The sequence below is a fragment of the bacterium genome, from assembly GCA_026129405.1.
Lineage (GTDB): Bacteria > Desulfobacterota > Binatia > DP-6 > DP-6 > JAHCID01.
Genome location: JAHCID010000005.1, coordinates 115,344 through 228,186 on the forward strand (window position 1 = coordinate 115,344; position 112,843 = coordinate 228,186).

Sequence of the window (112,843 nt, forward strand, 5' to 3'; positions counted from 1 at the left end):
CGCATCGTCGAGTTCCTGAAGCAGCAGAAGGCCGAGGAGCGGCACGCGGCCTACGTCGAGGAGCTGAAGGGCAAGTACAAGACGACCGTCGCCCTGAAGGCGCCGAAGGTCGAGGTATCGACGGCGGGGCGGCCGGCCCGCGGGCCCGAGAGCGCGCCGGTGACGATCATCGAGTTCTCGGACTACGAGTGCCCGTTCTGCAAGCGTGCCGAGGTCGTGGTGCAGGAGGTCGTGAAGGCCTACCCCGACAAGGTGAAGCTCGTGTACCGCCACTTCCCGCTCGACTTCCACGAGCAGGCGAAGCCTGCCGCCGAGGCGTCCGCCTGCGCCGGCGCGCAGGGCAAGTTCTGGGAGTTCCACGACAAGCTCTTCGCGGGCCCGTCGCTGTCGCCCGAGCGCTACAAGGCGATCGCGGCCGAGGTCGGCCTCGACCAGGCGAAGTTCGACCAGTGCGTGCAGAAGAACGAGTTCAAGGCCCAGATCGAGCAGGACATGGCCGACGCGTCCGCGGTCGGCGTCACCGGCACGCCGGCGTTCTTCATCAACGGCCGCATGATCTCCGGCGCCCAGCCGTTCGAGAAGTTCAAGGAGATCATCGACGAGGAGCTGGCGGCCTCGGCCGCGCCCAAGTCCTGATCCGACGCGCCGCGCGGGACGGCGCTTTCTGGAATCTCCCGGTGCTTTCGACACGGCGGGCGCAGTCCCGCCGTGTCGAAGGCCGCCACGGCGGGACTTTCCGCCGCCTCCGGCTGGCACCCCGGTTGCTCCCCGGTCACCCATGGCATCGCTCATCGAGAAGGGGATCGAGGTCGAGGCGCCGGTCCGCGTCGCCTACGACCAGTGGACCCAGTTCGAGGACTTCCCGCGCTTCATGGAGGGTGTCCTCTCGGTCGAGCAGCTGGACGACCGCCGGCTGCGCTGGACTGCCGACGTCGGCGCCGGCAACACGCGCGAGTGGACGGCCGAGATCACCGAGCAGCTGCCCGATCGGCGCATCGCCTGGCGCAGCCTGGAAGGCGCCCGCAACCGCGGCGTCGTGACCTTCCACCACGTCGCGCCCGACCGCTGCCGCGTCATGCTCCAGCTCGAGTACGAGCCGGAAGGTCTCATGGAGAACGTCGGCGACGTGCTCGGCGTCATGAGCGCGCGCGTCTCGGGCGACCTCGAGCGCTTCAAGCGCTTCATCGAGGATCGCGGCACGGAGACCGGCGGCTGGCGCGGCACGATCGGTCGTCCGGCGCCGTCGCCCGAAGCCCACGCCGCCGACCGCGGCGCGGCCCGCTGCATGACCTGCGGCAACACCTACGAGGACGCCTTCACGGTGACGCTCGGCGGTCGCAGCTACGTCTTCGACAGCTTCGAGTGCGCGCTGCACCGTCTGGCGCCGTCGTGCGCCCACTGCGGCTGTCGCATCCTCGGCCACGGCGTCAGCGCAGACGGCGCGCTCTTCTGCTGCGCGCACTGCGCGCGCCGATCGGGCAACGACGAGGTCCGCGACAGCGCGTGAGGCGCGTCGCCGGGCTTGAGAACCCTCCGGGGGGCGCGTAGGGTCGCCGCACCCCGGAGGGGTGCTCGAGTGGTTGAAGAGAGCGGTCTTGAAAACCGCCAGGGTGGCGACACCCTCGGGGGTTCGAATCCCCCCCCCTCCGCCACTGCCGAATCCGCGAGCGCAGCGTCCCGCCGGCGGCGGCCGGCAGCTGGCCTCTCCCGCGCAATCGCGTTCGTCTCCTCGCCCCGGGGCGCTATCGCCTGTCGGCGGCCTTCTCCATGGCCTCCTCCAGGCGCGCCCGGTCCGCTGCTGAAAGCTGCGGCCGGTCGATCTTGACCGTCAGCGTTTCGAGCTTGGCGGTGAGCGGGAACGGCGGCTCGTAGTCGGCGTCGTTCACGCCGGTCAGCAAGTCGGAGCCGATGTCGAAGCTCTCGTCCCACTGCAGGGTCGTTGGCAGCGTGCTCGTCATGGGCTTCGTGTCGACCACCTTGCCGTTCACCTTGAGGGTCCCGGTGCCGGGGCGACCGACGCCGCTGAAGTCGTTGAAGGCAAGGGTGCCGACGCCGAGCCCGTCGTACTCGAAGTCGAACTCGACGGTGTGGCGCCCGGGAGGCAGGGCGTCGGGAGCTTGCCACTTGATCCGCGCGAGACCGGCGAGATTCCACAGGAACACCGGCGTGCCCCGCAGCAGATAGAAGCCGTAGCCGGCGAAGCGCCCGCCGGAGGTGAGAATCATGCCCTCGGCGCCGCCCTCCGGCACTTCGATCTCGGCCGTGATCGTGTAGGAGGTGTTGAGCAGCAGGGGCGAGTCGCCTTGCGGCAGACCGACCATCGGACGGGTGTAGACGAACTCCGTGCGTCCGGCCGTGATGTTCGGGCGCGGCGCGACGATACGGGACGCCACCGAAGCATCCATCGGAAACACCTGGTACTTGTTCGCCTCGGCGACGAACATCCTCTCGAGCTCCCTGACCTTCTCCGGATGCGTCGCTGCGACGTTCTCGCTCTGGCTGAAGTCCCGGCTCAGATCGAAGAGCTCGAGCACCTGGTTGTTCAGGGGATCGGGGTTGGCCGGTCCGAAGGCTTCCCACGGCGCGCGGTTCACCTTCGTGCTGAGAAACCAGCCGTCGTGGTAGAGCGCCCACTGGCCCATCATCTCGAAGTATTGCGTCCGGTGCCGCGACGGCGCCGCGGCGTTCGCCGCATCGAAGGTGTAGGCGAAGCTCGTGCCCTCGATCGGCTTCTGCGCGATGCCGTCGACCGTGTCGGGCGCGCTGATGCCGGTGGCCTCGAGGATCGTCGGTAGCACGTCGATCACGTGCACGAACTGCTCGCGCAGGCCGCCCTTGTCCTTGATGCGTGCCGGCCACGCCACGACCATGTTCTGGTTGACGCCGCCGAGCTGAGACGCGTTCTGCTTGAACCAGGAGAACGGCGTGTCGAAGGCCCAGGCCCAGCCGGCCGACATGTGGGGGTAGGTCTGATCGGTGCCCCACACGTCGTAGAACTCGAGTTGCTCTTCCGCGGGCACCATGTTGATGCCGTTGAAGAACGCGACCTCGTTCGACGTGCCGAGCGGCCCGCCTTCGGCGCTCGTCCCGTTGTCGCCGTTGATGTAGATGACGAGCGTGTCGTCGAGCCGGCCGATGTCCTCGAACGCCGCGATCACACGGCCGATCTCATAGTCGTTGTAGGCGGCGAAGGCGGCGAACACCTCGACCTGTCGGATGAAGAGCTTCTTTTCGTCTGCGCTGAGCTGGTCCCAGGGCTTCAGCACGTCCTTGGGCCAGGGTGCCAGCTTGGTGTCCCTCGGGATGACGCCGAGCCGCTTCTGGTTCTCGAAGATGCGCTCCCGCACCTTCTCGTAGCCCTCGTCGAACAGCTTCATCGCGCTGATCTTGTCCACCCACTCCCGGGTCGGGTGGTGGGGCGCGTGCGTCGCGCCGGGAGCGTACTTGATGAAGATCGGCTTGCCCGGCTGGATCTGGTGCATGCGATCGACGTAGTCGATGGCGTCGTCGGCCATCGCGGTCACGAGGTTCCACGTGCCAGGCGGCTGGCCCTCGAACGGGAAGATCTGCGTCGTGTTGCGGTACAGGTTCGGCTGCCATTGGTTCGAGTCGCCGCCGATGAAGCCGTAGAAGTATTCGAAGCCCATGCCGTTCGGCCACTTGTCGAACGGACCCGCCTGGCTCGCCTGGAAGGCCGGAACATTGTGATCCTTGCCGAACCAGGCGGTGCTGTAGCCGTTGTCCCTCAGGATGCGTCCGATCGTGGCCTTGTCGCGTTCGATGACGCTGTTGTAGCCGGGGAAGCCCGTGGACTGTTCGGAGATGACGCCGAAGCCGGCCGAGTGGTGGTTGCGGCCGGTGAGCAGGGCAGCCCGCGTCGGCGAGCACAGCGCGGTCGAGAACGTCCGGTTGTAGCGCAGTCCTTCCTGGGCGAGGCGGTCCATCGTCGGCGTGGGGATCACGCCGCCGAAGGTGCTCGGCACGCCGAAGCCGGCGTCGTCGGTGATGATCAGGAGGATGTTGGGCGCGCCCTTGGGCGGCACGACACGCGGCGCCCACCATGGCGTCGACTCGAGAGCGTCGTCCTCGATCACGCCGCCGAACCTCGGGTCGGGCGGCGGAAGCTGTTTGCCCGTTATGGTGGTCGTGGCGCCGGGCGAGCCCGGCGTGCCCGTGATCTGCTGGGCATGCGCTTGAACCAGGGTCAGCGCGCCCGCCACCGCTCCGAGCATCGCGAGCAGTGTCCGCTTCATGACCAGCCTCGGACCTGGCTGCCGACCACCGGCGTCCTCACGGGCTTCGCCAGCCCGAAGAAGACCACGAAGCCGTTGCCGCCACAGCGCGTCGACAGCGTTTCGTCGGGAACCTTCGTCAGACAGACCTCGTCCATGAGATCGATGTTGTTGGCGGCCCATACGTTGCCGGCCGGGTCGACGACGACACCGGTCAGGAATTGCATGCCCTTGCCGGCGTAGCCGGTCCTGGGAGGAGAGATCGGGTCGCCGGTCTCGAAGCCGGGCGGGCATGTCTCGGTCCTCACGCCGCAAAGCTGCGTCAGTGTTTTGCCGAAACCGTTCGCGACCCACACGTGGTCGTTGCCGTCGATGGTGATGCCCCAAGGTCCGCTGATGCTTCCTCCACCGTCGAACGACGGAGCCGGTCCTTGGATGCCGTCCGGGCGGATCATGCTGACGCTGCCGCCCGGGAACTCCTCGATGATGCGGACCAGGGCGATGAACTTCTCGACGGTCTGGTCGCCGCCGCCGGCCGGCGCCAGTCTGCTTTCCAATTCGCTCCGAAGCTTGGTCTGGAGCAGATCGAGCTTCTCCTTGACGCTCGGCTCGCCGAGCGTATTGGCGACCCAGGCGTTGCCCCGGCTGTCGATGGCGATGGCATGGGGACTGTAGCCGACCGTCAATTGCTCGGCGTTGCCGGGATCGTTCGCCGGGAAGCGTGTGACGGTGTTGGAGTTGGCGTTGGAGACCAGGATCCGGCCTTGCAGGTCGACCGCGACGTGGAACGGTCCTTTCACCTGACAGGTGCCGTCGACAGGCTCGTCGTCGACGGTGCGGCAGAGGATGCGCGCCTGAGCCGGGTCGCCCTTCGGCAGGTGGACGATCTGGCTCTTGCTCGAGTCCAGCGCCCAGACGTCTCCGTCAGGGGTCGTGTTGATCCCCTGCATTCCGCCGAGCTGCCCGTTCAAGTCGTAGCCGGTCGGCGGCGACAGCGGCTTGCCCGTCGCATCGAAGACCGAAATCGTCTTCCCGGCGATGCTGGTCACCCAAACCTTGCCGTCGCCTGCGATGGTGAGGCCCCAGCCGGGGAAGTCGACGCCCCCTCCGGTGTAGCCGATCGTCATCGGCGAGATGGGCCGGCCGTTCGGTGCCAGCTCGGAGAGCGTGCCGCCGATCCCGCCGTACATGGTCGATTGCGAGCCGGCCATCTGGTTGTTGGCCGCCCAGGCGTTGCCCTCGCCGTCGATCCCGATGCCGCCCAGGCCGGCGAGACCGCCGCCGGCGTAGCGCAGCGCGATGGTCCAGGCGCCGGGAGCGAACAGGAGGTAGGGCCGGAACGGGACGGCGCTGGAGCCCGGTCCCTGCCGGGCCGGATAGACATGGTCCAACACCGCGAACAGCGTCGCGGGCGCATTCCACGGATGGCGCGCGATCGCTTCGGCCGCGGTCAGGGTGTCCGTCGGAGCGGGCGCTCCCGGCGGCGTCGATGCCTCGAACAACCTTTCGCACGCATCCGGTCGAGCCCGCGTGACACAGCCTGCCAGCAAGCCAGCCAGCGTGTTCATCGTCGCCAGCGAGGTGGTCTGCGTGCTGTTCAGAGCATCCTGGATCACGGGCCCCAATCCGCCGGTGGTGACGTCCACGAGGTTCGGCACGTTGCCTGCGGCGATCTTCAAGCCGAGCGCATGGCCGCGGAGTGCTCCACCGTTCAGAAATTGCGCGCCCGTCCACACCGAGGCCACGGTCGTGAGCTCGTTGATGGTCACCGTCTTCGGGGCGGTGGCGCCCAACGTTGCCATCAGCGCGATGGCCGGGTTCGCTCCCACGGAGCCGCCGATCTTGGGCTCTCCCCCCCTGACGGTCAGGTAGAGCACGCCGCCACCGGCCTCGTGGGCGTCGAAATCGAGGCGAAAGGCGCCGTCGTCACCGGAGCGTGTCTCCGACAGCTTGGTGGGATCGGCCTCACCCGCAGCCCACAACGTCACCGTCGACTCTGCGATGGGGCCCCCGCCGCCGGTGACGTTGCCGGTAAGCTGCTCTGCTGAGGCGATCTGCCCGAAGGCGCCGGCGGCGAGTGCAACGGCGAGCAATGGCAGGCGCATGGTCGTGTCACCTCGTAGTGTCGCGCTGGGTGGGCCGTATGCGGCGGAGCCGAGGGACGGGCGAGCCGGATGCTTTCCCTCCACGGCCCTTTGGCGGCACAAGGGATCCATGGCGGAGACCACGGATCGGCCCCCCGAGGCGCGCATGGACGCTCCACGCATGCGGCGCTCCCCGCGACGCCGCGTGCTGCTCACCGCGCTCGCGCTCGTCTGCGCTGCGCCGCTCGCCCGCGCGGAGCCCGCCTGCGACGACAGCAGCGCCGCCTTCGACCGCCTTCTCGCACGCAAGTCGCACGATCATCCCACGCCCCAAGGCCGCGGCGCCGTCCATTGGTCGAAGATCAAGTGGACCGGGAAGCAGTGGGCGCTCGCCGAGGTCGCCGTGCCGACCGGTGGGCGGCACCTGTGCATCCACGCCGGCAACGCCGACGTGGCGGATACGCTGTCGGGGCTCGATCGCGCCCTCCCGGATGCGGGCATGACCCGCGACGACTTCCAGGGCAACGTCGCGTTCGTGTGCCATGTGGAGGTGGCGGGACTGCGCGAGTCGAAGCACGAGGGATGCGCGCGCGACGTTCTCGTCGAGGTCATGGACGCGTGCGAGGTGTCGGCGCGGGCCGAGCCGTGCCCGCGCCTCGAGGATTATGACGACCTCAGCGCCGAGCAGACCGCGCGCTACAAGACGCTCAGCGCGCCGTCTGCCCGATGATGCGTTCGACACCCGCCGGCCGCCCGCTCAGCGTGCCTCGTGGACGCGCGGGATGCGCCACGAGCCGTCGAGGATCGACGGCTTCTTCTCCTGCGGCCAGTACATGCGCAGCATCAGCACGAACTCGCCCGCCGGCGCGGGCAGCCAGTTGCTCTCCTTGTCGGCGCCCGGCGACTCGTGCTGGATGTACAGGTCGACCGAGCCGTCGGGGTTCGTCTTCAGCGCGTCGCGCTGGCTCAGGGTGTAGCGGTTCAGCGGGTTGGCGACGAAGAAGTAGGCGGCGTCGTACATCGTCAGCGACCAGAAGCCTTCGACGGGGGGCAGCTTTCCCTTCTCGAAGTGCATGACGTACTTCTTCTTGCCGTCGTAGGTCTGGAGGATGTCCGGGCCCTGCGACATCGGGTAGACCGCGTCCTGCGGGCGGTTGGCGCCGAGGCCGATGGCGGTGACGAGCGCACGCTGGCGGTAGGCGGTGCCGTAGATCCCGGTCTTGGTGGTGAAGAGCCAGCCGTCCTGCATCGTCATGTCGCCGGTGAGGAGGCCTTCCTTCAACCAGCGCATGATCGCGTCCTGCGCGGGCTTGGGGGCGGCGTCGATGCCCTTCACGACCTCGGGGTCGAGCTTCGAGGCGTCGAAGTCCTGGCCCGGCACGAGGCCGATCGCCGCCAACTTCACGACCATCGGCGCGTCGGCGTCGGCCGGCGGGTTCGTCTTCAGGAGCTGCGCGAGGAGCGTGAAGTAGGCGACGCCGCCGAGCGCGTTCACCTGGTCGCGCACCGCCGTCTTCATGTCGATCGCCGGATCCACGGTGCCCGCGGGCGGCGTGTAGGGCTTGCCCCATGCGCTGAGCGGCACGAGCGTCACCGCGTCCTGGATGGCGTGGACCGCGGCATAGTCCTCCTGTGTGCCGGTGCAGTAGATGCGGCCGAGGAGCCAGACGAGGCCGGTCGGCGATGCGTACTGCTTCACGCCCGCGGGCAGCGTGCCCGTCCACCCCGGACCCGTGATCGCGTAGGTCTGCGCGCCCGTTCCGGTCGTGCGCTTGCCGGGGACCTGAAAGATGTCGGTCCAGCCGTCGAGCATGGGGAAGAGATAGTAGCGTCCCGCCATGTCCGGAATGCTGAGGATCCACGGCTCCTTCGAGACGTCGATCCAGCTCGTGGTGTAGAGCGTGTCGGCGTTCGGCGCGGTGACGTCGCGAAACTCGGCGTTCGGGTACGAGCGCATGCGCAACAGCTGGCCCATCGGCGCGCGCGAGCCCTCGGGGGCGGCGACGTTCGTCATCACCCGCCGCGTCATCTCCATGGTGACGAGCGGGTAGCCGTAGACGTAGGCGTCGATCGCCGTCTCGCGGGCCTCGAGCTCGCGGGCGAGCCCGCGCAGCCCGTCGAACTGGGCCTCGGCGGAGCGCGGCGCGACGAGCACCGAGAGGAGGAGGGCGGCGAGCGCCGCCGTTCTTCGCAGGTAGGGAGTCATACCCCGCAGCCTCTAGCCGGTGGGAATCGGCGCGGCTTGCCCGCCGACGCCACAAAACGCGCCCCTCGCATCGGGGCTGGCTGCCGTCCTCCGTTGGGCCTACACGTCGGGCATGGCACGCTACGGCAAGAAGGCCCAGGCGAAGGTCCGCAAGGCGATGCGGGAGCGCAAGGCCGGCACGCTGAAGAGCGGGCGCAGCGGCAAGCAGGTCACGAGTCGCAAGCAGGCGATCGCGATCGGCCTTGCCGAGGCGCGGCGCGAGGGCGGCAAGGTCCCCAAGAAGCGGGCGTCACGCCGCTCGGCGGCGAAGAAGAAGGGCGTCGGCCGCACGGGCACGAAGCGCCGCACGACACGGGCGCGCAAGAAGAAGTAGCGACTGCGCGACGCCGCGCCGACCCCACGGCGCGCCTTGCCCTCCAGAGCCGATCGGCATACGCCAACGTTCGTGGTCGCCTTCCATGAGCGCCTGTCCGCGCAGGACCGCGTGTTCCTGCACTTCGAGGAGGGGCCGGCGCACATGCACCTCGGCGGGCTGACCCTCTTCGAGCCCGGCACGTTGGCCACACCCGACGGCGGCATCGACGTCGGCCGCATCCGCGCCCATATCGCGTCCCGCCTCCACCTCGTGCCGCGCTACCGGCAGCGGCTCTCGTGGATCCCCGTCGTGGGGCGTCCGGTGTGGGTCGACGACGAGCACTTCGACCTGAGCTACCACGTGCGTCATACCGCCGTGCCGCGTCCGGGCGACGATGCCCAGCTGAAGCTGCTCGCCGGCCGCATCTTCTCGCAGCAGCTCGACCGCGGAAAGCCGCTCTGGGAGATCTGGGTCATCGAGGGGCTTGCCGACGGTCGCTTCGCGCTCCTCGTGAAGACGCACCACGCGCTCGCCGACGGCATCTCGGCCTTCGATCTCTTCGCCGCCCTGCTGACGCCCGAGCCGCAGGAGCACGTCGATTCGCCGCAGCCGTGGCGTGCGCGCCCGGCGCCCTCGGGGCTCGTCCTGCTGCGCGACGAGCTGCGTGAGACCGCCCGCTCCCCCATCACCCTCGCGGCGACGCTCCTGCGCAGCCTGCGCGACCCGGCCGCGCTGCGCGACGAGCTGATGGCGCCGCTACGCGCGCTGTGGGCGCTCGTCGAGACCACCGCGCGCCCGCTCGGGGCGAATCCGCTCAACCGGCCGATCGGGCCGCACCGCCGCTTCGACTGGCACGTGCAGGATCTCGAAACGGTACGCGCCATCCGCTCGGCGCTGGGTGGAACGGTGAACGACGTCGCGCTGACGGTCGTCGCCGGCGCGATGCGCCGCCTGCTGGCGGCGCGGGGGGCGGCGCCGGATCGCATCGATTTCCGCGTCGTGGTGCCGGTCAGCGTGCGGGCCGAGGACGAGCAGGGCGTCATCAACAACCGCGTCTCGGGGTGGATGGTGCCGTTGCCGGTCGGCGAGCCGGACGCGCGCCGGCGGCACGCGGCGGTGCGCGAGACCACGGCGCGGCTGAAGGCCGTGCGCATGGAGCTCGGTGCCGAGCTCCTCGGGCGCGCGGCGGAGCACGCCGTGCCCGGCGTCCTCGGCCTCGGTGTGCGGCTGACGGCGCGCCTCAGCCCCTACAATCTCATCGTCACCAACGTCCCCGGCCCGCCCATTCCGCTCTGGCTGCTCGGGGCGCGTCTGTGCGCCGGCTTCCCGCAGGTGCCGCTCTTCGAGCACCAGGCCCTCGGCATCGCGCTCTTCAGCTACGACGGCCAGCTCTGCTGGGGCATCAACACCGACTGGGACGGCGTATCGGACCCGGGCGAGGTGGTCGAAGCGCTGCGCCGCGCGTCGGCGGAGCTGTGCGGGGCGGCGGGCGTGCGCGAGGCGGACGCCGCCGCGAGCGCGGTCGGCTAGGCGCCGCGCGATGCCGGTGCTGGCGCTGGCGCGGCTCGACGCGACGTCGACGGTGTCCGCGCGGGCCGTGGACCGTGCCTGCCTCGACCTCGCGCGCGCGACGGGAGACGGCGTGCTGGCGGCGATCCCGGGGCGCGGCGACGCGGTCGCGCTCGGGCGCTTCCATCGACGTCCCGCCGCGGACGTCGCCGGCGCGGCGCTCGTCCGGCGCACGACGGGTGGGCGTGCGTGCGCCGCCGGTGACGGCTTCCTGCGCCTCGTGCTCGCGCTCCCGCATCGCAGCGCGCTCGTCGCCGGCGATCCGGGCGCGCTGGCGCCCGAGCAGATACTGAACCGCGCAGTGCGCGGCCCGATGGCGGCGCTCGAGCGCCTCGGCGTCCCCGTGCTCTACCCGGGTCGCGATCTCCTCACCGTGGCGGGCCGGCCGCTCGCCGTGCTCGGCCTCGTGGTGGAGGACGACGGGGCGACGCTCGTCGACGTGGTCCTGTCCGTCGCCCGCGACGCCGCGCTGCTGCCGCATCTCCTCGACCGCGCCGATCCAGCCGGCATCGTCCATGCAGACATGGTCCTGCCCGACGCTGTGACCTCGCTCGCGCGCCTCGGCCGCACCGCCGCGCCGGACGATCTTCTCGCCGCCGCCGCCCGGGGCTACGCGGAGCGGCTCGGCGTGACGATCGGCGACGCGCACGATCTGGCGCCGTCTCCCGACCCCGGCCGGGACGCGGGCTGGGAGACGGCGCGCCGTCCCGATCCCCGCCACACGCATCACGCGCGGGTGCAGACGGCGGTCGGCGTCTTCGAGGCCCATGCGGCGCTGGCCGCCGACGGCACCATCGCCGACCTGTGCCTCGCGGGCGATCTCCTCGCCTCGACGGCGACGGTGGCGGCGCTCGAGCAGGGCCTGCGCGGCGCGGTGCCGCCGGCGTCCGCCGCCGTGGCGACGGCGCTCGCCCGGCCGGACCGCGTCCTCCTCGGCGTGCCGGCGGATACGATCGCGCAGGCGGTTGCCGCGCTGCGCTCGTAAGGCGCCGCCCGTCCGTCTAGGGTGCGCGCCGATGCGGTCCTCGATCGGGACGAAGCGGGTGCTCGCAGGGGTGCTGCTGCTCGCGCTCGGCGCGCTCGGGGCGCGTGCCGACACGCTGTCGACCCTGGGCGATCCCAGCCCGGCGAGCCTGCTCACGATCGAGCCCGACTGGCTGACGGGCGTCGGGCTGATCACCGACTTCCGTTTCCTGCCAGACGGGCGCTGCGTCGTCGTCACCCAGGACGGAACCGTCCTCGTGCGTCCGGCGGGCGGCGGGCCGCTGGGCACGGCCGGCAGCTTCCCCGTCGACACCGCGAACGAGAAGGGCCTCCTCGGTCTCGCCGTGCACCCGGAGTTCGCGGAGAACGGCCAGCTGCTCTTCTACTACTCGGCGTCCAACGCCGCGGGCGGCACCAACGTCGCGCGCCAGCGCATCGTGATGCGGACCCTCGACGGCGCCGGTCGGCTGTCCGACGGCGAGACGCCGCTCGTCACCGGCCTGGCAGGCCCGCTGAACCACAACGGCGGCGCGCTCGACGTCGGACCCGACGGCTACCTGTACATCGGCGTCGGCGACACCGGCTGCAACTCGGGCACGCCGCCCGAGCCGATCTACACGCCGACCAACTTCTTCGGTACCTGTCTCGCGGATCATCCCACCGCCGGCGCGGCCGGAAACGGCAAGATCCTCCGCGTCGCGCTCGACGGCGGCATCCCGCCGTCGAACCCGCTCGTCGGCGCGACCGACGTCACGGCGTGCGGCGCGACGTGCGGCGAGGCGATCGCGCCGGACCGGCTCGGGCCGCCGCGGGAGGACGTCTGGGCGTGGGGCTTCCGCAACCCGTTCCGTCTCTGGGTGGATCCGCGCACGGGGCTCGTGTGGGTGGGGGACGTCGGGGAGGTGGCCTACGAGGAGATCACGATCGCGCAGGCGGGACGGCATCACGGCTGGCCGTGGCGCGAGGGCGGGCGCGGGCATGCGCCGAGCCAGTGCGGCGTCGTGCGCATCGGCACGACCGTCGGCGGCGATCCGATCCTCGACCAGGACTGCGTCGACCCGGTCTACTTCTGCCGGCACAACCCGATCGCCGATGCCGACGTCGACGCCAACTGCTTCGCGATCACCGGGGGGCTCATCGTCGACGGCTGTACGTGGCCGGACGCGTTGCGCGGCCGGTACGTGTTCGGCGACAACGCGACCCGGCTCCTGTGGACGATCGCGACGACGCCCGCGCGCGACGGCGTCACGGGGGCGCGCGCCGACCTCGGGCGCCTCGAGGGCGCGGCGCCGGTCGCGCTCCGCACCGGCCCCGACGAGGCGCTCTACGTCGCGGCCTTGCCGGGCCGCATCGTGCGCATCGCGCCGGCGCGCCCGGCGCTGTGCGCCGGCGCCTGCACGACGAGCGCGGAGTGCGACGACGGCGACCCGTGTACCAGCGACGGCTGCGACGCGGCGACGGCACGATGTCGCTTCGCGCCCATCCCCGCCTGCGGGACGAGCACGACGACGTTGCCGCCGGACCCGTGCCCGGGCGGCTGCGACGACGGCGATGCCTGCACCGACGACGTCTGCGACGGCACCTGTCACAACACGCCGATCCCCGGCGCCGCGGGCGTCGCCTGTCTCTGCGCCGCGGCGATCCCGACCTGCGCCGAGGGCGGCGTGCCGGCGAAGATCGCCCGGCGCCGCGCGCGGGCCTGCGCGCAGGTGGCGCGCGTGGATCCGTCGGCGGCCATGCGACGCACGCGGCCGCTGGTCCGCAAGGCCGCCAAGGGTTTCCGCCGCGCGGCGGTGAGAGCGACACGCCAGGGCGGCCGCCGCGGGCTCGCGGACGCGTGTCGTACGGCGCTCGCCGCGCACCTGCGCGACGCCGCGGCGCGCACGCAGGCGATCCTGCCGGGAGGCGGACGGTAGGTGGACGACGAGCGGCAGCGGCTCGCCGCCATCGCCCGCATCGCGGCGGCCGGCCGCGCCGGCGCGGACGACGTCACGCTGCTGCTCGGCGCGCTCGGCGCCGCGCGCCAAGGCGGTGCAGCGCCGCGCCGGCGAGGTGCTCGCCGCGCTGGCGGCGGGCGACGCGGACCTCGTCGCGCGCCTGGAAGCGGCCCTCGCCGATGCCTCGCTCCGGCGGCGCTGGGGCGCCGCGTGGACGCTCGGACGGCTCGGCCCGCCGCCGTCCGCCTGTCTGCCGGTCCTCGTCGAGGCCATGGCCGAGGCCGACGGCGACCTGCGCTGGGCCGCGGCCACGCTCGTCGTCGCCATGCACGGTACGCCGGGGCTGGAGGAGCGGCTGCATGCGCTCGTGTCGGACGGCAATGCCTCCCAGCGCAAGATGGCGCTCTACTGCCTGCGCGACCTGGCGGCGCCGTCGGCGCGGCTCGACGGCCTCGCCGCGGCGGCCCTGGGCGACGTCGAGCCGGGCGTCCGCCTCGCCGCGATGGCGCTCGGCGCGCGGTGCGCCGCGCACCGTCGGGCCATGGCCGCGCACCTGGCGGCGCGGCTCGCGGACGCGGACGCCGGCGTGCGCCGGGCGGCGGCGGCGGTGCTCGGGCGGTTCGGCGAGCGGACGCCGGCGGTGGAGACGGCGCTGGCGCAGGCGGCGGCAGGCGACGATGCCGCGCTGGCGCGCGTCGCCGCCGCGGCGCTGACGGCGCTGCGCACGTAAGGCGAGGAGCCGCGGCGCGCGGCCCCTCGCGTCGTGCTCAGCCCGCCGCGGCGGTGGCCTGCGGCTCGCCGACGCTCGTGAAGGCGAGGCCGCCGCCGGACTTCACGTCGACGCGCAGGCTGGCGTCGTCCTTCACCGTGCCGGCGATGAGCTCGCGGGCGAGCGGCGTTTCGACCTCCTGCTGGATGGCGCGCTTCAGCGGGCGCGCGCCGTACACCGGGTCGTAGCCGCGGTTGGCGAGCCAGTCGCGGGCGGCGTCGGTGAAGTCGAGCGTGATGTGGCGGTCGGCGAGCCGGGCCGCGAGGCGGCGCAGCTGGATGTCGACGATCGACCGCACCTGCTCGCGCTCGAGCGCGTGGAAGACGACGATGTCGTCGACGCGGTTCAGGAACTCGGGCCGGAAGTGCGCCCGCAGCGCCTGCATGACCTCGTCGCGGATGGTGTCGTACGAGCCGCGCGCGGCGGTGATCGCCTGGCTGCCGAGGTTCGAGGTCATGATGACGACGGTGTTCTTGAAGTTCACCGTGCGTCCCTGGCCGTCCGTCAGGCGGCCGTCGTCGAGCAGCTGGAGCAGCACGTTGAAGACGTCGGGGTGCGCCTTCTCGATCTCGTCGAAGAGGAGCACGCAGTAGGGCCGGCGCCGCACCGCCTCGGTGAGCTGGCCGCCCTCGTCGTAGCCGACGTATCCGGGGGGGGCACCGAGGAGCCGCGCGACGGTGTGCTTCTCCATGTACTCGGACATGTCGATGCGGACCATCGCCTGCTCGCTGTCGAAGAGGAACTCGGCCAGGGCGCGCGCCAGCTCCGTCTTGCCGACGCCCGTGGGGCCGAGGAAGATGAACGAGCCGATCGGCCGGTTCGGATCCATGATGCCGGCGCGGGCGCGAATGACCGCGTCGGCGACCGCCGACACGGCCTCGTCCTGGCCGACGACGCGCTGGTGGAGGTGCTCGGCGAGGCGCACGAGCTTCTCGCGCTCGCCCTCGACGAGCTTCGCGACCGGGATGCCGGTCCAGCGCGCGACGACCTCGGCGATGTCCTCCTCGTCGACCTCCTCCTTGAGGAGGTGCTTCTTCGGCTGGCCGTCGTCGGCGGGCGACTCGAGCGCGGCGAGCTCGCGCTCGAGCGCGGCGAGCTTGCCGTACTTCAGCTCGGCGACCTTGTTGAGGTCGTACTGGCGCTCGGCCTGCTCGATCTCGAGGCGCACCGCCTCGATCTCGGCCTTGAGATCGCGGACGCGGCCGATGCCGCCCTTCTCGGCCTCCCACTGGGCGCGCAGCGCGTCGCCCTGCTCGCGCAGCTCGGAGAGCTCCTCCTCGAGGCGCGCGAGGCGCTCCTTCGAGGCCGCGTCGGTCTCCTTCTTGAGAGCCTCGCGCTCGATCTCCAGCTGCATGATCTTGCGGTCGGCCTCGTCGAGCTCCTCGGGCTTCGAGTCGATCTCGGTGCGCAGGCGCGCGGCCGCCTCGTCGACGAGGTCGATCGCCTTGTCGGGGAGGAAGCGGTCGGCGATGTAGCGGTCCGAGAGCGTGGCCGCGGCGACGAGGGCGGCGTCTTTGATACGCACGCCGTGGTGCACCTCGTACCGCTCGCGCAGGCCGCGCAGGATCGAGATGGTGTCCTCGACGCTCGGCTGCGGCACCAGCACGGGCTGGAAGCGGCGCTCGAGCGCGGCGTCCTTCTCGATGTACTTGCGGTACTCGTTCAGCGTGGTCGCGCCGATGCAGTGCAGCTCGCCGCGCGCGAGCATCGGCTTCAGGAGGTTCGAGGCGTCCATCGCGCCCTCGGCCGCGCCGGCGCCGACGACGGTGTGCAGCTCGTCGATGAAGAGGACGATCTCGCCCTCCGACGACTGCACCTCCTTCAGCACGGCCTTCAGGCGCTCCTCGAACTCGCCGCGGAACTTGGCGCCGGCGACGAGGGCACCCATGTCGAGGGCGATGATGCGCTTGTCGCGCAGACCCTCGGGCACGTCGCCGTTGACGATGCGGATGGCGAGGCCCTCGACGATGGCGGTCTTGCCGACGCCGGGCTCGCCGATCAGCACGGGGTTGTTCTTCGTGCGGCGCGAGAGCACCTGCACGACGCGGCGGATCTCCTCGTCGCGCCCGATCACCGGGTCGAGCTTGCCCTTGCGGGCGGCGTCGGTGAGATCGCGGCCATACTTGGCGAGCGACTCGTAGGTGGCTTCCGGATCGGCGGAGGTGACGCGCTGGTTGCCGCGTACCTTCTGGAGCCCCGCCATGAGCTTCTCGCGGGTGAGGCCGAGGTCGCGCAGCGCGGGCCCGTTCTCGTCGACCATCGCGAGCAGCGCGTGCTCGACGCTCAGGTACTCGTCCTTGAGGCCGCGCATCTCCTGCTCGGCCTTGTCGAGCACGCCGGCGAGGCGCTGCGTGAGGTAGGCCTGCGACGGGCTCGTTCCCGACGCCTTCACCTGCGGCCGGCGGTTCAGCTCGCGCTCGGCCGCCTCGCGGACGGCCCGCGGGGCCACCCCGGCGACCTCGAGCACGCTCGGCGCCAGGCCGCCCTCCTGATCGAGCAACGCCAGCAGCAGGTGCTCGACGTCGATGCCCTGGTGGTTGCGGCGCTGGGCGATGCCGCCGGCCTGCTGCAGCGCCTCCTGCACCTTGTGCGTCATGCGGTTCACGTCGACCATCGACGCCGAACCTGGCCACTGCGCACCCTGGGGTCAACCCGGGTGGTGCAAGATCCGCTCGCCGAGAGCTGCGCCGGGGGCTGCTCGCTAGGAGTTGCGACGGACGCCGTCGCGGGCCGGCGGCTCCGCGGCCGGCGGCGCGGTCTCGCGCGGACCGTTCAGGAGCAGCGGCGCGAGGTCGCGGAAGAAGTCGAAGAGCTTGCCGAGCACGAGGACCATCTCGTCCCACGCCGCCTTGCCGAGGTCGCGCAGCGTGGCCCCGAGATTGAAGCTCGTCTGGCTCTCCTGGAGCTTCAGCGAGCGGCCGCAGCCTCCCATCTGGAGCGCGAGGTGCGCGGCGACGGCGTCGGACTCGCGCACGCTGAGCTTGTAGTACGTTCCCGAGGGGCGTCGCTCGGCCTCGATGGTGTGGGGGATCGCGGCGAGCTTGAGGCAACGTTCCCGCCGCCGCAGCGCGGCCCCGTTGCGATCGCTCACGAAAACGACGGCCAGGGGCTCCTCCGCCACCGCATTCCACATCCGTGTGTGCCCTCCCACCGGGTGGTGGATCTGTAGCGACGGATGGCGACGCGCGCAACCTGCCGACGCGCAGTTTGCGGACGGCGACGGCGATGCTACCGGCGGGCATGGCCTCGCGTGTCTTCGCGGGAACCAGGATCGACCTCGTCCGCGGCGACATCGTCCATGAGGCGACCGACGTCATCGTGAACGCGGCCAACCGGACGTTGCTCGGCGGCGGTGGCGTCGACGGCGCCATCCATGCCCACGGCGGTCCCGCGATCCTCGACGAGTGCCGACGCCTCGGCGGCTGCGGCACGGGAGACGCGAAGATCACCGGGGCGGGGCGGCTGCAGGCCCGCTGGGTCATCCATGCGGTCGGACCAGTGTACCGGGACGGAGCCAGCGGCGAGCCGGAGCTTCTCGCGGGCGCCTACCGCCGGTGTCTTGAGCTGGCCGTCGAGCACGGCGCCCGCTCGGTCGCCTTCCCCTCGCTCTCGACCGGGGTCTATCGCTTCCCCGTCCGGCTCGCCGCGCCGATCGCCCTGCGCACGGTCGTGGCGGGCATCGACGCCCGTCCGGGAGGCCTCGACCTCGTCCGCTTCGTGCTCTTCTCGCCGGGGGATCTGGAGGTCTACGCGACCGCCCTGGCTGCCCTTTGAGCCGGGAGCGCGTCCTGGTTGCCACCCAGGGGGTCGCGTGGCACACCGGATCCAGGGAGCGCCGGGCGATCCGGCACCCGGGGAGGTAGTGGATGCGTCTTCGGCGAATGGTGATGGCGGGCGTGCTCGGCGCGGCCCTGGTCGCGGGCATGGCGGCGCCGGCGGCGGCGGTCGATCAGGAAGAGGAAGCCCGACTGTCGCTGATCGGGGCGTTCAGCAACATCTGGTACGTCCCGGCGAAGATCGTCGTGGCTGCGGTCGGCCTGCCGGTCGGTGCCCTGTCGGGCTGGCTGAGCGGCGGCAGCGTGCGCTCGGCCTACGCGATCTGGACGCCCACCGTCGGCGGCACCTGGTTCGTGGACAACGACGTCCTCGACGGGCGCGAGCCGATCCAGTTCTTCGGTGACGACTACGCCGATCGGCCGACCACGCCGCGCGGCGACATCGACGCCCCGTTCATGACGGGCTACCGCGACAACTAGGACGCGAGCGTGAGGAAGTGGGGCGCGAGCACCGCGCTCCACGGTCCCACCGAGCACGCGGCGTACAGCGCCGCCGTGAAGGCGAGCGCCGGAGCCGCGAGACGGCTCCGGTGGCGCAAGGTCCAGACGAGCAGGATGCAGGCGCTCGCCTGGAGCTTGAACGCCCAGAGGGCCGGTCCCGTCCCGATCGTCGTCATCGCCTGGTGGACGAGCGGGTTGCCCTCGCCGAAGCCGAGTCCGACGCCGAGCCAGGTCGCGACGCCGTCGAAGACCTGCAGCAGCAGGTTCAGCACCACGAGCGCGCTCACGGCGCGCTCTTCGTGCCTGGTCATGGGAGCCCTCCTTCGCGGCCACCGCCGCCCTGCACGAGGCGGCGACGACCGGGCGGGACCCTCCCGCACCCGGTGTGAGGCCGTCAAGCGCAGGTTGCATGCGACCTGCGTGAGGCTCACGGTCCGGCGTCGGTCGAGACCGCGCGCACGAGGAACGTGCGCGCCCTGCGGCCGACGAGCCCCTCGAGCCGGACGCGCACGCCGACCCCGAGGCTCGTCACCTGCGCGACGAGGGGCTTCGGCCCCGCGAGCAGGAAGGTCGGCTGGTATCCCGCGAGCGATTCGAGGACGTCCTTGCCGTTGACGGCGTTGTCGCCGCCGACGGTGCGGGCGTCGTCGACGCCGAGCCAGACACGCGTGTCCGGCGCCCCGCCGAGGACGCCGAAGCTCGCGGTGGTGAAGCCGATGCGTGCGGCCTCCTCGCGGCCGCTCGCGACCACGCCGTCGAGCCGCAGGATGAGCGGCGGGCCGAGCGGCCGTCCGGTGTCGGGTCCGGCCAGGACCGGCGTCGACGCTGCCAGCGTGAGGACCGCGATCGCCCCGAGGCGAGTGAGACGCATGACCAACGCATGCGCCGCTGCCGCGCTCACGACAATCCCGGGTGGCAGGCTGCGAAACGCCATGCTACATCCGCGCGCGACCACGGGAGAGGTGACCGAGTGGTCGAAGGTGCACGCCTGCTAAGCGTGTGTACGGGTAACACCGTACCGAGGGTTCGAATCCCTCCCTCTCCGCTGCTGGGCTCCGGCTGGTGGCTCCCGGGGGATGCTTCCCCCCGGAGCCGCTACTGGATGCCGCGCGCCGTGCGGACGCGCTCGGCGGCGTCGCCGACGTAGAGCCGGAAGCGTCCCGGAGGGCCCTCGACCAGGTAGGGCTGCGGGTAGGCCGGCCCGTTCACGCGTCCGACCCAGCCGCGCAGGACGCTGAGCTCGTCCGGGGTCGCGGGATCGAGCTCCAGACACTCTTCCTGAATCCGGACCCGGGCATCGCGGTGGACGCGGACCTGATCGCTGGTGCTGCGGAGCGCGCGCGTACGTGCCATGCCCGTACGCATAGCAGATAGCGTGCCGGCTCGATTCCCCGCAGCTGCGACGTTTCGCCCGCAGCAAATCCTGCAAACCTGCGCGGCATGGCGCGCCGGCAACGGCTCGCCGGCTCATCGGAGGGCCCGGGGAGGTAGGGCGAAAGGCCACCCGGTGTGCGTTTTCGCGAGTTGGAATCGACTCGCTACTCGTAGAGGCCTTTGTCGCTCGAGCGATAGGGGCGCGTCTTGATGCCCGGCACCACGGCGACCCCGCTCTCGCCGAGCGAGCCCTGGACGTAGATCGGGACGTACTTCTCCCAGCGCCCCACCTCCTCGCCGCGGCTTTCGCCCTTGGTGAGGAGCTGGCGATAGAGGGCGCCCTCCGCCGCCGTCTGCACCCGTGCCACGGCCTCCGGCGTCAGGGGGCGCTCCTCCACCCGCTCGTCGTCCTCGGCGTCGTCGTCGTAGACGTAGAGCCGCAGCCCGCGCGCGTTCAGCACGACGCCGCGCTCGGTGAGCTCGCCGTTGCCGTTCTTGCCGTCGAGGAGCGTCGGCGGCAGGTCGAGACCGCCCGGGCCGAGCAACGCCGGGTTCGCTTCCAGGAGGGCGCGGTCGAGCGTCAGCTCGCCGAGCCTGGGGCCCTTCTTCAATATCTCGCGGGCCTTCTCGGCGGCGTCGGTGTCGGGGAACTGCTCGGCGATGGCCTGGAAGAGAAGCGGCGCCGCCGGCGAGTCGGCCGCGTCGTGCATGAGGCGCTCGGCGAGCTTCTCCTTCAGCTTGTCGGTTCGCTTGGCGGCCGGCTCGGGCGTCGCCAGGTGGTGCATGAGGGCGCGCTCGTAGTTGCCCTCGCGCTCGTAGGCGTCGGAGAGGCGGGCGTGGACGTCGGGCGCGTCCGGCGAACGCGGCTCGCGGGCGAGGAACTGCTCGCCGCGGTCGATGATCTCCTGGTTCGAGGCCGGATCGTTGCGCCACGCCTGCCAGGCGCGCGTCGCCATGCCGACGACGTTGAGGATGCCGAACGACTGCGCCGCCTCGACGCCCTGCGCGCCGATCTGCACCGCGCCGTAGAGTGCCGAGCGCTCGTTGACGCCGCCGAGGAGGACGTACTTGGCCACCTCGCGCGAGTGGCGCGTCTCGGCCGCGTCGAGGCCGGCGAGGCCTGCGTACTCGGGGCTCTCGAGCGCCGCCGCCGCGATGCGCGCCGAGCCGGAGTCGTTGCCGGCGAGGTCCTCGAGCGTCTCGCGGGCACCGGGACGATCACCCCGGCGCGCCTGTGCGACGGCGAGGACGAGATGGGCGCCCGGCGCCAACGGCCCGTCGTCGTCCGCCGCCAGCAGGCGCTGCGCCGCCGCGGTCATGTCGGCGGGATCGCCGCCGGCGGTCGCGTGCAGGAGGCGTTCCCAGTCGGCCTGCTCGGCGGGGGACGTCGGCAGCCGCAGCTCGTTGGCGGGCCAGCCCGCCGCCTCGCGTCCGGCTGCGTCCTTCGCGAGCGCCGTGGCGACCCGCTCGCGCCGCTTGCGCAGCGCGTCGTCGCAGCCCTCGAGCTGGTTCGCGCTGGCGACGTAGAAGCGTGCGGCGTCGAGGTCGCCGGCGTCGAGCGCGGCATCGACGTGGTCCACCGCGTCCGCGCACAGCGCGGCGGCGCGCTTGGCGCCGAGGCGCTGGAGCTCGGCGACGATCTGCGGGGCGTCGCGCGTGTGGGGGTCGCGCTCGAGCAGCGTGCGGTAGCGGGCGAGCGCCTCGCGCTCGCGCGACGACAGGCGGTCGTAGTTCCACAGGTTGACGGCGGTCGTCACGACGCTGTCGAGCGCGCTTCCGGCCATGAGGAACGGGTTCACGGCGACCAGCGCCGTCGCCGGCGTCAGGGCCCCGAGGGGGCGGATGGCGTCGTTGACGAGGTTGGCGCGGCGGTCGTGGCGATCGTCGTCGAGCAGGTGGCCGGCCGCGGCGCCGTCCTCCGAGTCGAGCTGGTGACGGGCGATGCGCTCGAGGAGCGGGTCGGGCTTGGCATCGAGGACGGCGTTCAGGTTGTTGCGCCGTTGATCGCGTGTCGTCGCGGCGCTGCCGGCGAGGAAGCGCAGCTGGTCGGTGAGGCCGGTGCGACGCTGGCCCGCGTCCCGGCGCTGGGCGTCCCACGCCTCCATCGCGGCCACCGCCGACTGCGTGGCGGCGTCGTCGCCGGCGAGACGCGCGGTGAGGGCGCGGTGCACCGCGTCGGCGATGCGGGCGTCCTGCTGCGAGACGTCGTCGAGGATGTCGGTGGCGGCGTGCGCCGGGGGGGCGGCGGCGAGGGCGAACGCGAGCGCGAGGAACGGGAGGCGGCGCATCATCGGTAGCGGGCGAGCGTCGCGCTCTTCCAGCTCTCGACGGCGGCGAAGCGCGCCTGGCCCTCGGGCTTCTCGCGCGCACCGTCCCAGGTGGCGACCTTGCGGTAGGTCTCGAGCGCGCGGTCCGTGCGCCTGGTGAACTCGTCCTGCGCGAAGTCGAGCGGGCGGTCGTGGGCTTCGACGTAGTCGCGCGCCATGTCGGCGTAGAGATCGCCGAGCCGGAGCACGTAGGCCGGCAGGTTCTTCGACTCGGCGTGCTTCTCGATGAGGAAGCGCAGGGCGCGCTCCGCCGTCTCGTCGCCGGTCTCGAGCATCTGCCGGTGCTCGACGACGAGCCGCGCCGTGATGCGCTCGAGCCGCTCCTCCTCGACCAGCGCGAGCGTCTGGTACGGCGTGCCGGCGTGCCGCTCGACGAGCTTCCCCCACGCGTCGAGCTTGGCGCGCAGGTTGGCGAGCTGCACGTTCAGGTCGGGCCCGTCCTCGGGCATCGCGGCGGCCTCGGCGAAGGGCACGACGCGGGCCTCCGCCGTGCGCGCCTTCTCGGCGAGGGGCGAATCCATGCGCCCGACGGCGGCGTAGGCGTCGCGGGCGCGCCCGAACTCGCTCAGCCGCTCCAGCACCTGGGCGCGGGAGAACCCGACCACGTCCGCCAGCCGCCCGGGGTAGCGCTTCTGCCAGCTGTCGAGCCGGGTGAGGGTCAGCCCGTAGACGGCGATGCCGGTCGGGTCCTTGGCGGCGGGGAAGCGGTAGGCGTCGTCGTCGAGGTGCCAGGTGAGGACGGCGACCACCTCGACCAGATCCTCGTATGGCGCGAAGGCGCCCGTGGCGTCGCCCGCGCGAGCGGGCGCAGCGACCAACGTGCCGGCGAGGACCGCGGAGAGGATCACGCGGCGGAGAGGCATACGGCGGCCGGGCATAGCACACGGCGCGATGATTTTCGCGAGCCCTTCCGTTGCCGGCGTTCCGGCCCTCGGCTAGATCGCCCGGGGCGTGCTCTGGCTGGTGCTGACGGTGCTCGTGGCGCTCGGGGGGTCGGCGGGCGCCGCGGCGGACGACGGCCTCGCGCGGGTGCGTTCGACGCAGACGCTGCGCTGGGGCGGCGACCTCCAGGGCGGCGAGCCATACGTCTTCCAGGACCCCGACGATCCGCAGCGCATCGTCGGCTTCGAGGTCGAGATCGCCGACGCCCTCGCGCGCCGCCTCGGCGTGCGGCCGGCGTTCGTGCAGAACGACTGGCACCTCCTCGTGCCGGCGCTGGGACGCGGCGACTTCGACGTCGTCCTGAACGGCCTCGAGGTGACCCCCGCCCGTCGCGGCCAGGTCGCGTTCACGCGGCCGTACTTCGCCTTCGACGCGACCCTCGTCGTGCGCAGGGACGAGGCGAACGTGGGCTCGCTCGCCGACCTCCGCGGCCGTAGGGTCGGCACGCTCGGCGGCTCGCTGTCGCACGACATCGTCGCCGCGCATCCCGAGGTCGAGCTGGTCCTCTACGAGGGCACCGAGGAGCCGTACCTCGACCTCGAGCAGGGGCGGCTCGACGGCGTCGTGCTCGATCACATCATCGCCGACCGCTACGGCCTCGTGCGCCCGACGCTGCGCGACGCGGGGGCGGTCGGGCAGGGGGTCTACGCCGCGGCGGTGCTGCCCGGCGAGCCTGCGCTGCGCGAGGCCCTCGACGCGGCGCTCGAGGGCATGATCCGCGACGGCGAGCTGCGTGCGATCCTCGAGCGCTGGAAGCTGTGGGACGACCGCCAGCTGCGCCTCGGCGACTTCGCCGCGCCCGAGGCGGCGTCGGGGCCGGCGGGCCTGACCGCGGCGCAGGTCGAGCTGTTCGTGCGCGCGGCAGGCGTCACCGTCGTCATCTCGGTGTTGTCGATGGCCCTCGCCGTGCTGGGCGGCCTCGTCCTCAGCGTGCTGCGGCGCTACGGCGGGCCGGTCACCCGCGCGCTCGCGGGCGCGTACGTCGAGCTCCTCCGCGGTACGCCGGTGCTGCTCCAGCTCTACGTGCTCTATTACGGGCTCGCGCCGGTGATCGCGCTCGATCCGTTCACCGCGGCGGTGCTCGGCCTCGGCCTCAACTACGCTGCGTACGAGGCCGAGCTCTACCGCGCCGGGCTCGACGCCATCCCGCGCGGGCAGACGGAGGCGGCGCTGGCGCTCGGCATGTCGCGCGGACAGGCGTTCGGCCGCATCGTCCTGCCGCAGGCGCTGCGCGTGGCGCTGCCCGGGATGGCGAACGACTTCATCGGGCTGCTGAAGGACACCTCGCTCGTGTCGGTGATCACGGTCGTCGAGCTGACGAAGCAGATGACGATCACCGCGGTCTACCTCCAGACGTGGCTCGTGCCGGGGCTCCTGTGCGCCGGGCTCTACCTGCTCCTCAGCCTGCCGCTCGCGCACCTCGCGCGACGCCTCGAGCAGCGACTCGTGCCGGTGCCCGCATGACGCCGCCCGTCGTCGTCGCGCGCGACCTGCACACACGCTTCGGATCGAGCGAGGTGCTGCGCGGCGTGGACCTCGTCGTAGGGCGCGGCGAGGTCGTCGGCGTCCTCGGCGGCTCGGGCGGCGGCAAGACGACGCTCTTGCGTGCGCTCAACTACCTGACGCCCTTCGACGCGGGTGCGGTCGAGGTCGCCGGCCTGCCGCTGCGTCCCGGCATGTGCGAGCGCCGCGACGCCGCGGCGCTGCGTGCCGTGCGCACGCGCGTGGGCATGGTGTTCCAGCACTTCCACCTGTTCCCGCACCTGAGCGCGGTCGCGAACGTCATGGAGGCGCCGCGCCGCGTGCTGGGTCTGTCGCGCGACGCCGCGCGCGGGCGGGCCGAGACGCTTCTCCGCCGCGTCGGGCTCGAGCGCCATGTCGACGTCATGCCGCACACGCTCTCCGGCGGGCAGCAGCAGCGCGTCGCCATCGCCCGCGCGCTCGCGATGGAGCCGGCCGTGCTGCTCTTCGACGAGCCCACGTCGGCGCTCGATCCGCGTTTGCGCGGCGAGGTGCTGAGCGTCATCGCCGACCTGGCCGCGGCGGGACAGACGATGGTGGTGGTCACGCACGAGCTGGCGTTCGCGCGCCGCGTGGCGCACCGGCTCGCGGTGCTCGCCGACGGCCGTGTGGTCGAGGAGGGGCCGCCGGACGCGGTGCTCGACCGGCCGCAGGCGCCGGGGACGCGCGCGTTCCTCGGCGCCCAGTAGCGACCCGCAGCGTCGCGGCGGGCGCGGGGCGGGGGTCAGCGCTCGGTGAAGAGCGTCTCCAGCACCCGGCTGCCGTTGACGATGCGGAACTTCGCGGCGGTGCGCGGCGTCGCGTTCGCATCGAACGTGTCGAGGACGCGGAACTCGACGATCGTCTCCTCGGGGGTGGCGTCGACGACGGCGTAGCCCTGGTCGAGGAGGTTCACGTAGCGCAGATACGGCGTGTTCGCGTCGCGCATGACGCCCTCGGCGGCGATGAGGATGGGCTCGGGGGCGATCGTGCGCGGATCGGGGTCGGCGGTGAGGGAGCCGGTGACGAAGTCGAAGGCGACGGTGGGCGAGCGCGGGTCGTCGAAGTCGGGCTGCAGCTCCGACGCGAGGTAGATGTGCGTGTGCCCGCTCGTGAAGACGACGTTGCGGATGCTCTGCTGCTGGATGTACGTGAGGAGCGCGCGGCGCTCGGCCTGGTAGTCGTCCCACGCCTCGTTCGAGACGTAGATGCCCTCGTTCGGGTGGGTCGCGCCGGGCGTGCCGGCGAGATCCTGGATCTTCCACGGGTTCATGTTGTAGGGGTTGCCGACGAAGCGCCAGGTCGCCTGGCCGCGCGAGCGGCGCAGGGTGCGGCGCAGCCACTGTGCCTGGCGCGCGCCGAGCGTCGTGCGCTGCGGGTCGAACATGTCGGGCCCCGGCGGGATGCGCGAGTCCTGGCCGTCGATGATGCCGCCGATGCTGACGTTCGAGGGCACCTCCGGGTCGCGGTACGAGCGCACGTCGATCATGACCACGTCGGCGAGCTTGCCCCAGCGAAAGTTGCGATAGACGCGGTCGTGGCGGTTCCCGGCGACGGGCATGTGCTCGAACCACGCCTGCTTCGCGAACGCGAGGCGCTCGGGCGGGCCGGTGCGGTCGACGCCGTTGTAGAACTCGCCGTCGTCCCACATGGCGACGAGCGGCACGGCCGCGTGCAGCTCCTGGAGGAGCGGGTTCGAGTGGAAGATGCGCCAGCGGTTCCGGTAGCGGTCGAGCGTCGTGTCGCCGCCGTCGGAGACGTAGATGTAGTCGCCGAGGTGCATCAGGAAGTCGACGTTCTCCTGCACGATGCCGCGATGTGCGACGTAGAAGGCGGAGCGCTGCTGGCAGCTCGCGAAGGCGTAGCGCAGGCGGTCGGGCGTGCTGCCGAGGCGCGGAGCGGTGCGCAGCCTGCCGACTCCGCTCGCGGCGCCCGGACCGTCGAAGCGGTAGTGGTACCAGCGGTCGGGCAGGAGACCGCGCACCTGGAGCCTCACCATGTGCCCTGCGGCGTCGCGCGCCCAGGCGACGCCGCCGCGCACGACCTCGTTCATCGCGGGATCGGTCGCGACCGTCCACACGATCGGCACCGGGCGGCCGTCGGCGGGGCGCGCGACACGCGTCCAGATCACGGCGCCGTTCGGGGCGGGGTCGCCGCACTTCACGCCGTCAGGGAAGCTCGCCGTGTACGGCGTCTCCTCGCCACGCGTGCGGCGGGGCAGGGACGCGAGCACGCCGCCCGCACCGGCGGCGGCGAGCGTGCGCAGGAAGTCGCGGCGGGGAAGGGCGCGCCCCCCGGTGTCGGGGCCGTCGAAGTCGCGGTCGGACATCGCGCGCGGGCGTAGCACACGGCTCGCGGCGCCCGTAAGTGAAAACTGCGTTGTGCTGGCGCCGCCCGCCGGCACGCGCTAGCGACGCCTGCATGGCGGAGGATGTCGGGAGTCTCGCCTGGGGGCTCGAGACGGGCGGGGCGCTCTCGCGCGGCGAACGGCTGCGCCTGCTCGGCCCGGTGCTGAGGACGACGGCGGCCTACGCCGCCTGCCGGCTCCGGGTCGCGCTCGGCCGGCGGGGCGGGCGGCTTCGACCTCGCGACGATGCGCTGGCCGGACACGGCCCTGGTGCGCGCCGCCGACGAGGCGTGTCGCACGAGCGTGTCGCCGGTCACGGTCGGGCACTCGTGGCGCACCGCCGCCTTCGGTCTCGCGCTGGCCCAGGTCGACGGCCTGCGCATCGACGTCGAGCACCTGCTCGCGGCGTCGCTGCTGCACGACGTCACCCTGGAGCGGCCGACGCCGGGTCGCTGCTTTGCGGTGGTGGGGGCGCTGCACGCGCTCGAGGTGGCGCAGCGGGCGGGCGCGGACGAAGCCGCGGCGCGCGCGATCGCCGACGCCGTCTGCATCCACGTCACGCCGGGCATCGACCCCTCCCGGCATCCGCTCGGCGCGATGGTGTCGGCCGGGGCGGCGCTCGATCTGCTCGGCATGCGTCTGTGCGAGCTCGCGCCTGCCTTCGTCGCCGCGGTGGGCACGCGGCACCCGCGGCTTCGCGCGTCGCGCGCGCTGGCCACGCTCTGGCGCGCGGAGGGGCGCGCGGTGCCGGCGGGGCGGGCGGCGTTCCTCGACCGGGTGGCGCTGTTCAGCCTGGTGATGCGCATGGCGCCGTTCGGCGACTGAAGGAGGAGACCTGCGGGTCGCGCATCGTGGTCGCGGATCGGGCTGCGGCCGCAGGGAGCCCGCCGGGGCTACGGCAGGCCGTTCCGGCGGCCGACGCCCGGCGATCCGTGCGGCGGGCAGCCGAACGGCACCTGAGCAGCGCGGTTCGCGCGAATTCGTTTGACTCGGGGCCCCGGCTGGGGTGTCGCTGCTCGCCCGATGCCCACTGCTCCATCAGATGCCCCGAGTGGTCTCGCGCGCGCTGCCGGCGCGCTCTGGCTCCGCCTGTTCCGCTGGCGCGTCGAGGGGCGGCTGCCGCACCTGCCGCGCGCCGTCCTCATCGCCGCGCCGCACACCTCGAATTGGGACCTGCCGTTCATGCTGGCCGTCGCCTGGGTGCTCGGCGTGCGACCGGCCTGGCTCGGCAAACGCGAGCTGTTCCGCTGGCCGTTCGGCGGGCTGATGCGCTGGCTCGGCGGTATCCCGGTCGACCGTCGTGCGCCCGGCGGCATGGTGAGCCAGGCGGCGGAGCGCCTGCGGAAGGCCGATCGTCTGATGCTCGTCGTGCCGCCCTCGGGCACGCGCAGCCGCGCGGCGCACTGGAAATCGGGCTTCTACCACATCGCCCGCGCCGCCGAGGTGCCGATCCTCTGCACCTTCCTCGACTATCGCCGCCGCGTCGGCGGCATCGGGCCGGCGGTCATTCCCACCGGCGACGTCGGCGCGGACATGGCCGTGATCCGTGCGTTCTATGTCCCGATCCAGGGCCGGCGGCCGGCGCTCACGACGCCCGTGCGCCTCGCCGAGGAGGACGCTGCGAGCGCCGTGCGCGCCTGAGCCCGCTCAGAGAATCAGGTTCTCCGACGCCCGCACGCGGGCGAGCCGCGTCATCGCTGCGTCGACTGCCCGGTGCCGCGCGCCCGGCCCCGCGTCGCCCATGAAGCGGCGCGAGAGATGGAGCACGTGGTCGATGCCCATCCCCGACCGCACGCAGAAGGTCAGCTCGTCGCCGTTCGTCCGCACCGCCGTGACGCGGACCGACCGCCGCGTCGCCCAGCCGTTCACCACGAGGAGCCACTCCTCGCCGGACAGCCCGCCGAAGGTGCCCGTCTCCTCGTGACCCCGCATCTCCTGAACCAGCATCATCGCCTCCTCTTCGCCTCAGTTCGCCGTCTCTTCGCCCAACCGGCGAACGGCGTCAAGAGGGGCGCGATGGGGATCAGGCGGCGGAGACGGCACCCGGCGTAAAGCGGACCGGCATCCGCTTGATGCCGTTGATGAATCCCGAGCGCAGCTGGGCCGGCTCGCCGGTGATCTCGAGGTCGGGCAGGCGGCGGAACAGCTCGCGGAACATGACCGCGATCTCGCGCCGTGCGAGGTGGGCGCCGAGGCAGAAGTGCGGGCCGGGGCCGCCGAAGCCGACGTGCGGGTTCGGGTCGCGACGGACGTCGAAGCGGAACGGATCGGTGAAGACCGCCTCGTCGCGGTTGGCGGAGTTGTAGAAGAGCGCGAGCTTGTCGCCCTCGCGCAGCGCATGGCCGGAGAGCTCGAGGTCGTGGGTGACGGTGCGGCGCATGAAGATCACCGGCGTCGCCCAGCGCACGATCTCCTCGACCGCCGTCGGCGCCACCGCGTCGAAGTCCGACGCCCAGAGGCGTCGCTGCTCCGGATGGTCGCGGAGGGCGACCAGGCCGTGGCTGATCGCGGTGCGCGTCGTCTCGTTGCCCGCGACGGCGAGCAGGATGAAGAACGACGCGACCTCGTCGTCCGTGAGGCGCTCGCCGTCGAGCGCCGTGTTGACGAGCGCCGAGGTGAGGTCCTCGCCGGGGTGCTTCGTCAGGTGCTGCGCGAGCTCGCGTACGACCTCGGCCAGCACGAAGCCGGCCTGCATGAACGCCGCGATCGGGTCGGTGCCCTCGGGGATGAACTCGGGGTCGCCGCCGGAGAGGATGATGTTCGACTGCTCGAAGACCAGCCGATGGTGCTCCGGGCGGATGCCCATCAGGTTGCAGATGACGATGAGCGGCAGCCGCGCCGCGATCTCGGCGACGAACTCGGCCTCGCCGCGCCGGATGACGTCGTCGATCACCTGGATCGCGATGCGCTCGACGTCGTCCATCGCGCGCTGGACCATCTTCGGCGTGAAGCGCCGCGAGACGATGCCGCGCAGGCGCTGGTGGCGCGGGTCGTCCATGTTGATCATCGAGCCGTAGAACTCGTTCATCTCGGCGGGCAGGTCGGGGATCGAGGTCGCGCCGAGGCTCGAGCAGAAGTCCTCGGGGCGGCGGCTGATCTCGAGGATGTCGGCGTGGCGCGTGACGGCGTAGTAGCCGCGGCCGCGGACGATGCCCGGGATGTCCGGCTCCTCGAAGAAGGCCAGCGGACGGTCGCGGCGCAGCGTGGTGAAGGCGGTGTCGCGCTCGGCCCAGGGCCGGGCCCAGAAGTCGATGTCCGAGAGGTCGATGCGGTCGGCGTCGAGTACGGTCGGGTCCACGCGGCCTCGCTCCCCGTGCGGCCGGCCAGCCGGCAACACCGAAAAGATGACGCCGGTGTCGCCGAGCCTGGCCGGGGAGTCAAGCCGAGGGCGGCGCGGCCTTCGCCAGCGTCTCGCGGGCGCGGCGCACGAGCGCGACCATCTCGCGGCGTGCGTCGTCGGGGGTCGCGATGGGTGCGGAGAACGGCAGACGGATCGGGCGCGGGCCGCGGCCGGTCTGGGCGGACATCTCGAAGCCGTAGCGGTCGACGCCGGTCATGGTGGCGGCGGTGGTGTCGGTGGCCCGCGTGAGCGCCTGACAGAACGTCACCATCGCGTCGACGTGGTCCTCGTTCATGTGCTCGATGATCGCGATCGCGTGCGGCGCGATCGGGTCGGGCTCGCCGCCGCGCCAGTCCGCGACCTCGACCCACGACATGCGCCCGTAGCCGCCGATGTAGCGCACGCTCTCGACGTCGAGCTTCCAGAAGGCGAAGTCGGAGTAGTCGATGTAGTAGGACGCGTTCGGGTGGCGCGCGAGGTAGGCGTCACGCGCGGCGTCGCGCTCGGTGGCGTCGAGGACGCGCGCGGTGCCGAGCAGCGTCACGCGGCCCTTCGCCAGCGGGTCGCCGTCGCCGCTCTCGGCGACGAGCAGCGACGAGCGCGGGTCCGCGCGCAGGTTCTTCGTGTGCTCGGCGAGCTCGCTGATGAAGAAGACCGGGTTCGGCCCGTCCATCGCGAACGTCACCAGCGACCCGTACGGCGCACCCGCCGGCTCCTTCGCGATCGTGCACAGCGTGCCGGTCGGGATGGCGGCGGCCAGCGTGCGGGCCCGCTCGCCATGCGTGGGGGTGGGGATCTCGGTGTCGTACAGCGGCTGCTCGCCGTCACCCTGCGGGCGCAGGTGCGCGTCGTTGCTCATCGGTCGGGGTCCTCCGTCGGTGCCCTGGTGGGGCGGCTCGAGCGGACATAGCGCGAGGGGCGGGCGGAATGCGACTCGCCCGCCGCCGCGGCGTTCTGTAGATCGGGACGGAAGAACCGCGCCGCGCCGCCGCGTCAGGTCGTGCGCATGAGCGCCATGATCAGCACGATCAGCAGCACGAGACCGAGGCCGCCGCTCGGGTAGTAGCCCCATCCCTGGCTGTAGGGCCAGGTCGGGAGCGCGCCGACGAGGAGCAGGAGCACGACGAGGAGCAGGACCAGGTTCATGGGACCTCCTGCTCCGTGAGCACGCCGCGTGCCGCGCTCGGTGGGGAAGTGAAAGGCCCTTGGTGCCGCGGACACCAAGGGGTTGTCGGGGAGCTGCCCCCGCCGGCGAACCACCGCCGCTCGCAAGCGTGTTGAGGAAGCGGCCACCCGAAGCGTACGTGCGCCAGGCCGCGGCAGGCGATCATCGAGATCGTCGGGGTCGAGAGCAGCGCCGCCGGGCCGGTGTCGCCGGCTCCTCGCGCCCCGCCTACGCCGCCGCCGGAGGCAGTTTGGCGAGCCGCAGGAGGTGTGGGCGGTGGCGACGAGGTAGCCGTGGAGCTTGACGCGGGATGGGCCCCGGTAGCGCATCTTGCGGAAGCCGCCGACTGTCTTCCAGGCCGACCTCGTCCCCCGGGCCTCGGTGCCCTGGGCGGCGTCGTCCGAGTCCCGTCTCCCCTCGTGCGGCGCCGCCCCTCCTCGATCGCGGCGGCGTTACACGTCTTCCGGGCGAAGCCCCGTCTTCTTGGCGACCCGGGCGAGCATCTTGGGGCCGATCTCGTCGTCGTCGTGGAACGCGAAGACGACGTCATCCCATCCCGGACGCTCCAGCACCCGGTGCGAGCCGCCCGCGGCGCATTTCACACGCCATCCGATGCGCTGGAGCGCGGCCAAGAAGGCTGCGGGCCTTCGTGGCGCCTCAGGTGCTCACGCCGCCAAGAGGCGCCGACCGAGATCGGGAATCCGCTCGCCGTGCGCGAGGCGGTCGGCGAGCACCTGAACGAGCAACGCGGCGGCAGCATCGAGCGCCTCGTCGCGCGTCGCCCCGTAGGCGAGCGTCCCCGCAACGTCCACGACGTCCGCAATCCAGCGGCCGTCGTCTTCCTGCTCGAGTTCGACGCGAGAGCCGGCACGCTCCATGCCTCAGGTCCGTACCACGGTGCCCCGCAGGACACGACCGGCGTGGTCGAGTTGGCGAAGGTGTCGACCGAAGTCTGGACCGTCGGTCTCGCCGTCTTCTGGGACAACACTGCGAAGCTGGTGACGAGCGACTGTGGTGTCCCCCTCGGTTTCGTACAGGTCAGGCCACTAACTGCTCGCGATACGCCCTCGGGGGGATGTCCCGGATCCTGTTGAGCTGACCCGCTGAAAAAAAGCGGCGGCTCCTTTCGCCGTCCGATAAGGGACGGGGTCACCACAACCGTACGAAAGGAAGCCGCCATGCCGAGAAGTCGCACAGGAACGCGCGCGGGGGAAGCCTCGCGCGCCGTCGCGGTCCAGGTGCCGCTGCCGCTGCTCGCCGTCCTCGCCGATGCGAAGACGGCCTTCTTCGGGCTCTGCCTCACCGCCGGCCAGCAGGTGTTCGAGGCGATGATGGAGCACGACCGCGAGCTGCTCTGCGGGCCGAAGCACGTGCCGAACCCCGCGCGCCAGGCGTACCGCGGGGGCAGCGTGCCGAGTGAAGTCGTCCTGGGCGGGCGCCGCATCGTGCTGCCGCGTCTGCGCGCCCGCAGCGTGGCGGGAGGAGCTCACGTTGCCGAGCTTCGCCTACGCCAGCGCCGCGACCCGCTCGTGCCCACACGCTCGAGACGATCGCCGTCGGCGTCGCGACGCGGAGAATATCGCCGCACGCTCGACCCGCTGCCCGCGGGCGTCCCGGCGCAGGCGGTGTCGAAGAGTGCCGTCTCCCGCCGCTTTGTCGCCCTCACGCGCGCTCGGGTCGCGACCTGGCTCGCCGCGCCGCTCGACGGCCTCGACATTCGCGTCGTGCTCATCGACGGCCTGCACTTCCGCGGCACGTGATCCTCTTGGCGGTGGGTCTGGACGCGCACGGGGCCAAGCACACCTTGGCCCTGCGCGAAGGCACGACGGAGAACGCCACGGTCTGCAAGGCGCTGCTGGCCGACCTCCGCGAGCGCGGGCTCGACCTCGATCGGCCCACGCTGTTCGTGATCGACGGCGGGACCGGGCTGCGTAAAGCGCTCCGCGAGTCCATGGGCGCCCTCGCCGTCGTCCAGCGCTGCCAAGTGCACAAGCTTCGCAACGTCCTTGAGCATCTGCCCGAGGCGCTCCGGCCGCGCATCCGCCGCGCCATGACCGAGGCGTACGGGCTGCCCGATGCGGCGCTGGCCAAGCGGCGGCTCACCCAGCTCGCCGACGGGCTCGAGCGCACCCACCCGGGCGCCGCCGCGTCGCTGCGCGAAGGGCTCGACGAGACGCTCACGCTTCCACGCCTCGGCGTCACCGGCGCGCTCTACCGCACGCTGAACCGTCCCGGGTTCGCTGGAGGCTGGGTTAGTTGACTGCTGCGGCTCCGTGAGGGCGTCCCCCTCCGAGACTGGACAGGGCGTAGTGCCCGGGTTCAGAGGGAGCGACGATGGAGAAGGAGTTTCAGCGGTGGACGGCGCGCCGCAAGGTCGAGCTGCTGCTGCAGCTGATCAAGGGGGAGACGACGCTCGTCGACGCCTGCCGGCAGCACGATCTCACGCAGTCCGAGGTCGAGGGCTGGATGGCGCTGTTCCTCAAGTCCGGCGCGCGCGGGCTCAAGGCGCGGGCGGACGACGAGCAGGCGGTCCATGAGCGCGAGGTCCGCGAGCTGCGGGCGAAGGTCGGCGAGCTGGTCCTGGAGCTCGACGCGCGAAAAACGTTGGACGCCCGCACCGCCAAACCCGACAAAGCCTTCTGACGGTGCAGGGCCTCAGGCAGGACGAAGGCCACCGCGGGTCGATCACGCAGCTCTGCCGCTGGTTCGGCGTGCCGCGGTCGACCTTCTACTACCGCCCGCCCCGGCGGCGGCGCCGGCGGCGCCCGTCGTCGACCGAGAGGTGGAAGCGACGATTCGCGCCATCATCGAGGCTGAGCCGGCAGCCGGGCTGCGGATGATCACGGCCCGGGTGCGGCGCGCGGCCGCGACGCCGGTGAACCCCAAGAAGATCCACCGCATCCTGCGGCTCAATCAGTGGCAGGTCCGCCAACGCCCGCCGGGGCATCGGCCGCGGGCGCAGGGCTGGGTGTCGCGGGCCACGCGGCCAAACGAGCGCTGGGCGATCGACACGACACATCTCTTCTGCGGCCGCGACGGGTGGTGTCACCTCACGGCGATCATCGACTGCTACGACCGCACGATCGTCGGCGGGCGGCTGTCCCGCTCGGGCATCGCCGCGGTCGCGGCGGCGGCCCTCGAGGAGGCGCTGCGCGCGCGCCGGATCGACGCCACGTCGCCGGGCCTCGTGCTGCGCAGCGACAACGGCCTCGTCTTCGGCGCCAAGGTCTTCGTCGCAGTGGCACGCCGCTACCGGCTGTCCCAGGAGTACATCACCCCGGACACCCCGCAGCAGCACGGCATGATCGAGCGTTTCTTCCTGACCTTGAAGCAGGCGTGCGTGTGGCTCCAGCGCTTCGCGAGCCGCGACCATGCCTTCCGCGTCGTCGCGGACTGGCTCGATCGCTTTGTCGGGTTTGGCGGTGCGGGCGTCCAACGTTTTTCGCGCGTCGAGCTCCAGGACCAGCTCGCCGACCTTCGCCCGCAGCTCGCGGACCTCGCGCTCATGGACCGCCTGCTCGTCGTCCGCCCGCGCCTTGAGCCCGCGCGCGCCGGACTTGAGGAACAGCGCCATCCAGCCCTCGACCTCGGACTGCGTGAGATCGTGCTGCCGGCAGGCGTCGACGAGCGTCGTCTCCCCCTTGATCAGCTGCAGCAGCAGCTCGACCTTGCGGCGCGCCGTCCACCGCTGAAACTCCTTCTCCATCGTCGCTCCCTCTGAACCCGGGCACTACGCCCTGTCCAGTCTCGGAGGGGGACGCCCTCAGGGCGTCGCTACGTTTGGCGCCAGCGATCGAGGGGCCGCAGGCACGCTGCACGCCGAGCTGAAGGGCGGGGGGCTCGCAGGGTGTGGCTCGCGCCGACGGCGCTGGTGCGAAGTGCCTCCGCTCGCCGTCGACCTTGCGAGGCTACGCCGGCCGCTTGCTGCCTGTGTGCTGCCTGGCGTGCCTCGCGAGGTGCCGACAACACTGCCGCGTGAGGCTAACTCCCGGAATCGTCTAGTGCGCCCAGCATGATTCGAACATGCGACCTTCTGATTCGTAGTCAGACGCTCTATCCAACTGAGCTATGGGCGCGCAGTAGGAAGGCGGCTGTTTACCAGCGCCCTCCAGGCCCCGCAAGGTCCGAAAACCCGCCGGCGCCCCCTCTTGGCCGCCCCGCCGGAGCCCGCTACACACCATCGCGTGCTGTTCGCCCGCCGCCTGTGGCCGCGGATCGCCGATGGCTCCGTCACGGTGACGTTCCGGCGCTGGAAGCGGCCGCAGGTGCGGCTCGGTGGGACGTGTCGGACGCCGATGGGGGTGCTGGCGATCGACGCGATCGATCCCGTCGATCCGGCAGGCATCACCGACCGCGAGGCGCGGCGGGCCGGGTTCGTCGATGCGGCCGCCGTGCGGCACGAGCTCGAGCGATGGGAAGACGGCACCGTCTACCGCGTTGCGTTCCGCCTCGTCGGACCCGACCCGCGGGCGGCGCTGCGACGGCAGGCGCGGCTCTCCGCCGCCGATTGGGATCGGGTGGCCGCGAGGCTGGATCGACTGGACGCGGCCTGTCGCCGCGGGCCGTGGACGCAGCATGTGCTGCGGCTCATCGCGCGGCGGCCGGGGGTGCGCGCCGCCGAGCTGGCCGAGTCGGTCGGGCGCGAGACGCTCGCCTTCAAGGCCGACATCCGCAAGCTGAAGGAGCTCGGGCTCACCGAGAGCCTCGAGATCGGGTATCGGCTCTCGCCGCGCGGGCGCGCGCTGCTGGCGCGGCTCGACGGCAGCCGCGGGACGGGACGGCGGCGCGAGGCATGATCCACCTCCTCGTCAACGTCGACGTCGACGACCTCGCGCGCGGCATCGCCTTCTACACCCGCGCGTTCGACCTGCGCCTCGGCCGGCACCTCGGGCCGGCGGCGGTCGAGCTGCTCGGCGCCTCGTCGGCGATGTACCTGCTCGCACAGCCGCCGGGATCGCGGGCGACCGCGCAGGGCGGCACGCGCGACTACACGCGCCACTGGACGCCGGTCCATCTCGACGTCGTCGTGCGCGACGTCGATGCGGCGCTCGTCCGCGCCGTCGCCGCTGGAGCAACGGCGGAGGGGCCGATCCGGGACGCCGCCTTCGGCCGCCTGGTGCGGCTCGCGGACCCGTTCGGCAACGGGCTCTGCCTGCTCCAGCTCGTCGGTCGCGGCTACGACGAGATCGCCGGGACGGGCTGATCGCCTTGCCTCCCGGGCACGGGCATGGCACGGGCAGCCCGTCGCGCCGCCCGCGCGGAGCCCCCGTTGGACGTCTCGCTCTACGCCCGCTTCTTCGAGGTCGAGGACCGCTACTGGTGGTCGGTCGGCACGCGTCGCATCTTCGCCGAGTGGCTGCGGGCGGGGATCGGCGGGCGTGCGGGCGCCGAGATCCTCGACGTCGGCTGCGGCTGCGGGCGCTTCGTCGAGGAGCTGGCGCCGCTCGGGCGCGTGTGGGGCGTCGATCTCGCGCCCGAGGGCATCGCGTTCTGCCGCCGCCGCGGGCTGCGGCGCGTGAGCGTGGGCGACGCCGAGCGGCTGCCGCTGCAGAGCGGCTTCTTCGACGCGGTCGCCGCCGCCGACGTGCTCGAGCACACCGACGACGCCCGCACCGCCGCGGAGCTGCTGCGCGTGCTGAAGCCCGGCGGGGTCGCGCTGGTGCACGCGCCGGCGCATCCGTTCCTGTGGGGCGAGCACGACGAGGTGAACCATCACCTGCGACGCTACCGCCGCGCGCAGCTGCTCGGCGTGCTCGAGCGCGCCGGCTTCCGCGTCGAGCGCACCAGCTTCGTGAACGCCATCCTCTTCCCGCCCGCGGCCGCCGTGCGCGTCGGCAAGCGCTGGCTCGCGCGTGTCCGGTCGCGGCCCCGGCCGCCGCAGGCGGAGATCTTCGATCTGCCCGCGTGGGTGAACCAGGGGCTCATCGGCGTGCTCGACGTCGAGCGACGCCTCCTCCGCGCCGTCGACCTGCCGTTCGGCGTGTCCCTCGTGTGCCTGGCGCGCAAGCCGGCGGCGGCACGATGAGCCGCGCACGCCTCGCCGCCGTCGCCTGGGCGGCGCTGCTCGCCGTCGCCATGACGTGCTGGGTGCTGGCGCTGCCGCGCCGGCTCGGCGACGCCGACGAGGCGCAGCTGCTCTACGAGTCGCGCCGCCTCCTCGACGGCGCGGTCCTCTACCGCGACGTCTACGAGATCACGCCGCCGGGGTCGCTCTGGCTCTTCGCGGCGGGGTTCGGGCTCTTCGGCACGTCGATGCTGGTGGCGCGCGCGCTGAGCGGCGTCGTGCAGGGCGTGCTGGTCGCGCTCGTCTGGCTGACGGCGCGCCAGGCGGGGGTGCCGCCGGGGCTCGCGACGGCGCTCGGCCTGGTGCACGCGACGCTGCTCTATCCGGTCTGGCCCTACGCCAGCCCGCACTGGCTCGGGACGATCATCCTCCTCGCCCTGCTCGCCGTGGAGCTGCGCTCGGCGCGGCGGGGCGGCGGCTTCCTCGCCGCCGGCCTCGTCTGCGGCAGCATGTTCTGGATGCAGCATCAGCGCGGCGTCGTGCTCGCGATCGGCGCGACGGCGCTCGTCGTCCTGGAGACGCTGCTCCTCCACCCGGGGCCGAAGCTGCGCACCATGACGCGCGCGGTGGCGCGCTTCGCGGGGGGCGGGCTCGCGGCGACGCTGCCGCTCGCGGCATGGATCCTCCTCACCTCGGGCTTCGCGTCGCCGTTCGACGCGCTGATCCTCCTGCCGCTCACGGGGTATCGCGAGTACAACCAGATCGGCTGGGGCGGCGGCGCGCGCCATCCGATGCTGGTCGAGAACGCGGCCGCGACCTTCCCCGCCTTGCTCGCCTGGATGCCGCTCCTCACCGTGCTGGAGCTGGTGCGCACCATGCGGGCGCTCCTGCGCGGCGATCTCCCGGGCGCGCGCGTGGCCTTTCGGCTCGCCGGGGTGTCGATGCTGGCGATCGGGTCGGTGCTCTACTTCCCCGACTTCATCCACCTCGCCTTCGTCGCCCCGGTGTTCCTCGTGCTGCTCGGCGACCTGATGACGCGCGCGCTCGTCCACCGGCGCGTGCTGCGCGCCGGCGCACCGGTGGCCGCGGCGGCGCTCATGGCGACGGCGCTCGTCTGCGGCGGGCTCTATTGGCGCCGGACGTGGACCAGGGCGTATCCGTACGAGAGCGCCTTCGGCCTCGTCCACCTCGCGCGGCCGATGCAGGGGCGGGGCCTGGATGCGCTGCGCGCGTGGCTGCGGGAACAGAACGCGCGCGAGACGTTCGTCTATCCCTACGGCGCCAGCATCTACCTCCTCACGGGCACGACCAACCCGACGCCGTTCCAGATCCTCCATCCCACCTACAGCGCGCCCCGGCACTTCGGCCGCGCGCTCATCGACCTGGCGGAGCACGGCGATCCGCCGCTCCTCGTCGTCTTCAACCACGCGCGGCCGGAGGATCCGCTCGTCGCCGCCACCGCCGGATCCTACCGCCGCGTGGTCGACGACACCGTGACGCAGAACCTCGGCCTCTACATCTACGAGCGTCGGCCCGACTGATCAGGGGGCGGCGCCGGCGGCGCGCGCCTGGGCGAGGAGGTCCTTCGCCTCGGCGTTGGACGGATCCGCGGCGACGGCCCGCTCCCACGAGGCGATCGCGTCCGCGCGCCGGTCCTGCTGCCATTGCGCCACGCCGAGGTTGATCCAGACCGCCGGATCGCGCGGCGTCGCCTCGGCGGCAGCGGCGAACATGCGCTCCGCGTCGGCGAAGCGCTCGATCTGGAGGAGGGCGCCGCCGAGCTCGTTGCGCACCTTCGGGTCGTCGGGGGCGAGGTGGAACATGTCGTCCCAGTGGCGCACGGCCTCGTCGACGCGGCCGAGCTCCAGGTAGACGCTGCCGAGGTTCAGATGCAGACGTGCGTCGTGCGGATTCAGGACGAGCGCCGCTTCGAGGCGCCGTGCGGCCTCGTCGAGACGCCCGGCGCGCTTCGCGGCCATGCCGAGCTGGGCCTCGGCGAGGCCGAGGCGGGCGCGGGCCGGACCGTCGTCCGGGTTCGCCGCGACGATCGCGCGCAGGGCCGCGAACTGTGGCTCCGCCTCCGCGGGCCGGCCGGCCTCGAGCAGCGCCGCGCCCAGGCTGAGACGCGCGAAGGCGTTGTCGGGCTGCACCGCGACGGCGTGCGCCCACAGCGCCTCGGTGCTCGCCCACACGCGCGACTGCTGCACGGTGAGCAGGGCGAGCACCGCCACCTCGACGGCGGCGGCGACGGCGATGAGGCGACGCCGCGCCGGCGCGCCGATCGCCGCCCGCAGCGCGACGCCGGCGAAGAGGGCGAACCACGGCAGCGTGGCGAGATACGCGTAGCGGTCGGCGACCAGCTGCGGCCCGGCCTGGGTCAGGCCCAGCACGGGGGCCAGCACGATGGCGTAGGCGGCCCAGGTCGCGAGGAGCGCGGGGGCGCGGCGGCGCAGGAGCACGGCGGCGACGGTGAAGCCCACGACCGCGACGACGCAGCCGGCATACGGCCACGCGAGCGGCGAGAGCGTTCCGCGCAGCTCGTACATCGCGACGAGATCGCGCGGCCAGATCGTGCGCGCGAGGTAGAAGCAGAGCCCGTAGGCCGCCTGCGCCACGCGCTCGCCGAGCCCGTGCTGCTCGGTGTCGGGGAGATAGCGGCCGACCGCGAGCCAGGTGACGCCCGCGGACACGAGCCCGAGCCAGGCGAAGGGGAGCTTCTCCGCCAGGACGGTCATCCAGCCGCCGGCGCGCAGGCGGTGCAGCGGCCACGCGTCGAGGACGAGCAGCACGGCGAACAGCGTCATCGCCCACGACTTCGCGCACAGGGACAGCGCGGCGAAGACCACCGACGCCGTGAAGACGCCGAGCCGGATGCCCCGTCCCGGCGCATGCGCGCGCAGATAGGCGAGCACGGCGAGCAGCCAGAAGAGTCCCGCGAGCACGTCGCGACGCTCCGTCGCCCAGGCGACGGACTCGACGCGCAGCGGGTGCACCGCCCACGCCAGCGCGCCGAGCGCGGCGGCGGTGACCAGCGGAGTGGGCGCGATCGGCCAGCCGAGCGCGCGCGGCAGCAGCTCGACGAGCACCAGGGTGAACACGGCGGCGCCGGCGGCGTGCAGGAGGACGTTGGTCAGGTGGTAGCCGACCGGGTTCATGCCCCAGACCGTCCAGTCGAGCGCGAACGTCAGCCACGCGAACGGCTGCCAGTGGCCGCCGATCGTGCTGCTCAGCATCCACCACAGGTGCGAGGGCGACAGGCCGCGATAGTCCGGGTTGCGCAGCAGCGTGAAGTCGTCGTCGAAGGCGACGAAGTCGTTGCCGAGGACGGCGGGCAGGAACACGGCCACGGTGACGCCGGCGACGAGCAGCGCCGCGAGCCGGCGCGCGCGCGGAAGGGAGGCGGGCACGGGGGCGATCTACGCCGGTGGGGTCCGGCGTCGCAACGGCGGCGCCGCGGTCGGGCGACGCAGGCTTGACAGCCGCCCCTCGGTGCTTCGTCTATGCTCCCGGTGCGGGGCGCGGGATGGGTCGTCGTCGGGGTGATGCTGCTCGTCGGGTGCGCGGCCCGGGGGCCGCTGCAGCCGGGCGCGGATCTGCCGCCGTTCACCGAGGCGGCGTTCGCGAGCAAGCCGGGGCGGGTGTTCACCATTCCGACGCCGAAGCCGGGCGAGCCGCCCGCGGTCTCCGTGGTCGGCACGATCACGGCCTACACCGTGCGCGACGGCGACACGCTGCTCGACGTCGCGCGCTGGTACGACCTCGGCCTGAACGAGCTGACCGCGGCGAATCCCGGCGTCGACGTATGGGTGCCGCCCGTCGGCCGCCGGCTCGTCGTGCCGACGTCCTGGGTGCTGCCGTGCTGCACCTACGAGGGCCTCGTCGTGAACATCCCCGAGATGCGCCTCTACTTCTACGAGCAGGCCCCGGGCGATCCGAAGACGACGATCGTGCGCACGTACCCCGTCGGCCTCGGGCGCGACGACCGGCGCACGCCGCGGCGCCCGTTCCGCGTCGTCGGCAAGACCGTGAATCCGACCTGGAACATCCCGCCGCGCATCCGCGCCGACCGCATCCGCGAGAAGGGCGACCGCCGCAGCATGATTCCGGGCGGCCATCCCGACAATCCGCTCGGCCGCTATCGCTTCGACCTCGACATCTCGCCCTACGCGATCCACGGCACGAACATCCCGTGGGGCATCGGCATGCAGGTGAGCAACGGCTGCGCGCGGCTCTATCCCGAGGACGTCGAGCGGCTGTTCCCGCTCGTGCGCATCGGTACGCGCGGGGCGTTCGTCTATCAGCCGGTGAAGGTGGGCCGGCGCGACGGCCGGCTGTGGATCGAGGCGCACGAGGACCTCTACGCGTATCGGCCTGCGCTCCCCGCCGGCGCGAGCGCGTTGCTCCGCCGCGGCGGCCTGCGCGCCGACGCGCCGGCCATCGAGCGCCGCGTACGCGACGCCACCGGCGTCCCCGAGCCCGTCGGCGACGACGCCACGGGGCGCCGCGCGTGAACCTGTCGGGCGCGCGCCCCCTCGTCCTCCTCGCGGTCGTGATCGGCGTCCTGGGGGCGGCGGGCAACGTCGTCTTCCGGCTGGCGATCGAGGGCTTCGGGCTGCTGTTCGGCGCCGTGGCGGCGCCGTTCGGGCATCTGGGCATCCCGTTGGCCCTGCTCGCGGGCGGCGTCGTGCTCCTCGTCCTCGATCGGTTCTTCCCGGGCGAGGTGCTCGGCTACGGCTTTCCGCGCTTCCTCGAGATGCTGCATCTCCAGGGTGCGCGCGTGAAGCGGCGCTGGATCGTGCTGAAGACGCTCGGCACGGGCATCTCGCTCGGCGCCGGCGCCGCGGTCGGTCGCGAGGGGCCGATCGCGCAGATCGGCGGCTCGATCGGCGGCCTCGTCGCGTGGGCGGCGCGGCTCTCGGTCGACGACCGCAAGGTGCTGATCGCGTGCGGCGCTGCGGCCGGCATCGCGGCCACGTTCAACGCGCCGCTGGCGGCCATCCTGTTCGCGCAGGAGATCGTGCTGCTGGGCCAGGCCGAGCTGTCGCACCTGACGCTCGTCGTGGTCGCGGCCGCGACCGCGGTGGCCGCGACGCGGCAGCTCTTCGGCGCCGAGCCGGTCCTCAACGGCACGACGTTCACGTTCGTCAGCTACTGGGAGTGCTTCACGTACGCGGCGATGGGCGTCGGCATGGGGCTCCTCGCGGTCGCGTACATCCGCTCCTTCCACTTCGTCGCCGGCTGGATGCGGCGCCTGCCGGCGGCGCGCTGGGCGGTGCTGCTCGGCGGGCTCCTCGTCGTCGGGCTGATCGACGTCGCCGTGCCGCAGAACCTGGCCGACGGCTATCCGGTCATCAACGAGGCGCTCGCCAGCCAGATCCACTGGGAGTGGGCGCTCGTGCTGATGGCGGCGAAGTTCGTCGGCAGCATCGTGTCGCTCGGCTGCGGCGCGCCCGGCGGCGTGTTCGGGCCCATCTTCTTCATCGGTGCGATGGCGGGGTGCGCGTTCCGCGCGGTCTCGGCACTCGTCCTGCCGACCCTCACCGGGCCGCACGGCTCGTACGCCATGGTCGGCCTCGGCGCGTTCCTCGCGGCGACGACGCACGCGCCGCTCACGGCGATGTTCCTGCTCCTCGAGATGACGCAGAACTACGCCGTGACGGTGCCGGCGCTGCTCGCCGTCGGCGCGGCGCTCGTGGTCTCGCAGCGGCTCGAGCCCGAGTCGATCGACACCTACGGCCTGCACGCCGAGGGCAAGGAGCTGCACGGTGCGACGCTGCCGCAGCTGATGGACCACGTGCCGCTCGGCAGCGGCTATCGTCCCGACGTGCCGCGCGTCGAGGAACGCATGCCGCTGCGCGACATCCTGCGGCTGGTGAGCGAGGGTGCCGGGACCACGCTGCCGGTGGTGGACGCGCAGGGCGAGCTGACCGGCGTCCTCTCGTTCGGGGCGCTGCGCGAGGTGCTGCTCGAGGACAGCCTCGACTCGGTGATCGTCGCCGCCGACCTCGCGAACCCGCACGCGCCGGTGCTGACGCCGGCGTCGAGCCTCGGCGACGCCTTCCGCGAGCTCGAGAGCGCCCGCCTCGACGCGCTGCCGGTCGTCGACCCCGCGCACCCGAAGCGGGTGCTCGGCATGCTGTCGCGCGGCGACCTCATCGCGGCCTACAACCACGCCGTCAGCACGCTCGGCACGCTGCCGCTCGACGCCTGGATCGGCAGCAACGAGTCGCACTGGGCGGGCGGCTATCGCGTCGCCCGCATCGACGTGCCGGCGAGCTGGGTGGGCCGCTCCCTGCGCGACATCGACTGTCGCGGCCGCTACGGCGTCACCGTGCTCGCCGTGCGCACCCCCGTCGGCCACGAGCTGCCCGACCCGGCGCGTCCGCTCGAGGCGGGCGACGAGCTGACCGTCGCCGGCACGGCCGAGAACGTGCGCGCCGTGCGCGCGGTCGGGTAGCGGCTCCCGGCGGTTTCTGCCGGGGACGGGCAATTCCGGCCGGGGCGGCCGCCCCCGCGGTCCCGCCGGCGCGGGCCGGCGTGCCGGCACGCGTCGTGCAGCCGCCGGTCCGCGTGCGCTGGGGTGGTGCGCTGATGGCCCTGCTCGTCCTCGTGGCGAGCGCCGGGGCGGGTGTGGGTCGGGCGGCGGGCAGCGGCGACCTCGACGGCGACGGCGTCGCGGACGGCAGCGACAACTGCCCGGAGGTCGCGAACCCCCAGCAGCTCGACCAGGACGGGGACGGCGTCGGCAACGCCTGCGACACCTGCGTCGCGGTCGCCAACGCCGACGCCCAGGACGAGGACGCGGACGGCGACGGCGTGGGCGACGCCTGCGACGTGTGTGCCGAGACCGAGGCCGACGTCTTCGACGGCGAGGACCGCTTCCGCTACGGCGTCGACGTCGCGGGATGCGCCGTGTCGGACCACTGCCCCTGTGACGTGCGCGCCGACGGCTCGCGCCCCTGGCGCGGCGCCGCCGAGTACCTGCGCTGCGTGCGGGCCACGACCCGCCGCTTCCGCCGGCGCGAGATCATCGACCGCGGCGAGCGCAAGGTGATGCTGTTCTTCGCGCGCCGCTCCGGCTGCGGCGCCCGCAACCGCACCGCGACCGATCGCGACGGCGACGGCATTCCCGACGACGGCGACGAGAGCGGACGCATCGACGACGCCCGCTGCACCGGCGGCGCGGTCACCGCCTGCGACGACAACTGCGTGCGGGTGTGGAACCCGCTGCAGCGCGATCGCGACGGCGACGGCATCGGCGACGCCTGCGATCCGGACGCCGACGGCGACGGCGTCGTCGACACGCGGGACAACTGCCCCAGGGTCGCGAACCCGGATCAGGCCGACACGACCGACGCAGCCCCGGACGGCGTCGGCGACGCCTGCGACAGGTGCCCGGGGACGCCGGCGCGCGCCGACGTCGACACGCGCGGCTGCGCCGACGGCCAGACGCCGGCGCCGCCGCCCGCGTCGTCAGCTCAGCCGATCCCGAGCCGGCGCCGCTGCGCGGCGCGGGCCGCGCGGCTCTCGGCGAGGTCCACCGCCCGCGGCCGCGGCGGCCTCGGCGGGCGTCTCGGCCCGGGTGTGGGCCACGGCGTCGGCCACCAGCGCGGCCTTCGTGTGTGCGTAGGCGTCGCGCGGAAAGGCGCCGAGCCGGCCGGCCCGGCGCAGGACGGTGGCCTCCGCCGTGTCGGCGGGCAGCAGCTCGTCGACGACGCCGAGCCGCAGGGCCTGGCTGGCCGGATAGAGCGCCGCCCCGAGCAGCAGCTCCGCGGCGCGGGCGTGCGGCAGCCGCAGGCGCACGATCTCGAGCGCGACGCGCGGGAACGAGGCGCCGATGGCGAGCTCGTTGAGCCCGACGCGATGGTCGCCCTCGGCGCCCAGGCGATAGTCGCAGGCGAGGACGAGGATCAGGCCGCCGGCGACGGCGTGCCCGTGCAGGAACGCGACCGTGGGCTTCGGGAAGGCGAGCAGCGCGAGGTGGGCGTCGCGGTAGAGCGCGGCCAGGCGCCGGGCGGCGGCGGCGTCCCGCCGCGGCGCCGCGAGGTCGAAGCCGCCGGAGACGAACGCGCCGGCGCCGCGCAGCACCAGCGCGCGGACGGAGTCGTCGGCCGCGGCGGCCTCGAGCGCGGTCTGGAGATCGCCCAGCAGGGTCTCGTCGAGCGCGTTCGCCGGCGGCCGGTCGAGCGTCAGGACGCGGACGCCGCCGGCCTGGTCGTCGGAGCGGACGGTGGGCATGGCGCGGGTGGTAGCGGAGCGGTGCGCGCGTGGTCAATGCGACGCCCGCATCGATTTCGGCGCGGGCCTGCGCTACAAGCCGCGAATGCACGCGCCGGTCGTTGGAATGATGGTGGTGGTCGCCATGCTCGCCGGATGTCAGCGCGCGTCCGCGCCGCGTGCGCGCAGCGCGGCGCCGGCGGCGACGGCCGCGTCGCCGATGGCCGGCACCCCGGTGGTCGCCGTGCTGCCGTTCCGCGTCGGCGGCTCGCTCGACGCCGGGGCGGCCTACAGCGAGCGCGAGGCACCGGCCGATATCCAGCCGGACCTCGGCGAGCAGGTCGCGGCGGACCTCGCCGCGCAGCTCGCCAAGCGCGGCATCGCGGTGGTCGACGCGAGCCGCGTCGCACGCGCCGTGCCGCCGCCGGGCGCCGCGATCTACGACGCCCGCCTGGGCGCGCGCGTCGCGCGCGAGCTCGACGTCCCGTTCGCCGTGATCGGGGCCATCACCCGCTACGTGCAGCGTGAGGGGCCGGCCCTGGGCGCGACGTCGCCGGCGACCGTCTGGTATCAGGCCGTGCTGGTGAACGCCGACGACGCCACGGTGCTCGAGCGCGCGACGTTCGAGCATACGCAGCAGCCTCTCAGCCAGAACCTCCTCGACCTGCCGAAGTTCATCGAGGCCGGCGGGCAGTGGGTGACGCGCGAGCAGATGCTGGCGGAGTCGCTGCCGGACACCGCCGGCAAGCTCGCGCGCGGCATCCGGACGGCGCCGTAGGGCTCAGGAGCCCGACAGCGGCTCGCACAGAACCTGCTCCAGCTCGCGGCCGGCGGCGGTCTCCTGGAACTTCCGCCAGAAGGCGCCGTCGACCTTGCGGTCGCGGTCGCGGACCTTGGCGCGGCGGTAGCGCGTATAGGCGGCGGGACCGCCGTTGTACGCCGAGTAGACCGCCCGCGCCGGGTGGCGATCCGTCGCGTCCATCTCCCGCACGCCGTAGCGCGTGAGGAGCTGGGCCAGGATCTCGGCGCCGGCGCTGGCGTTGTAGACGATGTCCCACTCGAGCTTGCGGACATCGAAGAAGCCGCGCCAGACGCGGCGGTTCACCTGCATGATGCCGACGTCGTCCGTCTCCGAGCGCACGAAGGTGACGCGGCCACCGCGCCGCCAGAACTGGCGCCAGCAGCTCTCCTGCCACGCCGTCGTGCGCACGATGTGGCGGAAGAGCGTGCGGTGGGCGCTGTCGACGCCGCCGCGCTCGCCCGCGTCGCGGGCCGTGAGGTCGAGCAGCTGCGACACCAGGTCACGGTAGCGCGGCTGGTCGAGCGGCTCGGGCACCCACCGGTCGAGCGTGCGGGCGATGTCGGGCAGCGCCGCCGGCGACGGCATCGCCGCCGCCCAGGCCGCGGCGCCGAACGGCCACCAGGAGACGTCGGGCGGCAGCGTCGTCGTGGTCGTCGGCGGCAGGGTCGTCGAGACCGGCGCCGCGGTCGACGTCGTGGTGGGGGCCGGGGTCTCGGCGAGCGTCGTGGTGGCGCCGTCGCCGCCGGCGGTGGTGGTCGTCGCAGCGCCGGCGGCTGGCGTGTCCGTGGCCTCGGGGACGGTGGTCGTCGTGGCGTCGGTGGGCGGCGTCACGGTGTCGTCCGGCGGCAGCTCGCCTTCGGGCGGCGGCTCGCCGACGCCGGGCGGCGACGATTCGGGCTCCACGAAGCCGAATAGCTTGCGCAGCGCGGGATCGGGCGCGTCGCCGAGGGTGAGGGGATCGCCGCGCACGTCGGGCTCGAGGATGCGGGCGAGGCGTCGCAGCCCGTCGGCCGATATCTCGAGGCCGAGGCCCGGGGCGGCGGCGTCCAATGCGGCGAGGGCGTCGCCGGCGGTGAGGAAGGCGAGGTAGCGCAGCGCGTGCGCTTCGAGCCGCCCCGCGAGCGCGGCTTCGCGCACGATGGGCCGCAGGCGGTTCCAGGCGTCGAGGAAGAGGCCGCGCACCGGGTCGGCGCCCGGGAGCGGGCCGACCGCGAGCACGCCGACCAGCTCGTGGCGGCTGCGCATGAGGAGATCGAAGAGGGCGTCGCGCAGCGCCGGGGTGTCGTCGAGCCCGCCCAGGTCCTTCACCACGAAGACGAGGAAGGCGTCCCAACGGTCGAGGGCCTCCTCCCAGCGGGCGCGCTCCTCGGGGCTCAGCGCCGGCTCCGGCGACGGCGGCGCGGGCGCGGCGTCCTCGACGTCGAGCGCCACCTGGACGGCGACGCCTTCGGCCTCGACCCGGACGCCCCGGGGACGCAAGGTGTCGAGCGCGGCGAGGACGGGGGCGGCGCGATCGGCCGGAGCGGATGCGCGGATCAGGGCGCGTGTCTCGGCGATCGGCGGGCCGAGGTCGAAGCGGAAGCGCGCCAGCGCGTCCTCGACGTCGCCCTGGGCGAAGCCCCACAGGCGCCGGCCGACGAAGGTCGAGCGGCCCTCGTGGTCGAGCAGCTCGGTGTGCAGGTCGCCGAGTCGCAGCTGCCAGTCGGCATCGACTCTCGGCGCCCCGGTGGCAACCATGGTTCCCTCCCAGGTGAAGGGCAGGAAGCAGAACGCGGCGAGATCGAGCCCGACCTGGCCCGTGCCGTGCGCGGTGAGGCGCAGCGCGGCGTCGGCGGGCACGAGGCGCAGGTCGTGCAACAGGAGGAAGCGGCAGCCGTCGGCGGCGCCCCAGAGTACCGTCGGACCCCGGCCGAGCCCGACCTCGCGCCGCAGCGCCGCTTCGAGCAGGGGCGCGTCGATCTGCAGCGTGAATGCGACCTCTCGTGCCCGCGCCGGCACCGCGACGAGCAGCGGCACGAGGAGAGCGACAACGGCGGCGCGACGCACGGCCGTCCTCCCTTGCCAGCTCCGCGTCGGCCGCGAAAGCGCCGGCCCTCGTCGCATGGCATTCGCGTGGTGTGGACGCGATTGAATCTTTTGGCGGCCCTGGTCGTCACACCACCGTCCATGTCCGCAGGCGCCGCCGCCCGTCGCGAGTGACCAGTCCGCAGACTCCGACAAACGGCGGGCGGTGGCGCCCCCCCTCTCTTACTGCAAGTGCCCCTCTTCCTCCGGGGCGGGCGCGCTGGGCCGAAGGCGGCTCAGCGCGTTCGCTCTTTCGAGGCCAGGACGAGCCGCAGGTCTTCGACGAGGGGCGACACGCGCGCCGCCGCGGCCTCCGGCAGAGCGTCGACGAGCCCGGGCAGCGAGGCCGCCAGGTGCGCGCTCGCCCCGGCGCGGTCGCCGCGCAGGGCGAGGGCCTCGATCTCCCACGCCCGGTAGGCGATCCGTCGGCGCAGATCGTCCTCGACCGCCGGGAGATGCTCCACGGTGAGCTTCAGCGCCGCCGCGATCTCCCAGGCGCGGCACCAGGGCCGGCTGCGCTCGTCGAAGCCGAAGCCGGAGACGGGGTGCCCGAACGCCGAGCCGCGGATCGACACCGGGCCGGTCCAGTACTCGATCGGCAGCGCGTGCGCGGGCGCCTCGACCAGCGGCGTGCTCTCGACGTCCAGCTCCCACTCGGGCGCGCGCAGGCGGTAGCGCGCCGGAAACCAGCGCGGGCCCTCGGTCAGCATCGACTGGCCACGCACGACGCCCGGGCTGCGGATGAACTCCGGGACGACCAGCTCGATGCGCGTCGTGCTGCGGATCGGATGCTCGGGCCCCGGGCCCTGCGCGGAGATGCCCGTCCAGGGAACGACGGCGTTGCGGGCGTCGCGCTGGTACTGGTGGAAGCAGCTCATGTCCCAGCCGTCGTCCAGCTGGATGACGCGCCACTCGTTGCGGTACCGGCTCGAGTGGCGGTCCTGGTGGACGCTGAAGTCGGACTCGGCCCATTGCCGGTCGATCCAGCCGACGTGGCCCTCGACCTCCTCGGTGTGCTCTCCCCAGGCGAGCCGGCCGCGCATCGCGAGCCCACTCTGGAAGTACGAGTAGGTGACCGGCGCGCCGAGGAACATCATGGCACCGCCCAGCTCGCGTCCGCCGAGCGGCGCCGGCGGGCGGTGGGCGTCGACGTCGAGCTCGAGGTGCATGCGCGCGCCGTGGTGGTCGACGCCGGGCAGATCGACCCGCCATGCGAACGGCAGCAGCGCACCCGCGGCGTCGCGCCGGTTCTGCCAGCGCGCCGTGCCGAACGGCGCCTCGTAGGCGACGTCCATTGCGTCGCCGGCGGCGCGGAACTTGAAGCCACGCCGCACGCGCGGCGGACGCGGAAAGTCGGAATCGGTGCAGGTGCCGTAGCGCGCGCGGTCGAGGTCGTAGAGCGCGAGCGTGTAGAAGCTGGCGCGGAAGCGCTTTCCGAGCACGCGCGCGTTCATGAAGATGAACATGAACGCGAAGCGCCGGCCGCTGGAGCGCCCGGTGAGGAAGCCGTCGATGAAGTAGGTCGAGACCCCGAGGTCGTCCCGGCGGCCGTCGACCGCCGGGAACGTGAACCACGCCGGGTCGCCCCAGTCGGGGATGTACGGGTACTGCCTCCAGCTCCCCGTCAACGGCACTTGAGCGTCGTGCCGACGAGCGCGCAGCTCGGGGCCGGCGGCGGGCCGGGGAAGATCGCGTCCGCGCACTGGCCGGTCGTGGCCTGCGGCGCGTCGAGGATCATCGTGGCCGTGAGCGGCAGGCCGCCGAGGCCGATCGGATAGGTGCCCGCCTTGCCGCTGATGCCGAAGCGCCACTGGCCGACGGTCGGCGTGCGCTTCAGCGTGACCTTGCCGATGCCGCTCACGAACGGCACCACCTTGCCGGTGTTCTTGTAGGTGAACGACGTGCCGGTGGTGTTGCGCGTCCAGCCGGCGCGCGCCGCGGTGGAGTAGGCGCCGCCCGGGACGAGCGCGTCGAGCACGACGGTGCCGGTCGCGCCGGTGACCAGGAGACGCACGCCCTTGGCGATCGGATCGACCGTGGGCGACGTCGGGATCGTGAGGCTTCCGGTGAACTTGATGCGGTCGTCGCCGGCGACGCCGCCGAGCTTCTGCATGGTGAGCTTGGCCTGGACGACGAAGCGCGGTCCGAGGTTGGTGCAGGGATCGCAGGCGTCGCCGAGGCCGTCGCCGTCGCCGTCGGCCTGGGTCGGATCGGGGATGGTCGGGCAGACGTCCAGGGCGTCGCAGACGCCGTCGCCGTCGCTGTCGGCCTGGAGCTGATCCGGCGGGCACACCCCGCTCGTGCCGTCGCAGCTCTCGGCGACGTCGCACGGTCCGCTGGACGGGCGGCACGAGGTGCCCGCTGGCTTCACGGCGTCGGCCGGACAGGCCGGCGAGACGCCGTCGCAGGCGTCGGGCTCGTCGCACACGCCGGCCACCACGCGGCACACCGCGCCGGCGCTCTGGAGCACGTCGGGCGGGCAGCCGTCGGCGACGCCGTCGCAGACCTCGGCGATGTCGCATGCGCCCGCGGCGGCGCGGCAGGTGCCCGTCGACTTGGCGTCGGGCGGGCAGGTGTTCGCGATGCCGTTGCAGACCTCGGCGAGGTCGCAGACGCCGGCGGCGGCGCGGCACTCGGCGGTCGACTTCTGGTCGGCCGGGCAGACGGCCGACGAGCCGGTGCAGCTCTCGGCGAGGTCGCAGACGCCGGCCGCCGGGCGGCAGGGCGTGGTCGGCGGCAGGAAGACGTCGGTCGGGCAGGCGGCGGACGAGCCGGTGCAGGTCTCGGCGACGTCGCAGACGCCGGCCGCCGCGCGGCACGGCGTGGACGGCAGCTGGAAGGCGTCGGCGGGACAGGTGTTCGAGACGCCGTCGCACGACTCCGGCAGGTCGCACGGCCCGGCGACCGGCCGGCATACCGACGTCGACTTCAGGTCGGCAGGACAGTCGTTGCCGACGCCGTCGCACGTCTCCGGCGCGTCGCAGTCGCCGGCGGCGCCGCGGCAGACGGCCGTCGACTTGGCGTCGGCGGGACACGCCACCCCGGTGCCGGTGCAGTGCTCGACGGCGTCGCAGATGCCCGCGGCCGCGCGGCAGGGGACGCTCGGCGGCTGGAACGCGTCGGCCGGGCAGGCCGCGCCGACGCCGGTGCAGGTCTCGGCGACGTCACAGACGCCGGCGCTGCCGCGGCACTCGACCGACGCGGGCAGGAAGACGTCGGCCGGACAGTCGTTGCCGACGCCGTCGCACGACTCCGCGACGTCGCAGACGCCCGCCGCCGCCCGGCAGGGCGCGGTGGACTTGAGGTCGGCGGGGCAGTGGACGCCGACGCCGTCGCAGGTCTCGGCCGGGTCGCAGACGCCGGCGGACGGGCGGCACGGCGTCGCCGGCGGCGCGACCTGATCGGCGGGGCAGTCGTTGGAGACGCCGTTGCAGCTCTCGACGACGTCGCAGGTGCCGGCGAGGCCGCGGCACGGCGCGGTCGACTTGAGATCGGGCGGACAGGTGGCGCTGCTGCCCGTGCACGTCTCGGCGAGGTCGCAGGCCCCGGCGCTGGCGCGGCAGCTGGTCCCGGCCGGGGCGAAGCCGTTCGCCGGGCAGGCGCCGTCGACGCCGTTGCAGGTCTCGGCCTGGTCGCAGATGCCCGCCGAGGCGCGGCAGGTCGTGCCGGCGGCGACGAGCACGCAGCCGGCGGTGCAGCACGAGCCGGCGGTGCCGTTGGCGGCGCCCTGATCGCACTGCTCGCCGGCGCCGAGGTCGAGGACGCCGTCGCCGCACGAGTTCTTCTCGATGGTGAAGGTGTCGAAGACGTTGCCGTTGCGGTCGATGGCCTGGCCGGTGAGGACCTCGTCGTTGGTGATCGTGATCTTGGTCCACGAGAAGCGGTTGTAGCTGCAGAACGTGGTGCCCGACGGTCCGCCGGGGCAGTCGTTGTCGAGCCAGTAGCAGACCTCGCCGCTGCGGCGCGGGAGGCCGCCGTTGATCGAGGCCGCGCCGTCGAGGGTCGCGCCGCCGCCGCCGGTCATGATGTGCCAGATGCCGAGGCCGTCGCTGCCGGGCGAGCCGTCGAGGAGGTATTCGTCCATGTACTTCGAGCGCTCGTAGATGTGGTCGTGGCCGGTGAAGACCACGTCGACGCCGTACTGCTCGAACAGCGGCTGCCAGTTGTCGCGGATGTTCTTGTAGCTGCCGAACGAGAACAGCCCGCTCGCGCAGCTGTAGTGGGGGTGATGGAAGAAGACGAAGGTCCAGCGCCGCGTGTTGGTGGCGAGGTCGGTCTGGAGCCAGGCACGCTGGGTGGCGTCGAGCGGCGCGTTGGAGTCGAGCACGACGAAGTGGGCGTCGCCGTGATCGAACGAGTAGTAGCGCTCCGCCTGTCCCGCGGGCGCGTTCCGCGGGTGCTTGAACATCTTGATCTCGACCGAGTTCTGCCAGTTGCCGGCGCCGACCGAGTTGAGGTCGTGATTGCCGAGCGAGGGGAAGAACAGCATCCGCTTCAGCGGATTCTTGTAGGCGGCGAGGGCGTTGCTGTCCCAGTCGGACTGCGTGCCGTTCTGGTAGGCGTTGTCGCCGACGGTGAAGAGCATCGGCGGGTCGGCGGCGTCGATGCGGGCGGCGATGTCGCTGTAGGCGCTGCTGCCCTGGCCCCAGTCGCCGAGGACGCCGAAGACGAGCGGGGTGGGGTCGCTCGCCAGCTTCATGGTGACGAACGAGGAGGTGGGCATCACCTCGACGCCGTTCGTGACCAGTCGGTAGTAGTAGCGCGTGCCCGGCTGGAGGCCCGTCAGCCCGACCGAGTGGCAGGTGCCGGCGTTGCCGATCTCGCAGCTTCCCACCTGGCCGATGGTGACGCTCTGGCCGAGGGCCGGCGTGAGACCGTAGTCGACGGTCGAGTTGCCGGCCACGTTCGTCCACCACTGGATGTTGATCGTGGACGGCAGGGCGTCGGGGTTCTCGACGAACGGGCCGCGCGTCAGCGTCTGGGCGGCGGCGGGCGTCGCGGCGAGCACCGCGAGCAGGGCGAGCAGCGAGCGAAAGCGCGAACGAACGACCATGTCCCCCCCATGGGCGTCGCGTCGGACGCGGCGCCGCGGGCGGGAGCTTACGCACAAGGTCCCGCTGCGGCGCAAGGAAAGACTGCCGGGCGGGCGCTCGATCAGATCTGGATCACGCTGCCGGCGAAGCGCGTGAGCGTTCAGCACCATGCCGCCGGGGTGCGGCGCGCGATGGTCCGCGCAGCGCGAGGGGTCGGCGCACGCCGCCGCGATGGTCGGATCGTCGTGTCGGGCGGCAAGCGGCAGGTCGCGTGCCGGCGTCGTCCCGTCGAGCGCGGTCGTCTCCGCCGAGCTCTCGGCGTCGTCGTCGCGCGGCGGCGGACGGATCGCGCCGCCGACGCTGTCCGGCCCCGGGAGATCCCGACGGACGTTCGCGCCGCGCGCCCGCTGCGGCGGGCGCCGTGCCCTGCGCGCAGCATCGCCGACGCAGCCGCGACGCCCACGCCGCCGGTCGGGCAATCGTGTACGCGGTGCGCGCGCGCGCGGCCCGAAAACGCACGCCGGCGCGCTGGAACGCACGTTGCTCGACGCAGCCCCATGCGCATGCAGTGGCTGGCGACGGCGATGGTGGTGGGGCTCGGGGTGCTCGTGGCGGCGGGGACCGTGGATGCGAAGCCGGGACGGGAGCCGCACAAGAAGCACAAGCCGCGCGAGCCGCGTGCGCCGAAGCCGCCGAAGGAGCCGAAGCAGCCGCGCACGCCGACGAAGCCGTCGCCGGACGACGGCCGGCACGGCGCGTCCCCCGCCAACGTCCACTTCGTCCCGGCGGGGACGGTCGCGATCCCCGGGCGCGGCCTCACGGTGTCGTGGTCTCCCGACGGCGGCGCGCTCGCGGTCGGCGGCCGCTTTCGCGACAAGGCCACGCGGCTGCGCTACGACACGCGCATCGTCGACGTGGCCTCGAAGTCGCTCGTGAAGAGCTTCGCCTGCCACTACTTCTGGGTCGTCGCGACGGACTGGACGGACAACCCGTTCCTGGGCGAGGTGATCGCCGACGGCGGCGGCGATCATGCGGTGAAGCTCTGGGACGCCGCGGGCCAGGGCAGCTCCGAGTGCAAGCCGGGGCAGATGCCGGTCGCCGACGGCGGCATCCGGCAGATGGGCCAGATCAACGGCTGGATCACGTCGCTGGCGTTCTCGCCCGACGGGCGCTGGCTCGCCGGCACGGGCAAGGACCGCACCGTGCGCGTGTGGCAGATCGCACCGGGAAAGCACCAGTGGAAGGTCGTCCTCCTGTGGACCGACAAGAACGCCGGCAGCTTCCTGTCGGTGCGCTGGGCGCCCGACGGCCGCGCGCTGGTCACCGGCGATCGCAAGGGACGCGTCGCGGTGTGGGACGTCGACCTCGACGGCGACCGCTGGGACGACGCCACCATCGCGTCGTTCGCGGCGTCGTCGTGGGCGTCGCATGCGTCGTGGTTCTCGAAGAACAAGAGCGCCGTCGCGCGCACGCCGCGCTGGCTCGAGGGCGGCCACGGCGCCGTGTGGAACGTGCGCTGGCAGCCCGGAGGCGATCGCGTCGCCGCGGTCGGCACCGACGGCACGCTCTCGGTGCTCGCGGCGGCGAGCGGCGCGGTCGTATGGCGCTCGGGGCCGCCGCGGGCGTCCGCCCTCCACGGCCTCGACTGGTCGCCGGACGGCAACCTCCTCGCCGCCGCCGGCGCCGACCGTCGCATCTACCTCTACGCCGCCGAGGACGGCGCACCGTACGACGTGCTGACGGGCCACGCCGATCTCGTCACCACGGTCGCGTTCTCGCCCGACGGCGCGACGCTGGCGTCGAGCGCCGGCGGCCCGCTGCTGTCGATGGCGCTGCTCGAGTCGACGACCGGACCCGACACGGCCGTACGGCTCTGGCGCCGCACGACCAAGTAGGGTTCAGCGTCGCGCGCCGGCGCGCACGCGGAGCGGGGCGATGCGCGCGGCCCGCCAGTGGCGCTTGTAGCAGGCGAAGCAGCGCTGGCGGGCCTGGAGCAGCTTGCGCGCGCCGCAATCGTCGCAGGGGCCGACACGCATCCGGGCGCGGTCCGCGCAGGCCGGACAGACGAGACGGCCCGTCTTGCGGTTGCGGTGCACCTTGTCCTTCCGCCTGCGGCAGACCGTGCAGCGCCCGCCCGGCGCCTGCCGGCGGCCGCTCCGTTCCTGAGCCCTGGCCCGCATCGGTCGCGATCCTCCCTCGGTGCTCCATACCGAATCACATGCCTAGGGACAACGGTTGCGATGGGGCTAGAAGGCTTGCCGACCCCCGCCCGGTTCCGTTGACTTCTGCGGCGGCACCTTCCAGAACCCCGGCGGATGATCGAGGCTGGGTTCGGCGAGGCGATCGACGCGTCGGCGTGGGCGCGGCGTCTCGGGGTATCGCGCGAGGCCGTCGAGCTGGTGCGCGCCGGCGACACGATCGATCTCCACCTCGACACCATGATTCCGCCGCGGCTGTGGGGCTACGATCCGCTGGTGCGGCACACCGGGGGGCCGTTCGGCCGCCACTTCTTCGGACACGCCGATCTGCCGCGCCTGCGCGACGGCGGCGTCGCCGGCGCGCTCTGGTCGCTCACGACCAACCCGTTCCGCTCCGCCGGCGCCCGGCTGCGCGCCTACCGCACGAACCGCGCGCGCCTGCGCGCACTCGCGGCGCGCAGCGGCGGCGCCCTCGTCGAGGCCGACACGCTCGCGGGGTATCGCGCGGCACGGGCACGGGGCGCGCACGTCTGCCTGCCGTCGATCCAGGGCGCGAACGCCGTCGAGGCGGCGCCCGACGGCGTCGCCGAGCTGGCGCACGACGGCATCGTGCGCGTCACCCTCGTGCATCTGACGAACGCCGTCTACGGCGCGACGTCGAGCCCGCTCGGCGCCGCCCGCCGGGACAAGGGGCTCACGGCGGCGGGTCGCCGCCTGGTGGAGGAGCTCGACGCCCACCGCATCTTCGTCGACCTGGCCCACATCCACGAGCGCGCCTTCTTCGACGCGGTCTCGGTGCACGACCGCAGCCGGCCGTTGCTGGTCACGCACACCGGCGTGACCGGCGTGCGCCCGCACTGGCGCAATCTCACCGACGCCCAGCTGCGTGCGATCGCCGACAGCGGTGGAACGATCGGCATCATCTTCCAGGCAGGCTTCCTCGCCCGCCCGGGAGGACCCCGGGACGCCGGCATGATCGCCGAGCACGTGCTCCACGTGATGCGCGTCGTCGGCGACGACTTCGTCTCGCTCGGCAGCGACTACGACGGCGCCATCACGCCGCCGCCCGACCTGCCGGGGGTCGATCACTATCCACGCGTGGTGCAGCAGCTGCTCGACCGCGGCGTCGGGACGGAGCCGCTGCGCAAGCTGCTCGGCGGCAACTTCCTGCGCGTTCTCGGCGCGCTGCGGCCGGGCTGAGCCGGGTCAGCGGCGCCCGGCGCGCGTCCGGCCGATCGCCCCGTCCTTGTGGCCCGCGCCGTGCCCCCGTGCGGGTGGCTTCGGGGGGCGCCGCTGCAGGGCCGCGAGCACGGCCGTGAGCCCGGCGTCGACGTTGGGCCCGAGGTGGACGGCGACGACGGGGCGGCGCTCCGCGGCGAGCGACGCGCGGGTGCGCGTCGCCTCCGCGTCCTGGAGCGCGGCGAAGCCGTAGGGGCGGCCGGGGACGGGCACGTCCTGTGTCGGGTCGGCGGTGAGCTGGAGCACGATCGCCGACGCCGGGCCGCTGCCGTGCCAGGCCGCGGCGACCTCGGGCACGCGCGCACCGAAGGCGAGCGTCGTCGCCACCCCGAAGCGTTTGCGGATGACGCCGCGGACGTCTTCGAGCAGCTTCTCGCGCCGCGGCGTGGGCGCGACGAACGCGGCGAGCGCGACCCAGCGGCGCCCCCGCGCCGCCGCCAGCTGCGAGCCGAGACGGGAGGCGAAGTCGGGCTGCGCCGGCGCGAGCGCGGGGGGCAGCGCGACGACCGGCGCGGCGTCGACGGTGACCGCCGGCGTGCGCGGCGTCGTGAACGGATCGGCCTGGAGCAGATGCGCGGCGACGGCCGTCGCCACCTGCCAGCGCACGATCTCGCCGGCGAGGTCGTAGCCGTCGAGGAGACGAAAGCCGATCACGGGGTGACCGGCGCGAGCGAGCGTCGCGGCGGTGCGGTCCGGGTGCGCGCCGAGGCGCAGCTGCACGAAGGCGCGGTCCTTGCCGTACACCGCGGGCGGACCCGCGGGCTCGCGCACGACGGCGACGAGGCCGGGGCTGCGGCGGGGCGCGAGACCGCCGACGAGGTGGGCGAGCCATTCCGCGAAGCCGGCGAGCTTGTCGGGTGCGAGCAGCGTCAGCTTGTCGCGCCCGGCGCGTGCGAGCGCGGCCAGCGTCGCGCCGAGGTGGGCACCCGGATTCTGCGCGGCCGGCGCGTCGACGCCGCATGCCGCCGCCATGCGGTGCGCGCGCTCGCGCAGCTTCGCGAGGTCGTGGCCCATGAGCGCGGCGGGCACCAGCCCGATCGCCGACAAGGTCGCCCAGGCGCCGGAGACGCCGGGTGCGGTGGCGAACACCTCGCGGAAGCCGCGCTCGCGAGCGAGCGTCGCGAGAGCGCTGCCGGCCGGCGCGAGGGCGACGAAATGGCGGCCGGCGCGCTCGCCGGCGGCGGCGGCGATGCGCTCCCACCAGAAGCGGAAGACGGCGTCGAGCGGGGCGGCGTCGCCCGACGGCGCGGCCAGCACCACCAGCGTGCGTGCCGGGACGGCCCGCTTCGCCGTGGCGGTGAGTGCCGCCGGATCGGCCGGGTTGCAGACCGACACGTCGAGAAACCCGCGGGCGACGCCGAGGCTGCGCCGCAGCAGCTCGGGCGCGAGCGTGGCGCCGCCGCCGCCGCACACGACCGCGTGGTCCAGGCCGTCGCGCCGCACGGCGTCGGCGAAGGTGCGCAGCGTCTCCGTGTCGGGCGCCGGATCGCCCGGCGCGAGCCAGGCGAGGCGATCGGCGCCGTCCGCGGCGGGTGTCGGCCAGAGGGTGTCGTCGTGACGCCACAGCCGCTCGAGCACCGGCTCGGTCTCGAGCCTGCGCAGCGCGGTGGCGAGCGCTCGCTCGGCCGGGCCGGGCAGGGTCTCGGTGCGCGCCATCGCCCGCAGCGCCTCGCGCCGATGCGTGGCGGTGGCGAGCGTTGCGCGCTGCGTGTCCGCGGCGGCGGCGAGCTGCTCGTGCTCGAGCCGCGCGGCCACGGCGTCGAGGTCGATGCCCGCCTGCGCCAGCTGCTCGAGGACGGCGCGCGCCCGCTCGAGCGCCAGCCCGAGGCGGTCCTCCGGATGGCCATGCGTGCGGTAGGCCGCGAGCGTGCGTGGCGACACGGCGGCGACGACGCCGGCACCGACCAGGGCCTCGAGGTAGTAGACCTCGGGTGCGGCCGGCGGCACGGGCGCCGTATCGGTCCACAGCGCTCGCTGCGGATGGGCCGCCTCGCGAGTCAGCAGGGCGAAGCGATCGGGGCCGAATTGCTCCCCGAACGCCGCATGGGCGAGCTTCGCCTGGGCGATGGCCGCTTTGCCCTTCAGCCGCTCGAGCTGCGCGCGCATCTCGCTCTGCGCTGCGGCGGCGATGCGCTCGTCGAGCAGGCGATCGACGGCGGCATCGAGGGGATGGAGCGGAAAGCTCGCCACCGAGGCCAGCCGGTCGACCCGCATGCCCGCTTCGAGCCGGCGCGTCAGCCCGCCGAAGTAGGCCGCGATCACGGCGTCGGCGCGGGCGCGCGAGAAGACGAGCCCGGCGTGGACGTTGATGCCGGAGGCGACGGCCTCTTCGATTGCGATCAGCCCCGCGGCCGTGGCCGGGATCTGCAGCATCAGGTTCGGGCGGTTGACGGCACGCCAGAGCCGCTTCGCCTCGCGCACGGTCGCCGCCGCGTCGTGCGCGAGCCCCGGCGCGAGCCGTAGCGTCACGTAGCCGTCGGCGCGCTTCGTCTCGCGATGGACCGGCAGGAGGACGTCGGCGGCCGCCTGTACGTCTTCGACCAGGAGGGCGTCGACGATCGCCTCCGCGGTCCGGCCCGCGGCGACGAGGGCGGCGAGTGCATCGTCGTAGTCGCGTCCGTGCGCGAGCGCCTGCGCGAAGCAGGCGGGGTTCGCGGCGAGGCCGGTCACCTCGCCGTCCCGGACCAGGCGGGCCAGCTCCCCGGAGCGCAGCAGGCTGCGCGGGACGTCGTCGAGCCAGAGGCTCTGCCCCAGCTGCCGGAGTACGGTGAGCGGGGTCGACGTCATCGGGGCCCTCCCGGAGTCAGCGCAGCAGGCGTTCGGCGCGCTCCACGACGTGGTCGGCGGTGAAGCCGAGCTCGGCCTGGACCCGGGGCCCCGGCGCGGAGGCGCCGAAGCGATCGAGCGTCAGGCAGTCTCCCTCGAGGCCGACCCAGCGATGCCAGCCGAGCGTCACGCCCGACTCGACGGCCAGGCGGGCCCGCACCGACGACGGCAGGACCGACTCGCGGTACGCGGCCGGCTGCTCCTCGAAGAGCTCCCAGCACGGCATCGACACGAGCCGCACGCGCACGCCACGCTGGGCGAGCGTCCGGGCGGCCGCAACCGTGAGACCCACCTCGGAGCCGGAAGCGAGCAGCAGGAGCTGCGGATCGGCGACGTCCGGGTTCAGCACATAGGCGCCGCGCGCGACGCCCTCGGCGGGCGCGAAGCGCGCCCGGTCGAGCGTCGGCACGTTCTGCCGCGTCAGCGCGAGCACCGAGGGTCGGTGGCGGTTCTCGATCGCCAGGCGCCATGCCCAGGCCGTCTCGTTGGCGTCGCCCGGGCGGAAGAAGAGCAGATCGGGGATGGCGCGCAGCGCGGCATAGTGCTCGACCGGCTGGTGCGTGGGCCCGTCCTCGCCGACGCCGATCGAGTCGTGCGTGAAGACCCACACCGTGCCGAGCTTGGCGATGGAGGAGACGCGGATCGCGCCGCGCATGTAGTCCGAGAAGACGAGGAACGTGGAGCCGTACGGCACGAAGCCGCCGTGGTAGGCGAGCCCGTTCACCGCCGCCCCCATGCCGTGCTCGCGGACGCCGAAGTAGAGGTTGCGCCCGGCGTAGCCCCAGTCGGGCCCGATGCGGCCCTGCACGCCGTCGGTGGACAGCGTCGGCGGCTGGAAGTCGCCCGCGCCCTTGATCCAGGTGAGCGTCGACGGGTTGAGATCGGCGCTGCCGCCGACCAGCTCCGGGATCGCCTTGCCGAGCGCCTGGATGACGGTCTCCGACGCCTTGCGCGTGGCCTCGCCCTTCTCGTCGGCGGGGAAGACCGGAAGACTCTCGATCCAGCCCGCGGGCAGCGTGCCGGCGATGCGGCGCTCGAGCTCCGCGGCGAGCTCGGGATGCGCGGCGCGATACGCCGTCAGCCGCTCGTTCCATTCGCGCTCGTGCAACGCGCCCTTGGCGACGGCGGTGCGAAAGTGCGCCTCGACCTCGGTCGGCACCAGGAAGCTCGGCTCGAGCGGCCAGCCGAGATTCTCCTTGGCGGCGCGGAGCTCGTCGGGACCGAGCGGTGAGCCGTGCGCCTCGTAGGTGTTCTGCTTGTGGGGCGCCCCGAAGCCGATGATGGAGCGCACCCGGACGAGCGACGGGCGTCCCGTCTCGGCGGCCGCGGCCGTGCAGGCCGCGTCGATCGCGGCGAGGTCGTTGCCGTCCTCGACCAGCTGCACGTGCCAGCCGTACCCCTCGAAGCGGCGCGAGACGTCCTCGCCGAACGTGAGCGAGGTCGTGCCGGCGAGCGAGATGCGGTTGTCGTCGTAGAGGACGTTGAGCTTGCCGAGCGCGAGATGGCCCGCGAGCGAGCAGGCCTCGCTGGCGACGCCTTCCATGAGATCGCCGTCACTGGCGATCACCCAGGTGCGATGGTCGACGATCGCATGGCCCGGACGGTTGAAGCGCGCGGCGAGGTGGGCTTCGGCCATCGCCAGGCCGACGGCGTTCGAGATGCCCTGGCCGAGCGGCCCGGTGGTCGCTTCGACGCCGGCTGTGAGATGGCTCTCCGGGTGGCCCGGCGTCAGGCTGCCCCACTGCCGGAACTCCTTCAGGTCGTCGAGGCTCAGCTCGTAGCCCGTCAGGTGGAGGAGGGCGTAGAGCAGCATCGAGCCGTGACCGGCCGAGAGCACGAAGCGATCGCGATCGAACCATCTCGGGCTCTGCGGCGCGTGCACCAGGTGCCGCGTCCACAGAACGTAGGCCGCGGGTGCGGCGCCCATCGGCAACCCCGGGTGTCCCGAGTTCGCCTTCTGTACCGCATCGGCGGCGAGGAAGCGGATCGTATCGACCGCGCGACGCTCCAGCTCAGCTTGCCCCATCGGGCTCCCCATGACCCACCCCGAGCTCCGTGATGGTGCCCTGCGACAGGCAGGCTCCTCTCTCGGCTTGTATGGTGGCTTCCGGCCCTAGGGCAAGTCGGGACGAGGCGCGTGGCGTCGGCTTGCCGGACGGGGAGCGTTGCGGCATACGGCTCGCTCCCAGCCATGCCCTTCGTCGAGCGGCTGCTCGCGCCGGACGAGCGAGTCGTGTTCCGTACCGGGCTGCATCCCGGGGTTCTCCTCGGCGGCGCCGGGTCGTTCGCGCTCTTCGTGACCGTCGTCGCCACGCTGATCATCATCAACAACGACAAGCCGCTCGCCTTCGCTCTCAAGGTGATGGCGTGGGCGATCGTCGCCATGGCGGCGGGCGCCGTTCTGCCGCTGTGCCGGCTACTTCGGACCGAGCTCGCGGTGACGTCGCGACGGCTGCTCGTCCGCAGCGGCGCGCTGCGCTCGCGGCTCCTCGCGGTGCCGCTGGACCGCCCGAACGTCGTCGATCTCCAGCACGGATGGGCCGGCGAGCGCGTGCCGTGGGCGACGGTGATCGCGGTGACCCCGCAGGGCGAGGTCCATGCGTTCGGACACGTGGCGCAGGCCGCCGAGCTGGTGCGTGCGGCGCGCGCACAGGCGCGCGGCGCCTCGGGCGGACGCCGCAGCTAGGCCGCGAACCTCAGCAGGGGTCGTTCGGCTGCGGTGCGGAGAGCTCGCGCAGGACGAAGCGTCCGCCGTGCGCGATCTCCAGCGAGAAGGTGTCGCTGCGGACGTCCTCGAGGGCGTCGAGGACGAAGCGATCGCGCCGGAGATACTCGGCGTGATCGGGATGGGCGAAGACGGGGACGCCATCGGCCGTCCCCAAGGCGACGTCGAAGCCCTCGAGGACGGCCGAACGCCGGCACAGCACGGGATTCGTCCCGCCGCAGCACCCACCGCTGATCAGGAAGGCCAGCGTCCCCTGATCCTCGTCCGCGGCGCGGACACGATCGAGCAGGCGACGCGCCCGGGGGGTCATGCCCGCGCAGGCCGCCGAAGCCACGGACTCGCTCAGGCTCGAGCCGCCGTCTTCTTCCGGGACGTGTCGCGCGAAAGCTTCTCTTCGAGCGCGCGCACGACGAACTCCATGACGGAGATGTCGGACTTGACGCAGTGGAGCTTCAGCTCGCGGTGAAGCTGCTTCGGGATGCGTGTCGCAAGCTGCACCCAGACCTCGTTGTCGCTTGCCATAATGCTCCTTTCCTCTGGCGCGCCGAGTTTTCGGTGTTATGTTTCTAACGTTGAAGACTCGGGTGTGCAATGCCTTTCCGTGGCCACGAGCGGATAATTCGCCGGCGAAGCCATGCGAAAGCGACTCGCGGCCGATGCAATCCTGGCTGCGGCACGCCGGCTCGCCGCGTCATGGCAGGCGACCTGTCTATCTTGCGCGTGACGATGCTCAGGCATCCGCGGAGAGCATCCGCGCCAGCGCGAGCACGAGCGCGTCGGTCAGGCGATCGATGTAGCCGGGGTCGCGCAGGCGTGCGGCATCGTCCGCGTGCGTCAGGTAGCCGAGCTCGAGCAGCACGGCGGGCGCGGGGTTGCGACGCAGCACCGCGAAGCGCCCGCGACGCGGGGCGCCGCGCACCGGCCCGATCTGAGCGCGCAGCGTTTGGGTGACGAGGCGCGCCAGGCGACGGGCGCGCGGGCTGTCGCCGTCGCTGTCCGAGGCCTGGAGGAGATCGCCGCCGTAGAACACCTCGAAGCCCGAGGGGCGGGGGTCGGAGCTGGCGTTCGCATGCAGCGACACGAACAGCGTCGGCGGACCGCCGGGTGAGGGCAGGCGCTCGTGCAGCGGCACGAAGGAGTCGTCCCACCGCGTCAGGACCGCGGTCACCGGCAGGCGTCGCGCCAGCTTCTCCGCCAGCCGCTGCGCGATGACGAGGACGACGTCCTTCTCCCGCACCCCGCCGGCCCCGGCGGCGCCCGGATCGCGGCCGCCGTGGCCCGCGTCGATCACCACCATCGCGCGCGCGGTGCGCGGCAGGGCTGCGCCGGCCAGCGCGCTCGGCGGCGCCGCGACCACGGGAGACGGCGGCGCTGCGGCTGTGGGCGCGAGTGGAGCGTCGGGCGCCGGCGCCGTCGCGGGGTTCGCGATGGACCGCGGTGGGCGGCGGGGGCGCCAGCGCGACCGACCGCGGGCGGCGCCGCGTCGCTCGGCGGGTGCTCGCCCACGGCGCGCTCGCGTGGCCGCGGCGGCGTGCGCGATCGGCGGCGCGCGTGAAGCGCGGCCAGGTTGCTGCCGGGACGACGGCGGCGAGCAGCGCGCGTCCGCCGTCGTCGCCGCACGCCGTCAGTTGGTGCCGCGATGGCGCTCTGCGGCGCCGCCGAGGCGCCGGCTCCGGCGACACGGCGGCGGGTAGGCGGGCGATCGCTGACGGCCCGGTCCGAGACCGCGGTCGTCGTCGCGGCGACCGCGAGCGCACGTGGCCCGTTCGGCGTCGCCGCGTCGCTGCGCGTCCCGTCGCCGCGCGTGACGGTGCGTGCGATCGCGACGGCTGCCGCCGCCGTCGCGGCCGTCGTGGTGGCGGCGGACCAGAGTGGCGCCGGCGTGACCGGGGTCGCAGTGGCGAGCTGGGCAGGCGGTGGCTGCGCCGGCGTGGCCGGGGTCGCGGTGGCGACGCCCGCGCGGACCGGTGGTGGCGTGGTCGGCGTGCGGGTCGGGTGGCGCGCCGTGGGTGGCGGCGTGGTGGCGGTCTGCGTCGACAGACTCGCGATGCGCTCGCCGGCTCGCGACGGCGTCCGCGTCTGCGCCACCGGCGGTCCGGCTTCCTGCCGCGCAGGCGGTGGCGCCGGGGCGGCGGCGATCGGGTCCACCGGCGCCGACGCGGGCCGCGGCTCGCGGACGGAGGGCGCCGTCTCGGGTTCCGCGACGACGGAGGGAACGGCCGCGCTCGCCGCCGCGGAGGCGAGCGCCGGCGGTCTCGGGGCATGAGCCTCGACGGGCGCCGGGCGACGCGTGTCCGGGGCGGGCTCGGCGGCGCGCGCCGCGGCCGGTGTGGCAACCGGTGCGGGCGCCGGCGGCACGCTCGTCACCGCCTCGATCGTGATCACGGCGCCACGCTGGCGCACGGTGAACGCCGTCGGCGCCGCGAGGTCGAGGACGACGCGCGCGATCTCCGGCGTGAACTGGCCGGTGCGCACGCGCAGCAACGGGCCCGTGGTCGCGGCCGGAACGAGGCGCGCCGTCGTGCGGCCGAGCGTCGCGCCCCCGAAGTCGACGACGATGCGCTCGGGCGCGCTGCCCTCGGCGGGCAGTGCCGTCGCCGTCGGCGTCACCGGGGCGGAGAAGCGCAGGCGCACGGCGGAGCCGGCGTTCAGCACCTCGACGCGCTCGAGGACGGCGGCCGCGGCGAGGATCGGGGCGGACGCGAGCGCCAGCACCGGCCCCACGACCAGCCACCGCCACCCCATGTATCGGGTCTATGTAAGAGTCCTGCGACTGTCCAGCGAGCCTCACGTAACCTTCCCTGCCCGTGCCGGGTTTGGTATGGCGGCCTCGATCCCAACGGGGCCAGCCGCGCGCCGCGAAGCGCGCAAGGAGGCGTTACGCATGAGGTTCGGTATCGTGATGCTCGGGGGGGCCTTGCTGCTCGCCACGGCGTCGGCGCAGGCTGCCGACGTGAACTGCAAGCAGGTGATGAAGTACCTGCAGACGGGGCGGTCGGCGCAGGACGTCGCCGAGACGATGGTCATCAGCGAAGCAGACGTGAAGAACTGCCAGGAGCAGGCCGCCGAGGCGGCCGGTGCGGCTGGCGGCGAGAAGAAGGACGCCGAGGGAGCCCACGAGGGCCACTGAGGCGCAGCCGTCGAGCGGGTCGGCCTCCGACGTCGTGGCAGCGAACGACGCATGCCGCGCGTCCGAGGCCGACCGTCGATGGATGGCCGTCGCGCTCGCCGAGGCCCGCGCGGCGGGCGAGCGCGGCGAGGTTCCGATCGGTGCGGTGCTGGTGCGCGCCGACGTCGAGATCGCACGTGCCGGCAACGCCAGCGTCGCGCAGCACGACCCGACGGCGCACGCCGAGGTGCTGGCGCTGCGCACCGGCGGCGCCGCCGAGCGCAACTATCGCCTGCCCGGCACGACGCTGTACGCCACCGTCGAGCCGTGTGCGATGTGCATCGGCGCCGCTCTGCACGCGCGCGTCACGCGGCTCGTGTATGGCTGTGCCGATCCCAAGGCCGGGGCCGCCGGCACGCTGTTCGACCTGGCAGTCGACCCGCGGCTGAACCATCGCATCGCGGTGTGCGCCGGCGTGGAGGCCGAGGCGGCGCGAGCGCTTCTGCAGGCGTTCTTTCGCGCCCGGCGCGCGTGACGCCGGATCCCGCGCGGCTCGCGGCCCTGTGTGCGGGGCTGGGCGGCGAGGGCGCGGTGCACCTCGCCCTCGCGCCCGGCCGCGTCAACCTCATCGGCGAGCACACCGACTACAACGGGCTGCCGGTCCTGCCGATGGCCATCGGCGCCGACGTCTGGGTCGCGGGCCGTCGTGCAGGCGACCGCACCGTCACGCTCGAGAACGTCGCCCCACGCTTCCCGCCGTGCCGGTTCCCGCTGTCGACGGCGGTCCCTCCGGCGCCGCCGGGCGATTGGAGCAACTACGTGCGTGCCGCGGTCCAGGCGGTGGCGGCGGAGGTCGTCGATCTGGGCGGTCTCGTGCTGCGTGTGGATGGGCGTGTGCCGGTCGCGGCCGGCGTATCGTCGTCGGCGGCGCTCGTCGTGGCCAGCGCGTGCGCAGCCCTGGCGGTGGCGGGCGTCGCCGTTCCGCCGCTCGTGCTCGCGGAGCGGCTGGCGCGCGCCGAGCAGTACGTGGGCACGCTCAGCGGCGGCATGGATCAGGCCGCCATCCTCCTCGGTGCGGCGGGGTGCGCACTGCGCCTCGACTTCCACCCGCTGCGCGCGCGGGCGGTGCCGTTGCCCTCCGACCTCGCGGTGATCGTCGCCGACACGTGCGAGCCGGCCGCCAAGGCCGGTGCGGTGCGCGGGCACTACAACCAGCGTGTCGTCGAGTGCCGCCTCGCGACCGCGGTGCTCGCGCGGCGCCTCGGCATGCCGCTGCCGCATCTCGGCGCGCTCGCCGATCGGCCGGCGGTCCTGCGCGAGCTCGACGTGCTGCTCCCCGCGACGGCGCGCCGCGCCGCGCTGCCCGCGCTCTGCGGCCGCACCGCCGCGAGCCTCGCGGCCCTCCTACCGCCCGCCGTCGTCCTCGCCGATCCGGAGACGTTCGTCCTGCGGGCGCGTGCCCGACACGCTCTCGCCGAGGCGGACCGGGTCGACGCCGCCGAAGCCGCGCTCCGCGCCGGCGACCTGCCGGCGCTCGGCGCGCTGGTCGACGCATCGCACGCGAGCTGCACCGGCGACCACGCCGTCGGCACGCCGACCCTGGATCGCCTCGTCGGCGTCCTCCGCGACGCCGGCGCTCTCGGTGCCCGCCTGATGGGAGCCGGATTCGGCGGCAGCGCGCTCGCCGTCGTGCGTCGCGCCGACGTGCCGGCCGTGCTGGACGGGCTCGACGCGCGCTTCTACGGACCGGGTCGCGGTGCCCTGCGCTTCGCCGCGACGCCCGCCGCCGGCGCACGGGCCGTTCGCGTCGACTGACGCGGAGGCCTGTGCTACGCAGGGCGACCCGTGGAGAGGTGCGTGAGCCCGGTTGAAACGGCACGACTCGAAATCGTGTATGCCTTTACGGCATCGGGGGTTCGAATCCCCCCCTCTCCGTTCCGTCCCCCTTGCCCGCGCGGGGAAGTTCTGCGACCGTGATCGATACGGAGAGGTGCCCGAGTGGTCGAAGGGGCACGCCTGGAACGCGTGTGTACCTTCACCGGTACCGTGGGTTCGAATCCCACCCTCTCCGCTCCATAGAGAAGCGAACCGTCACGGGGCCGTGGGGCGTCGGGCGGTGGTGGTCAGGTCCTGCGCGAGAGGGCGCCGCGAACCCCGCCAGGTCCGGAAGGAAGCAACGGTACCGGATGTCCCGCTGCGCCGCAGGGCAACCTGACCATCATCGCCGGGCGCCTCACCGCCCGGCCGACACGGTGTCGACGACGCGATCATGACCTACCAGGTACTCGCCCGGCGGCTGCGGCCGCAGCGCTTCGAGGACGTGATCGGGCAGGAGCACGTCACGCGCACGCTCCAGGCCGCGATCGGCGCCGGGCGCGTCGCGCACGCGTTCCTGTTCACCGGGCCGCGCGGCACCGGCAAGACGACCACCGCGCGCATCCTCGCCAAGGCCCTCAACTGCGAGCAGGGGCCGACGGCCGAGCCGTGCAACGTCTGCACCTCGTGCCGCGAGATCGCCGAGGGCATCGCCTTCGACGTCCTCGAGATCGACGGTGCGTCGCACACCCAGGTCGACAAGATGCGCGACCTGATGGAGACGGTCGCGCATCGGCCGATGGCCGGCCGCTTCAAGATCTACGTCATCGACGAGGTGCACATGCTCTCGTCGCATTCGTTCAACGCGCTCCTGAAGACGCTCGAGGAGCCGCCGCCGCACGTGAAGTTCATCTTCGCGACCACCGATCCGCACAAGGTGCTGGCGACGGTGGTGTCGCGCTGCCAGCGCTACGACCTGCGCCGCATCGGTCTCGCCGAGCTGACCGCGCACCTGAAGCGCACCGCGGAAGGCGAGGGGCTCGCGCTCTCCGACGCCGCGATCGCGCTGGTCGCGCGCGAGGCCGAGGGTAGCCTGCGCGACGCGCAGTCGCTGCTCGAGCAGGTGCTGACGGCGGCCGGCGGCGGCGCCGACGAGGCCCAGGTGCGCGCCGTGCTCGGCGCCGCCGATCGCGGGCTCGTGGTCGCCGTGGCCGACGCGATCCTCGCCGGCGACGCGGCCGCGTGCCTGCGCCACCTGGGGGCGCTCTACGATCACGGCTACGACGCCCAGCGCTTCTGCCGCGACCTCCTCGAGCACGTGCGCCACCTCGCGGTCGTCGCCGCGACGGGCGACCGCGCGCTGCTCGACGGCCTGCCCGAAGCCGAGGTCGACGCGCTCGTCGCGCAGGCCGGGCGCCGCGGCCCGGACGACCTCCAGCGCATCTTCGGGCTCCTCCTCGAAGCCGACGAGGCCCTCGCGCTGCCGACGCGCACCGTCGATCCGCAGCTCGTCCTCGAGATGCGGGTCCTGCGCGTCGCGACGCTGCCGACGCTGGTCCCGATCGACGACATCCTCGCGCGGCTCGATGCGCTCGCCGCCGGCGGCGGGGCACCGCCGCGCACCCCGGCGCCGGCGCCGGCGCGCACGACGCGCCCGCGCCGGCGCGATCAGCACCGCCTGCCGCATCGCCGCGGCCGGGGGCGAGCGCGCCGCCGCGCGCCGCCGCGCCGGGCGCCCCGGCGGCGGACGAGGACGCGTTGTGGGATCGCTTCCTCGCGCGCGTGCGCCAGGACAAGCTCTCGCTCTACATGACGCTCATGAGCGGCCGCCCGCTCGGCGTCGAGGGTGACGTGCTGCGCATCGGCATGGACAGCGAGGCGATGCGTCGCGAGCTCCAGGTGCGCGACACGCTCGCGCGGCTCGAAGTGGCGGCCGGCGACGCGGCGGGCCGGCCGTTGCGCGTGCAGATCGGGCCGATGCCGAGCGCGCACGCGGGCGACACCCCGCTGGCGCAGGCGCGACGGCGTGCGGAGGAGACGTTGGCCGATCCGCTGGTCAAGGCGGCGGTCGAGATCTTCGAAGGAGCGGAGGTGCGGGGCGTCCGCGACCGCCGCTCGTGAACGGAGCATCGTCATGGGCAAGGGATTCGATCTCGGCGGATTGCTGAAGCAGGCGCAGCAGCTCCAGGAGCGCATCGCCGGCGTGCAGGACGAGCTCGCCGAGCGCACGGCCGAAGGCCGCGCCGGCGGGGGACTGGTCACCGCGGTGGTGAACGGCAAGCTCGAGGTGCTCTCGGTGGCGCTCGATCCCTCGCTGCTCCAGCAGCCGGATCAGGAGATGCTCCAGGATCTCGTCGTCGCGGCCGTGAACGAGGGCATCCGCGCCGCGCAGCACCTGGTCGCCGACGAGATGCAGAAGGTGACCGGCGGGCTGCCGTTGCCGTTCAAGCTGCCCGGACTCGGCTGACGTGTCGCAGCCGCCCGCGATGAGCCGGCTCGTGCGCCAGCTCGCACGGCTGCCCGGCATCGGCGAGAAGACGGCCGGGCGGCTCGCCTTCCATATCCTCCGCGCCGACCGCGAGCTCGCCGAGGCGCTGGCCGAGGCGTTGCTGGCGCTGAAGGACCAGACGCGGCTGTGCTCGGTCTGCTTCGGGCTCACCGAGTCCGATCCGTGTCCGATCTGCCGCGACGGCCAGCGCACGCGCGACGTGCTGTGCGTGGTCGAGGAGCCGGGCGACGTGATGGCGATCGAGCGGGCGCGCGAGTTCCGCGGCCGCTACCACGTCCTCCACGGCACGCTCGCGCCGCTCGACGGCATCGGCCCGGACGAGCTCAAGATCCAGCCGCTCCTGGTGCGCCTCCAGGACGAGACCGTGCAGGAGGTCATCATCGCGACCAATCCCACCGCGGAGGGGGAGGCGACGGCGCTCTATCTCGCGAAGCTCCTGCGCCCGCTCGGCATGCGCATCACGCGCATCGCCCGGGGCCTTCCGGTCGGGTCCGACCTCGAGTACGCCGACGTCATGACCGTCGGGCGGGCGCTCGAGGGCCGGCGCGAGATGTGAGGCGCGTGCGACTGGACCGGCGGGGGGCTCTCTGTTAGGAAGCCTGCCGTCTGATCCCCGGTAGCTCAGTTGGTAGAGCAATCGGCTGTGAACGAATCGCAGCCTCACCGGGAAACTGGTGAGTGAACAGCGGGTGAATTCAGGGAAGCCTACGTGCGACAGCGAGCATATGGTGATCCTGAGCCAAGTCCTCCGAGGTAACGGGCGGAGGAAAGGTGCAGAGACTAGGGAGTGACGGAAGAATAATCTCCCCACGAGCGCCCGCCACCTACAGGCCGCACGGCCCACGGTGATGAGATAGTCCACCCCCGTCGGAAACGGCGGGACGCGGTGTAACCGATCGGTCGCTGGTTCGAGTCCGGCCCGGGGAGCGTCGGAGGGGCCGCCAGAGCAATCTGGCGGCCCTTTTCTTTCTCTGCCGGCGTTGCGGCGGTGTCGGCGCGGTACGGAAATGCCCCGCGCACCCTCTCGGGGCTTCGCCGTTCGGGCCGCCGTGTCAGGCGCCATGCGCAGCCGGGCCGGCGTCGGCGGTGCGGTCGCTTTCCGCCCATCGGCACGCAGCGCACGCGCCCACGACGGCTCCGCGGCGGCAGATGCTGCCGACCGCACGGCTCCCTATCTAGTCGTAGCTATGGCATGGCGCCGATAAATTGACGCCGTGTGTGTCTCCTCGCGCCGAAAGACTCGAGGCAGATCGGGAGCTTGCCGCGGGTCCCACGCCGGCACGGGGGTTGCTGAGCGCGGGTGCGAGCGCTCGGGCACCACGCATGGCGGCCCGGACGCACGCACGACGGCGCGGGCAGTCACCGCGCAGAGGACGACCCGAGCGTGAGTGAATTGCAGATCGTCGAGGATGCGGCGCGCGAGGTCTTCACCACCACCGCCGGGGCGGTGGTGACCGAGGCCCACCATCCGATCGTGCCCGACAAGCAGTTCAACGGCTTCGTGGCGACGATCTCGCTCGTGGGCAGTCGCGGCGGCACCCTCGTCGTCTACTGCCACCGGCCGATCGCCGTCGGCATGGCCCGCACCATGCTCGGCATGGAGGACGAGGAGCCGGACGAGGACACCGTGCGCGATGCGCTCGGCGAGCTCGTCAACCAGATCGGCGGCACCATCAAGCGCAAGCTCGGTGCCTCGGGCAGCGAGATCACGCTGTCGGTGCCCCTGGTGGTGGCAGGCGCCCCGCTGTCGCACTGCGTGAAGTCGAGCGCCGAGCCGATCTCGCTCGAGCTCATCATCGGAGAAGGGCGGATCGCCGTGTGCCTGTGGCCGGCGTGAGGCGAGGGACGAAGGGACGATGAAGAAGGTTCTGACGGTCGACGACAGCAAAGTGGTGCGCTCCATGGTCGCGCGGCACCTCCAGCCCTACGGCTGTGAGGTGATCGAGGCACAGAACGGACAGGAAGGGTACGAGACGGCGAAGGCGTCGCAGCCCGATCTGGTGCTGCTCGACGTCACCATGCCGGTGATGGACGGCAAGGCGTGCCTCGCCGCCATCCGCGGCGACGCCGCGACCAGGGCGCTGCCGGTCATCATGCTGACCGCGGAGAGCGGGCGCGAGCTCGTCGTCGAGATCGCGAAGCTCGGGGTCGCGGGCTACATCGTGAAGCCGTTCCAGAAGGACGGCTTCGAGCGCGAGGTGTCGAAGGTGCTCGGGCCGCCGTCCGCGGAAGCCGCGGTCGTCGCAGCGGCCGCGAGCACCGCGCAGAGCACGGACGATCTCGTGGCCGCGCTGCTCGCCGAGGACGACGGCTGCCAGGTCTTCGCCTTTCCCGATCCGCGCTCGAAGCTGTTCGGGAAGATGCTGCCGGTCGTGGCCAAGCAGCTGCGCTCCCTCGCCCAGGGCGGCGCCCAGCGTCTGATCGTCGACCTGGTGAACGTCACCGAGGTCAACGCCGACGTCGTGAAGAGCCTCGTCGGGCTCCTCGGCGAAGCCGAGGACGCGGGCCTGCGCACCGCGATCTGCGCGCCGAACGTCCAGGTCGTCGAGAGCCTCAAGCAGATCGCCGAGACGCAGAACAGCCTCTACGCCACGCGGGACGCCGCGCGCGCGGGATTGCAGTGACCGGACCGGAGGACATGTCCATGATCGAGGTAGCCACCGATTGCCCGTTGGACCGTGAGACGCTCCGCGAGTGTGTCCGGACCACGCTGACGCGCCTCTCGCGCACCGGCGAGCTGCCGACGCTGCCGGCGACCGCGAGCGCCGCGCTGGCGGTCGCGCGCGACCCCGACGCGGACGCCGAGGACCTCTGTCGCATCATCCGCACCGACGTCGGCCTGTCGGCGCGCATCCTGCGCGTCGGCAACTCGGCCGCGTACGCGCGCCGCACCCCGGCCAAGACGCTCGAGGAGGCGGTGATGACCGTCGGGCTGCGCAAGACGTGCGACCTGCTCGTCGCCGCCTCGGCCCGCCGACTCTTCGAGGGCGCGGCGCGCAACGCCGAGGTGCTCTGGCGCCACGCGCTCGCGACCGCGGTCGCGGCCGAAGAGCTGGCGCGCTTCACCCGGCGCGTCGACCCGGCGATGACCTTCCTGCCCGGCCTGTTCCACGACGTCGGCCGCATCGCCTTCCTCCTCTCCGACCCGGTCGCCTACGAGGTGATCATCGGCCTCGGGACGGCGGGCGAGGGCGAGACCTGCGACCTCGAGCGCGGCTGGTACGGCTTCGATCATGCCGAGGCCGGCGCGATCCTGGCCGAGGACTGGGGGCTCGCCCCGATCCAGTGCGACGGCATCCGCTGGCATCACCGCCCCGAGCAGGCCGACGCGGGGGGCCAGCTCGCTCGGCTGCTGAACGCCGCCGACGCGCTCGCCTATTCCATCGGCCACGGCACCGCGCCGCAGCCGCCGCGCGGCATCGGGCTCGTCGGGCTCGGCATCGCGCCGGAGGACGAAGCCTCCTGCGCCGTGCGCATCCGCGAGCAGTTCGCCCACCAGCACGAGATGCTCTCCTGAAGCAGCGACGAGGAGCGACGATGAGCGACCTCGAGGACATGGACGAAGTCGTCAAGGAGTTTCTGGTCGAGAGCCACGAGAACCTCGATCAGCTCGATCGCGACCTCGTCGCGCTCGAAAAGGATCCCGGCGCCCGGGAGACGCTCGCGAGCGTCTTTCGCACCATCCACACCATCAAGGGCACGTGCGGCTTCCTCGGCTTCGGTCGCCTCGAATCCGTGGCGCACGTGGGCGAGAACCTGCTGAGCAAGCTCCGCGACGGCGAGCTGCGGCTCGACGCCGAGATCACGACCGCGCTCCTCTCGATGGTCGACGCCGTGCGGCAGATGCTCGCGCACATCGAGGCCGACGGCACGGACGGCGACGCCGACTGGAGCGCGCTCATCGAGACGCTCGGCCGCTGCGCGCGCACGGCGGCGCCGGCGATCGCGGCGACCCCGGAGGGCGTGCAGTCGTCCGCTGCCGCCGCCGAGGTCGAGCGCGTGTGGTCCGAGATCCTGGCGTCGGTCGGCACCGGCACGGGAACGGACGCGATCGCGAGCCCCGAGTCGCCGCCGGCTCCTGCCGAGCCCGCCGCCGCCGCGAGCGACTCCGCCGCCGGCGGGCACGGCGTCTCCGACACCTCGATCCGCGTCGACGTCGGGTTGCTCGACAAGCTGATGAACCTGGTCGGCGAGCTGGTGCTCGCCCGCAACCAGATCCTCCAGTTCACGGCGACCCAAGCCGACACCGCGTTCCTCGCCACCTCGCAGCGCCTGAACCTCATCACGACCGAGCTGCAGGAAGGCGTGATGAAGACGCGCATGCAGCCGATCGGCAACATCTGGGGCAAGTTCCCCCGCGTCGTGCGCGATCTCGCCGTCGCCTGCGGCAAGGACGTACGCATCGAGATGGAGGGCCGGGAGACCGAGCTCGACAAGACCATCATCGAGGCGATCAAGGACCCGCTGACGCACATCGTGCGCAACGCCGTCGATCACGGCATCGAGGCGCCCGGCGAGCGCGTCGCCGCGGGCAAGCCGCAGACCGGGCGGCTGTTCCTGCGCGCCTTCCACGAGGGCGGCCAGGTCAACATCGAGATCAGCGACGACGGCAAGGGGCTCGACCACGATCGCGTGCGCGAGAAGGCGGTGCAGCGCGGGCTCGTCACCGCCGAGCAGGCGGCGCGCATGAGCGACCGCGAGGCGACGAACCTGATCTTCCTCCCCGGCTTCTCCACCGCCGCGAAGATCACGAACGTCTCGGGCCGCGGCGTCGGCATGGACGTCGTCAAGACGAACATCGAGAAGATCGGCGGCACCGTCGACGTCTCCAGCCGCTCCGGTCACGGCACGACGCTGCGGATCAAGATTCCGCTCACGCTGGCGATCATTCCCGCGCTGATCGTGACGAGCGGCGGCGAGCGCTACGCCATCCCGCAGGTGAGCCTGCTCGAGCTCGTCCGGCTCGAGGGCGAGCAGGCGCAGAAGGGCATCGAGTACATCCACGGGGCCCCGGTCCATCGTCTGCGCGGCCGCCTCCTGCCGCTCGTCCACCTCGGCCGCGAGCTCGGCGTCGCGAGCGACGCGACGGCCGACGACGAGGCGACGAACATCGTCGTCCTCCAGGCCGACGACCGCCAGTTCGGGTTGGTCGTCGACGCGATCAACGACACCGAGGAGATCGTCGTGAAGCCGCTCGGCAAGCAGCTGAAGGGCATCACGACGTTCGCCGGCGCGACCATCATGGGCGACGGCCGGGTGGCGCTGATCCTCGACGTGCTCGGCATCGCGCAGCGGGCCAACGTCGTCTCGGAGGTGCGTGATCGGGCGCTCGGCGAGAGCGAGCGGGCGAGCGAAGGGGACGCGGCCGGCGAGCGCGAGACCCTGCTGCTGCTCGGCATCGGCGACGACGGCCGCGTCGCGATCCCGCTCTCGCTGGTGGCCCGGCTCGAGGAGTTCGCGGCGACGCACGTCGAGCGCGCGGGCTGCGACGAGGTCGTCCAGTACCGCAACCAGATCATGCGCCTCGTGCGCGTCGCCGACGTGCTCGGGATGCCGGGCGCGGCGCAGGCGCCGGACGGCCCGCTCCAGGTGGTCGTGTACAGCGAGGAGGGACGCAGCGTCGGCCTCGTCGTCGACCGCATCCTCGACATCGTCGAGGAGACGATTAGCGTACGCCGGGCGACGAGCCGCCGCGGCCTGTGCGGCTCGGCGGTGGTGCAGCATCGCGTGACCGACGTGCTCGACGTACCGGGCATCGTGCGGGGGGCCGACCCGGTGTCGGCCTCGGCGTGAGGGAGGGCTCCGCAATGGCAGGTGAGCAGCAGTTCGCGACCTTCTTCGTCGACGGCCTCTTCTTCGGCGTCGAGGTGCTGAAGGTGCAGGAGGTCATCCGCTACCAGCAGATGACGCACGTGCCCCTGGCTCCGGCGGAGATCCAGGGACTCATCAACCTGCGCGGCCAGATCGTGACGGCGCTCGATCTGCGCCGGCGGCTGACGCTTGCGCCGCGGCCGGCCGACGCGCTGCCGATGAACGTCGTGGTGCGCACCGACGACGGCGCCGTCAGCCTGCTGGTCGACGAGATCGGCGACGTGGTCGAGGTCAGCGAGGAGCAGTTCGAGCGCCCGCCGGAGACCATCGACGGCGTCGCGCGCGACGTCATCCGCGGCGTCTACAAGCTGCGCGAGCGGCTGCTGCTGATCCTCGACACCGAGAAGACGATCCACCTCGGGGCGGGCGGCGCGGCCGTGGAGCTGGTGCAGTGAGCCGCGGCCCGTCCGCCTGGCGGCTCCTCGCGGAGCTCGCGGGCATGCTCGCGGGTGGGCTCTGGATGACGGCTTCGGCGGGCGTCGTGCTCGCCGCCGTGCGGGACGCGAGGCCGCGATGACGCGGTGCCGGCGCGTCGCGCGGATCGCCACGCTGGAAGGGCTGCAGATCGCGCAGACTCAGATCGACGAGGCGGGTGCCGCGGTGGCCCCCCTCGGGTCCGACGTCGACAACTGAACGCGAGGCGGCCGTGTGCCGCCGGGGAGTGGAGGAAGCAGCGATGCGGAACGGACGAGGGCAGGGACGCGGCGCCGTTCGGGCGGCGGTCCGGACCCTGGAGCAGGCGAGCGGAGACGTCACGATCGAGGAGGCGACGCAGAACACCCAGGCGGTCCTGCGTGTGGTCGAGGCGCTCGCCGCGGCCGACACGACGGCCGCCGCCGTGCAGGCGGCGCTGGACACGGTGCGCGACGCCTTCGGCTGGGCCTACGGCTCGTACTGGGTCCTCGATCGGCACGAGCAGGCGCTGCGCTTCTCGGCGCAGTCGGGCACGGTCACCGAGGAGTTCCAGAAGGTGACGCGCGAGGCCCGCTTCCGCGAGGGCGAGGGGCTCTCCGGTCGCGCGTGGCGCACCCGGGACCTGTTCTTCGTCCAGGACCTCGGCGAGATGCGGGATTGCTGCCGGGCGCCCTCGGCCCAGCGCGCCGGCGTCAAGTCGGGGGTCTGCTTCCCGATCGTCCTCGGCGGTGCGGTCGTGGGCACGATGGACTTCTTCGCGCTCGAGACGCTCTCGCCCTCACAGCAGCGGCTTGACACGCTGCGCGCGGTCGGTCGCCTCGTCTCGGCCACCATCGAGCGGCAGCAGGCGGCGGAGGAGGCGGCGCGCGTCCAGAGCATGATGGAGAACGCGCCCGTCAACGTCATCTTCGCCGATCCCGACGGGACGATCCGCTATCTCAATCCGAAGTCGCAGGAGACGCTCGCGACGATCGAGCAGTACCTGCCGATCAAGGCCGATCAGATCCTCGGCCAGTCCTTCGACATCTTCCACAAGAACCCCGCGCATCAGCGGCGCATCGTGTCCGACCCGAAGAACCTGCCGCACAAGGCGATCATCCAGGTCGGGCCGGAGAAGCTCGACCTCCTCGTGAGCGCGATCTTCGACGGCGCCGGCAAGTACCTCGGCGCGATGCTCACGTGGGACGTGGTCACCGAGAAGCTCCGCCTCGAGAACGAGATGGCGCGGGTCATGAACATGATGGAGAACGCGCCCGTCAACGTCATCTTCGCGAACCCCGAGGGGGTCATCCAGTACCTCAACCCGAAGTCGAAGGAGACGCTGGCGACGATCGAGCAGTATCTGCCGATCAAGGCCGACGAGATCCTCGGCCACTCCTTCGACGTCTTCCACAAGAACCCGTCGCATCAGCGGCGCATCGTCTCCGATCCGAAGAACCTGCCGCACAGGGCGGTGATCGACGTCGGCCCCGAGAAGCTCGATCTCCTGGTGAGCGCGATCTTCGACGCGCAGGGCACGTACCTCGGCCCCATGCTCACGTGGGAGGTCATCACCGAGAAGATCGCGACCGAGGAGCGCGCGCGCGAGCTCCAGGAGCGCGAGCGCGCCGCCGCCGAGGAGCTGCGCGGCAAGGTCGACGCCATGCTCGGCGTCGTCAACGCCGCGGCGAGCGGCGACCTCACCCGCGACGTGACCGTGAAGGGGAGCGACGCCATCGGCCAGATGGGGGAGGGGCTCCACGGCTTCCTCGGCACGCTGCGCGGCAGCGTCGGCGAGATGGGCCAGAACGCGCAGGCGCTCGCGAGCTCGTCCGAGGAGCTCACCGCGGTGAGCCAGCAGATGAGCGCCAACGCCGAAGAGACCGCGGCTCAGGCCAACGTGGTCTCGGCGGCCGCCGAAGAGGTGTCGAAGAACGTCCAGACCGTCGCCACGGCGACCGAGGAGATGAGCGCGTCGATCAAGGAGATCGCGAAGAACGCCAGCGACGCCGCCAAGGTGGCCGAGCAGGCGGTGCGCGTCGCCGAGACGACGAACACCACCGTCGCGAAGCTCGGCGAGAGCAGCGCCGAGATCGGCAAGGTCATCAAGGTCATCACCTCGATCGCGCAGCAGACGAACCTGCTCGCGCTGAACGCCACCATCGAGGCGGCGCGCGCGGGCGAGGCGGGCAAGGGCTTCGCCGTCGTCGCCAACGAGGTGAAGGAGCTGGCGAAGGAGACCGCCAAGGCCACCGAGGACATCGGTCAGAAGATCGAGGCCATCCAGGGCGATACCCAGAGCGCCGTCGAGGCGATCTCCCAGATCAGCGGCATCATCAACCAGATCAACGACATCCAGAACACGATCGCGAGCGCCGTCGAGGAGCAGACGGCGACCACGAACGAGATCGGACGCAACGTCGTGGAGGCTGCCAAGGGCAGCTCCGAGATCGCGCAGAACATCACCGGCGTCGCCCAGGCCGCGGCCAGCACGACCGCCGGCGCGAACGACACCCAGAAGGCGGCCGCGGAGCTCTCGCGCATGGCCGCCGAGCTCCAGCGGGTCGTCGGACAGTTCCGCTACTGAGTCCCGGGGGGGCGCGGGGGGGGGGGCCCCCCCCCCCCCGGCGTCGAGGACGCCGGGAGGCTTCCGCGTGCGAGCACTGGTCGTGGACGATTCGCAGGCGATGCGCATGATCATCCGTCGCATCCTGCGCGAGCAGGGCTTCGAGACGGTCGAGGCCGAGCACGGCCGGGCGGCACTGTCGGCGCTGGCCGACGCCGGGCCGGTCGATCTCGCCCTCGTCGACTGGAACATGCCGGAGATGAACGGGCTCGAGTTCGTCGAGGCGGTCCGCGCCGACGCCCGCTACGGCGGCATGGTCATCATGATGGTGACCACCGAGATCGAGAGCGCGCAGGTGCTACGCGCGCTCGACGCGGGCGCCAACGAGTACCTGATGAAGCCCTTCACCAAGCCGGCGTTCGTCGAGAAGCTGGCCCTGCTGGGGCTGGCCGCGGCGTGATGCGCCGGATCCGGGTCCTCGTCGTCGACGACGCCGTCGTCATCCGCCGTCTGCTCAGCGACACGCTCGCGGGCGATGCGGGGATCGAGGTCGTCGGCGCGGCCGCCAGCGGGCGGATCGCGCTCGCGAAGATCCCGCAGGTGGCCCCGGACCTCGTCACGCTCGACGTCGAGATGCCCGAGATGTCCGGGCTCGAGACGCTGGCGGCCATCCGGGCGAGCCATCCGAAGCTGCCGGTCATCATGTTCTCCACGCTCACCGCCCGCGGGGCGGGGGCGACGCTCGAGGCCCTGGCGCTCGGGGCGGCCGACTACGTCACGAAGCCTGCCAACGTCGGCAGCGTGCAGGCGGCGATGCAGGCGGTCCGCGAGCAGCTGATCCCGAAGATCAAGGCGTTCTGCGGCGCCGCGGCGGGCCAGAGCGGCCGGCGCCGCCGCGGCTGCCGTCCGCCGCGGCGCGACCGCTGGCGCCGGCCGGCGTGGGGCGGCCGGTCGAGCTGCTCGCGATCGGCGTCTCGACGGGCGGTCCGAACGCGCTCTCGGCACTGATGCCGGCGTTGCCCGGGACGTTGCCGGTGCCCGTGGTGATCGTCCAGCACATGCCGCCGGTGTTCACCCGGCTGCTCGCCGAGCGCCTCCAGGCGCGCTGCGCGCTGCGCGTGCGCGAGGCGCAGCAGGGTGAGGCGCTGCGGCCGGGCGAGGTGCTGGTCGCCCCGGGCGACTGGCATGTGACCGTGATGCGCGCCGGCGGCGAGCTGCGCGTCCGCCTCACCCAGGACGCGCCCGAGAACTCGTGCCGGCCGGCGGTCGACGTCCTCTTCCGCAGCGCCGCCGCCGCGGTCGGCGCGGGCACGCTCGGCGTCGTCCTCACCGGCATGGGGCACGACGGCCTGCGCGGCGCGCGCGACGTTCGCGACGCCGGCGGCCAGATCGTCGTGCAGGACCAGGCGACGAGCGTGGTGTGGGGCATGCCGGGTGCGGTGGCCGAGGCCGGCCTCGCGGATCGGATCCTGCCGCTCGACGAGATCGCGACCGAGCTCATGCGCCGCGTGGCGCGGGGCCGGCCGCTGCCGCCGCGCCCGAGCGCCGGGCCGACGGCGCGCGGGGGGCAGCCATGAGCATCGGCGCCGGCGACTTCGACTACATCCGGCGGCTGGTGCACGCGGGGGCCGCCATCGTCCTCGAGCCGGGCAAGGAGTACCTCGCGGAGTCGCGCCTGGTGCCGGTCGCGCGAGCCGAGGGCTTCGCCACCATCGCCGAGCTGGTCGCGACCCTCCAGGCGGATCCGCGCTCGGTCCTGCACCGCAAGGTCATCGAGGCGATGACCACGAACGAAACCACGTTCTTCCGCGACGTGCACCCGTTCGAGGCGCTGCGCCAGCACGTGATCCCCGAGCTGCTCGCGGCGCGCGAGCACACCAAGCAGCTCACCATCTGGTGCGGCGCGTCCTCGAGCGGGCAGGAGCCCTACACCATCGCGATGGTGCTGCGGCACCACTTCCCGGCCCTGGCGTCCTGGAGCGTGCGCATCATCGCCACCGACATCGCGCACTCGATGCTGGCGCGCACCCGCGAGGGGCTCTACAGCCAGCTCGAGGTGAATCGCGGCCTGCCGGCGCCCATGCTGGTCAAGTGGTTCACGAAGGAAGGGACGCACTGGCGCGTGAAGCCCGAGCTCCGAGCCATGGTCGAGCCGCTCGAGCTGAACCTCGCCGGCACCTGGCCGTCGCTGCCGACCTGCGACGTCGTCTTCATGCGCAACGTGCTCATCTACTTCGACGTTCCCACCAAGCAGCGCATCCTGGAGCGGGCGCGCCGGCACATGCCCGCCGACGGCTGGCTGTTCCTCGGCGGTGCGGAGACGACGCTCAACGTCGACGATCGCTTCGAGCGCGTCGCGCTCGGCCGCGCGACGACCTACCGCATCAAACGCGCCTGACACGACGGGAGGCCGCCCATGACGACGGTCCGGGACGAGGACATCTGCGAGATCACGGCCACCGTCTGGTCGGCCGTCAGCGCGCTCGAGCCGACGCCGTGTCCGGACGTGCGCCTGCCCGAGGCCCGGACCGGCGTGCTCGCCGGCTGCGTGCAGGTGACGGGCGCGTTCACCGGCGCGGTGGCGCTCTTCTGCTCCGCCGCGCTGGCGCGCCGCGTGGCGGCCGAGATCTTCGACGTCGAGCGGGCGTGCGTGACCCTCGCGCAGACGCAGGACGCCGTCGGCGAGCTGGTCAACATGACCGGCGGCAACCTGAAGGCGCTGCTGCCGGAGCCGTCGCTCCTGTCGCTGCCGGCAGTGGCGCAGGGGACGGAGCTCGCCGCGCGCGTTCCCGGCAGCCGCGTCGTGGCGCGCGTCGGCTTCGACTGCGACGGCGAGCCGCTCGTCGTGACGCTGCACGAGAAGGATGCGGCCGGCCGCCGCGGCTCGCCTTGACACCGCCGGCGCAGGGACGGGAAGAGCCGTTCCATGCGCCCCTCGCATCCCATCCGCGCGGCCTTCGCGCTCGTCGTCCTGCTCGCTTGCGCCGGTGGCGCCGCCGCCGACGACGTGCCGGTGGGCGCAGCGCGCCTTGCGCTGCGCGACGGCCGCCGCGGCGCGGGGGTGCGCCTGCGCTATCGCCGCGATCGCCGCGCCCTTCGGCGATCCACGCGCCGCCGCGCGGCGCGCGATTCGTCGTCCACGCAGGGCGGCACCCGGGCAGTGCTTCGTCACCGTGGCGCTCGATCGCGGTGGGGTGACGCCGCCCGGCGACGGCGCGACGCGCGGCTGGCGGTGGCGCGATCCGATGGCCGGCAATGGCGTAAGGACGCGGTCGCGGTCAGGCGTGCTGGTGGCGGCGCGGGGTCCCCTGTGGCCGTGCGCCCTCGGCGCGGCGCAGCGCCTTCCGGTCACCGTCACGCTGCGGCTCGACGCGACCCGCTGGTGCGCGGCGTTCGGCGGTACGGTCGCCGCCAACGTCCCGGGGCGGTTCCGCGCCCGCGGCGCCGCCGCACCGCCGGCGTGCCCGGCGTCGGGTCCCGGCATCGCGTCGCTCAACGTGCTGCACGGGCTCTTCTGTCCCCTCGATACGGCCAACTGCCGCTATGCCGAGCGCATGGCGCTCGTGCGCGACTGGGTGGCGGCCCGTGGCTGTCCCGACGTCGTCGGGCTCCAGGAGGTGCTCGAGGCGCAGGTGCCGATCCTGACCCAGGGCCTGGCGACGCTGTGCGGGGGGTACGCGGTCGTCTACACGCCCGCCAACCGCTTCGACGACGCCATGCTGTGGACGCGGGTGCCGGTGGTCGCCGCGCGCGTCGAGCCGCTGCTGCGCGGGTTCCGCAACGTCCTGATCACACGGCTCGACCATCCCGCCGGCCCGCTCGACGTCCTCGTGACCCATCTCGCGTCCGGCTCCGACGGCGGCGGGGCGGCGTGCGGCGCAGACTGTCCCGCGGCGTGCGTCGCGGCCGGTGCGGCGACGGTGCGCGATTGTCAGGCGGTCCAGGTCGCGGCGTTCGCGGCCGAGTCCACCGCCGCGGTCACGCTGGTCGCGGGCGACTTCAACGCACCGCCCGGGAGCTTCGTGCACGCGACCCTCACGGCCCATGGGGCATGGGCGGACAGCCACCTGGCCGCCAGGCTGGCGGAATGCGATCGCACGACCGGCATCGGCTGTACCAGCGGGCGCGACGACGACGTGCTGGACGACCTCGAATCGCCGGCGCTGAACGAGCGCAGCCGTATCGACTACGTGGTGCTCGCCGGACCGCCCGGCGGCGCCTGCGCCGTCGAGCCGGCGGGCGATCCGGACGGCGACGGCGTCGCGACGCGCCTGTTCGCCGACCTGCCGAATCCGTTCGCGCCCGCCTGCGGGCCGGCGCCGGCGCCGATCTGCTGGCCGTCCGATCACGTCGGCGTGCAGGCCGACGTCGTATGCCGGTGAGCCGCGGGTGCGCGCGCCTTGCGTGGCGCGGGCGAAGCGCGTAACGGCGCGCCGTGGGACGGCGATGGGACGCGCTGCGGCGGCGCCTGCGCACCGACGGGGTGCGCGGGACGGTGCAGGTCGTGCGCTGGCGTGTCGCCGAACGGCTGGGCCGCGCCTTGGTCGGCGGCCGGCTCGACGTGCTCGACCAGCGCATGGCGGCGAACGACACGCACGTCGCCGTCCACGCCGAGGCGCTCGCGCTGCACGAGGCGCGGCTGCTCGCCCTCGGTCGCGATCTCTTCCAGCAGGGGGCGGCGCAGGCGGAGCGTGCGGAGGCGCTCGCCGCGGCGATCGCGCGGCACGCCGACGCCCAGGCGGCGACCATCGCCGAGCTGCGGGCCGGCCTGGCAGCGCTCGCGGCCGGGGCGGACGCGACGCGGACGGACCTCGGGGCGCTGCGGGATACGGTCGCGTTCCTCGAGCGCAGTGCGACCACGCTGCGCGAGCTGGCGCACCGCCACGGACGCTCGATCGGCTGGCTCGCGGAGCGCCAGGTCGCGGACGCCCCGCCGCCGGTGCCGGCGGTGGGCCCGCTCGTGTCGATCGTCCTGCCGGTGTGGAACCGCGCGACCCGCATCGACGACGCGATCGCGAGCGTCGTCGCCCAGACGTGGGCGCAGTGGGAGCTGCTCGTCGTGGACGACGGGAGCACCGACGACACCCGCGCGGTGGTGGCGGGATGGGCGGCGCGCGACGCGCGCATCCGTGCCTTCGAGCAGCGCCATGCCGGCCACGCGGTCGCACGCAACCGTGGGCTCGCGGCCAGCCGCGGCGAGGTGATCGCCTACCTCGACTCCGACAACCGCTGGGCGCCGGGCTACCTCGCCGCCGTGGTGGCCGCGTTCGCGGATGCCGCCGTGGCCAGCGTCTACTGCGCGCAGCGCGTGCACGATCATGCGTCGGACGACGATTGGATCCGGGCCGAGCCCTACGACGCCGAGGCGCTGCGCGGCGGCAACTTCATCGACCTGAACGCGTACGCGCACCGGCGGGCGCTGTACGAGCGTCTCGGCGGCTTCGATGCGGGGCTGCGCCGGCTGACCGACTGGGACCTCGTGCTGCGCTTCGCGCGCGAGAGCCCGCCGCGGCTCTTGCCCGTGATCGGCAGCCGCTACGAGGCGGGGCTGCCGGACCAGGTGTCGGCGACGGAGAGCTATGCGCAGCACGTCCATCTCGTGCAGCGCAAGCTCGAGGCGCCGCTCGCGCGCCCGCTGCGGGTACTGTGGGCGGTGCGGGGCTGGCCCCAGCTCTCCGAGGCGTCCGTGCGCGTCGAGATCGACTGCATGCGCCGCTTCGGCGTGGAGGCTGCGGTGTGGCGCGAGCAGCCCGGGGCCGTGTGCTTCATGCACGACGCCCCGGTCTTCGACGGCGCGTTGCCGGCGGCGCTGCAGGCCTTCGCGCCCCACGTCGTCCACGCCCACGGGCTCCCGTGGGGACTCGCGCAGCGTGCCGCCGCCGCGGCCGCGGGCGTGCCGCTCACCGTGCGCGGCCACGGGTCCGACTTCGACCCGGCGCTCGTCGACGGGCTGCTCGCGGAGGCGATCGTCGCCGGCGTCTATCTCGTACCGCATCAGGCGCGCCGCTTCGCCGGCGAGCCGCGTGTGCGGGCGCTGGCGGCGGCGTTCGATCCGACTCGAAACCGCCCCCAGGGCACGAAGGATCCGCGCCTCGTGGTGCGCTGCGCGGCGGCGCGGCGCAGCGAGGACCTGCCCGCGTTCCTGCGCATCGCCACGCGCCGGCCGGAGCAGCGATTCGTCCTCGCCCTGGCGCGCCTGCCCGGCGTGCCCGGCGTGGTGGAGGAGATCGCGGCGCTCGGCCGCAGCCTCGGTGACCCGGTCGCCCTGCGCATCGACTGCGGCCACGACGAGGTGGCGGCGTTGCTCGCCGAAGCCGGCGTCTATCTGCACACCCACGGGCTCGACGAGCCGTACGGGCAGCCGCAGTCGATCGCCGAGGCGATGGCGAGCGGCTGCTTCGTGCTGGCGCGGGCGTGCCCCGAGTCGCAGGCCTACGTCGGCGACGCCGGCCGGCTGTGGGCGACCGAGGACCAGGCCGTGGCGTGCCTCGCCGAGACCGCGAGCTGGGACGAGGCCGGCTGGGCCGCGGCCCGCCTGCGGGCGGTCGACCGGGCCTATGCACGCCACGTCGATCGGCTGGCGCTGCGCCCGCTGCTCGACGACTGGCTGCGCCTCGCGGACGCGATGGAGCGCGCGGCGTGACGAGCGGCATCGTGGTCGCGGTGGTCGCGCTCGGCAGCGCGCATCTGGCCGCGTACTACGCGCCGCAGAAAGCGCTCGCCGGCGCGTTGAAGGCGGTGCCGATCCTGCTTCTCGCGTGGACGGTGGCGTCGGCCGGCGACGTCGTCGCGCCGGGGTACGGCCGCCTGATCGCCCTCGGGCTCGTGGCCTCGGCGATCGGCGACCTCTGCCTCGTCTCCGAGCGCGGCTTCGTCGCGGGCCTGTCGAGCTTCCTGGTCGCGCACGTCCTCTATCTGCTCGCCTTCCTGCCCGCCGGAGCCGGTCTCGCGTGGCCGGTGGCGGTGGGCCTGGCGCTCTTCGTGGCGATCTTCCTCGGGCGGCTCCTGACGCACGTCCCGGCGGCGCTGCGCGCACCGGTCGTCGTCTACGTGGCGGTGATCGCGGCGATGGCCTGGGCCGCGGCGCGCCGCGCCGGCACGCCGGCGACGCCGGAGCCGAGCGCCCTGCTGGCGCTGGCAGGTGCTTTCGCGTTCATGACCTCCGACGCGATCCTGGCGTGGGACCGCTTCGTGCGCCGGCTGCCGTTCGGGCACGGCTGGGTGATGGTCACGTACTACGGCGCCCAGGTGCTGATCGCGGCGTCGGCGAGCGTCGCGCCGCGCTGAGCTTCGCCTGCCGGCGCGGGGGCTGCGGGGGGAGCCGCCCGTAGGCGGCACCTCGGGCCGCGGTGGCGCGGCCGCCGGGTGGCGACCGCCGCATGGCCACCGAGGGCACCCGTGCGCTTGGCCATAGGGGAGTCCTCATCGCGCGTAAAGTCGGCTCGAATCGAGGATTTTTCAATTGACGCGGAGCGGCCCATCCGTATGTTGGAACGCGACGTCGGAGGTTTCGTTCGATGAAGATTGTTGCAGTCGTCCCGGGAATCCTGCTCGCGTTGCTCGTCGTGCCCGTGTCCTCGCAGGCACAGCTCACCAAGGACGAGCTCAAATGTCAGGTGCTCGGGGCCGCGACGCTGGGGCAGTACGTCGGTGTCGTCCAGAGCTGCGTCATCAAATGCGCCGTCGGCGCGCGCAAGGGCAAGAACCCGGCGAGCGATTGCCTGCCGCCCTATGCCGGCTCCACGGCGCGTTGCATCGATCAGCCGGGCGTCGGCGCCGAGGACAGGGCGATCGCGAAGTTCGCGCGCGGCTGCGTGAAGGGTTGTCCGCCGTGCTACCAGGGCGGTCAGTGCAACGCGGTCGCCGTCGCCCGCGTCCTCGACGCGAGCGTGCAGATCGACAGCGTCATCCCGGTGATCTTCTGCGACGACGGCGGCAGCCCCGACGGTCTCTCGAAGCTCGAGGCCAAGTGCCAGGACAACGCGCTCAAGCAGGTGGCGAAGTTCGGCAGCAAGAAGCTGAAGTGCTTCTCGAAGTGCGAGAACGACGAGTTCCGCGGCTCGTTGCCGCCGGGCAGCTGCCTGCCGCCGGCTCCCGCCGACCCGCGCACCGCCACCTGCATCGCCAGCGCCGAGGGGCGCGCGACCGCGGTCATCAACCGCGCCTGCACGCCGCCGAAGGGCGATGCGCCCGAGTGCTGGGGCAGCAGCGTCGACGGGGCCTTCCTCGTCGCCGGGTTCGAGGCCTGGGTCGACGACCTCGTGCCGCACCAGTTCTGCGGCGGCGCGTCGCCGAGCGGCGCGTTCCTCGACTGATCGCCACCGTCTCGCACCGCGGTGTGTGATGGGTGGCGCAGCCCGGCGCGGCCCGACCCGTGCGCGCCGGGTGCGCGCGGTCACAGCTCAGCGCAGGCGCAGCGTGCGGCGGCGCGGGTCGATCGCGTAGTGGAACTGGTTCAGGAAGTTCAGCCCGATGATGCCGTCGAGCGGGGCGTTGACGGCGTCGTGGACCACCGCCTGCACGCCGTGGGCGCGGCTGCCCCCGACGTCGAGGCTGCGGAGCTCGACGAGGGGGACGGTCACCGTGCCGTTGGCGGTCTGGAGGTCGAGCGTGGTCTTGCCGGGGCGGAGGCCCAGGCGGCGCGACAGGCTCGACGAGAGCACGCAGTAGCTCGCGCCGGTGTCGACGAGGAACAGGGCGCGGGTCGTGCCGTTGACGGTCGCGCGCACCATCCAGGCGGTGCCGTCGCCGTCGAGCGGAACCTCCCCGCTGCCGCCCGCGGACCAGTCCGCGCGCGCCGAGCGCGCGACGAGGGCGACGGCGAGGGTCGCGAGGAGACGTCGTCGGGTCATCCCGCTTGCGGGGCGTGGCGGTTCGCCGCTCGGCCTTCCTCGAGGCAGATGCGGACCTTGCGCATCAGATCCTGTCCGCTGAAGGGCTTCGTGATGTAGTGGTTCGCACCGAGCGCGAGGCCCTTCTCGATGTCCGCGGGGGTCGACTTGGCGGTGAGGAAGATGACCGGCAGCGTCGCGGTGCGCGGCGTCGCGCGGATGTGCCGCAGCACCTCGTAGCCGTCGACGTCGGGCATCATGATGTCGAGGATGACGGCGTCGAAGGGGTCGGTGCCGATCAGCGCGAGCGCTTCACGTCCGCCCGGACACTTCACGGGTTGCATGCCTTCGATGCGCAGCCGCGTCTCCACCAGCTCCGCGATGAGGGGGTGGTCCTCGACGATCAGGATGCGCGGCTTCGGGCGGGGGTCCATCGACGGGTTCCTCCGGCCTGCGGTCAGGCGTTCACGGCGAGCACGGCCGCGGCGGCGTAGCCGGCGGCCAGGGGCAGGGCGATGGGCAGCGGCGCGGCGACGCCGGCTCCGGCGGCGCGTGGACCGCGCATCACGGCGAGGGCGGTCGCCAGCGTCGGGCGCTCTGCCGAGGCGGCGCCATGGACGAGGACGCCGAGCACGATGGTCGCGGCCCCGAGCACGGTGCCGTGCAGAACGGCGACGGGGCCGAGCCAGGCGCCGGCTACCACGGCCAGGCGCAGCTCGCCGGTGCCGGCACCGAGGGCGAGCGCGACGACGCCGAAGATCGCGGCCGCGACCGCGGCACCCGCGAGGGCGTCGCGTGCGCCGATGCCGCCGTCCCAGGCGGCGACGGCGACGGCCGCCGCGAGCGCCACGGCGCAGCACCACGCCGGCAGGCGACGGCCGCGGGCGTCGCACCACACGGCGGCACCGAGGTAGGCGAGCAGGCCGGCGACGCCGGCGACGGTGAGGGACGGCGCGTGCATCAGGTGATCCCGTAGCGGTCGAGCTTGCGGTAGAGCGTGCGCCGCGAGAGCCCGAGTAGGCGCGCCGCCTCGATGCGCTTGCCGCCCGACGCCTGGAGCGCGCGCAGGATCTGCTCGCGCTCCGCCGCCTCCAGCGACAGCTCCGGCAGCGCGGGGGCGTCGCCGTTCGGCGTCGCGCGCGTCTCGAAGATGTGCGGCGGCAGATGCTCGGGCAGGATGACGCTGCCCTTCGCGACCACCATCGCGCGCTCGATGACGTTGGCGAGCTCGCGGATGTTCCCCGGCCAGGGGTAGCGCAGGAAGATCGCCAGCACCTGCGGGCTGACGCCCGCGACCGTGCGGCCGAGCTTCTGGTTGCAGATGCCGATGAAGTGGCGGACGAGCGGCTCGATGTCGTCGCCGCGCTCGCGCAGCGGCGGCAGCTGGATCGCGCCGACGTTGAGCCGGTAGTACAGATCGTCGCGGAAGGTCCCCTGCGACACCATGTGCAGGAGGTCGCGGTTCGTCGCCGCGATCACGCGGATGTCGACCTTCATCGGCTCCGGCGAGCCGACGCGCTTGATCTCGCGGTTCTCGAGCACGCGCAGCAGCTTCACCTGCACGCCGAGCGGCAGCTCGCCGATCTCGTCGAGGAAGATGGTGCCGCCGTGCGCCGCCTCGAAGAGGCCCTTGCGGTCGCGGTCGGCGCCGGTGAACGCGCCGCGCACGTAGCCGAAGAGCTCGCTCTCGAGCAGCGTCGGCGCGAGCGTCGTGCAGTTGCAGATGATGAAGGGCTGATCGCGCAGCGGCGAGAGATGATGCAGCGAGCGCGCGACCAGCTCCTTGCCGGTCCCGCTCTCGCCGGTGATCAGCGCCGTGGTGGGATAGCGCGCGAGCCGCTCGATGAAGGCGAACATCTCGAGCATGCGCTGCGTGCGCGCCACCATGCCCTCGAACTGGACGATGCCCTGGAGGCGCTGCTCCAGGATCTTCGTCCGGTGCATGAGGTCGCGCTTCTCGAGCACCGTCTGCAGCACGCGCTCGAGCCGGCGGAAGTCGATCGGCTTCTCGACGTAGTCGGCGGCGCCCATCTGGATGGCGTCGACGGCGTCGCGCACGTTCGAGTAGGCGCTCATCAGCACGAGCTGGATGTCCGGGTCCCGCTCCTTCACGTCGCGCAGGAGGTCGAGGCCGCTCATCCCCGGCATGCGGACGTCGGAGAGGATCAGGTCCATCGGCTCCTCGTGGAGCATCTCGAGGGCACGGTCGCCGCTCTCGGCGACCTTCACCTGGAACCCCTTCTCGCCCAGGAAGAGGGCGAGGATGTTGCGGATGTCCGGGTCGTCCTCCACGACCAGCACCTTCGGCTGGTCGCGACGGTCGGGCGGCGGGGGGGCGTCGCGAAGCAGGGGATCGTCGGCTGGCATGTGTGTCATCAGAGCCCGTCGGTTGGCGCGGCTGTGTCAGCCCTGACGCAAGCCGCGTGCCGTGTGTCGGGGCCGGCGGGGGGCGCGGCGGCCGTCCGGCCGTGGCGTTGCAACTCCTTGCGGCGACAGCGATTCGGCGGCGTCTGGCAGCGCGGCGGGAGCGCGAGTGCGGCGGCGCTCGGCACGGCGACGGCGTCACGGACCTGTCGCGGCGGCACCCGGGTGGCGGTTCGGGGCATGCTGGCCCGGACGGGCGATCGGGCCGCGGCAGCCGTCGGTGCCCACGGGCGGGCGCCCGCCGCACGCGGTGCGCGCGTCCCGTCACGGACGCGAACGAGCGGGGTGGCGACGCGCCGCCAAGGCGACGTGCCGTCGCGTGGGCGCGGAACGGGGGCACGGCGGCCCCTTTGCGCACGCGACACGGGACGTGCGTCCGGCGTGGCGGCGTCACGCGGGGGGCGGCGTCGCGCGGGCGACGCCGCCCGGGGGGGTGGTGCCAACGCGGGACCGGAGGCCCCGCGCAGATCAGTCGTCGGCTAGGGCGGCGGTGCGGAACAGGTCGTCCGTGAGGCCGCGCTTGCGCGCGAGGTCCTGGATGGCCTTCCATGCGAGCTTGCTCGGCTCGGCGTGGGCGTTTTCCCACCGGTTCACGGTCGAGACGGTCACGGCGATCTCGTGGGCGAACTCCTCCTGCGTCATGCCGAGCTTCTGCCGGAGGCTGCGGATCAGGTTGCCTGCGTTCTCTTCCATTGTATTCCTCTCGCGTTCGCGTCACGCGCCGGGACCGACGCGTTTCCGGGGCGAGGTGAGCAACTGACGTGCCACGGGCGCACGCAGAGCGCGCGGGCTATTCCCCGCGCTCGGCTGTGCCAGCTGCGGCGAAAATGTGATTCGTCCGGCGAGGGTGCGTCACTGCTTCCGGGCCGCTGGGTGCCATGCTACGGACCCGGCCATGTCGCCGCTTCGCCATCGCGCGCTGCTCGTCGCGCTCGCTCTGCTGGCTGCCGCCGGCGTCGCCCGGGCGGCCGAGCCCGGCAGCCCCGAGGACGTCCTCACGCGCTATCTCACCGCCATCAAGGCGGAGAAGTTCGAGGACGCGTACCCGCTCGTGTCGAAGGCCATGCGCCAGGGCAAGGACAAAGAGGTGTACGTGAAGGAGTCGAGGGCGCTGATGGCGTTCGCCGACGTCAAGATCTTCTCGTTCCAAGTCGGCAAGGCCAAGGTCGACGGCGACAAGGCCCAGGTGCCGAACGTTCTCGAGTCGCAGGACCGCTTCGCGAACACGCTCGGCCTCACCGAGTACGAGCTCTACACGCTCGTGAAGGAGGACGGTGCGTGGAAGGTCGATCAGCAGCTGCTGCTCGAGCCCGCGCAGGTGAAGGAGTGGTTCCCGGATCTCGCGCCGAAGACGTAATCCGTCTGCGACGGCGCTGAGACCCCATTGACACTCTAACACAGGGTTTGTTAGGTCCGCCGCCGCGGGGGGCCTGGCCGCACGGCCCACCGGGGGAGGTTTCATGCGCCGCTGGCGGATCCCTGTCGGGATCATGTTGTGCGCCCTGACCTTGGGGTGTCACCGAGAAGTCGAGATGACGCCGCTCGCCGAGCGGACCATCTACGTCACCGATCGGTTTTTCGATGTACAGGCGCTCTCGAAGGATCGTGCCGTGGTCGTCGGCTACGCCGGTAAGGTCCTCGAGACGAAGGACGGCGGTCGCAACTGGACCATGCTGCCGAGCGGCACCGACCAGGCGCTCTACGGCGTGAAGTTCGTCGACGAGAACACCGGCTGGATGGTCGGCCAGGACGGCCTCGTCCTGCACACGCAGGACGGCGGCAAGAGCTGGCAGAAGCAGGAGTCGAACGCGACCTTCACGGAGCCTGACGGCACCGAGAAGCGCGCCTACCTGTTCAACGTCGACGCCGTCGACGCCAACACCGCGTGGGCCGTCGGCGACCGCTCGATCCTCGTGTCGACGACCGACGGCGGCAAGACCTGGCGGTCGCGCAAGGTGCCGATGGAGGCCGACCTCTCCGGCGGCCAGAGTCTCGCGGCCGCCGATCCGATCTTCTACGACGTCCGCTTCGTATCGCCGACCGAGGGCTGGATCGTGGGTGAGTTCGGCAAGGTGATGCACACCACCGACGGCGGCGAGACCTGGAAGGAGCAGACGCGGTCGCTTCTCGAGGGCACGGAGTTTTTCGATCTCCTCGACCTGCCGACGCTCTTCGGCGTCTACGCGCGCGACCCGCAAACGGCGGTCGCCGCCGGCCTCGAGGGCCACATCGCGCGCACGTCGAACGGCATCGACTGGTCCTACAGCCAGACCGACGGCGGCGACTTCAAGCTCGTCGATCCGCTCTACGACATCGTCCTCTTCCCCGACGGTGGCGGTTGGGCGGTGGGCGCCGCCGGCCAGGTGGTGAAGCATGATCCCGACTCCGACATCTGGCGCCGGGCCGAGATCGGCCAGGACGTGCTGACCTGGCTTCGCGCCGTCGACTTTTCCGATCCCCAGCACGGTTGGATGGTGGGCGGCTTCGGCCTCATCTTCCGGACCACGGACGGCGGCACGACGTGGCTGCCGTCGCAGGGATGATGGTGGAGGACCGTCATGAGCAGCGGTGAAACCAGCGAACAGGATAAAAAAGCGCTCTACTGGCTCGGAGAGCGTCTCATCGATTACCGGCACCCGGTCACCATCGTCGTCGCGCTGGTCACGGCGCTGTTCGGTTACTGGGCCTTCCAGCTGAAGCTCGAGACCAGCTTCGGCGATCTGCTCCCGCAGACGCACCCCTTCGTCCAGATCCACAACAAGTACGCGCCCACCTTCGGCGGCGCGAACAACATCCAGCTGATGGTCGAGGTGCCCGAGGGGGACATCTTCAACGTCCCGACCCTCGCACGCATCTACAAGATCACGGAAGCCGTGGACCAGGTCTACGGCGTGAACCACAACCAGATCGACTCGATCGGCCACCGCACCACGCGCTACCTGCGCGCCCAGTCGGGCGGGTTCCTACGCGCCGAGCCGATCATGATCGGCCTGCCGAAGACGCCCGAGGACGCGGCGAACATCAAGCGCATCGTCCACAACACGGAGAGCGTCTACGGCATCCTCGTCTCGCTCGACGACCAGGCTGCGCTGGTGCGCGCCAACTTCATCGAGGGGCGTCTCGATCACCGGCGCACGTTCACCGAGTTCAACGAGCGCGTCATCGCGCCGTTCGAGCGCGGCTGGTTCGGCGCGCTGATCAAGGGCAAGGATCCGCTCAAGCCCGATCAGCCGACGCCGGCGCTGGTCGAGGCCGTCTATCGCGGCACGACGGCCTTCGAGGCAGAGATCAAGCAGGGCGACGTCATCGTCGCCGTCGACGGCGTGCCGGTCGCCGACCGCGTCGAGCTCTCCCGCGAGATCGCGGCCAAGCCGCGCGGCGCGCAGGCCACGCTCGACGTCAAGCGCGGCGAGCAGACGGTGCAGGCGAAGATCACCGTGCCGGAGCCCGACCTCCGGATCTACGTCGCCGGTGAGCCGCGACTCTACGGCTGGGTGTACGCCTACGCGGGCGACGTGTTCTGGATCCTCACGTTCACGTACTGCCTCGAGTGGATCCTGCGCTGGATGTACTTCCACGACTGGCGTGGGGCGCTGCGTCCGACCCTGACGGGCATCATCGCCGCGTTCTGGGGCCTCGGCTTCGTGCACCTGATCGGGTTCGCGCTCGATCCGCTGATCCTCGTGATGCCGTTCCTCATCACGGCCAGAGCCGTGAGCCACGCGATCCAGATGCACGATCGCTATTACGAGGAGTACGAGAAGAACAACTGGCAGCAACGAAAAGCCATCGTGGCGTCGTTCGCCGAGCTCTTCGTGCCGATGTTCTCCGGCGTGGCCACGGACGCCTTCGGCGTGCTGGTCATCATGCTGGTGCCGATCGTGATGCTCCAGAAGCTCGCCATCGTGGCGTCGTTCTGGATCCTCGCGATCACGGTGTCCGAGCTGCTCCTGAACCCGATCGTCTACTACTACCTGCGGCCGCCCGATCCGGAGGTCGTCCTCCAGCGGGATCGCGGATGGTACAAGAACCTCGTCCGGCGGGTGACCGACTGGAACATCTCCGCGTCCGGGCGCGGGGTCATCCTCGGCTTCTGGACGATCCTCACGGTGGTGTCGCTCTACTTCGCGACCGGCATCACGATCGGGGACCCGACGTCGGCGTCGCCGCTCGTGTGGAAGGATTCCCCGTACAACGTCTCGCACGCACGCATCCAGGAGAAGTTCGGCGGCGTCGAGCCGCTCATCGTCGTCGCCGAGGGCCACGACCGCGACGCGATGAAGGATCCGTCGGTTCTCCACACCATGGAGAAGTTCCAGCGCTACCTCGAGCGCGACCCCGACGTCGGCTACAGCTTCTCGCTGACCGACATCCTGCGCACCGTGAACATGGTGTTCCACGAGCTCGAGCCGAAGTGGGGCGTCATTCCCAACACCGTGCGCGACGTCGGCCAGACCTTCTTCATCTTCTTCGCGAACTCGCCGCCCACGGAGACCGCGAAGTACGTGACGCCGGACTACCAGACGGCACACGTGACCTTCTTCTGCCGCAACCACAAGGGCGACAACATCGCCCGCATCATCCAGCGCGCGCAGGAGTTCATCGCCGCCAACCCGATGGACAAGGCCGATTTCAAGCTGGCCGGCGGCCTGATCGGCGTGCTCGCAGCCGCCAACCAGGAGCTCCTCCGCAACGACCTGCTGATGAACCTGCTCGGGTTCGGGTCGATGTACATCATCGTGCTGTTCACCTACCGCTCGTGGGCGGCGGGGTTCTATCTGCTGGCGCCGCTCATGGTGGCGAACATCGTCATCAACGCGACCATGGCGCTCGCCGGCATCAGCATCAACATCAACACGCTGCCGCTCGTGACCGTAGGTCTCGGATTCGGCATCGACTACGGCCTCTACATCCTCAGTCGTACGATCGAGGAGATCCAGGTGCGTGGCGATCTCACCGAGGCGATGCGCGAGGCGATGGTGACCACCGGCAAGGCGGTCAGCTTTACCGCGGTCTGTATGGTGTTTAGCACCGCGGCATGGGCCTTCTCGAACATCGCCTTCAACGCCATCATGGGCGTGATGCTGGCGGGTTGGATGCTCATCAGCTTCCTCGCCGGCGTCTCGCTCCTGCCCGTCATGGTGATCGCGCTGAAGCCGAAGTTCATCATGAAGGAGGCCAACACCAAGAACCCGAACGTCGTCGCTGCGCGCGCCGCGGCGGCGAGCTGAGGAGCCCGCACCATGGGTCTCTGGGAATCGATCGCCATCGTCACGGTGTTCAGCATCATCGTCATCGTCGCCGACGAGATGATGCACGCGCGGCGCCGCAAGCGCCGCGAGGAGCGTGGCGAGAAGTTCCCCGGCCACTGAGCACGCCCTGACGTCACCCTGATCGAGGTCGAGCACTGTACGAAGTACTACGGCGCCGTGTGCGCCGTGGACGACGTTTCGTTCTCGGTCGGGCGGGGCGAGGTGGCGGCGCTCCTCGGCCCGAACGGGTCGGGGAAGAGCACGCTCATGCGCTGCCTCATCGGGTACTTCTCGCCGACCTCCGGCCGCGTGCGCGTGGGCGGGGTCGAGGTCGGGGCGGGGCCGGTGTCGGAGCGCCGCCGGGTCGGGTACCTGCCCGAGCAGGTGATGCTGTACCCGGATCTGACGGTGCGGCGGTACCTCGCGTTCGTCGCCGAGGTGAAGGGGCTCGACGCGCGGGCGCGGCGGCGCGCGGTGGGCGAGGCGTTGGAGCGCTGCGGCCTCGTGGCGATGGCCGATCGCCTGACGGGCAAGCTCTCGAAGGGGTATCGCCAGCGTGTCGGCTTGGCCCAGGCCCTGCTCGGCGATCCCGACGTGCTGGTCCTCGACGAGCCCACGGTCGGGCTCGATCCCGTGCAGGCGGTCGAGATGCGCGGGCTCGTGCGCGCGCTCGCCGACCGCACGGTCCTGCTCTCGACCCACATCCTCTCCGAGGCGAGCGCGCTGTGCTCGAAGATCGTGATCCTGTCGAAGGGCCGCCTCGTGGCCGAGGATTCGGCCGACGGGCTGGCGCGGCGGCTCGAGGGCGTCGGCCGCGTACACGTGCGCGTCGAAGGTCCGGCGGACGCCGTGCGGGCGCTGCTCGCCGCCCTGCCGGGCGTGTCGGCGGTGAGCGTCGACGCGGGCGAGGGCGCCGGGACGCGCTTCGTGCTCAGCGCCCCGGAGCCGGAGGGCGTGCAGCGCGCGGTGGCGCCGGCGGTCGTGGCGGCGGGCTACACGCTGCTCGAGGTCCAGGTGGCGACGCCGACCCTCGAGGACCTGTTCGTGCGCGCGGTGCGGTGAGCGACCATGCGGGCGTTCATGGCGGTGCTCCGCAAGGAGCTGCGGACGTACTTCGGCTCGCCGCTGGTCTACCTCGTGGCGGCCGCGTTCCTCGCCTACACCGGCTACTACTTCCACTCGGACCTGATCTACTTCGTCACCTTCGGGTTCGGCGTCAGCATCATGGAGAACCTCTGGCAGCTCGTCTTCATGGACGTGCGCCTGGTCTTGATGCTCGCCATTCCGCTGCTGACCATGCGGCTCCTCGCCGAGGAGCGCCGGCTCGGCACGCTGGAGCTGCTGCTGACGTATCCGGTGCGCGACGGCGTCCTCGTCGCGGCGAAGCTCGGCGCGTGCATGACCGTCGTCGCGATGCTGCTCGCCTGCACGCTGGCGTACCCGTTCTGGCTCTACGGCATCCAGGCGTTTCCGATCGCGCCGCTGATCGCGGGGTACCTGGGTCTGCTCCTGCTCGCGTCGGCGTGTGCGTCGTACGGCCTGTTCGTGTCGGCCTGCACCGACAGCCAGGTGCTCGCTGCGTTCCTCACCGCCATGCCGCTGTTGCTCCTCTGGCTGCTCTCGTGGAACGAGGCCGCGAGCGCGAGCGGCTCGCTCGAGATCGTGCGGGCGGTGTCGATGTTCAACCACTTCCAACCCTTCACCGTCGGCGTCGTCGACGCGCGCGACGTCTTCTATTTCCTCTTCCTCACCGGCGCGTTCGTGTGGGGCACGCTGCGCGTGCTGGAGGCGCGGCAGTGGCGCGGCCGGCGCTGACGGCCGGCGGGCAGGCGCTGCGCGTCCTGCTCGCGCTGCCGGCGCTGGTGGGCATCCTGCTCTTCGCGCAGGCGTTGCTCGATCGGCGTGCCTGGCGGCTGGATCTCTCGCCGGAGCAGCGCTACACTCTCTCCGAGCACGCCAAGCGGGTGCTGGGCGACCTCCACGGCGACGTCCGCATCCTCGCGTTCCTGCGCAGCCAGGACGCGCGCAACCCGATGATCCGCGACCTCCTGCGCCAGGTGCGGGCGCACGCGCCCGGCGTCCGCATCGACGAGGTCGACGTCAACCGCAGCCCGGCGCTGGCGCGCGAGCACGGCGTCGACTCGTACGGCGCGCTCGTCGTCGAGTCCGGCGGCCGGCGCCGCGTGTTCTCGAATCCGCGCGAGGAGATCCTGATCGCGGCGATCCTCCAGGTCACGCGGCAGCAGCGGCGCACCGTCGGCTGGGTGACGGGGCACGGCGAGGGCGACCTCGTCAGTACCGATCGCACGACGGGCTACGCGCTCGCGCGGGCCTTCCTCGAGCAGCAGTACTACGAGGTCGTGCCGGTCTCGCTGCTCGCCGACGAAGTTCCGGTCGGCATCGACGTGCTCGCCGTCATCGGCCCGAAGAAGGACTTCCTGCCCGAGGAGCTGGCGGCGTTCGATCGCTTCCTCCAGCGTCCGGGCCACGCCCTCCTGCTCCTCGACCCCGGCCGCGCCCCCGCTCTCGCGAAGCTGATCGGCGAGCGCTACGGGCTCGCGCTGCCGGAGGACGTCGTCGTCGACCCGGGGGCGCGCCTGTACGGCGGCGAGTACGTCACCATGCAGGTGCAGGTCGACCGCCGCACGCACGCGATCGCGGCCGGGCTCGAAGCGCCGCCGTTGTTCTCGCTCTCGCGCTCGATCGGCCTGCCGCCGGACGGCACGCCGGGCGTGGTGGCGGCGCCGATCGTGACCACGGGGAAGGACAGCTGGGCCACCCCCGACACCCCGGCGGTGCGTGGAGGCGACATGCCGTTGCAGCCGGGGCGCGACCGGCGGGGGCCGCTCGTCGTCGGCGCGGAGACGACGTTTCTCGTCGCCCCGGATGCGAACGGCGACGCGCGCCAGGGGCGCCTCGTCGTCTACGGCAACGCGGAGTTCGCGAGCAACTTCTTCATCGAGTTCCTCGGCAACAAGGACCTGCTCGTGAACAGCGTGGCGTGGCTGGGCCGCGACCCGCAGGCGATCGCCAGCCGTCCCTCGCGGCAGGTGCCGGGGCTGAACCAGTTCTTCGTCTCGTCGGAGGCGGGCACCCGCATCTTCTGGCTGGTCGCGGTCGTGCAGCCGGCCGTGTTCGCGCTCGTCGGGATCGTCCTCGTGCTGCGCCGCCGGTTCGGAGCCTAGGCATGCACTGGCGGCAGGTCGTCGTCCTCTGGCTCGTGTGCCTGGCGCTCGGCGCCTGGTGGTGGCGCGGCGAGGCGCCGCCGGCGGCGGAGCCCGGCGACGGCCGTCCCCGATTCCTGCGCCTCGTACCCGACGAGCTGATCGGCCTGCGCGTGGCCCGCGGTGGACGAGCCCTCGTGGTCGCCCGAACGGGTACGCAGTGGACGGTCGTCGAGCCCAGCGGCGCGGCCGTCCCCGGCGACCTGGTGACCGCCTTCGTGCGGGCGCTGGCGGAAGCGGAGGAGATCGACCGCACGACGGCACCCGACGACCGACGCGCCTTCGGCCTCGACGAGCGGGCGACGGCGATCGAGCTGCGCCTCGCCGACGGCTCGACGGTCGCGCTCACGCTCGGTGGCCCCAACCCGACCGGGACCGCGATCTACGCCATGCGCGCGGGCGACGACGGCGTCGTGGTGCTCGGACGCCAGCTCCGCACCTACGAGGACCTCCTGTTCCAGGCGCTCCCCTCCGCCACCGTGCCGCCGGACGCCGCGGGTGAGCGCGTCGGAGCCCAAACCCCGTTGACCGGAGTTGCGGGGCAGGTGTAGGAGCGGAGCCACGTCGCGCGACCGATCCCAAGGAGGAGCGTGTCCCATGCTCACGACCACTCGCCGGTGGGCCATGACGGGCTCGCTCTTCAGCGCTCTCGTTTGCACCACGTTGCTGCTTGCCGAGGCCGCACGGGCGGACGTGTCACCGGGGACGAAGATCGGTCCGGACAACGTCGCGGCGGCGAAGGATCTGCTCTCCCCCGGCATGGAGTGGTGCGTCAAGCGCGGCTGGCCGATCACGGTGAGCGAGACCAAGCGCATCGAGTGGCCGCGCGCATATAAGGAAGCCACCGAGAAGTACGCCGCGCAGGTGAAGCTCACGCCCGATGGGCTCGACGTCAAGAACTACGTCGCCGGGCTGCCGTTCCCGAATCTCGAGACGAGCGATCCGCAGCTCGCCTACAAGATCATGTGGAACTACAGCTACAACTTCCTCACCACCGACGACGTCGATCTGCGCAACTTCGACGCCGACACGGGCTCGATCGCCGACCAGGGCCCGCTCACCGTCGAGCGTCACTTCCTCCTCGATCACTTCCGCCGGCTCTTCTGGACCGGGCGCCTCTACGTCGACCCGAAGCCGGAGAAGCCGAACCCGAACGGCTATCGCGCCCAGCAGGGTCTCTATCCGATCCTCGAGCCCTTCGACCTGAAGGGCGTCGGCGCGCTCGGCAACCGCTACGTCGACTCGTCGAAGCAGGACGACTCGTGGCTCTATCTGCCGTCGCTGCGTCGCGTGCGCCGTCTCTCGACGGCGCAGCGCTCGGACGCGCTCTTCGGCCAGGACACCGATGTCGACAGCTACTACGGCTACTCGGGCCACATCGCCTGGATGGATTGGAAGTACCTCGGCGAGAAGGAGATCCTCGGCTCGATGCACGGCCAGCACTTCCCGGTGAAGTGGCACGAGAAGGTCGACTGGGCGTTCGACGACGTGTGGGAGAAGCGCAAGGTCTACGTCGTCGAGGGCATCTCCAAGCTGCCGCAGTACGCGTACTCGAAGCGCGTCATCTTCATCGACAAGGAATCGTGGACGATCCCGTTCACCGACATCTACGATCGCTCGGGCGAGCTCTGGAAGATCTGGATCAACAACTTCAGCTTCCGGAAGTCCGTGCCCGGTAACAATGCCATCACCTACGACGACGAGATGGGCTTCATCCCGTCCATCGTGATGGTCGACATCCAGCTCGAGCACGCGACCAAGGCGTCGCTGCCGAGCCCGCGCTTCCCCGGTGAGCAGGGTTGGTACTTCAACCAGGGTGAGGCGTCGGGCATCACGGACGACTGGTTCACGGTCGCCGCGCTGGTCGCTGCCGGACACTGAGCCGGCTTCAGGGGGGAGAACTGATGCGTAGGATCTTCGCCGCCGCGGTGGCGGCAGTGACCGTCGGCGTCGTCGCCGGCCCGTACGCCGGGGCCGACGTGTCGCCGGGCGACAAGATCAACCGCGACAACGTCGCCAAGATCAGCGGCCTGGTCTCGCCGGGGGTCGAGTGGTGCGTGAAGCGCGGCATGCCCATGACCATCATCGAGACCAAGAAGGTCGAGTGGCCGCGCGCCTACAAGGAGGCCACCGAGAAGTACGCGTCGCAGGTGAAGCTCTCTGCCGACGGCCTGAACGTGCAGAACTACGTCGCGGGCCAGCCGTTCCCGGGCATCGAGCCGTCCGATCCGCAGTTCGCCTTCAAGGTGATGTGGAACTACGACTACGGCTTCGTGAACGGCCTCGACGACACCGACCTGCGCAACTTCGACGCCGACACCGGCACGGTGCCCGAGTACGGCCCGATGTCGGTCGAGCGCCACTTCCTGCTCGACCACTTCCGCCGGCTCTTCTGGAACGGCCGCCTCTACGTCGATCCGAAGCCGGAGAAGCCGAACCCGAACGGCTATCGCGCCCAGCAGGGCCTGTATCCGATCCTCGAGCCCTTCGACCTGAAGGGCGTCGGCGCGCTCGGCAACCGCTACATCGACTCGTCGAAGCAGGACGATTCGTGGCTGTACCTGCCGTCGCTGCGCCGCGTGCGCCGTCTCTCGACCGCACAGCGCTCGGACGCGCTCTTCGGCCAGGACACCGACGTCGACAGCTACTACGGCTACGCCGGCCACATCGCCTGGATGGACTGGAAGTACCTCGGCGACAAGGAGGTGCTGGCGATCGCCCACGCGCAGAACTACCCGGTCAAGTGGGACTCGACGGTCGACTGGGCGTTCGACGAGGTGTGGGAGAAGCGGAAGGTCTACGTCATCGAGGGCACGTCGAAGCTGCCGCAGTACGCCTACTCGAAGCGCGTGCTGTTCATCGACAAGGAGACCTGGGGCATCCCGTACTCGGACATCTACGACCGTTCGGGCGAGCTCTGGAAGGTGTGGATCAACGACATCAGCTTCCGCAAGACGGTCCCGGGCAACAACGCGATCGTCTATGAGGACGAGATGCCGTTCGCGCCCGCCATCCTCATGATGGACATGCAGCTCGAGCACGCGACCAAGGCGTCGCTGCCGAGCCCGCGCTTCCCGGGCGAGCAGGGCTGGTACTACCACCAGGGCGAGGCCGCCGGCATCACCGACGACTGGTTCACCGTCGCGGCGCTGGTCGCCGCCGGTCACTGAGCAGGTGACGTGCGGGGCCGCTGCCCCGCACGTCGCCCGCCGCGGGGCGCCTCTCGACCACGAGAGGCGCCCCGCGTAGTTTTCGGACCGGTGCCTCCGCTCCCGCGCCCGACCATCCTCGGCATCGTCAACGTCACCGACGACTCCTTCTCCGACGGCGGTTGCTACCGCACCCCCGCCGCCGCCGTCGCCCACGCCGAGGCCCTGCTCGCGGCGGGGGCCGACGTGATCGACCTCGGCCCCGCCTCGTCCGCTCCCGAGGCGACGCCGGTCACCGCCGACGAGGAAATCGCGCGCCTGCGTCCCGTCGTCGCGCGCCTCCACGCCGCCGGCGCCGCGCTCTCGATCGACACCTGGCAGCCCGCGACACAGCGCTGGGCGATCGGCGAGGGCGTGGCGCTGCTGAACGACATCCGCGGCTTCCCCGACCCGGCCGTCTGGCCCGACCTCGCCCGCGCCGACTGCCGTCTGATCGTGATGCACTCCCTCACCGGCGGCACGCGCGCCACCCGTGACGCCGGCGATGCCGCCACCGTCGTCGCGCGTATCGAGCACTTCTTCGACGACCGCATCCGTGCCCTCGAGTCCGCCGGCGTCACCCGCGACCGCCTGATCCTCGACCCCGGCATGGGCCTCTTCCTCGGCACCGGCCCCGACCCGAGCCTCGCGGTCCTGCGCGCCCTCCCGCGCCTCGCCCGGCGCTGGGACCTCCCGCTCCTGATCTCGGTCTCCCGCAAGGGCTTCCTCCGCGACCTCACGGCTCGTCCCCGCGACGCGCGCACGGTCGCGTCCGCCGCCGTGGAGCTGTGGGCCATCCAGCACGGCGCCGCCTGCATCCGCACCCACGAGCCGGCCGCCCTGCGCGACCTGCTCGCCGTCCTCGCCGCCCTCGACGACGCCTGAGGGCGAGCGCAGGCCCCCCGCAACGCTGGACTCCCCGGCCCGGGCACTGCTACCTCAACCCGGCCCCATGAGCGCACTCTCCCGCTTCAAGCTCCTCGATCTGTCCCGCCAGCTTCCCGGCCCGTTCGCATCCATGCTCCTCGCCGACCTCGGCATGGACGTGACGGTGGTCACGGCGCCGACGGATCCGATGGGCCTCGGCATCCCGCTCCTCGGGCGCAACAAACGCAGCGTGACGCTCAACCTGAAGGCGCCCGAGGGTCGCAAGGTCTTCCACGAGCTGGTGCGGGAGGCCGACGTGGTGCTCGAGGGCGGCCGGCCGGGCGGGGCGAAGAAGCTGGGCGTCGACTACGAGACGCTGCGCGCCGTCAACCCGCGCCTGGTCTACTGCTCGATCTCGGGCTACGGCCAGGACGGACCGTACCGCGACCGGGTCGGTCACGACGTCAACTACCTCGGCTTCGCCGGCGTGATCGGCGTCACCGGCGCGGGGCCCGACGACCTGCCTGCCATCCCCGGCGTGCAGATCGCGGACCTCGGCGGCGGCGCGATGGTGGCCGTCGCCGGCATCCTCGCGGCGCTGCTCTCGCGCGAGGCGAGCGGCACGGGGCAGTACGTCGACGTCGGCATGATGGACGGCGCGGTCGCCTGGCAGGTGATCAACGTCTTCAATCTGCTGGCGCAGGGCGCCGAGCCGCGGCGCGGCGAGACGATGCTCACCGGGCAGCATCCCTGCTACGCGATCTACGAGACGCTCGACGGCCGGCACGTCACCGTCGGTGCGCTCGAGCCGCACTTCTGGCGCAACCTCTGCGCCGAGCTCGGCATGCCGGAGTACGTCGAGACGCAGTTCGCCGGCGGCGAGAAGCGCGAGGAGATGTTCCGCCGCCTCCGCGCCAAATTCCGCGAGAAGACGATGGCGGAATGGGTCGCGCAGCTCGCCGACAAGGACATCTGCTTCGGCCCGGTCGCGACGCTCTCGGAGACGCTCGACGATCCGCAGGTGAAGCATCGCGAGATGGTCGTCGAGCTCGACGGCCGTCGCACGCTCGGCAACCCCGTGAAGCTGTCGGCGACGCCCCCGACGATGCGCACGCCGCCCGCGGCGCTCGGCGCGCATACCGACGAGGCGCTCGGCAGACTCGGCTACACCGCGGCGCAGATCGACGAGCTGCGCGGCCGCGGCGTGATCTGAAGGAGGCGTCGTCCGATGGCCGGTATCCTCGCCGCTGCTGCGCACGTTCCCCGCTACCGCCTGCCGCGCGAGACGATCGCGCGCGAGTGGGGCGGCCTGCCCATGCCCGGCGAGCGCGCCGTGGCCAATCACGACGAGGACAGCCTCACCATGGCGGTCGGCGCCGCCCTCGGGCTCGGTGCCGACGCGACCGGGGCGGCGGCGGTCTACTTCGCGACCACGAGCGCGCCGTACGCCGAGAAGCAGGGCGCGGCGACGATCGCAGCCGTGCTCGACCTGCCTGCGGCCGTGCGCACGCTCGACGTCGGTGCGTCGCTGCGGGCCGGGACGTCCGCGCTGATCGCCGCGCTCGATGCGGTGGCGGCGGGGGCGGAGCGGGTGGTCGTCGCCGCGGGGGACTGCCGCCTCGGCGAGCCGGAGTCGATGAACGAGCAGACCTTCGGCGACGCCGGCGCCGCGGTCCTCGTGGGCAACGAGCCCGGTCTCGCGGAGATCGTCGCCGTCCATCAGATCGCCGACGATCTCGTCGGCACCTGGCGTACCGACGAGCAGCGCTACGCGCACGCGTTTCCGAGCGCCTTCGAGGGCAAATACGGCTACGCCCGGCTCCTCGTCGACGCGGCGAAGGGCCTGCTCGCCAAGGCCAGGGTCGCGCCCGCCGATCTCGCCACGGTGATCCTGCCGCAGCCGAACCCGCGCGCGCCGCAGGGGGTGGCGAAGGGCCTCGGCCTCGATGCGAAGAAGCAGCTCCAGGACGGCTTCTTCATGACCGTCGGCGACAGCGGCGCGGCGCAGCCGCTGCTCATGCTCGTCGCCGCCCTCGAGCGCGCGAAGGCGGGAGACCTCGTGCTGATCCTCGGATACGGCGACGGCGCCGACGCGATCCTCCTTCGCGCCACCGGCGTGAGCACCCGGGCCGGCGCGGGCGTCTCGCAGCAGATCGAGGTGAAGCGCCCGCTGCCGTCGTACGGCCGCTACGCGAAGTTCCGCCGTCTCGTGCGACGCGAGGGCGGGGCGCCCGACGCGTCGTCGCCGGTGATCCTCTTCCGCGACCGCCGCGAGGTGCTGCCGCTGTGGGGCGGACGCTGCCCGCAGTGCGGCGTCGTGCAGTACCCGAAGCATCGCGTCTGCATCGAGTGCCAGAAGCCCGGCGCCCTGGAGGACGTGAAGCTCGCCCGCCGCGGCACCGTCTTCACCTTCACGCACGACCACATCTTCGAGAGCCCCGACCCGCCCACCACGCACGCCGTGATCGATCTCGAGGGCGGCGGACGGCTCTACTGCCAGCTCACCGACTGCGACCCCGAGGCGGTGCAGGTCGACATGCCCGTCGAGCTCACCTTCCGTCGGCTCCACGACGGCGGCGGTTTCACCAACTACTTCTGGAAGGCGCGTCCCGCCTGAGCGGCGCGCACGAGGGCTCCCCGTCATGGATTTCGGATTCAGCGAAGAGCAGGAGATGCTCCGGCAGTCGGCGCGCGACTTCCTCCAGAAGGAGGCGCCGATCGGCTACGCGCGCAAGATGATGGAGGACGAGCGCGGCTACACCGACGCCGTCTGGAAGAAGATGGCGGAGCTCGGCTGGACCGGGCTGGTCCTGCCCGAAGAGCACGGCGGCTCGGGTCTCACGTTCGTCGACCTCATCGTCGTGCTCGAGGAGATGGGCCGTGTCGTCCTGCCGGGGCCGTTTTTCTCGACCGTGGTCGTCGGCGGCGTGGCGCTCGTCGAGGGCGGCAGCGAGGCGCAGAAGGCCGAGTATCTGCCGCAGCTCGCCGCGGGCGGGCTGCAGGTGACGCTCGCACAGCTCGAGCCCTCGGGGCGCTGGGACCCAGACGGCATCGCGCTCGAGGCGAAGCCCGCGGGCGGCGGCGCCGTGCTCGCCGGCACGAAGCTCTTCGTGCCCGACGCGCACACCGCCGACCTGCTCGTGGTCGCGGGGCGCGCCCCCGGCTCGAAGGGGAGCGAAGGGATCACCCTCTACCTCGTCGACGCCAAGGCGAAGGGCGTCGCGATCACGCCGCTCAAGACGATGGACCAGACACGGCGCCTCGCCGAGGTGAAGCTCGACGGCGTGCAGGTCGGCGCCGACCGTGTGCTCGGCACGCCGGGGCAGGGCTGGGCGCTGCTCGACCGCATCGTCGACCGCGGCAAGGTCGGGCTCTGCGCCGAGATGTGCGGCGGCGCGCAGCGCGTCCTCGAGATGAGCGTCGAGTACGCCAAGGTGCGCGAGCAGTTCGGCAAGCCGATCGGCAGCTTCCAGGCGATCCAGCACAAGTGCGCCAACATGCTGGTCGAGGTCGAGAGCTCGAAGTCGGTGACCTACTACGCGGCCTGGGCGGTCGCGAACGACGTCGCCGAGGCGCCGCTGGCGGCGGCCATGGCCAAGGCCTACTGCTCCGACGCCTACCGCCACGTGTCCGGCGAGGGCATCCAGATCCACGGCGGCATCGGCTTCACGTGGGAGCACGACATGCACCTCTACTTCAAGCGGGCGAAGAGCTCCGAGGTGACGTTCGGCGACGCCACCTGGAACCGCGAGCTGGTCGCGCAGCACATCGACCTCTAGAGGAGACGCACCGGATGGCGCAGGTCGACCGCAGCCTGCTGGGCGTATGGGGCCCGGCGACCACGATGATCGTCGAGACCGGGAAGATCCGCGAGTTCGCGCGCGCGGTGAAGGACCCGAGCCCGCTCTACTCCGACGACCAGGGCGCGCTGGCGCCGCCGACGTTCCTCATGACCATCGCGCACTGGATCCGCGACCTCGGCGAGACGCGCGCCGCCGTGAAGCTGGACCTGAAACGCCTCCTGCACGGCGAGCAGGACTTCGAGTACCTGCGTCCCATCCGTGCCGGCGACGTACTGACCTTCCGCTCGCGTACCAGGGAGGTCTTCGAGAAGCAGGGCAAGCGCGGCGGCACCATGACCTTCGTCGTCGGCGAGACCGAGTTCCGCAACGCCCAGGGCGACGTCGTCGCCTACATGCGCAACACCGCCATCGAGACGGCGGGCGCGGTGAGGGAGTAGACGCGATGGCCGACCGCTTCGCCGAGGGCAGCGTCATCCCCGCCGTCGTCACCGGGCCGATCACGCGCACCGATCTCGTGCGCTACGCCGGCGCATCGGGCGACTTTAACCCGATCCATCACGACGACGCCTTCTCGCAGGCCGCCGGCAATCCCACCGTGTTCGGGCACGGCATGCTCACCGCCGGCCTCGTCGGCCGCTGCGTCACCGATTTCGTCGGCAGCGTCGCGTGCCTGCGCCGCTTCAAGGTGCGCTTCGCGACGCGCGTGTGGCCCGGCGACGTCATCACGTGCACCGGGCGCGTCACGCGCCGCTACGAGGCCGAGGGCGAGCGGCGCATCGACGGCGAGGTGGTCGCGCTCAACCAGAAGGGCGAGGCCACGGTGAGCGGCGCGTTCACGGCCGTCGTCCCCGGCTGAGGTCGTCACGAGCGCGATCGTCACCGGCGCGGGCCGCGGCATCGGGCGCGCGATCGCGCTCGGGCTGGCGACGGACGGGCTCGCGGTGGGTGTGCTCGACCGCGACGCCGACGGCGCCGCCGACACCGCCGCGGCGATCGCCGCGGCCGGCGGGCGCGCCCGTGCCTGCGCGGCCGACGTCACCGTACCCGAGACCGTGGCGGCGGCGCTGGCCGCGCTCGAGGCCGCTCTCGGGCCGCCGAGCGTGCTCGTCAACAACGCCGGCTGGGACGTGTTCGGCCGCTTCGTCGACAGCGATCCGCGGCTCTGGGACCGGCTCATCGACGTCAATCTGAAGGGCGTGCTGCACGTCGCACGGCTCATCCTTCCCGGCATGATCGCACGCGCCGGCGGTCGCGTCGTCAACGTGGCGTCCGACGCGGGCCGCGTCGGCAGCTCGGGCGAGGTCGTCTACTCGGCGTGCAAGGCCGGCGTGATCGGCTTCACGAAGGCGGCGGCGCGCGAGGTGGCGCGGCATCAGGTCACGGTGAACGCCGTCTGTCCGGGTCCGACCGAGACCCGGCTCCTCGCCGAGGTGATGGCGGGCGAGCAGGGCGCGAAGGTCCTGGCGGGCATGCGGCGGGCGATCCCGCTCGGCCGGCTCGGGCGTCCCGAAGACGTCGCCGGCGCGGTGCGCTGGCTCGTTTCGCCGGGCGCCGCCTACGTCACCGGCCAGGTGATCTCGGTCTCGGGCGGCCTCACCATGGCCGGCTGACGCTCGCCGCCGTGGCGTCATGGCCGTGACGCTGCGTCACAGGAGCGTGCAGTCCTGCCTCGGTCTTCGTGCGCCGCGTCGCGGCGCGACCTCTGCATGAGCCCCCGGGGGCACGACGCAAGTCCGCGTTCCCTTTGACGCCCATGCGCTGCCGGGGGAGCGGGCGGCGAGGCGTCGGCCGGCCGGCGCGATCGGCACGGCGTCTGCAACCGGTGGACCGGATCGCATGAACGCATCTCACCTTCGCTGGTCGCCGCGTGACCGGGTTCCCGGGGTGTCGGACCGGATGCGCTGGGACACGTGGTCGTGCGTGGCCCGGACGTCGTGGGTGCACACGTCCCCGAGCCGATCGGTGCCGCACCGGTCCATCCGGGCCGGTCGCGCGGTGACCGGCGAGTATCGCAGCGCCGGCACGGACCGGCGCCGGTGATCGCCGAGCGCAGGGGAGGAAGGTGATGCTCGACGGAGTGGCCCAGCGCGTACGCGCGCTGATCGCGGACCACCTCGGCGTCGGCGCCGAGGATATGGGCCCGCACGTGTCGCTGCGCGACGACCTCGCCGCCGACTCGCTCGACCTGCTCGAGGTCTCGGTCGCGCTCGAGGACGACCTCGGGATCGGCCTCCCGGAGCGGGTCCTCGCGGACGTGCGCACCGTCGGCGAGCTGATCGACGCCGTGGTCGCCGCCGCCCGCAACCGGCGGGTCGCGGTGGCGCGAAGCGAGAGCCCGGCGGAGCCGGTGCGCGTCGGCGCGCGCGTGATCCCCGCCGCGGGCAGCGGCCGGCCCACGCTCGATCGCACCGAGTGGCTCACGCCCTACGCGGTCGAGGCCATCGTCGACGACGCGCTCCACGCCGGGCGCGGCGCCCGCCTCGAGGTGGTGCTGGGCGCCAACGTTCCGGCTGCCGACGTCGCGCGCGTCGCCGAGCGCTTCCAGGCGCTCGGTGCACGCGGCATCGACGTCCAGGTCCGACGCGAGGGCCAGGGAGCCCATCGCCGCACGATCCTGCGCAGCACGCCCGACGCCGCGCGCGCCTGAGCCCGCCGGCCGCTCTCCACGCGGCCGCCGTTGCTTGCCCACGGCGGGCCGAGCCGGCAGTCTCGGTCGAGTCCGATGACGCTGCGCGCGATCTGCTTCCACGGCCATTTCTATCAGCCGCCCCGCGAGGATCCCTGGCTCGGCCTGGTGGAGCCGGAGCCCGAGGCGGCACCCGATCGCGACTGGAACGCGCGCATCACCCGCGAGTGCTACCGCCCCTTCGGTCAGGCTCGCATCCTCGACGCCGCCGATCGTCTCGCCGAGGTGACGAACCTCTACGGCGCCATCAGCTGGAACGTCGGGCCGACGCTGGCGTCCTGGCTCGCGACGCACGCCCCCGACGTGCTGGCGGCGATGCGTGCGGCCGACGCCGAGGGCGTCGTACGCACGGGGCACGGCCACGGCTGGGCGCAGCCGTGGGGCCATCCGATCCTGCCGCTGTCGACGGCACGCGACGTCGCGACCCAGGTGCGCTGGGGGCTCGCCGACTTCGCGCATCGCTTCGGCCGCCCCGCCCACGCCATGTGGCTGCCCGAGATGGCGGTCGACGTTCCGAGCCTCGTCGGGCTCGCCGACGCGGGCATCGAGGTGACCATGCTGTCGCCGCACCAGGCCCGGCGCGTGCGCCCGCTCGGCGCCGGCGACGACGCCTGGCGGCCGGTGACGGCGGCGACGCTGGACGCGGGGCGCGTCTACCGCTGTCGGCTGCCGGGCGAGCGCGCGATCGACGTCGTCTTCCGCGACGCCGTCGCCTCGGCGGAGGTCGCCTTCGGCGACGACCTCCGCAACGGCGCGCTGCTGGCGCGGCGGCTGCGGGAGCGGCTGGCGTCGGCGCGCGGCGACACGCTGGTCACCGTCGCGGTCGACGGCGAGACCTACGGCCACCACCATCGCTTCGGCGAGATGGCGCTCGCGTTCGCGCTGCGCGCGCTGCGCGAGGATCCGTCGATCACGCTGCTCGGGCCCCAGGCCTTTCGCGAGAAGGCGCCGGCGCAGTGGGAGGTCGACCTCGTCCCGGAGACGTCGTGGAGCTGCCCGCACGGCATCGAGCGCTGGCGTTCGGACTGCGGCTGCCGCACGGGCGCGGCGCGCGGCTGGACGCAGGCCTGGCGGGCGCCGCTGCGTCTGGCGATCGATTGGCTGCGCGACGAGCTCGCGGTGCTCTTCGCCGCGCGCGGCGGCGAGCTGCTGCGCGATCCGTGGGGTGCCCGCGACCGCTACGTCGAGTGCCTGCTGGCGCCGGCGCGCCGCGAGAGCTTCCTCGCCGCGGAGGCGGGAAGCCGTCTGTCGCCTGCGAACGCCGTCCAGGCACGGCGCGCGCTCGAGCTCGCGCGCCACGCGCTCGCCATGCAGACCAGCTGCGGCTGGTTCTTCGACGACCTCGCGGGGCGCGAGGCGTTGCTGGTGCTGCGGCACGCCGCCCGCGCGCTCGAGCTCGCGGAGACGCTCGGGCGGCGCCTCGAGGGCGGCTTCGTCGAACGGCTCGCGGGGGCGCGCAGCAACGTCGTCGGCGGCGCCACCGGGGCCGAGGTCTGGCGGCAGCGGGTGCGGCCCGCACGGCCGGTCGCCGTGCGGGTGGCGGGCACGAGCGCGCTGCTGGCGGTGCTGGGGCATACGGTGCGGGTCCCGGGCTACGACGTGACCTTCTCGTCGACACCGGCCGCGGGCCGGCTCGACGCCGAAGCCCGGGTGACGGAAACCACGACCGGCGCCGTCACCCGCGTCGAGGTGGACGCCGACGCCGCGACCGCCGTCTGCCGGCTCGGCGACGAGCGGGTGGACCTGCGGGAGGCCTTCGGCGCGCAGCGCGAGCGGGTGCTCGAGGCGGTCGGGCGCAGCGCCGTCGCGCGCGTGCGTGACGGCCGGCGCGCGTCGCTCGAGGAGGCGGGTCCGCTGCTCCAGCCGCTGCTGGCCGGTGGCGAGCGCCTGTCGGTCGAGCTCGGGCTCCTTCTCGGCTACGAGGAGGCCGACGCGATCGCGATGGCGCTGGCGGCCGGCACGGCCGATCTCGACGCGTTGATCGCGCGCGCGACGACGTTGCGGGCGCGCGGCGTGGCGATGCCCGCGGACTGGCTCGCGCCGCGCATCGCGCAGGCGATCGAGGACCGCGTCGCGGCGCTGCCGGCGGGCGCCCCCGCGGCGTTGCGGCTGCTCGATCTCGCCGCGGCGATCGGCGCCACGCCCGACCTCGGGCCGGCCCAGGTGCGCACGCTCGCGTGGTGGGACGGCGCCGCGCCGGCCGATCGCCTGACCGGTCCGGTGACGGCGCTGCTCGACCGGCTGCGCGTCGCGCCGCGCGCCTGATCTATTCGACCGGCTGGGCGGGCTCGCTGGCCACCGCAGCGGCGTCGTCGACGAGGAGCTCGGCTTCGGCGGGATTCGCCGGCGTCCCGATACCCGACAGCTCGCGCTGGATCGCGCCCTGCTCCTTCACGAGCTGATCGCGCTCGCCCACCAGGGTCTGCTCCTCGGGCGACAGGTAGCCGGCCGCGTTGGTGCCGAGGCCGCCGGTCTCGGGCGTGCCGCCGGCGAAGCGGGTGCGGACGCGGGCAAGCTCGGCGAGCTGGGAGTCGATGGCCGTGATGCGCTGGCTCATGGTGCGCAGCTCCCTGCCGAGGCGGTCGCGCTTCAGGTCGTCGGCGGCCGAGAGATCGCTTGCGGGCGTGGGGCCGTCGGATTGCGCGAAGCCGCCGTCGTCGGCCGTGCTGGAGAAGGTGTCCGGCGCATGGGCGATGCCGGTCTGCTCGGCGCCGCTGGCGGGCGCGTTGCCGAAGTGCTGGACGCCGCCGCGGTCCTTCCAGCTGTAGACGTCGTCGGCCAGCGCCCGCCCGCCCAGCGTAGCCGCCGCCAGCGCCATCACGAGTCCGATCCGCCGCATCACCATCCTCCGGGCGGGCCGTTCCGACCTTGTGCGGAGCTAGCCAGCCTTCCACGTCGTGCCGGTCGGTCCGTCCTCCAGCACGATCCCCTGCTCGCGCAGCTGCCCGCGGATGGCATCCGCTTCGCGGAAGTCCTTGCGCCCGCGGGCCGCGTTCCGTGCCGCGATCATGGCCTCGATCTCCGCCTCGCTCAAGCCGGACTTCTGCCGCCCGCGGGCACGGAGATCGGCGAGGACGCCGGTCGGATCGCCGCCCAGCACGCCGAGGCTCGGCAGCACGCGCGCCAGCTCGGCGCGGGCGGCGGCGGCGTCCCCCCGGTTGCCGGCGTCGAGGGCACGGTTCAGGTCGCGGATACGGTCGAAGACGAGACCCAGGGCCTTGGCGGCGTTCAGGTCGTCGTCCATGGCGGCGGCGAACTCGCGCTCGAAGGCCGACGCCGGCGCGGCGAGCGAGCCGTCGAGCGGGGCGGCGGGTGTGACCTGTCCTTTGACCTCGTCGGCGCGGGCGAGCGTCTCGGCGAGACGCTCGAGCTGGTGGAGTCCGTCGTCGAGGCGCCCGGAGGCGAAGTCGAGCGGCGCGCGGTAGTGCGTGCCGAGGAAGAGGAGGCGCATGGCGTCGGCGGGGACGCGCTTGGCGACCTCGGCGATCGGCAGGATGTTGCCGAGCGACTTCGACATCTTCTCGGCGCCCGAGGTGATCATGCCGTTGTGCACCCAGAGCTGTGCGAAGCACGCGCCGCTGTCGCCCTCGGACTGCGCGATCTCGTTCTCGTGGTGCGGGAAGATGAGGTCGGCGCCGCCGCCATGCACGTCGATGGACGCGCCGAGATACGCCGCCGCCATCGCCGAGCACTCGATGTGCCACCCCGGCCGGCCGGGACCCCAGGGGCTCTCCCACTGCGGCTCGCCGGGCTTGGCGCCCTTCCACAGCGCGAAGTCGTGCGCGTCTT

102 protein-coding genes, 5 tRNA genes, 1 other RNA gene and 4 pseudogenes (2 of these 112 only partly in view) are annotated in these 112,843 nt (G+C 72.7%); 75 read left to right on the forward strand and 37 right to left on the reverse strand.

Annotated elements, in window-relative coordinates; genetic code table 11:
• The 3 genes from KIT14_17955 to KIT14_17965 all read left to right on the forward strand — a co-directional run.
• Positions 1-636: the 3' portion of a thioredoxin domain-containing protein gene (locus KIT14_17955; GenBank protein MCW5892410.1), read on the forward strand. It extends 369 nt beyond the left edge of the window; 636 of the gene's 1,005 nt are visible here — the last part of the coding sequence; its start codon lies off the left edge, out of view; its stop codon occupies positions 634-636.
• 142 nt (positions 637-778) lie between these two features.
• Positions 779-1,507 carry an SRPBCC family protein gene (locus tag KIT14_17960; GenBank protein ID MCW5892411.1) on the forward strand — a complete coding sequence of 243 codons (729 nt, stop codon included), beginning with the start codon at positions 779-781 and terminating at the stop codon, positions 1,505-1,507.
• A 55-nt stretch (positions 1,508-1,562) separates the two neighbouring features.
• Positions 1,563-1,652: transfer RNA gene (locus KIT14_17965), tRNA-Ser, on the forward strand.
• A 90-nt stretch (positions 1,653-1,742) separates the two neighbouring features.
• Here the strand turns inward: KIT14_17965 and KIT14_17970 are convergent.
• Together KIT14_17970 and KIT14_17975 are read right to left on the reverse strand one after the other, a co-directional pair.
• Positions 1,743-4,253 carry an arylsulfatase gene (locus tag KIT14_17970; protein ID MCW5892412.1) on the reverse strand — a complete coding sequence of 837 codons (2,511 nt, stop codon included), beginning with the start codon at positions 4,251-4,253 and terminating at the stop codon, positions 1,743-1,745.
• A complete protein-coding gene (locus KIT14_17975; GenBank protein MCW5892413.1) occupies positions 4,250-6,337 on the reverse strand; it encodes a hypothetical protein in 2,088 nt (695 codons plus the stop codon). Before KIT14_17975 ends, KIT14_17970 begins: the two co-directional genes overlap by 4 nt.
• 109 nt (positions 6,338-6,446) lie before the next feature.
• On the opposite strand from KIT14_17975, the gene KIT14_17980 reads away from it, so the two are divergent.
• Positions 6,447-7,046: a hypothetical protein gene (locus KIT14_17980; protein MCW5892414.1), complete on the forward strand. Its 600-nt coding sequence runs from the start codon at positions 6,447-6,449 to the stop codon at positions 7,044-7,046.
• Between the two features lie 27 nt (positions 7,047-7,073).
• On the opposite strand, the gene KIT14_17985 is transcribed toward KIT14_17980, so the two are convergent.
• Complete coding sequence (locus KIT14_17985) at positions 7,074-8,522, reverse strand: DUF1254 domain-containing protein (protein MCW5892415.1); 1,449 nt, start codon at positions 8,520-8,522, stop codon at positions 7,074-7,076.
• Positions 8,523-8,634: 112 nt separating this feature from the next.
• Between KIT14_17985 and KIT14_17990 the strand changes: the two genes are divergently transcribed.
• From KIT14_17990 to KIT14_18010, 5 genes are all read left to right on the forward strand, one after another.
• Entirely contained in the window at positions 8,635-8,895 is a 261-nt protein-coding gene (locus tag KIT14_17990; GenBank protein ID MCW5892416.1) for a hypothetical protein, read from the forward strand.
• Between the two features lie 72 nt (positions 8,896-8,967).
• The gene (locus KIT14_17995) at positions 8,968-10,407 is read left to right on the forward strand and encodes a wax ester/triacylglycerol synthase family O-acyltransferase (GenBank protein ID MCW5892417.1); all 1,440 of its coding nucleotides are present in this window, start codon (positions 8,968-8,970) and stop codon (positions 10,405-10,407) included.
• 10 nt (positions 10,408-10,417) lie between these two features.
• Positions 10,418-11,431, forward strand: a complete 1,014-nt coding sequence (locus KIT14_18000) for a hypothetical protein (GenBank protein ID MCW5892418.1) — start codon at positions 10,418-10,420, stop codon at positions 11,429-11,431.
• 31 nt (positions 11,432-11,462) lie between these two features.
• The gene (locus KIT14_18005) at positions 11,463-13,346 is read left to right on the forward strand and encodes a PQQ-dependent sugar dehydrogenase (protein ID MCW5892419.1); all 1,884 of its coding nucleotides are present in this window, start codon (positions 11,463-11,465) and stop codon (positions 13,344-13,346) included.
• A 115-nt stretch (positions 13,347-13,461) separates the two neighbouring features.
• Positions 13,462-14,097, forward strand: coding sequence for a hypothetical protein (locus tag KIT14_18010; GenBank protein MCW5892420.1), 636 nt, complete (start codon positions 13,462-13,464; stop codon positions 14,095-14,097).
• Positions 14,098-14,134: 37 nt separating this feature from the next.
• Here KIT14_18010 and clpB read toward each other — a convergent pair whose 3' ends face one another.
• Together clpB and KIT14_18020 are read right to left on the reverse strand one after the other, a co-directional pair.
• On the reverse strand, positions 14,135-16,750 hold the full coding sequence (clpB, locus tag KIT14_18015) for an ATP-dependent chaperone ClpB (GenBank protein ID MCW5892421.1): 2,616 nt from the start codon (positions 16,748-16,750) through the stop codon (positions 14,135-14,137).
• A gap of 87 nt (positions 16,751-16,837) precedes the next feature.
• Entirely contained in the window at positions 16,838-17,227 is a 390-nt protein-coding gene (locus tag KIT14_18020) for a hypothetical protein (GenBank protein MCW5892422.1), read from the reverse strand.
• A 149-nt stretch (positions 17,228-17,376) separates the two neighbouring features.
• On the opposite strand from KIT14_18020, the gene KIT14_18025 reads away from it, so the two are divergent.
• Both KIT14_18025 and KIT14_18030 read left to right on the forward strand, forming a co-directional pair.
• Positions 17,377-17,910, forward strand: a complete 534-nt coding sequence (locus KIT14_18025; GenBank protein ID MCW5892423.1) for an O-acetyl-ADP-ribose deacetylase — start codon at positions 17,377-17,379, stop codon at positions 17,908-17,910.
• A gap of 92 nt (positions 17,911-18,002) precedes the next feature.
• A complete protein-coding gene (locus tag KIT14_18030; protein MCW5892424.1) occupies positions 18,003-18,392 on the forward strand; it encodes a hypothetical protein in 390 nt (129 codons plus the stop codon).
• On the opposite strand, the gene KIT14_18035 is transcribed toward KIT14_18030, so the two are convergent.
• Together KIT14_18035 and KIT14_18040 are read right to left on the reverse strand one after the other, a co-directional pair.
• A complete protein-coding gene (locus KIT14_18035) occupies positions 18,389-18,724 on the reverse strand; it encodes a hypothetical protein (GenBank protein MCW5892425.1) in 336 nt (111 codons plus the stop codon). The two genes, KIT14_18030 and KIT14_18035, sit on opposite strands and share 4 nt — an antisense overlap.
• A 116-nt stretch (positions 18,725-18,840) precedes the next feature.
• A complete protein-coding gene (locus KIT14_18040) occupies positions 18,841-19,284 on the reverse strand; it encodes a hypothetical protein (protein MCW5892426.1) in 444 nt (147 codons plus the stop codon).
• Positions 19,285-19,369: 85 nt separating this feature from the next.
• Between KIT14_18040 and KIT14_18045 the strand changes: the two genes are divergently transcribed.
• Positions 19,370-19,458 (forward strand) — tRNA-Ser (locus KIT14_18045).
• Between the two features lie 50 nt (positions 19,459-19,508).
• Here KIT14_18045 and KIT14_18050 read toward each other — a convergent pair.
• The 3 genes from KIT14_18050 to KIT14_18060 form a co-directional block, all read right to left on the reverse strand.
• Entirely contained in the window at positions 19,509-19,766 is a 258-nt protein-coding gene (locus KIT14_18050; protein MCW5892427.1) for a hypothetical protein, read from the reverse strand.
• A gap of 185 nt (positions 19,767-19,951) precedes the next feature.
• Positions 19,952-22,078: a hypothetical protein gene (locus tag KIT14_18055; protein ID MCW5892428.1), complete on the reverse strand. Its 2,127-nt coding sequence runs from the start codon at positions 22,076-22,078 to the stop codon at positions 19,952-19,954.
• The gene (locus KIT14_18060) at positions 22,075-22,962 is read right to left on the reverse strand and encodes a hypothetical protein (protein ID MCW5892429.1); all 888 of its coding nucleotides are present in this window, start codon (positions 22,960-22,962) and stop codon (positions 22,075-22,077) included. The genes KIT14_18055 and KIT14_18060 overlap by 4 nt, the downstream gene beginning before the upstream one ends.
• Before the next feature lie 118 nt (positions 22,963-23,080).
• Here KIT14_18060 and KIT14_18065 point away from each other — a divergent pair, with 118 nt between their 5' ends.
• On the forward strand, positions 23,081-24,520 hold the full coding sequence (locus KIT14_18065; protein MCW5892430.1) for an ABC transporter permease subunit: 1,440 nt from the start codon (positions 23,081-23,083) through the stop codon (positions 24,518-24,520).
• On the forward strand, positions 24,517-25,266 hold the full coding sequence (locus KIT14_18070) for an amino acid ABC transporter ATP-binding protein (protein MCW5892431.1): 750 nt from the start codon (positions 24,517-24,519) through the stop codon (positions 25,264-25,266). The genes KIT14_18065 and KIT14_18070 overlap by 4 nt, the downstream gene beginning before the upstream one ends.
• 35 nt (positions 25,267-25,301) lie before the next feature.
• Here KIT14_18070 and KIT14_18075 read toward each other — a convergent pair whose 3' ends face one another.
• Positions 25,302-26,885, reverse strand: coding sequence for an alkaline phosphatase D family protein (locus tag KIT14_18075; protein ID MCW5892432.1), 1,584 nt, complete (start codon positions 26,883-26,885; stop codon positions 25,302-25,304).
• Positions 26,886-27,149: 264 nt separating this feature from the next.
• On the opposite strand from KIT14_18075, the gene KIT14_18080 reads away from it, so the two are divergent.
• Entirely contained in the window at positions 27,150-27,728 is a 579-nt protein-coding gene (locus KIT14_18080) for a phosphohydrolase (GenBank protein MCW5892433.1), read from the forward strand.
• A gap of 198 nt (positions 27,729-27,926) precedes the next feature.
• The gene (locus KIT14_18085) at positions 27,927-28,544 is read left to right on the forward strand and encodes a lysophospholipid acyltransferase family protein (protein MCW5892434.1); all 618 of its coding nucleotides are present in this window, start codon (positions 27,927-27,929) and stop codon (positions 28,542-28,544) included.
• A gap of 6 nt (positions 28,545-28,550) precedes the next feature.
• On the opposite strand, the gene KIT14_18090 is transcribed toward KIT14_18085, so the two are convergent.
• The 6 genes from KIT14_18090 to KIT14_18115 form a co-directional block, all read right to left on the reverse strand.
• Positions 28,551-28,853: a hypothetical protein gene (locus KIT14_18090; GenBank protein MCW5892435.1), complete on the reverse strand. Its 303-nt coding sequence runs from the start codon at positions 28,851-28,853 to the stop codon at positions 28,551-28,553.
• A 73-nt stretch (positions 28,854-28,926) separates the two neighbouring features.
• Complete coding sequence (locus tag KIT14_18095) at positions 28,927-30,201, reverse strand: cytochrome P450 (GenBank protein ID MCW5892436.1); 1,275 nt, start codon at positions 30,199-30,201, stop codon at positions 28,927-28,929.
• Positions 30,202-30,280: 79 nt separating this feature from the next.
• Complete coding sequence (locus KIT14_18100; protein MCW5892437.1) at positions 30,281-31,102, reverse strand: DUF2470 domain-containing protein; 822 nt, start codon at positions 31,100-31,102, stop codon at positions 30,281-30,283.
• Positions 31,103-31,236: 134 nt separating this feature from the next.
• Positions 31,237-31,389, reverse strand: a complete 153-nt coding sequence (locus KIT14_18105; protein MCW5892438.1) for a DUF3309 domain-containing protein — start codon at positions 31,387-31,389, stop codon at positions 31,237-31,239.
• Positions 31,390-31,860: 471 nt separating this feature from the next.
• Positions 31,861-32,040, reverse strand: coding sequence for a type II toxin-antitoxin system HicA family toxin (locus KIT14_18110; protein MCW5892439.1), 180 nt, complete (start codon positions 32,038-32,040; stop codon positions 31,861-31,863).
• A gap of 33 nt (positions 32,041-32,073) precedes the next feature.
• Positions 32,074-32,286, reverse strand: a complete 213-nt coding sequence (locus KIT14_18115; protein ID MCW5892440.1) for a type II toxin-antitoxin system HicB family antitoxin — start codon at positions 32,284-32,286, stop codon at positions 32,074-32,076.
• A gap of 300 nt (positions 32,287-32,586) precedes the next feature.
• Here KIT14_18115 and KIT14_18120 point away from each other — a divergent pair, with 300 nt between their 5' ends.
• The 4 genes from KIT14_18120 (at position 32,587) to KIT14_18135 (ending at position 35,129) form a co-directional block, all read left to right on the forward strand.
• Positions 32,587-33,168 (forward strand): hypothetical protein, encoded by a 582-nt coding sequence (locus KIT14_18120; protein ID MCW5892441.1) that lies wholly within the window; start codon positions 32,587-32,589, stop codon positions 33,166-33,168.
• Positions 33,165-33,668, forward strand: coding sequence for a transposase (locus tag KIT14_18125; protein MCW5892442.1), 504 nt, complete (start codon positions 33,165-33,167; stop codon positions 33,666-33,668). The genes KIT14_18120 and KIT14_18125 overlap by 4 nt, the downstream gene beginning before the upstream one ends.
• A 74-nt stretch (positions 33,669-33,742) precedes the next feature.
• On the forward strand, positions 33,743-34,051 hold the full coding sequence (locus KIT14_18130; GenBank protein ID MCW5892443.1) for a DUF1153 domain-containing protein: 309 nt from the start codon (positions 33,743-33,745) through the stop codon (positions 34,049-34,051).
• On the forward strand, positions 33,942-35,129 hold the full coding sequence (locus tag KIT14_18135; GenBank protein ID MCW5892444.1) for a transposase: 1,188 nt from the start codon (positions 33,942-33,944) through the stop codon (positions 35,127-35,129). The genes KIT14_18130 and KIT14_18135 overlap by 110 nt, the downstream gene beginning before the upstream one ends.
• A 281-nt stretch (positions 35,130-35,410) precedes the next feature.
• Here KIT14_18135 and KIT14_18140 read toward each other — a convergent pair.
• Positions 35,411-35,484 (reverse strand) — tRNA-Arg (locus KIT14_18140).
• Between the two features lie 108 nt (positions 35,485-35,592).
• On the opposite strand from KIT14_18140, the gene KIT14_18145 reads away from it, so the two are divergent.
• Genes KIT14_18145 through KIT14_18160 form a run of 4 tightly spaced genes read left to right on the forward strand, consistent with a single transcriptional unit; the run spans position 35,593 to position 38,953 of the window.
• Positions 35,593-36,204 carry an ASCH domain-containing protein gene (locus KIT14_18145; GenBank protein ID MCW5892445.1) on the forward strand — a complete coding sequence of 204 codons (612 nt, stop codon included), beginning with the start codon at positions 35,593-35,595 and terminating at the stop codon, positions 36,202-36,204.
• Positions 36,201-36,611, forward strand: coding sequence for a VOC family protein (locus KIT14_18150; GenBank protein MCW5892446.1), 411 nt, complete (start codon positions 36,201-36,203; stop codon positions 36,609-36,611). The genes KIT14_18145 and KIT14_18150 overlap by 4 nt, the downstream gene beginning before the upstream one ends.
• A 24-nt stretch (positions 36,612-36,635) precedes the next feature.
• The gene (locus KIT14_18155; GenBank protein MCW5892447.1) at positions 36,636-37,433 is read left to right on the forward strand and encodes a class I SAM-dependent methyltransferase; all 798 of its coding nucleotides are present in this window, start codon (positions 36,636-36,638) and stop codon (positions 37,431-37,433) included.
• Positions 37,430-38,953 (forward strand): hypothetical protein, encoded by a 1,524-nt coding sequence (locus tag KIT14_18160; GenBank protein MCW5892448.1) that lies wholly within the window; start codon positions 37,430-37,432, stop codon positions 38,951-38,953. Before KIT14_18155 ends, KIT14_18160 begins: the two co-directional genes overlap by 4 nt.
• On the opposite strand, the gene KIT14_18165 is transcribed toward KIT14_18160, so the two are convergent.
• A complete protein-coding gene (locus KIT14_18165) occupies positions 38,954-40,819 on the reverse strand; it encodes a tetratricopeptide repeat protein (GenBank protein ID MCW5892449.1) in 1,866 nt (621 codons plus the stop codon).
• 102 nt (positions 40,820-40,921) lie between these two features.
• Between KIT14_18165 and KIT14_18170 the strand changes: the two genes are divergently transcribed.
• The 4 genes and pseudogenes from KIT14_18170 (at position 40,922) to KIT14_18185 (ending at position 44,753) form a co-directional block, all read left to right on the forward strand.
• Positions 40,922-41,923, forward strand: coding sequence for a L,D-transpeptidase family protein (locus KIT14_18170; GenBank protein ID MCW5892450.1), 1,002 nt, complete (start codon positions 40,922-40,924; stop codon positions 41,921-41,923).
• Entirely contained in the window at positions 41,920-43,869 is a 1,950-nt protein-coding gene (locus KIT14_18175) for a chloride channel protein (protein ID MCW5892451.1), read from the forward strand. Before KIT14_18170 ends, KIT14_18175 begins: the two co-directional genes overlap by 4 nt.
• 134 nt (positions 43,870-44,003) lie before the next feature.
• Positions 44,004-44,132: pseudogene (locus tag KIT14_18180) on the forward strand (thrombospondin type 3 repeat-containing protein).
• A gap of 333 nt (positions 44,133-44,465) precedes the next feature.
• Positions 44,466-44,753: pseudogene (locus tag KIT14_18185) on the forward strand (thrombospondin type 3 repeat-containing protein).
• A 132-nt stretch (positions 44,754-44,885) separates the two neighbouring features.
• On the opposite strand, the gene KIT14_18190 reads toward KIT14_18185, so the two are convergent.
• Positions 44,886-45,650: an enoyl-CoA hydratase/isomerase family protein gene (locus KIT14_18190; protein MCW5892452.1), complete on the reverse strand. Its 765-nt coding sequence runs from the start codon at positions 45,648-45,650 to the stop codon at positions 44,886-44,888.
• Positions 45,651-45,774: 124 nt separating this feature from the next.
• On the opposite strand from KIT14_18190, the gene KIT14_18195 reads away from it, so the two are divergent.
• Entirely contained in the window at positions 45,775-46,407 is a 633-nt protein-coding gene (locus KIT14_18195) for a hypothetical protein (GenBank protein MCW5892453.1), read from the forward strand.
• A 3-nt stretch (positions 46,408-46,410) separates the two neighbouring features.
• On the opposite strand, the gene KIT14_18200 is transcribed toward KIT14_18195, so the two are convergent.
• From KIT14_18200 to KIT14_18210, 3 genes are all read right to left on the reverse strand, one after another.
• The gene (locus tag KIT14_18200; GenBank protein MCW5892454.1) at positions 46,411-48,477 is read right to left on the reverse strand and encodes a transglycosylase SLT domain-containing protein; all 2,067 of its coding nucleotides are present in this window, start codon (positions 48,475-48,477) and stop codon (positions 46,411-46,413) included.
• 254 nt (positions 48,478-48,731) lie between these two features.
• Positions 48,732-50,129 carry a secreted hydrolase gene (locus KIT14_18205; protein ID MCW5892455.1) on the reverse strand — a complete coding sequence of 466 codons (1,398 nt, stop codon included), beginning with the start codon at positions 50,127-50,129 and terminating at the stop codon, positions 48,732-48,734.
• Positions 50,120-53,548, reverse strand: a complete 3,429-nt coding sequence (locus tag KIT14_18210) for a metallophosphoesterase (GenBank protein ID MCW5892456.1) — start codon at positions 53,546-53,548, stop codon at positions 50,120-50,122. Before KIT14_18210 ends, KIT14_18205 begins: the two co-directional genes overlap by 10 nt.
• A 537-nt stretch (positions 53,549-54,085) precedes the next feature.
• Between KIT14_18210 and KIT14_18215 the strand changes: the two genes are divergently transcribed.
• Complete coding sequence (locus KIT14_18215) at positions 54,086-55,423, forward strand: PD40 domain-containing protein (protein MCW5892457.1); 1,338 nt, start codon at positions 54,086-54,088, stop codon at positions 55,421-55,423.
• Positions 55,424-55,426: 3 nt separating this feature from the next.
• On the opposite strand, the gene KIT14_18220 is transcribed toward KIT14_18215, so the two are convergent.
• Positions 55,427-55,708, reverse strand: a complete 282-nt coding sequence (locus tag KIT14_18220) for a hypothetical protein (GenBank protein MCW5892458.1) — start codon at positions 55,706-55,708, stop codon at positions 55,427-55,429.
• Positions 55,709-55,843: 135 nt separating this feature from the next.
• Here KIT14_18220 and KIT14_18225 point away from each other — a divergent pair, with 135 nt between their 5' ends.
• Positions 55,844-56,926, forward strand: coding sequence for a membrane dipeptidase (locus tag KIT14_18225; protein ID MCW5892459.1), 1,083 nt, complete (start codon positions 55,844-55,846; stop codon positions 56,924-56,926).
• 6 nt (positions 56,927-56,932) lie between these two features.
• Here KIT14_18225 and KIT14_18230 read toward each other — a convergent pair whose 3' ends face one another.
• Complete coding sequence (locus KIT14_18230) at positions 56,933-59,752, reverse strand: hypothetical protein (GenBank protein MCW5892460.1); 2,820 nt, start codon at positions 59,750-59,752, stop codon at positions 56,933-56,935.
• 16 nt (positions 59,753-59,768) lie between these two features.
• A complete protein-coding gene (gene tkt / locus KIT14_18235) occupies positions 59,769-61,817 on the reverse strand; it encodes a transketolase (GenBank protein MCW5892461.1) in 2,049 nt (682 codons plus the stop codon).
• Positions 61,818-61,982: 165 nt separating this feature from the next.
• On the opposite strand from tkt, the gene KIT14_18240 reads away from it, so the two are divergent.
• Positions 61,983-62,477: a PH domain-containing protein gene (locus KIT14_18240; protein ID MCW5892462.1), complete on the forward strand. Its 495-nt coding sequence runs from the start codon at positions 61,983-61,985 to the stop codon at positions 62,475-62,477.
• Positions 62,478-62,487: 10 nt separating this feature from the next.
• Here KIT14_18240 and KIT14_18245 read toward each other — a convergent pair whose 3' ends face one another.
• From KIT14_18245 to KIT14_18260, 4 genes are all read right to left on the reverse strand, one after another.
• Positions 62,488-62,826: a DUF779 domain-containing protein gene (locus KIT14_18245; protein MCW5892463.1), complete on the reverse strand. Its 339-nt coding sequence runs from the start codon at positions 62,824-62,826 to the stop codon at positions 62,488-62,490.
• A gap of 32 nt (positions 62,827-62,858) precedes the next feature.
• Positions 62,859-63,038, reverse strand: coding sequence for a hypothetical protein (locus KIT14_18250; GenBank protein MCW5892464.1), 180 nt, complete (start codon positions 63,036-63,038; stop codon positions 62,859-62,861).
• Positions 63,039-63,246: 208 nt separating this feature from the next.
• Entirely contained in the window at positions 63,247-63,813 is a 567-nt protein-coding gene (locus KIT14_18255; protein ID MCW5892465.1) for an N-acetylmuramoyl-L-alanine amidase, read from the reverse strand.
• Positions 63,804-65,261, reverse strand: a complete 1,458-nt coding sequence (locus KIT14_18260) for an AMIN domain-containing protein (GenBank protein ID MCW5892466.1) — start codon at positions 65,259-65,261, stop codon at positions 63,804-63,806. The genes KIT14_18255 and KIT14_18260 overlap by 10 nt, the downstream gene beginning before the upstream one ends.
• A 139-nt stretch (positions 65,262-65,400) precedes the next feature.
• Between KIT14_18260 and KIT14_18265 the strand changes: the two genes are divergently transcribed.
• The 25 genes and pseudogenes from KIT14_18265 (at position 65,401) to KIT14_18385 (ending at position 87,094) form a co-directional block, all read left to right on the forward strand.
• Positions 65,401-65,646 carry a hypothetical protein gene (locus tag KIT14_18265; protein ID MCW5892467.1) on the forward strand — a complete coding sequence of 82 codons (246 nt, stop codon included), beginning with the start codon at positions 65,401-65,403 and terminating at the stop codon, positions 65,644-65,646.
• An 82-nt stretch (positions 65,647-65,728) separates the two neighbouring features.
• Entirely contained in the window at positions 65,729-66,160 is a 432-nt protein-coding gene (gene tadA / locus KIT14_18270) for a tRNA adenosine(34) deaminase TadA (protein MCW5892468.1), read from the forward strand.
• Entirely contained in the window at positions 66,157-67,440 is a 1,284-nt protein-coding gene (locus tag KIT14_18275) for a hypothetical protein (GenBank protein ID MCW5892469.1), read from the forward strand. Before tadA ends, KIT14_18275 begins: the two co-directional genes overlap by 4 nt.
• A 32-nt stretch (positions 67,441-67,472) precedes the next feature.
• Positions 67,473-67,560, forward strand: a tRNA-Ser gene (locus KIT14_18280).
• A gap of 49 nt (positions 67,561-67,609) precedes the next feature.
• Positions 67,610-67,696 (forward strand) — tRNA-Ser (locus KIT14_18285).
• 50 nt (positions 67,697-67,746) lie between these two features.
• Positions 67,747-67,845: signal recognition particle sRNA small type (gene ffs / locus KIT14_18290), an RNA gene on the forward strand.
• 49 nt (positions 67,846-67,894) lie between these two features.
• Positions 67,895-69,253 (forward strand): DNA polymerase III subunit gamma/tau, encoded by a 1,359-nt coding sequence (gene dnaX / locus KIT14_18295; protein MCW5892470.1) that lies wholly within the window; start codon positions 67,895-67,897, stop codon positions 69,251-69,253.
• The gene (locus KIT14_18300) at positions 69,223-69,561 is read left to right on the forward strand and encodes a hypothetical protein (protein MCW5892471.1); all 339 of its coding nucleotides are present in this window, start codon (positions 69,223-69,225) and stop codon (positions 69,559-69,561) included. Before dnaX ends, KIT14_18300 begins: the two co-directional genes overlap by 31 nt.
• 13 nt (positions 69,562-69,574) lie before the next feature.
• Positions 69,575-69,907 (forward strand): YbaB/EbfC family nucleoid-associated protein, encoded by a 333-nt coding sequence (locus tag KIT14_18305; protein ID MCW5892472.1) that lies wholly within the window; start codon positions 69,575-69,577, stop codon positions 69,905-69,907.
• Positions 69,908-69,926: 19 nt separating this feature from the next.
• Positions 69,927-70,505, forward strand: coding sequence for a recombination mediator RecR (recR, locus tag KIT14_18310; GenBank protein ID MCW5892473.1), 579 nt, complete (start codon positions 69,927-69,929; stop codon positions 70,503-70,505).
• Between the two features lie 828 nt (positions 70,506-71,333).
• Complete coding sequence (locus KIT14_18315; protein ID MCW5892474.1) at positions 71,334-71,786, forward strand: chemotaxis protein CheX; 453 nt, start codon at positions 71,334-71,336, stop codon at positions 71,784-71,786.
• A 19-nt stretch (positions 71,787-71,805) separates the two neighbouring features.
• Positions 71,806-72,573, forward strand: a complete 768-nt coding sequence (locus tag KIT14_18320; protein MCW5892475.1) for a response regulator — start codon at positions 71,806-71,808, stop codon at positions 72,571-72,573.
• A gap of 20 nt (positions 72,574-72,593) precedes the next feature.
• A complete protein-coding gene (locus tag KIT14_18325; GenBank protein ID MCW5892476.1) occupies positions 72,594-73,466 on the forward strand; it encodes an HDOD domain-containing protein in 873 nt (290 codons plus the stop codon).
• Between the two features lie 38 nt (positions 73,467-73,504).
• Positions 73,505-75,742: a chemotaxis protein CheA gene (locus tag KIT14_18330; GenBank protein ID MCW5892477.1), complete on the forward strand. Its 2,238-nt coding sequence runs from the start codon at positions 73,505-73,507 to the stop codon at positions 75,740-75,742.
• 14 nt (positions 75,743-75,756) lie between these two features.
• Positions 75,757-76,215 carry a chemotaxis protein CheW gene (locus KIT14_18335; protein ID MCW5892478.1) on the forward strand — a complete coding sequence of 153 codons (459 nt, stop codon included), beginning with the start codon at positions 75,757-75,759 and terminating at the stop codon, positions 76,213-76,215.
• A 281-nt stretch (positions 76,216-76,496) separates the two neighbouring features.
• A pseudogene (locus KIT14_18340) lies at positions 76,497-77,075 on the forward strand (GAF domain-containing protein).
• Positions 77,076-77,453: 378 nt separating this feature from the next.
• Positions 77,454-78,800, forward strand: a complete 1,347-nt coding sequence (locus KIT14_18345; protein MCW5892479.1) for a methyl-accepting chemotaxis protein — start codon at positions 77,454-77,456, stop codon at positions 78,798-78,800.
• Positions 78,801-78,867: 67 nt separating this feature from the next.
• The gene (locus KIT14_18350; GenBank protein ID MCW5892480.1) at positions 78,868-79,239 is read left to right on the forward strand and encodes a response regulator; all 372 of its coding nucleotides are present in this window, start codon (positions 78,868-78,870) and stop codon (positions 79,237-79,239) included.
• Positions 79,239-80,356, forward strand: a pseudogene (locus KIT14_18355) (chemotaxis response regulator protein-glutamate methylesterase). The gene KIT14_18350 and the pseudogene KIT14_18355 overlap by 1 nt, the downstream one beginning before the upstream one ends.
• Positions 80,353-81,177 carry a protein-glutamate O-methyltransferase CheR gene (locus KIT14_18360; protein ID MCW5892481.1) on the forward strand — a complete coding sequence of 275 codons (825 nt, stop codon included), beginning with the start codon at positions 80,353-80,355 and terminating at the stop codon, positions 81,175-81,177. The pseudogene KIT14_18355 and the gene KIT14_18360 overlap by 4 nt, the downstream one beginning before the upstream one ends.
• 18 nt (positions 81,178-81,195) lie before the next feature.
• The gene (locus tag KIT14_18365) at positions 81,196-81,672 is read left to right on the forward strand and encodes a chemotaxis protein CheX (GenBank protein ID MCW5892482.1); all 477 of its coding nucleotides are present in this window, start codon (positions 81,196-81,198) and stop codon (positions 81,670-81,672) included.
• Between the two features lie 397 nt (positions 81,673-82,069).
• Positions 82,070-83,161, forward strand: coding sequence for an endonuclease/exonuclease/phosphatase family protein (locus KIT14_18370; GenBank protein ID MCW5892483.1), 1,092 nt, complete (start codon positions 82,070-82,072; stop codon positions 83,159-83,161).
• Positions 83,162-83,214: 53 nt separating this feature from the next.
• Complete coding sequence (locus tag KIT14_18375) at positions 83,215-85,422, forward strand: glycosyltransferase (GenBank protein ID MCW5892484.1); 2,208 nt, start codon at positions 83,215-83,217, stop codon at positions 85,420-85,422.
• Positions 85,419-86,066 carry a lysoplasmalogenase gene (locus KIT14_18380; GenBank protein MCW5892485.1) on the forward strand — a complete coding sequence of 216 codons (648 nt, stop codon included), beginning with the start codon at positions 85,419-85,421 and terminating at the stop codon, positions 86,064-86,066. Before KIT14_18375 ends, KIT14_18380 begins: the two co-directional genes overlap by 4 nt.
• A gap of 230 nt (positions 86,067-86,296) precedes the next feature.
• A complete protein-coding gene (locus KIT14_18385; protein ID MCW5892486.1) occupies positions 86,297-87,094 on the forward strand; it encodes a hypothetical protein in 798 nt (265 codons plus the stop codon).
• An 87-nt stretch (positions 87,095-87,181) separates the two neighbouring features.
• On the opposite strand, the gene KIT14_18390 is transcribed toward KIT14_18385, so the two are convergent.
• From KIT14_18390 to KIT14_18410, 5 genes are all read right to left on the reverse strand, one after another.
• Positions 87,182-87,631, reverse strand: a complete 450-nt coding sequence (locus tag KIT14_18390; protein MCW5892487.1) for a retroviral-like aspartic protease family protein — start codon at positions 87,629-87,631, stop codon at positions 87,182-87,184.
• Positions 87,628-88,044: a response regulator gene (locus tag KIT14_18395; GenBank protein ID MCW5892488.1), complete on the reverse strand. Its 417-nt coding sequence runs from the start codon at positions 88,042-88,044 to the stop codon at positions 87,628-87,630. Before KIT14_18395 ends, KIT14_18390 begins: the two co-directional genes overlap by 4 nt.
• Before the next feature lie 23 nt (positions 88,045-88,067).
• A complete protein-coding gene (locus KIT14_18400) occupies positions 88,068-88,571 on the reverse strand; it encodes a prepilin peptidase (GenBank protein ID MCW5892489.1) in 504 nt (167 codons plus the stop codon).
• Positions 88,571-89,977 carry a sigma-54-dependent Fis family transcriptional regulator gene (locus KIT14_18405; GenBank protein MCW5892490.1) on the reverse strand — a complete coding sequence of 469 codons (1,407 nt, stop codon included), beginning with the start codon at positions 89,975-89,977 and terminating at the stop codon, positions 88,571-88,573. The genes KIT14_18400 and KIT14_18405 overlap by 1 nt, the downstream gene beginning before the upstream one ends.
• A gap of 525 nt (positions 89,978-90,502) precedes the next feature.
• Positions 90,503-90,727 carry a helix-turn-helix transcriptional regulator gene (locus KIT14_18410; protein ID MCW5892491.1) on the reverse strand — a complete coding sequence of 75 codons (225 nt, stop codon included), beginning with the start codon at positions 90,725-90,727 and terminating at the stop codon, positions 90,503-90,505.
• Positions 90,728-90,929: 202 nt separating this feature from the next.
• Here KIT14_18410 and KIT14_18415 point away from each other — a divergent pair, with 202 nt between their 5' ends.
• The 18 genes from KIT14_18415 (at position 90,930) to KIT14_18500 (ending at position 111,319) form a co-directional block, all read left to right on the forward strand.
• The gene (locus tag KIT14_18415; protein MCW5892492.1) at positions 90,930-91,391 is read left to right on the forward strand and encodes a hypothetical protein; all 462 of its coding nucleotides are present in this window, start codon (positions 90,930-90,932) and stop codon (positions 91,389-91,391) included.
• Between the two features lie 175 nt (positions 91,392-91,566).
• The gene (locus KIT14_18420; GenBank protein MCW5892493.1) at positions 91,567-92,577 is read left to right on the forward strand and encodes a hypothetical protein; all 1,011 of its coding nucleotides are present in this window, start codon (positions 91,567-91,569) and stop codon (positions 92,575-92,577) included.
• Positions 92,578-92,592: 15 nt separating this feature from the next.
• The gene (locus KIT14_18425) at positions 92,593-95,265 is read left to right on the forward strand and encodes an MMPL family transporter (protein ID MCW5892494.1); all 2,673 of its coding nucleotides are present in this window, start codon (positions 92,593-92,595) and stop codon (positions 95,263-95,265) included.
• Positions 95,266-95,472: 207 nt separating this feature from the next.
• Positions 95,473-96,348, forward strand: coding sequence for an ABC transporter ATP-binding protein (locus tag KIT14_18430; GenBank protein MCW5892495.1), 876 nt, complete (start codon positions 95,473-95,475; stop codon positions 96,346-96,348).
• Between the two features lie 18 nt (positions 96,349-96,366).
• A complete protein-coding gene (locus KIT14_18435) occupies positions 96,367-97,101 on the forward strand; it encodes an ABC transporter permease subunit (GenBank protein MCW5892496.1) in 735 nt (244 codons plus the stop codon).
• Positions 97,083-98,471: a GldG family protein gene (locus tag KIT14_18440; protein MCW5892497.1), complete on the forward strand. Its 1,389-nt coding sequence runs from the start codon at positions 97,083-97,085 to the stop codon at positions 98,469-98,471. The genes KIT14_18435 and KIT14_18440 overlap by 19 nt, the downstream gene beginning before the upstream one ends.
• Before the next feature lie 2 nt (positions 98,472-98,473).
• Complete coding sequence (locus KIT14_18445; GenBank protein MCW5892498.1) at positions 98,474-99,061, forward strand: DUF4340 domain-containing protein; 588 nt, start codon at positions 98,474-98,476, stop codon at positions 99,059-99,061.
• Positions 99,062-99,107: 46 nt separating this feature from the next.
• Positions 99,108-100,391 (forward strand): DUF1329 domain-containing protein, encoded by a 1,284-nt coding sequence (locus KIT14_18450; protein ID MCW5892499.1) that lies wholly within the window; start codon positions 99,108-99,110, stop codon positions 100,389-100,391.
• Between the two features lie 23 nt (positions 100,392-100,414).
• Positions 100,415-101,680: a DUF1329 domain-containing protein gene (locus KIT14_18455; protein MCW5892500.1), complete on the forward strand. Its 1,266-nt coding sequence runs from the start codon at positions 100,415-100,417 to the stop codon at positions 101,678-101,680.
• Between the two features lie 90 nt (positions 101,681-101,770).
• Positions 101,771-102,583, forward strand: coding sequence for a dihydropteroate synthase (gene folP / locus KIT14_18460; protein MCW5892501.1), 813 nt, complete (start codon positions 101,771-101,773; stop codon positions 102,581-102,583).
• A gap of 67 nt (positions 102,584-102,650) precedes the next feature.
• The gene (locus KIT14_18465; GenBank protein MCW5892502.1) at positions 102,651-103,778 is read left to right on the forward strand and encodes a CoA transferase; all 1,128 of its coding nucleotides are present in this window, start codon (positions 102,651-102,653) and stop codon (positions 103,776-103,778) included.
• Positions 103,779-103,793: 15 nt separating this feature from the next.
• Entirely contained in the window at positions 103,794-105,182 is a 1,389-nt protein-coding gene (locus KIT14_18470; GenBank protein ID MCW5892503.1) for a hydroxymethylglutaryl-CoA synthase family protein, read from the forward strand.
• 25 nt (positions 105,183-105,207) lie between these two features.
• Positions 105,208-106,344: an acyl-CoA dehydrogenase family protein gene (locus KIT14_18475; protein ID MCW5892504.1), complete on the forward strand. Its 1,137-nt coding sequence runs from the start codon at positions 105,208-105,210 to the stop codon at positions 106,342-106,344.
• Positions 106,345-106,358: 14 nt separating this feature from the next.
• Entirely contained in the window at positions 106,359-106,805 is a 447-nt protein-coding gene (locus KIT14_18480; protein MCW5892505.1) for a MaoC family dehydratase N-terminal domain-containing protein, read from the forward strand.
• Between the two features lie 5 nt (positions 106,806-106,810).
• On the forward strand, positions 106,811-107,224 hold the full coding sequence (locus KIT14_18485) for a hypothetical protein (GenBank protein MCW5892506.1): 414 nt from the start codon (positions 106,811-106,813) through the stop codon (positions 107,222-107,224).
• A gap of 16 nt (positions 107,225-107,240) precedes the next feature.
• Entirely contained in the window at positions 107,241-107,978 is a 738-nt protein-coding gene (locus KIT14_18490; protein MCW5892507.1) for an SDR family oxidoreductase, read from the forward strand.
• Between the two features lie 455 nt (positions 107,979-108,433).
• A complete protein-coding gene (locus KIT14_18495; GenBank protein ID MCW5892508.1) occupies positions 108,434-109,015 on the forward strand; it encodes an acyl carrier protein in 582 nt (193 codons plus the stop codon).
• A 75-nt stretch (positions 109,016-109,090) separates the two neighbouring features.
• Positions 109,091-111,319, forward strand: coding sequence for a DUF3536 domain-containing protein (locus tag KIT14_18500; protein MCW5892509.1), 2,229 nt, complete (start codon positions 109,091-109,093; stop codon positions 111,317-111,319).
• A 1-nt stretch (position 111,320) separates the two neighbouring features.
• Here the strand turns inward: KIT14_18500 and KIT14_18505 are convergent, their stop codons facing one another.
• Together KIT14_18505 and cysS are read right to left on the reverse strand one after the other, a co-directional pair.
• Positions 111,321-111,893, reverse strand: a complete 573-nt coding sequence (locus KIT14_18505; GenBank protein ID MCW5892510.1) for a DUF4124 domain-containing protein — start codon at positions 111,891-111,893, stop codon at positions 111,321-111,323.
• A 39-nt stretch (positions 111,894-111,932) separates the two neighbouring features.
• On the reverse strand, positions 111,933-112,843 hold the 3' portion of the coding sequence (gene cysS / locus KIT14_18510; protein MCW5892511.1) for a cysteine--tRNA ligase. 523 nt of this gene lie beyond the right edge of the window; only the last 911 of its 1,434 coding nucleotides appear in the window; its start codon lies beyond the right edge, outside the window; the stop codon is at positions 111,933-111,935.

What these genes read in the sequence shown, in the direction of transcription:
- KIT14_17960 (MCW5892411.1), top strand. Translation starts at nt 779, where the DNA reads ATGGCATCGCTCATCGAGAAGGGGATCGAGGTCGAGGCGCCGGTCCGC.
- KIT14_17970 (MCW5892412.1), bottom strand. Translation starts at nt 4,253, where the DNA reads ATGAAGCGGACACTGCTCGCGATGCTCGGAGCGGTGGCGGGCGCGCTG.
- KIT14_17975 (MCW5892413.1), bottom strand. Translation starts at nt 6,337, where the DNA reads ATGCGCCTGCCATTGCTCGCCGTTGCACTCGCCGCCGGCGCCTTCGGG.
- KIT14_17980 (MCW5892414.1), top strand. Translation starts at nt 6,447, where the DNA reads ATGGCGGAGACCACGGATCGGCCCCCCGAGGCGCGCATGGACGCTCCA.
- KIT14_17985 (MCW5892415.1), bottom strand. Translation starts at nt 8,522, where the DNA reads ATGACTCCCTACCTGCGAAGAACGGCGGCGCTCGCCGCCCTCCTCCTC.
- KIT14_17990 (MCW5892416.1), top strand. Translation starts at nt 8,635, where the DNA reads ATGGCACGCTACGGCAAGAAGGCCCAGGCGAAGGTCCGCAAGGCGATG.
- KIT14_18000 (MCW5892418.1), top strand. Translation starts at nt 10,418, where the DNA reads ATGCCGGTGCTGGCGCTGGCGCGGCTCGACGCGACGTCGACGGTGTCC.
- KIT14_18005 (MCW5892419.1), top strand. Translation starts at nt 11,463, where the DNA reads ATGCGGTCCTCGATCGGGACGAAGCGGGTGCTCGCAGGGGTGCTGCTG.
- clpB (MCW5892421.1), bottom strand. Translation starts at nt 16,750, where the DNA reads ATGGTCGACGTGAACCGCATGACGCACAAGGTGCAGGAGGCGCTGCAG.
- KIT14_18025 (MCW5892423.1), top strand. Translation starts at nt 17,377, where the DNA reads ATGGCCTCGCGTGTCTTCGCGGGAACCAGGATCGACCTCGTCCGCGGC.
- KIT14_18030 (MCW5892424.1), top strand. Translation starts at nt 18,003, where the DNA reads ATGCGTCTTCGGCGAATGGTGATGGCGGGCGTGCTCGGCGCGGCCCTG.
- KIT14_18035 (MCW5892425.1), bottom strand. Translation starts at nt 18,724, where the DNA reads ATGACCAGGCACGAAGAGCGCGCCGTGAGCGCGCTCGTGGTGCTGAAC.
- KIT14_18040 (MCW5892426.1), bottom strand. Translation starts at nt 19,284, where the DNA reads ATGCGTCTCACTCGCCTCGGGGCGATCGCGGTCCTCACGCTGGCAGCG.
- KIT14_18050 (MCW5892427.1), bottom strand. Translation starts at nt 19,766, where the DNA reads ATGGCACGTACGCGCGCGCTCCGCAGCACCAGCGATCAGGTCCGCGTC.
- KIT14_18055 (MCW5892428.1), bottom strand. Translation starts at nt 22,078, where the DNA reads ATGATGCGCCGCCTCCCGTTCCTCGCGCTCGCGTTCGCCCTCGCCGCC.
- KIT14_18070 (MCW5892431.1), top strand. Translation starts at nt 24,517, where the DNA reads ATGACGCCGCCCGTCGTCGTCGCGCGCGACCTGCACACACGCTTCGGA.
- KIT14_18075 (MCW5892432.1), bottom strand. Translation starts at nt 26,885, where the DNA reads ATGTCCGACCGCGACTTCGACGGCCCCGACACCGGGGGGCGCGCCCTT.
- KIT14_18080 (MCW5892433.1), top strand. Translation starts at nt 27,150, where the DNA reads ATGCGCTGGCCGGACACGGCCCTGGTGCGCGCCGCCGACGAGGCGTGT.
- KIT14_18085 (MCW5892434.1), top strand. Translation starts at nt 27,927, where the DNA reads ATGCCCACTGCTCCATCAGATGCCCCGAGTGGTCTCGCGCGCGCTGCC.
- KIT14_18090 (MCW5892435.1), bottom strand. Translation starts at nt 28,853, where the DNA reads ATGATGCTGGTTCAGGAGATGCGGGGTCACGAGGAGACGGGCACCTTC.
- KIT14_18100 (MCW5892437.1), bottom strand. Translation starts at nt 31,102, where the DNA reads ATGAGCAACGACGCGCACCTGCGCCCGCAGGGTGACGGCGAGCAGCCG.
- KIT14_18105 (MCW5892438.1), bottom strand. Translation starts at nt 31,389, where the DNA reads ATGAACCTGGTCCTGCTCCTCGTCGTGCTCCTGCTCCTCGTCGGCGCG.
- KIT14_18115 (MCW5892440.1), bottom strand. Translation starts at nt 32,286, where the DNA reads ATGGAGCGTGCCGGCTCTCGCGTCGAACTCGAGCAGGAAGACGACGGC.
- KIT14_18120 (MCW5892441.1), top strand. Translation starts at nt 32,587, where the DNA reads ATGCCGAGAAGTCGCACAGGAACGCGCGCGGGGGAAGCCTCGCGCGCC.
- KIT14_18130 (MCW5892443.1), top strand. Translation starts at nt 33,743, where the DNA reads ATGGAGAAGGAGTTTCAGCGGTGGACGGCGCGCCGCAAGGTCGAGCTG.
- KIT14_18135 (MCW5892444.1), top strand. Translation starts at nt 33,942, where the DNA reads ATGAGCGCGAGGTCCGCGAGCTGCGGGCGAAGGTCGGCGAGCTGGTCC.
- KIT14_18150 (MCW5892446.1), top strand. Translation starts at nt 36,201, where the DNA reads ATGATCCACCTCCTCGTCAACGTCGACGTCGACGACCTCGCGCGCGGC.
- KIT14_18155 (MCW5892447.1), top strand. Translation starts at nt 36,636, where the DNA reads ATGGCACGGGCAGCCCGTCGCGCCGCCCGCGCGGAGCCCCCGTTGGAC.
- KIT14_18160 (MCW5892448.1), top strand. Translation starts at nt 37,430, where the DNA reads ATGAGCCGCGCACGCCTCGCCGCCGTCGCCTGGGCGGCGCTGCTCGCC.
- KIT14_18190 (MCW5892452.1), bottom strand. Translation starts at nt 45,650, where the DNA reads ATGCCCACCGTCCGCTCCGACGACCAGGCCGGCGGCGTCCGCGTCCTG.
- KIT14_18195 (MCW5892453.1), top strand. Translation starts at nt 45,775, where the DNA reads ATGCTCGCCGGATGTCAGCGCGCGTCCGCGCCGCGTGCGCGCAGCGCG.
- KIT14_18210 (MCW5892456.1), bottom strand. Translation starts at nt 53,548, where the DNA reads ATGGTCGTTCGTTCGCGCTTTCGCTCGCTGCTCGCCCTGCTCGCGGTG.
- KIT14_18215 (MCW5892457.1), top strand. Translation starts at nt 54,086, where the DNA reads ATGCGCATGCAGTGGCTGGCGACGGCGATGGTGGTGGGGCTCGGGGTG.
- KIT14_18220 (MCW5892458.1), bottom strand. Translation starts at nt 55,708, where the DNA reads ATGCGGGCCAGGGCTCAGGAACGGAGCGGCCGCCGGCAGGCGCCGGGC.
- KIT14_18225 (MCW5892459.1), top strand. Translation starts at nt 55,844, where the DNA reads ATGATCGAGGCTGGGTTCGGCGAGGCGATCGACGCGTCGGCGTGGGCG.
- KIT14_18230 (MCW5892460.1), bottom strand. Translation starts at nt 59,752, where the DNA reads ATGACGTCGACCCCGCTCACCGTACTCCGGCAGCTGGGGCAGAGCCTC.
- tkt (MCW5892461.1), bottom strand. Translation starts at nt 61,817, where the DNA reads ATGGGGCAAGCTGAGCTGGAGCGTCGCGCGGTCGATACGATCCGCTTC.
- KIT14_18240 (MCW5892462.1), top strand. Translation starts at nt 61,983, where the DNA reads ATGCCCTTCGTCGAGCGGCTGCTCGCGCCGGACGAGCGAGTCGTGTTC.
- KIT14_18245 (MCW5892463.1), bottom strand. Translation starts at nt 62,826, where the DNA reads ATGACCCCCCGGGCGCGTCGCCTGCTCGATCGTGTCCGCGCCGCGGAC.
- KIT14_18250 (MCW5892464.1), bottom strand. Translation starts at nt 63,038, where the DNA reads ATGGCAAGCGACAACGAGGTCTGGGTGCAGCTTGCGACACGCATCCCG.
- KIT14_18255 (MCW5892465.1), bottom strand. Translation starts at nt 63,813, where the DNA reads ATGGTGGTGATCGACGCGGGCCACGGCGGCCGCGATCCGGGCGCCGCC.
- KIT14_18260 (MCW5892466.1), bottom strand. Translation starts at nt 65,261, where the DNA reads ATGGGGTGGCGGTGGCTGGTCGTGGGGCCGGTGCTGGCGCTCGCGTCC.
- KIT14_18265 (MCW5892467.1), top strand. Translation starts at nt 65,401, where the DNA reads ATGAGGTTCGGTATCGTGATGCTCGGGGGGGCCTTGCTGCTCGCCACG.
- tadA (MCW5892468.1), top strand. Translation starts at nt 65,729, where the DNA reads ATGGCCGTCGCGCTCGCCGAGGCCCGCGCGGCGGGCGAGCGCGGCGAG.
- dnaX (MCW5892470.1), top strand. Translation starts at nt 67,895, where the DNA reads ATGACCTACCAGGTACTCGCCCGGCGGCTGCGGCCGCAGCGCTTCGAG.
- KIT14_18305 (MCW5892472.1), top strand. Translation starts at nt 69,575, where the DNA reads ATGGGCAAGGGATTCGATCTCGGCGGATTGCTGAAGCAGGCGCAGCAG.
- recR (MCW5892473.1), top strand. Translation starts at nt 69,927, where the DNA reads ATGAGCCGGCTCGTGCGCCAGCTCGCACGGCTGCCCGGCATCGGCGAG.
- KIT14_18320 (MCW5892475.1), top strand. Translation starts at nt 71,806, where the DNA reads ATGAAGAAGGTTCTGACGGTCGACGACAGCAAAGTGGTGCGCTCCATG.
- KIT14_18325 (MCW5892476.1), top strand. Translation starts at nt 72,594, where the DNA reads ATGATCGAGGTAGCCACCGATTGCCCGTTGGACCGTGAGACGCTCCGC.
- KIT14_18330 (MCW5892477.1), top strand. Translation starts at nt 73,505, where the DNA reads ATGGACGAAGTCGTCAAGGAGTTTCTGGTCGAGAGCCACGAGAACCTC.
- KIT14_18335 (MCW5892478.1), top strand. Translation starts at nt 75,757, where the DNA reads ATGGCAGGTGAGCAGCAGTTCGCGACCTTCTTCGTCGACGGCCTCTTC.
- KIT14_18345 (MCW5892479.1), top strand. Translation starts at nt 77,454, where the DNA reads ATGGCGCGGGTCATGAACATGATGGAGAACGCGCCCGTCAACGTCATC.
- KIT14_18360 (MCW5892481.1), top strand. Translation starts at nt 80,353, where the DNA reads ATGAGCATCGGCGCCGGCGACTTCGACTACATCCGGCGGCTGGTGCAC.
- KIT14_18365 (MCW5892482.1), top strand. Translation starts at nt 81,196, where the DNA reads ATGACGACGGTCCGGGACGAGGACATCTGCGAGATCACGGCCACCGTC.
- KIT14_18385 (MCW5892486.1), top strand. Translation starts at nt 86,297, where the DNA reads ATGAAGATTGTTGCAGTCGTCCCGGGAATCCTGCTCGCGTTGCTCGTC.
- KIT14_18390 (MCW5892487.1), bottom strand. Translation starts at nt 87,631, where the DNA reads ATGACCCGACGACGTCTCCTCGCGACCCTCGCCGTCGCCCTCGTCGCG.
- KIT14_18395 (MCW5892488.1), bottom strand. Translation starts at nt 88,044, where the DNA reads ATGGACCCCCGCCCGAAGCCGCGCATCCTGATCGTCGAGGACCACCCC.
- KIT14_18400 (MCW5892489.1), bottom strand. Translation starts at nt 88,571, where the DNA reads ATGCACGCGCCGTCCCTCACCGTCGCCGGCGTCGCCGGCCTGCTCGCC.
- KIT14_18405 (MCW5892490.1), bottom strand. Translation starts at nt 89,977, where the DNA reads ATGCCAGCCGACGATCCCCTGCTTCGCGACGCCCCCCCGCCGCCCGAC.
- KIT14_18410 (MCW5892491.1), bottom strand. Translation starts at nt 90,727, where the DNA reads ATGGAAGAGAACGCAGGCAACCTGATCCGCAGCCTCCGGCAGAAGCTC.
- KIT14_18415 (MCW5892492.1), top strand. Translation starts at nt 90,930, where the DNA reads ATGTCGCCGCTTCGCCATCGCGCGCTGCTCGTCGCGCTCGCTCTGCTG.
- KIT14_18420 (MCW5892493.1), top strand. Translation starts at nt 91,567, where the DNA reads ATGACGCCGCTCGCCGAGCGGACCATCTACGTCACCGATCGGTTTTTC.
- KIT14_18425 (MCW5892494.1), top strand. Translation starts at nt 92,593, where the DNA reads ATGAGCAGCGGTGAAACCAGCGAACAGGATAAAAAAGCGCTCTACTGG.
- KIT14_18435 (MCW5892496.1), top strand. Translation starts at nt 96,367, where the DNA reads ATGGCGGTGCTCCGCAAGGAGCTGCGGACGTACTTCGGCTCGCCGCTG.
- KIT14_18445 (MCW5892498.1), top strand. Translation starts at nt 98,474, where the DNA reads ATGCACTGGCGGCAGGTCGTCGTCCTCTGGCTCGTGTGCCTGGCGCTC.
- KIT14_18450 (MCW5892499.1), top strand. Translation starts at nt 99,108, where the DNA reads ATGCTCACGACCACTCGCCGGTGGGCCATGACGGGCTCGCTCTTCAGC.
- KIT14_18455 (MCW5892500.1), top strand. Translation starts at nt 100,415, where the DNA reads ATGCGTAGGATCTTCGCCGCCGCGGTGGCGGCAGTGACCGTCGGCGTC.
- KIT14_18465 (MCW5892502.1), top strand. Translation starts at nt 102,651, where the DNA reads ATGAGCGCACTCTCCCGCTTCAAGCTCCTCGATCTGTCCCGCCAGCTT.
- KIT14_18470 (MCW5892503.1), top strand. Translation starts at nt 103,794, where the DNA reads ATGGCCGGTATCCTCGCCGCTGCTGCGCACGTTCCCCGCTACCGCCTG.
- KIT14_18475 (MCW5892504.1), top strand. Translation starts at nt 105,208, where the DNA reads ATGGATTTCGGATTCAGCGAAGAGCAGGAGATGCTCCGGCAGTCGGCG.
- KIT14_18480 (MCW5892505.1), top strand. Translation starts at nt 106,359, where the DNA reads ATGGCGCAGGTCGACCGCAGCCTGCTGGGCGTATGGGGCCCGGCGACC.
- KIT14_18485 (MCW5892506.1), top strand. Translation starts at nt 106,811, where the DNA reads ATGGCCGACCGCTTCGCCGAGGGCAGCGTCATCCCCGCCGTCGTCACC.
- KIT14_18495 (MCW5892508.1), top strand. Translation starts at nt 108,434, where the DNA reads ATGCTCGACGGAGTGGCCCAGCGCGTACGCGCGCTGATCGCGGACCAC.
- KIT14_18500 (MCW5892509.1), top strand. Translation starts at nt 109,091, where the DNA reads ATGACGCTGCGCGCGATCTGCTTCCACGGCCATTTCTATCAGCCGCCC.
- KIT14_18505 (MCW5892510.1), bottom strand. Translation starts at nt 111,893, where the DNA reads ATGCGGCGGATCGGACTCGTGATGGCGCTGGCGGCGGCTACGCTGGGC.